General features: G+C 62.3%; 98 protein-coding genes and 5 pseudogenes. 53 read left to right on the forward strand and 50 right to left on the reverse strand.

The genetic code is table 11. The annotated features are described in order from the left end of the window. The first annotated feature begins 9 nt into the window (after positions 1-9). The gene (locus CKO25_RS21235; protein WP_371829719.1) at positions 10-228 is read left to right on the forward strand and encodes a transposase; all 219 of its coding nucleotides are present in this window, start codon (positions 10-12) and stop codon (positions 226-228) included. Between the two features lie 329 nt (positions 229-557). On the opposite strand, the gene CKO25_RS14215 is transcribed toward CKO25_RS21235, so the two are convergent. From CKO25_RS14215 to CKO25_RS14235, 5 genes are all read right to left on the reverse strand, one after another. Further along, positions 558-1,424: a TorD/DmsD family molecular chaperone gene (locus tag CKO25_RS14215; RefSeq protein WP_200388613.1), complete on the reverse strand. Its 867-nt coding sequence runs from the start codon at positions 1,422-1,424 to the stop codon at positions 558-560. 197 nt (positions 1,425-1,621) lie between these two features. Beyond that, positions 1,622-2,776, reverse strand: coding sequence for an NrfD/PsrC family molybdoenzyme membrane anchor subunit (gene nrfD, locus CKO25_RS14220; RefSeq protein WP_200388614.1), 1,155 nt, complete (start codon positions 2,774-2,776; stop codon positions 1,622-1,624). Positions 2,777-2,789: 13 nt separating this feature from the next. Next, positions 2,790-3,554, reverse strand: coding sequence for a 4Fe-4S dicluster domain-containing protein (locus CKO25_RS14225; RefSeq protein ID WP_371829718.1), 765 nt, complete (start codon positions 3,552-3,554; stop codon positions 2,790-2,792). 24 nt (positions 3,555-3,578) lie between these two features. After that, positions 3,579-6,062, reverse strand: a complete 2,484-nt coding sequence (locus CKO25_RS14230) for a molybdopterin-dependent oxidoreductase (protein ID WP_200388615.1) — start codon at positions 6,060-6,062, stop codon at positions 3,579-3,581. Between the two features lie 80 nt (positions 6,063-6,142). Continuing rightward, a complete protein-coding gene (locus CKO25_RS14235; RefSeq protein ID WP_200388616.1) occupies positions 6,143-7,315 on the reverse strand; it encodes a 4Fe-4S binding protein in 1,173 nt (390 codons plus the stop codon). Between the two features lie 480 nt (positions 7,316-7,795). Here CKO25_RS14235 and CKO25_RS14240 point away from each other — a divergent pair, with 480 nt between their 5' ends. The 3 genes from CKO25_RS14240 to CKO25_RS14250 are packed head-to-tail and all read left to right on the forward strand — an operon-like array spanning position 7,796 to position 11,396. Beyond that, entirely contained in the window at positions 7,796-8,674 is an 879-nt protein-coding gene (locus tag CKO25_RS14240) for a substrate-binding domain-containing protein (RefSeq protein ID WP_242467625.1), read from the forward strand. Then, complete coding sequence (locus CKO25_RS21820; RefSeq protein ID WP_200388617.1) at positions 8,671-10,101, forward strand: ATP-binding protein; 1,431 nt, start codon at positions 8,671-8,673, stop codon at positions 10,099-10,101. The genes CKO25_RS14240 and CKO25_RS21820 overlap by 4 nt, the downstream gene beginning before the upstream one ends. After that, the gene (locus CKO25_RS14250; protein ID WP_200388618.1) at positions 10,098-11,396 is read left to right on the forward strand and encodes a sigma-54-dependent transcriptional regulator; all 1,299 of its coding nucleotides are present in this window, start codon (positions 10,098-10,100) and stop codon (positions 11,394-11,396) included. The genes CKO25_RS21820 and CKO25_RS14250 overlap by 4 nt, the downstream gene beginning before the upstream one ends. A gap of 121 nt (positions 11,397-11,517) precedes the next feature. Here the strand turns inward: CKO25_RS14250 and CKO25_RS14255 are convergent, their stop codons facing one another. Both CKO25_RS14255 and CKO25_RS14260 read right to left on the reverse strand, forming a co-directional pair. After that, a complete protein-coding gene (locus tag CKO25_RS14255) occupies positions 11,518-12,612 on the reverse strand; it encodes an alpha/beta hydrolase (protein WP_200388619.1) in 1,095 nt (364 codons plus the stop codon). A 181-nt stretch (positions 12,613-12,793) separates the two neighbouring features. Next, entirely contained in the window at positions 12,794-14,575 is a 1,782-nt protein-coding gene (locus CKO25_RS14260; protein WP_200388620.1) for a sensor domain-containing diguanylate cyclase, read from the reverse strand. A gap of 170 nt (positions 14,576-14,745) precedes the next feature. Here CKO25_RS14260 and CKO25_RS14265 point away from each other — a divergent pair, with 170 nt between their 5' ends. Beyond that, positions 14,746-15,054, forward strand: coding sequence for a GGDEF domain-containing protein (locus CKO25_RS14265; protein ID WP_200388621.1), 309 nt, complete (start codon positions 14,746-14,748; stop codon positions 15,052-15,054). A 37-nt stretch (positions 15,055-15,091) separates the two neighbouring features. After that, the gene (locus CKO25_RS14270) at positions 15,092-15,790 is read left to right on the forward strand and encodes a GNAT family N-acetyltransferase (protein WP_200388622.1); all 699 of its coding nucleotides are present in this window, start codon (positions 15,092-15,094) and stop codon (positions 15,788-15,790) included. A 10-nt stretch (positions 15,791-15,800) separates the two neighbouring features. Here the strand turns inward: CKO25_RS14270 and CKO25_RS14275 are convergent, their stop codons facing one another. The 5 genes from CKO25_RS14275 to CKO25_RS14295 all read right to left on the reverse strand — a co-directional run bounded on the left by CKO25_RS14275 (position 15,801) and on the right by CKO25_RS14295 (position 23,915). Beyond that, on the reverse strand, positions 15,801-18,239 hold the full coding sequence (locus CKO25_RS14275; protein WP_200388623.1) for a fatty acid cis/trans isomerase: 2,439 nt from the start codon (positions 18,237-18,239) through the stop codon (positions 15,801-15,803). 216 nt (positions 18,240-18,455) lie between these two features. Next, positions 18,456-19,388 carry a hypothetical protein gene (locus CKO25_RS14280; protein ID WP_200388624.1) on the reverse strand — a complete coding sequence of 311 codons (933 nt, stop codon included), beginning with the start codon at positions 19,386-19,388 and terminating at the stop codon, positions 18,456-18,458. Positions 19,389-19,557: 169 nt separating this feature from the next. Further along, a complete protein-coding gene (locus CKO25_RS14285; protein WP_200388625.1) occupies positions 19,558-20,169 on the reverse strand; it encodes an NAD(P)-dependent oxidoreductase in 612 nt (203 codons plus the stop codon). 125 nt (positions 20,170-20,294) lie between these two features. Continuing rightward, complete coding sequence (locus CKO25_RS14290; RefSeq protein WP_200388626.1) at positions 20,295-21,209, reverse strand: tellurite resistance TerB family protein; 915 nt, start codon at positions 21,207-21,209, stop codon at positions 20,295-20,297. A 246-nt stretch (positions 21,210-21,455) separates the two neighbouring features. Next, positions 21,456-23,915, reverse strand: coding sequence for a multiheme c-type cytochrome (locus CKO25_RS14295; RefSeq protein WP_242467626.1), 2,460 nt, complete (start codon positions 23,913-23,915; stop codon positions 21,456-21,458). 378 nt (positions 23,916-24,293) lie between these two features. On the opposite strand from CKO25_RS14295, the gene CKO25_RS14300 reads away from it, so the two are divergent. Next, entirely contained in the window at positions 24,294-25,259 is a 966-nt protein-coding gene (locus CKO25_RS14300; protein WP_200388627.1) for an AEC family transporter, read from the forward strand. 63 nt (positions 25,260-25,322) lie between these two features. Here CKO25_RS14300 and CKO25_RS14305 read toward each other — a convergent pair whose 3' ends face one another. After that, a complete protein-coding gene (locus CKO25_RS14305) occupies positions 25,323-26,048 on the reverse strand; it encodes a DUF1275 family protein (RefSeq protein ID WP_200388628.1) in 726 nt (241 codons plus the stop codon). 407 nt (positions 26,049-26,455) lie between these two features. Here CKO25_RS14305 and CKO25_RS14310 point away from each other — a divergent pair, with 407 nt between their 5' ends. From CKO25_RS14310 to CKO25_RS14315, 3 genes are all read left to right on the forward strand, one after another. Next, on the forward strand, positions 26,456-26,794 hold the full coding sequence (locus tag CKO25_RS14310; RefSeq protein WP_200388629.1) for a hypothetical protein: 339 nt from the start codon (positions 26,456-26,458) through the stop codon (positions 26,792-26,794). 648 nt (positions 26,795-27,442) lie between these two features. Beyond that, positions 27,443-27,568, forward strand: coding sequence for a hypothetical protein (locus CKO25_RS21625; protein ID WP_276569032.1), 126 nt, complete (start codon positions 27,443-27,445; stop codon positions 27,566-27,568). Positions 27,569-27,750: 182 nt separating this feature from the next. After that, positions 27,751-28,548 carry an Lcl domain-containing protein gene (locus CKO25_RS14315; protein WP_242467627.1) on the forward strand — a complete coding sequence of 266 codons (798 nt, stop codon included), beginning with the start codon at positions 27,751-27,753 and terminating at the stop codon, positions 28,546-28,548. Positions 28,549-28,817: 269 nt separating this feature from the next. On the opposite strand, the gene CKO25_RS14320 is transcribed toward CKO25_RS14315, so the two are convergent. The 4 genes from CKO25_RS14320 to CKO25_RS14335 form a co-directional block, all read right to left on the reverse strand. Further along, a complete protein-coding gene (locus CKO25_RS14320; protein ID WP_200388631.1) occupies positions 28,818-29,717 on the reverse strand; it encodes a cupin-like domain-containing protein in 900 nt (299 codons plus the stop codon). Positions 29,718-29,899: 182 nt separating this feature from the next. Continuing rightward, entirely contained in the window at positions 29,900-30,256 is a 357-nt protein-coding gene (locus CKO25_RS14325) for a hypothetical protein (protein ID WP_200388632.1), read from the reverse strand. 111 nt (positions 30,257-30,367) lie between these two features. Next, on the reverse strand, positions 30,368-31,525 hold the full coding sequence (locus CKO25_RS14330) for a zinc-binding metallopeptidase family protein (protein ID WP_200388633.1): 1,158 nt from the start codon (positions 31,523-31,525) through the stop codon (positions 30,368-30,370). Positions 31,526-31,630: 105 nt separating this feature from the next. Next, on the reverse strand, positions 31,631-32,227 hold the full coding sequence (locus CKO25_RS14335; protein ID WP_242467628.1) for an SOUL family heme-binding protein: 597 nt from the start codon (positions 32,225-32,227) through the stop codon (positions 31,631-31,633). 272 nt (positions 32,228-32,499) lie between these two features. Between CKO25_RS14335 and CKO25_RS14340 the strand changes: the two genes are divergently transcribed. The 10 genes from CKO25_RS14340 (at position 32,500) to CKO25_RS14385 (ending at position 47,703) form a co-directional block, all read left to right on the forward strand. Beyond that, on the forward strand, positions 32,500-32,796 hold the full coding sequence (locus CKO25_RS14340; protein WP_200388634.1) for an antibiotic biosynthesis monooxygenase: 297 nt from the start codon (positions 32,500-32,502) through the stop codon (positions 32,794-32,796). 1 nt (position 32,797) lies between these two features. After that, positions 32,798-33,994, forward strand: a complete 1,197-nt coding sequence (locus CKO25_RS14345) for an iron-containing alcohol dehydrogenase (RefSeq protein WP_200388635.1) — start codon at positions 32,798-32,800, stop codon at positions 33,992-33,994. A 446-nt stretch (positions 33,995-34,440) separates the two neighbouring features. Next, a complete protein-coding gene (gene glpK, locus CKO25_RS14350) occupies positions 34,441-35,952 on the forward strand; it encodes a glycerol kinase GlpK (protein WP_200388636.1) in 1,512 nt (503 codons plus the stop codon). 4 nt (positions 35,953-35,956) lie between these two features. Next, positions 35,957-37,627: a glycerol-3-phosphate dehydrogenase/oxidase gene (locus CKO25_RS14355; protein ID WP_200388703.1), complete on the forward strand. Its 1,671-nt coding sequence runs from the start codon at positions 35,957-35,959 to the stop codon at positions 37,625-37,627. A gap of 191 nt (positions 37,628-37,818) precedes the next feature. Beyond that, complete coding sequence (locus tag CKO25_RS14360) at positions 37,819-38,553, forward strand: MIP/aquaporin family protein (protein WP_200388637.1); 735 nt, start codon at positions 37,819-37,821, stop codon at positions 38,551-38,553. Between the two features lie 41 nt (positions 38,554-38,594). Continuing rightward, complete coding sequence (locus CKO25_RS14365; protein WP_200388638.1) at positions 38,595-40,385, forward strand: ABC transporter substrate-binding protein; 1,791 nt, start codon at positions 38,595-38,597, stop codon at positions 40,383-40,385. A 475-nt stretch (positions 40,386-40,860) separates the two neighbouring features. Beyond that, positions 40,861-42,171, forward strand: a complete 1,311-nt coding sequence (locus CKO25_RS14370) for a hypothetical protein (protein WP_200388639.1) — start codon at positions 40,861-40,863, stop codon at positions 42,169-42,171. 527 nt (positions 42,172-42,698) lie between these two features. Next, complete coding sequence (locus CKO25_RS14375; protein ID WP_200388640.1) at positions 42,699-45,323, forward strand: spermidine synthase; 2,625 nt, start codon at positions 42,699-42,701, stop codon at positions 45,321-45,323. A gap of 325 nt (positions 45,324-45,648) precedes the next feature. Then, positions 45,649-47,034 (forward strand): magnesium transporter, encoded by a 1,386-nt coding sequence (gene mgtE / locus CKO25_RS14380; protein ID WP_200388641.1) that lies wholly within the window; start codon positions 45,649-45,651, stop codon positions 47,032-47,034. Between the two features lie 279 nt (positions 47,035-47,313). Continuing rightward, a complete protein-coding gene (locus CKO25_RS14385) occupies positions 47,314-47,703 on the forward strand; it encodes an H-NS histone family protein (RefSeq protein WP_200388642.1) in 390 nt (129 codons plus the stop codon). Positions 47,704-47,768: 65 nt separating this feature from the next. Here the strand turns inward: CKO25_RS14385 and CKO25_RS14390 are convergent, their stop codons facing one another. The 5 genes from CKO25_RS14390 to CKO25_RS14410 all read right to left on the reverse strand — a co-directional run bounded on the left by CKO25_RS14390 (position 47,769) and on the right by CKO25_RS14410 (position 53,442). Continuing rightward, positions 47,769-48,368 carry a hypothetical protein gene (locus tag CKO25_RS14390; protein ID WP_200388643.1) on the reverse strand — a complete coding sequence of 200 codons (600 nt, stop codon included), beginning with the start codon at positions 48,366-48,368 and terminating at the stop codon, positions 47,769-47,771. Positions 48,369-48,645: 277 nt separating this feature from the next. Beyond that, positions 48,646-49,140: an arsenate reductase ArsC gene (locus CKO25_RS14395; protein ID WP_200388644.1), complete on the reverse strand. Its 495-nt coding sequence runs from the start codon at positions 49,138-49,140 to the stop codon at positions 48,646-48,648. Positions 49,141-49,494: 354 nt separating this feature from the next. Beyond that, complete coding sequence (locus tag CKO25_RS14400) at positions 49,495-51,801, reverse strand: diguanylate cyclase (protein ID WP_200388645.1); 2,307 nt, start codon at positions 51,799-51,801, stop codon at positions 49,495-49,497. 748 nt (positions 51,802-52,549) lie between these two features. Beyond that, positions 52,550-53,077 carry an RES family NAD+ phosphorylase gene (locus CKO25_RS14405; protein WP_200388646.1) on the reverse strand — a complete coding sequence of 176 codons (528 nt, stop codon included), beginning with the start codon at positions 53,075-53,077 and terminating at the stop codon, positions 52,550-52,552. After that, entirely contained in the window at positions 53,074-53,442 is a 369-nt protein-coding gene (locus tag CKO25_RS14410; RefSeq protein ID WP_200388647.1) for a DNA-binding protein, read from the reverse strand. Before CKO25_RS14410 ends, CKO25_RS14405 begins: the two co-directional genes overlap by 4 nt. Positions 53,443-53,908: 466 nt before the next feature. Between CKO25_RS14410 and CKO25_RS14415 the strand changes: the two genes are divergently transcribed. Further along, entirely contained in the window at positions 53,909-54,538 is a 630-nt protein-coding gene (locus CKO25_RS14415) for a tyrosine-type recombinase/integrase (RefSeq protein ID WP_200388648.1), read from the forward strand. 46 nt (positions 54,539-54,584) lie between these two features. Here CKO25_RS14415 and CKO25_RS14420 read toward each other — a convergent pair whose 3' ends face one another. After that, on the reverse strand, positions 54,585-55,532 hold the full coding sequence (locus CKO25_RS14420) for an Rpn family recombination-promoting nuclease/putative transposase (protein WP_200388649.1): 948 nt from the start codon (positions 55,530-55,532) through the stop codon (positions 54,585-54,587). Positions 55,533-55,945: 413 nt separating this feature from the next. Here CKO25_RS14420 and CKO25_RS21630 point away from each other — a divergent pair, with 413 nt between their 5' ends. The 4 genes from CKO25_RS21630 to CKO25_RS14435 all read left to right on the forward strand — a co-directional run bounded on the left by CKO25_RS21630 (position 55,946) and on the right by CKO25_RS14435 (position 59,139). After that, positions 55,946-56,068, forward strand: a complete 123-nt coding sequence (locus CKO25_RS21630) for a hypothetical protein (RefSeq protein ID WP_276569033.1) — start codon at positions 55,946-55,948, stop codon at positions 56,066-56,068. 251 nt (positions 56,069-56,319) lie between these two features. Continuing rightward, positions 56,320-57,795: a SulP family inorganic anion transporter gene (locus tag CKO25_RS14425; protein ID WP_200388650.1), complete on the forward strand. Its 1,476-nt coding sequence runs from the start codon at positions 56,320-56,322 to the stop codon at positions 57,793-57,795. Between the two features lie 206 nt (positions 57,796-58,001). Beyond that, entirely contained in the window at positions 58,002-58,868 is an 867-nt protein-coding gene (locus CKO25_RS14430; RefSeq protein WP_200388651.1) for a universal stress protein, read from the forward strand. Positions 58,869-58,881: 13 nt separating this feature from the next. Next, entirely contained in the window at positions 58,882-59,139 is a 258-nt protein-coding gene (locus CKO25_RS14435; protein ID WP_200388652.1) for a hypothetical protein, read from the forward strand. Positions 59,140-59,368: 229 nt separating this feature from the next. On the opposite strand, the gene CKO25_RS14440 is transcribed toward CKO25_RS14435, so the two are convergent. The 5 genes from CKO25_RS14440 to CKO25_RS14460 all read right to left on the reverse strand — a co-directional run bounded on the left by CKO25_RS14440 (position 59,369) and on the right by CKO25_RS14460 (position 66,637). Continuing rightward, positions 59,369-60,205: a DUF7281 domain-containing protein gene (locus CKO25_RS14440; RefSeq protein WP_200388653.1), complete on the reverse strand. Its 837-nt coding sequence runs from the start codon at positions 60,203-60,205 to the stop codon at positions 59,369-59,371. 7 nt (positions 60,206-60,212) lie between these two features. Further along, the gene (locus tag CKO25_RS14445) at positions 60,213-61,451 is read right to left on the reverse strand and encodes a hypothetical protein (RefSeq protein ID WP_200388654.1); all 1,239 of its coding nucleotides are present in this window, start codon (positions 61,449-61,451) and stop codon (positions 60,213-60,215) included. Beyond that, the gene (locus CKO25_RS14450; protein ID WP_200388655.1) at positions 61,448-62,080 is read right to left on the reverse strand and encodes a condensin complex protein MksE; all 633 of its coding nucleotides are present in this window, start codon (positions 62,078-62,080) and stop codon (positions 61,448-61,450) included. The genes CKO25_RS14445 and CKO25_RS14450 overlap by 4 nt, the downstream gene beginning before the upstream one ends. Next, positions 62,073-65,771, reverse strand: coding sequence for an ATP-binding protein (locus CKO25_RS14455; RefSeq protein WP_200388656.1), 3,699 nt, complete (start codon positions 65,769-65,771; stop codon positions 62,073-62,075). Before CKO25_RS14455 ends, CKO25_RS14450 begins: the two co-directional genes overlap by 8 nt. A gap of 77 nt (positions 65,772-65,848) precedes the next feature. Beyond that, positions 65,849-66,637, reverse strand: coding sequence for a HEAT repeat domain-containing protein (locus CKO25_RS14460; RefSeq protein ID WP_200388657.1), 789 nt, complete (start codon positions 66,635-66,637; stop codon positions 65,849-65,851). A gap of 1,169 nt (positions 66,638-67,806) precedes the next feature. On the opposite strand from CKO25_RS14460, the gene CKO25_RS14465 reads away from it, so the two are divergent. From CKO25_RS14465 to CKO25_RS14480, 4 genes are all read left to right on the forward strand, one after another. Next, entirely contained in the window at positions 67,807-68,007 is a 201-nt protein-coding gene (locus CKO25_RS14465; RefSeq protein ID WP_200388658.1) for a DUF433 domain-containing protein, read from the forward strand. 161 nt (positions 68,008-68,168) lie between these two features. Continuing rightward, complete coding sequence (locus CKO25_RS14470) at positions 68,169-69,584, forward strand: phospholipase D-like domain-containing protein (RefSeq protein ID WP_200388659.1); 1,416 nt, start codon at positions 68,169-68,171, stop codon at positions 69,582-69,584. 99 nt (positions 69,585-69,683) lie between these two features. Next, on the forward strand, positions 69,684-70,667 hold the full coding sequence (locus CKO25_RS14475) for an MBL fold metallo-hydrolase (RefSeq protein WP_200388660.1): 984 nt from the start codon (positions 69,684-69,686) through the stop codon (positions 70,665-70,667). A 109-nt stretch (positions 70,668-70,776) separates the two neighbouring features. Continuing rightward, on the forward strand, positions 70,777-71,643 hold the full coding sequence (locus tag CKO25_RS14480; RefSeq protein WP_200388661.1) for a shikimate dehydrogenase family protein: 867 nt from the start codon (positions 70,777-70,779) through the stop codon (positions 71,641-71,643). Between the two features lie 176 nt (positions 71,644-71,819). On the opposite strand, the gene CKO25_RS14485 is transcribed toward CKO25_RS14480, so the two are convergent. Further along, the gene (locus CKO25_RS14485; protein ID WP_200388662.1) at positions 71,820-73,166 is read right to left on the reverse strand and encodes an FAD-dependent oxidoreductase; all 1,347 of its coding nucleotides are present in this window, start codon (positions 73,164-73,166) and stop codon (positions 71,820-71,822) included. Positions 73,167-73,434: 268 nt separating this feature from the next. Further along, positions 73,435-74,232 carry a sterol desaturase family protein gene (locus CKO25_RS14490; protein WP_200388704.1) on the reverse strand — a complete coding sequence of 266 codons (798 nt, stop codon included), beginning with the start codon at positions 74,230-74,232 and terminating at the stop codon, positions 73,435-73,437. A gap of 287 nt (positions 74,233-74,519) precedes the next feature. Between CKO25_RS14490 and CKO25_RS21980 the strand changes: the two are divergent. Next, positions 74,520-74,912 (forward strand): annotated as a pseudogene (locus CKO25_RS21980) (Y-family DNA polymerase); the annotation flags it as partial. A gap of 87 nt (positions 74,913-74,999) precedes the next feature. After that, positions 75,000-75,449 (forward strand): DNA polymerase thumb domain-containing protein, encoded by a 450-nt coding sequence (locus CKO25_RS21985; protein WP_371829720.1) that lies wholly within the window; start codon positions 75,000-75,002, stop codon positions 75,447-75,449. A 2,108-nt stretch (positions 75,450-77,557) separates the two neighbouring features. Here CKO25_RS21985 and CKO25_RS14500 read toward each other — a convergent pair. Continuing rightward, complete coding sequence (locus CKO25_RS14500) at positions 77,558-78,193, reverse strand: DUF1109 domain-containing protein (protein ID WP_200388663.1); 636 nt, start codon at positions 78,191-78,193, stop codon at positions 77,558-77,560. A gap of 10 nt (positions 78,194-78,203) precedes the next feature. Beyond that, a complete protein-coding gene (locus CKO25_RS14505; RefSeq protein ID WP_200388664.1) occupies positions 78,204-78,770 on the reverse strand; it encodes a sigma-70 family RNA polymerase sigma factor in 567 nt (188 codons plus the stop codon). A gap of 250 nt (positions 78,771-79,020) precedes the next feature. On the opposite strand from CKO25_RS14505, the gene CKO25_RS14510 reads away from it, so the two are divergent. The 5 genes from CKO25_RS14510 (at position 79,021) to CKO25_RS14530 (ending at position 83,425) form a co-directional block, all read left to right on the forward strand. Beyond that, positions 79,021-79,326, forward strand: coding sequence for a BufA1 family periplasmic bufferin-type metallophore (locus CKO25_RS14510; protein WP_200388665.1), 306 nt, complete (start codon positions 79,021-79,023; stop codon positions 79,324-79,326). Between the two features lie 51 nt (positions 79,327-79,377). Further along, positions 79,378-80,241 carry an MNIO family bufferin maturase gene (bufB, locus tag CKO25_RS14515; RefSeq protein ID WP_200388666.1) on the forward strand — a complete coding sequence of 288 codons (864 nt, stop codon included), beginning with the start codon at positions 79,378-79,380 and terminating at the stop codon, positions 80,239-80,241. Continuing rightward, entirely contained in the window at positions 80,238-81,020 is a 783-nt protein-coding gene (locus CKO25_RS14520; RefSeq protein ID WP_200388667.1) for an HvfC/BufC N-terminal domain-containing protein, read from the forward strand. The genes bufB and CKO25_RS14520 overlap by 4 nt, the downstream gene beginning before the upstream one ends. Before the next feature lie 2 nt (positions 81,021-81,022). Next, a complete protein-coding gene (locus tag CKO25_RS14525; RefSeq protein ID WP_200388668.1) occupies positions 81,023-81,550 on the forward strand; it encodes a DoxX family protein in 528 nt (175 codons plus the stop codon). A gap of 477 nt (positions 81,551-82,027) precedes the next feature. Then, positions 82,028-83,425: a diguanylate cyclase gene (locus tag CKO25_RS14530; RefSeq protein WP_200388669.1), complete on the forward strand. Its 1,398-nt coding sequence runs from the start codon at positions 82,028-82,030 to the stop codon at positions 83,423-83,425. A gap of 188 nt (positions 83,426-83,613) precedes the next feature. Here CKO25_RS14530 and CKO25_RS14535 read toward each other — a convergent pair whose 3' ends face one another. Beyond that, positions 83,614-84,444, reverse strand: a complete 831-nt coding sequence (locus CKO25_RS14535) for a CHAP domain-containing protein (protein WP_200388670.1) — start codon at positions 84,442-84,444, stop codon at positions 83,614-83,616. A gap of 415 nt (positions 84,445-84,859) precedes the next feature. On the opposite strand from CKO25_RS14535, the gene CKO25_RS14540 reads away from it, so the two are divergent. The 4 genes from CKO25_RS14540 to CKO25_RS14555 are packed head-to-tail and all read left to right on the forward strand — an operon-like array spanning position 84,860 to position 86,502. Further along, complete coding sequence (locus CKO25_RS14540; RefSeq protein WP_200388671.1) at positions 84,860-85,612, forward strand: ATP-binding cassette domain-containing protein; 753 nt, start codon at positions 84,860-84,862, stop codon at positions 85,610-85,612. Then, positions 85,612-86,073, forward strand: a complete 462-nt coding sequence (locus CKO25_RS14545) for an ATP-binding cassette domain-containing protein (RefSeq protein WP_200388672.1) — start codon at positions 85,612-85,614, stop codon at positions 86,071-86,073. The genes CKO25_RS14540 and CKO25_RS14545 overlap by 1 nt, the downstream gene beginning before the upstream one ends. Beyond that, entirely contained in the window at positions 86,074-86,220 is a 147-nt protein-coding gene (locus tag CKO25_RS14550; RefSeq protein ID WP_200388673.1) for a hypothetical protein, read from the forward strand. Between the two features lie 33 nt (positions 86,221-86,253). Then, on the forward strand, positions 86,254-86,502 hold the full coding sequence (locus CKO25_RS14555; protein WP_200388674.1) for a hypothetical protein: 249 nt from the start codon (positions 86,254-86,256) through the stop codon (positions 86,500-86,502). A gap of 295 nt (positions 86,503-86,797) precedes the next feature. Here the strand turns inward: CKO25_RS14555 and tnpA are convergent. Then, positions 86,798-87,211 (reverse strand): annotated as a pseudogene (gene tnpA / locus CKO25_RS14560) (IS200/IS605 family transposase). 83 nt (positions 87,212-87,294) lie between these two features. Here tnpA and CKO25_RS14565 point away from each other — a divergent pair. The 3 genes and pseudogenes from CKO25_RS14565 to CKO25_RS14570 all read left to right on the forward strand — a co-directional run. Further along, a pseudogene (locus CKO25_RS14565) lies at positions 87,295-88,134 on the forward strand (RNA-guided endonuclease InsQ/TnpB family protein); the annotation flags it as partial. Positions 88,135-88,202: 68 nt separating this feature from the next. Beyond that, positions 88,203-88,409, forward strand: a complete 207-nt coding sequence (locus CKO25_RS21250; RefSeq protein WP_338115140.1) for a zinc ribbon domain-containing protein — start codon at positions 88,203-88,205, stop codon at positions 88,407-88,409. Positions 88,410-88,467: 58 nt separating this feature from the next. Further along, positions 88,468-89,580, forward strand: coding sequence for an ISAs1 family transposase (locus tag CKO25_RS14570; RefSeq protein ID WP_200388675.1), 1,113 nt, complete (start codon positions 88,468-88,470; stop codon positions 89,578-89,580). A gap of 267 nt (positions 89,581-89,847) precedes the next feature. Here the strand turns inward: CKO25_RS14570 and CKO25_RS14575 are convergent, their stop codons facing one another. The 3 genes from CKO25_RS14575 to CKO25_RS14585 all read right to left on the reverse strand — a co-directional run bounded on the left by CKO25_RS14575 (position 89,848) and on the right by CKO25_RS14585 (position 92,084). Further along, complete coding sequence (locus CKO25_RS14575) at positions 89,848-90,852, reverse strand: PP2C family protein-serine/threonine phosphatase (protein ID WP_200388676.1); 1,005 nt, start codon at positions 90,850-90,852, stop codon at positions 89,848-89,850. Positions 90,853-91,046: 194 nt separating this feature from the next. Then, positions 91,047-91,766 (reverse strand): transposase, encoded by a 720-nt coding sequence (locus tag CKO25_RS14580; RefSeq protein ID WP_200388677.1) that lies wholly within the window; start codon positions 91,764-91,766, stop codon positions 91,047-91,049. A 57-nt stretch (positions 91,767-91,823) separates the two neighbouring features. Next, positions 91,824-92,084, reverse strand: coding sequence for an ATP-binding protein (locus CKO25_RS14585; protein WP_200388678.1), 261 nt, complete (start codon positions 92,082-92,084; stop codon positions 91,824-91,826). On the opposite strand from CKO25_RS14585, the pseudogene CKO25_RS14590 reads away from it, so the two are divergent. Beyond that, a pseudogene (locus CKO25_RS14590) lies at positions 92,084-92,356 on the forward strand (ATP-binding protein); the annotation flags it as partial. The gene CKO25_RS14585 and the pseudogene CKO25_RS14590 sit on opposite strands and share 1 nt — an antisense overlap. A gap of 628 nt (positions 92,357-92,984) precedes the next feature. Here the strand turns inward: CKO25_RS14590 and CKO25_RS14600 are convergent. From CKO25_RS14600 to CKO25_RS14620, 5 genes are all read right to left on the reverse strand, one after another. Beyond that, entirely contained in the window at positions 92,985-93,404 is a 420-nt protein-coding gene (locus CKO25_RS14600; protein ID WP_200388680.1) for a type II toxin-antitoxin system VapC family toxin, read from the reverse strand. After that, positions 93,401-93,637, reverse strand: coding sequence for a FitA-like ribbon-helix-helix domain-containing protein (locus CKO25_RS14605; RefSeq protein ID WP_200388681.1), 237 nt, complete (start codon positions 93,635-93,637; stop codon positions 93,401-93,403). Before CKO25_RS14605 ends, CKO25_RS14600 begins: the two co-directional genes overlap by 4 nt. Before the next feature lie 357 nt (positions 93,638-93,994). Then, positions 93,995-94,237: a DUF433 domain-containing protein gene (locus CKO25_RS14610; protein WP_207162311.1), complete on the reverse strand. Its 243-nt coding sequence runs from the start codon at positions 94,235-94,237 to the stop codon at positions 93,995-93,997. Between the two features lie 298 nt (positions 94,238-94,535). Next, positions 94,536-94,922, reverse strand: coding sequence for a hypothetical protein (locus CKO25_RS14615; RefSeq protein WP_200388682.1), 387 nt, complete (start codon positions 94,920-94,922; stop codon positions 94,536-94,538). 75 nt (positions 94,923-94,997) lie between these two features. Beyond that, on the reverse strand, positions 94,998-95,297 hold the full coding sequence (locus tag CKO25_RS14620; protein WP_200388683.1) for a hypothetical protein: 300 nt from the start codon (positions 95,295-95,297) through the stop codon (positions 94,998-95,000). 530 nt (positions 95,298-95,827) lie between these two features. Between CKO25_RS14620 and CKO25_RS14625 the strand changes: the two genes are divergently transcribed. Then, the gene (locus CKO25_RS14625) at positions 95,828-96,079 is read left to right on the forward strand and encodes a hypothetical protein (protein WP_200388684.1); all 252 of its coding nucleotides are present in this window, start codon (positions 95,828-95,830) and stop codon (positions 96,077-96,079) included. Between the two features lie 291 nt (positions 96,080-96,370). Here CKO25_RS14625 and CKO25_RS14630 read toward each other — a convergent pair whose 3' ends face one another. After that, positions 96,371-96,640 (reverse strand): hypothetical protein, encoded by a 270-nt coding sequence (locus CKO25_RS14630; RefSeq protein WP_200388685.1) that lies wholly within the window; start codon positions 96,638-96,640, stop codon positions 96,371-96,373. Between the two features lie 168 nt (positions 96,641-96,808). Here CKO25_RS14630 and CKO25_RS14635 point away from each other — a divergent pair, with 168 nt between their 5' ends. Further along, positions 96,809-98,137 (forward strand): transglutaminase domain-containing protein, encoded by a 1,329-nt coding sequence (locus CKO25_RS14635; protein ID WP_200388686.1) that lies wholly within the window; start codon positions 96,809-96,811, stop codon positions 98,135-98,137. A 301-nt stretch (positions 98,138-98,438) separates the two neighbouring features. Here the strand turns inward: CKO25_RS14635 and CKO25_RS14640 are convergent, their stop codons facing one another. The 3 genes from CKO25_RS14640 to CKO25_RS14650 all read right to left on the reverse strand — a co-directional run bounded on the left by CKO25_RS14640 (position 98,439) and on the right by CKO25_RS14650 (position 100,346). Then, positions 98,439-98,882 (reverse strand): type II toxin-antitoxin system VapC family toxin, encoded by a 444-nt coding sequence (locus CKO25_RS14640; RefSeq protein WP_242467631.1) that lies wholly within the window; start codon positions 98,880-98,882, stop codon positions 98,439-98,441. Further along, positions 98,845-99,081: a FitA-like ribbon-helix-helix domain-containing protein gene (locus CKO25_RS14645; RefSeq protein WP_200388687.1), complete on the reverse strand. Its 237-nt coding sequence runs from the start codon at positions 99,079-99,081 to the stop codon at positions 98,845-98,847. Before CKO25_RS14645 ends, CKO25_RS14640 begins: the two co-directional genes overlap by 38 nt. Positions 99,082-99,845: 764 nt before the next feature. Then, positions 99,846-100,346, reverse strand: coding sequence for a DUF1810 domain-containing protein (locus CKO25_RS14650; RefSeq protein ID WP_200388688.1), 501 nt, complete (start codon positions 100,344-100,346; stop codon positions 99,846-99,848). 572 nt (positions 100,347-100,918) lie between these two features. Here CKO25_RS14650 and CKO25_RS14655 point away from each other — a divergent pair. From CKO25_RS14655 to CKO25_RS14670, 4 genes are all read left to right on the forward strand, one after another. After that, positions 100,919-101,284 carry a hypothetical protein gene (locus CKO25_RS14655; RefSeq protein ID WP_200388689.1) on the forward strand — a complete coding sequence of 122 codons (366 nt, stop codon included), beginning with the start codon at positions 100,919-100,921 and terminating at the stop codon, positions 101,282-101,284. A gap of 79 nt (positions 101,285-101,363) precedes the next feature. After that, entirely contained in the window at positions 101,364-101,660 is a 297-nt protein-coding gene (locus CKO25_RS14660; protein ID WP_200388690.1) for a hypothetical protein, read from the forward strand. A gap of 182 nt (positions 101,661-101,842) precedes the next feature. Next, entirely contained in the window at positions 101,843-103,177 is a 1,335-nt protein-coding gene (locus CKO25_RS14665; protein WP_200388691.1) for an SAM domain-containing protein, read from the forward strand. A 179-nt stretch (positions 103,178-103,356) separates the two neighbouring features. Beyond that, on the forward strand, positions 103,357-104,469 hold the full coding sequence (locus tag CKO25_RS14670) for a WD40 repeat domain-containing protein (RefSeq protein WP_200388692.1): 1,113 nt from the start codon (positions 103,357-103,359) through the stop codon (positions 104,467-104,469). A 101-nt stretch (positions 104,470-104,570) separates the two neighbouring features. Here CKO25_RS14670 and CKO25_RS14675 read toward each other — a convergent pair whose 3' ends face one another. Both CKO25_RS14675 and CKO25_RS14680 read right to left on the reverse strand, forming a co-directional pair. Next, entirely contained in the window at positions 104,571-104,888 is a 318-nt protein-coding gene (locus tag CKO25_RS14675; RefSeq protein WP_200388693.1) for a helix-turn-helix domain-containing protein, read from the reverse strand. Then, positions 104,881-105,207, reverse strand: a complete 327-nt coding sequence (locus CKO25_RS14680) for a type II toxin-antitoxin system RelE/ParE family toxin (RefSeq protein WP_200388694.1) — start codon at positions 105,205-105,207, stop codon at positions 104,881-104,883. Before CKO25_RS14680 ends, CKO25_RS14675 begins: the two co-directional genes overlap by 8 nt. Positions 105,208-106,112: 905 nt before the next feature. Here CKO25_RS14680 and CKO25_RS14685 point away from each other — a divergent pair. Next, complete coding sequence (locus CKO25_RS14685; protein ID WP_200388695.1) at positions 106,113-106,319, forward strand: RelB antitoxin-like protein; 207 nt, start codon at positions 106,113-106,115, stop codon at positions 106,317-106,319. After that, positions 106,300-106,563 carry a type II toxin-antitoxin system RelE family toxin gene (locus tag CKO25_RS14690; protein WP_200388696.1) on the forward strand — a complete coding sequence of 88 codons (264 nt, stop codon included), beginning with the start codon at positions 106,300-106,302 and terminating at the stop codon, positions 106,561-106,563. Before CKO25_RS14685 ends, CKO25_RS14690 begins: the two co-directional genes overlap by 20 nt. A gap of 296 nt (positions 106,564-106,859) precedes the next feature. Here CKO25_RS14690 and CKO25_RS14695 read toward each other — a convergent pair whose 3' ends face one another. Continuing rightward, positions 106,860-107,906 carry an NYN domain-containing protein gene (locus CKO25_RS14695; protein ID WP_200388697.1) on the reverse strand — a complete coding sequence of 349 codons (1,047 nt, stop codon included), beginning with the start codon at positions 107,904-107,906 and terminating at the stop codon, positions 106,860-106,862. Positions 107,907-108,190: 284 nt separating this feature from the next. Between CKO25_RS14695 and CKO25_RS21255 the strand changes: the two are divergent. Next, positions 108,191-108,373: pseudogene (locus CKO25_RS21255) on the forward strand (ADP-ribosylglycohydrolase family protein); the annotation flags it as partial. A gap of 144 nt (positions 108,374-108,517) precedes the next feature. Here the strand turns inward: CKO25_RS21255 and CKO25_RS14705 are convergent. Continuing rightward, on the reverse strand, positions 108,518-108,895 hold the full coding sequence (locus CKO25_RS14705) for a dual specificity protein phosphatase family protein (RefSeq protein WP_338115141.1): 378 nt from the start codon (positions 108,893-108,895) through the stop codon (positions 108,518-108,520). Positions 108,896-109,378 lie beyond the last annotated feature (483 nt).

The raw sequence follows: 109,378 nt of genomic DNA on the forward strand, positions 1-109,378 counted from the left end.
CTGGTTTTCTTGCCATCTTATTCACCAAACTTAAATTTGATTGAACGGCTTTGGCGACACGTCAAGAAACAAGTTTTATATTCTCGATACTACGAAACCTTTCCCAAATTCAAAGCTGCGATCATGGGGTGTATTAATAGCACTAGCACCAGCAATCGAAAATCTCTCGAAACTCTTTTGACATTGAAGTTTCTGGTGATAGGAAAAACGCAAATAGTAAATACATAGAGTATAGTTTACATGAGAAGCTGTTCTCACGTCAGCCGTGTTCTCTGTGGCAAGCAGAGGCGGCCCCGTGTCCATGACACGGGCCCTGGGTGGCGATGCGGTGTCGAGGAGGTGTCTTGCCGATGTTTCCGATCGAATTGCTAGGGTACGCTGATCAATCGTTTCCGATCTCTTGCGGAATGGAGCAACCCATTGTCTGGAAACTGACAGCGTGAAGCATCGGATGGAGAACCCGTTGACGTGTCAGTCGCCGCGCATGCACGCGATGTTGCGACCAAAACCCAGACACCATGATGCGCCGCCGGGATGGGCATGCAGAGTCCCTGAGCTCAACCGGACGACACCATCCGATGCGAGGGCGCGGTTGGTGGGACCATGGTGGAAAGCCCCATGATGCGGTCGCGCTCCTCGACTGGGATGACGACATGGTCGCAGGGGAGTCCGTCGGCCGCCAGACGTGACCGGATGATCGCCAGATCCGCCTCGGTGATGGGTTTACCGGCGAACTGGGTGCGCAGACGTGCGATCTCTGGATCGATCACCGGTGCGGGCGGTGCTTCGATCGGATTCGACGCGACCTCAGTCCGCACGGCGCGCTTCAGGATCCGCGCAAGATGCCGATAGGGGTTGTCGGCAAGCTTGAAGCGACGCCCCGCCTCGTCGAGATCGGCATGGAAGGGGCCGACCCAGTGGGCGACGAAGGTGGTGAGAAATGCTCCGGCCGCGAGCGGTGGTGGTGCCGCCTCGGTGAGACACGCTTGCGACTCGGCGGCGAGCAGACGAGCAATGAATTCCAATTGAATCGAAAGATGGTCCGGCAACTCCTGCACGGTTGCATTCCGCTCCAGACCGCACCGTCGATAGCAGGTCTCCATTGCCGTGACGCTGCTACCCGCGACCGTGCCATCGAGATAAGTGCCCGTGTTCAGACTCGGGTGTCGGTCGCCCGGGACCAGAAAGAGCCGTGAATAGATGACCAGCAGACGATCCCGGTTGGGGATCTCGGCGATTGCCGCGCGGTAGTCCAACAGGGGTTCGTCGATATCGTACCCACAGTCCAAGGCAAGCTCGGCGAGATCATCTGGTAAGGCCTCGCGGAGGAGCGCCAGGCTTTCCGGAGCCTGCGGAGTCGCGAAGGCGCGCGCCAGACATAGAAAAAACTCGGATTTGCTCACGAGCGTCGCGGCGGTCGTCATAGGGTCAACCTCACAAAAACCGTGTTGCATCGGTGGCGCGGAGCGCCTGGAGATGGGCGACACCGCCGGAGCGGTGTCGCGAACCGCGGCGGGCTGCGGACGTCGTCGCACGGATGAGCAGGGCGTCATCCGACCTTGGCGTCGCGGCGTTCCACGACCTTCGGTCGGCACCGCGCAATGAGCCCGGCCAACTTGGTTCAGCCTTCGCGCCCGAGTCGCAGGGTCATTTCTCCGAAGGCATTGACCGCATTCGACAGAAAGATCGCCACCAGCAGCAGCAGCCACTCGGTCGGGGATGGCGCATAGTTCAGCAAGGGCGGTGCCCAAGCGCCCTTGAACAGCGGGACCAGTTGGCCGCCGATGATGTACTCATAGCGGGCGATCAGGAGCGCGTTCATCACCAAGAGCGCTGCCAGAATCTGCGCCCAGGGCCGGATGCGGGTGCGCGGATTGACCAGCAGCACCAGTGGCAGCAACAGACCGATGAAAATCTCCGCGAAAAAGAGCCGCGAGGTAGCCAGTGTCTGCCAGACTTGCAGCCCCTCCGCGTTGCCATAGAGTCCGCTGCTCATGCGGGCAAGGACGAATAACAGATGGATGAAGATCGCTAGGGCCAGCAGATTGGTCAAACGGTCGTTGAAGAGCTTTTTGACACTTGCCGGCACCGCCGCTGGGTTGAAGGCATACGCCAAATAGGTGAAGAAGATGATAAAGGCGAGCCCGCCGAGCAGCGACTCGAAAATGAAGGCGACCGGGATGTCACCGGAGGCCCAGAAGGGACGGAAGCTCTGGGAGCCATAGACGACACCGGCGATGGCGGTGACGGCAAGTGCCAGCGCCAAGGTGACCATGGCATTGATCCGCAGATCCTGCGTCTGCCAGTCCGGCTTCATCATTCGCGCCTGCAGAATCACGAGTGAGAGGACATAAAAGCTCACCGCCATCACTTTCCAATACAGCGGCGAGCTGAAGGCGAAGCTGAAGGGGATCGCCCAAAGTGCGCGCAGCGGATGGCCGAGTTCCATCATCAGTACCGCGACACCGCCGAGCAGACCGGCCAGCGCCAGCCAAAGCGCGCGCCGAATGATGGGTCGATAATCCTCCCCACCAAAGATCAGGGCCATCGAGGCGACCATCGCCAGTCCCGTGGAGGTCAGCAGGAAGTAGTCGTAGATCACGATCGGAAAGCCCCAGAAGAGGCCGAGATTATCGGTATTGAAGGCGGCGTGACCCGCGGTCATGAGGTTGCTGATGGCCAGCCCGCCCGCGAACAGCAACCCGATCAGTGCAAGCAGCATGATCCCGAGCTGTTTGCTCGCGATCTCTTTATTGGTCACAGTGACGCTCGTCATGGTGTTTTCCCCCTTAGCTTTGGCCTGAGTCGTTCATGCTGCGCAACGACGGCACTGAGGCCGTTGCACCGCCCGAGAGGTAATAGACCTGTGGCTTATTGCCGGTCTCATCCTTCAGACGCACGCCGCGCTTGTCGGCGATCAGCTTGTTGACCATGCTCTGTGGCTGATCGAGATCGCCAAAGAACCGCGCCTTTGGAGCGCAGACCCGCACGCAGGCTGGGACGTATTCCTTCAGCTCCGGGATGTCCTCGTCGAGATCGGCCACCCCCTTTGGCGCCTTGCTGACCTTGTGGTAGCAGAAGGTGCACTTGGAGACCACACCGTGGGGCTGGATCCCGATCCCGCGCGAGGGATCGTCCTGCGGACCCTTGTAGGGCGGATCCCATTGGCGGCCCGCCTCGCTCGGGAAGACCCCGCGGATATCCGGCTGCACCACCGCCTTCTCATCGACGTAAAAACGCACGCCATAGGGACAGGCGACCTGACAGTATTTGCAGCCGATGCACTTGTTGTAGTCCATCAGCACAAAGCCGCCGTCCGGATCCTTGTAGGTCGCCTTGGTGGGGCAGACCGACACGCAGGAGGGGTTCTCGCAATGCATGCAGGGCCGCGGAAACCACATCAGCTTCACATTCGGATAGGTGCCCTCGTGATAGAAGAGCACATCTTGCCAGTTCTCGCCGGGCAGGCGGTTGTTCTCCATCGCACAGGCCGTTGTGCAGGCTTGGCAGCCGGTGCAGGTGTCCAGGTCGATGACCATTCCCCATTTCGCCATGATTCGTGCCTCCGGTGAGCGCGATCAAACCGCTTCGATGCTGACCTTGGTGGTGTAATAGCTGCATTGGCCCGTGATGCGGTCGGACTGATTGACCGTGATCTCCCCGCAATGCCCCGGCAAGCGGTCCTTGGCCCAACGTCCCATTGCCCAATGCCCGTGCTCCATCGGGAAGACGATGGTGTCGGGTCGGCAACCCTCGTAATACTTGCAATAGCCCTCGATACTGCCGAGGTCGGAGCTCAGTCGGACTCTGGAACCATTGGCGATACCACGCGCACGAGCCGTTTGCGGATTGATTTCGATATAGGCGGTCTTGCGCCCACCCAGGACGGGTTGCAGGGTGGCGATGGCGATCGGGATGTTGGCGCCACGTCCTTCGGCATGCATGGCGACCTTGGGCGTGACCATGTAGAGATCGCCGCCGCCTGGATGGACCGGCTCTTCCCAATGCGGAAACATCAATGTTCTCGGGTCACGTCCGGTCTTCCGCGCAATCCAGTCGGCATTGGACTCGAGCCACCCGGATCGCAGCTCGAATTTGCCCGAGTCGGTCTTGAAGAGACTCTCCTTCACCTCCTCCTCGGTCATGAGGATGGCGTAATCCTGGCCGTCCCAGGTGTAGAATTCGCCGTCGACGAAGCGGTAGATGTAGGGTTTCTTGTACCAGACGCCCTTCTCCTTCCAGCTCTCGAAGTCGTTGACCCCGTTGTCGCCCGGATCCGTCGCGAAGCCCTTTGCCAGATGGCGGATGACGTTCTCGGTGTTGTCCAGCGCCTTGTAGTAATCACCCATGGGTCCCTTGATGCGCTTGCCGATCTCGATCAGGGTGTCACCAAAATACTGGGTGTCGTAGAGTGGTGCGATCGCGGGGACCCGCAATTGTGTCATCGGCCAGCCTTGGAACGGGTAGGTCGGTGCGTCCTGCAAGCGCTCCAGATAGGTATGATCGGGCAGGATCAGATCGGCGAACATGGCGGTCTCGCCCGGGAAGGGCGAGGTGTCAATGACGAAGACCTCTTTGAGAGCCTCTTCCCAGACCTGGCCGTTCGGGGCCGTCCAGATCGGGTTGGTCTGGTAGAACATGACGGTGTCGAGCTTGTAGGGATTGCCGGCAAGTGAGTTGGGGCCGAGTTCCTGGAGCATGTTGTTGGCGAGCAGATAGCCGTCCTTGTGCCCTTTCAGGTCGATGCGGGGCTGCGTCTTCCAAGGACCATTCAGCGCATAGTCATCCATGAAATCCTTGGCATCGACCGGCATTGGCCCATACGACGGGCCCATTTGCGACATGAGCCCTCCCTTGGCATAGAGGGAGCCGACCAGTGCGTTCAGCGCATGGATCGCCATGCCATTCAACACGCCATTGGAGTGGGCATGGGCGCCGCGCTCGAACAGCGCGATGCTTGGTCGCGTGGTGCCGAACTCGCGCGCGGTGGCGAGGATGTCGCGTTCGTAGAGGTCGGTGATCTCGGCGGCCCAGGCTGGGGTGCGGTCCTTCAGCTCGGTGTTCCACCAGTCAACCAGGCCCTTGACCCATTTTTCTTCGAACAAGGACGGGGAGACCCGCTCGCCAGTCTTGAAGCGATTGACTCCATCGGTGAAGTCGCCGACGAAGGAACGCTCCCAGAGTCCCTCGGTCAGGATGACGTGGGCGATTGCCAGCGCCAGCGCCCCGTCGGTGCCGGGCTTGATCATGAGCGCCCGATCCGAGCCGGCGAGGGTGGTGTTGATGTGGATGTCGACCGCGGTGATCCGGGTCTTCGGCACCTTCACGCCGCGGATATAGCCCCAGACCTGCATATTGTTGTTGTAGGGCCGGAAGGCTTCCAGGAAACCGACGCCGAACATCAGGAGCATGTTGGCGTTGGCGTAGTCGTAGGCGTTATAGCCGCCTACACCGTCCAGTGCCTTCTTAGAGATGATGCTGCCGTCCGAGCACATGGAGGAGTGCCCGATGGCGACGTTCGGTGAGCCGTAGAGCGAACCGAACGTACCCTGCAGACCGGCGCAGGAGGCACCCCAACCGCGGCCATAGCAGAGTGCAAAGCGGTGTGACTCGCCTTGGTCGCGCAGGGTATTCAGGCGCTCGGCAACGGTATCCAGGGCTTCTTCCCAGGAGATGGGGACGAAGCCGGGATCCTCGTTGCGACCCTTATTTGGATTGGTGCGCTTCATTGGGCCTTTGAAGCGATCGGGGTCGTAGAGGATGTAGGTTCCGAGTGGCCCCTTCGGACAGAGTTTGCCGTTGGAAATGGGGTGATCGGCGGTGCCATAGATGGCATGCACGCGCCCGTTAGTGGTGTAGACATCGATGCCGCAGCGCGCGGGGCACTGATGGCAGATGTTCTTGGTGATCCTGGTCTCGCCGGGTGTGGTGGCCGCTTGTGCCTCGGCCTCGCGCAATGTGGTCAGGGCCCCTCCGCCGAGTCCGACCGCGCCCAAGGCGCCGGCCGTGCCGCTGGCCTGCAGGAAGCGGCGGCGCGAGAGTCCTGTGCTCAGGATGTCCATCGGTGGTCTCCTCCGGTGTTGTTGTGGGATGGTGTTCTTCGGCATCCAGCTTCCTGACTCCAGCCGTTCGCTCTCAGCGCTCAGCCTCTCGCCTGGCCGCTCGAGGCCGGAGACTGGTGGCTGAACAGCGTTTGAAAGGCGCTACGGGCGAAATCTCGATCGCGTCGACACGCCGGGCAGACGGGTTCCGCGGTGCTGTGCTCGGCACCGCACTCTGGGCAGGTCTGCATGGGGTGTCGGGTGAGGCGTTGTGGTGTCCGCGCGGTCTTCGCTTCGCCTGGGCCATCGCGCGTCAGGGCCTGTTCGGGGCAAAGCCGGACACAGAGATCGCAGGCGATGCAGAGGGCGGCATCGAAGCGGAGACCGCGCGTCCGGTCATCGGCATAGGCCATGAGCGCGCCTGAGGGACAGGCGCTGGCGCAGACGCGGTGGTCGGCGCAGTCCTGGCTTGCTCTCAGGCTCGGAAAGAGCCGCGCGGGTAGGGGGCGCTCGGCTGCCGAGAGGCGTTGCAGGGCGGTGAGCAGGCGTTGACGGCCGAGGCCCGAGGTTTGAGCCGCCGGGGTGGGGTGGGGCGCCGGCGCCGGCTGGGTTGTCCGCGGCACCTGGCCGGTGACGAGTGCGCGTCGGCTGACCCGAGACTCCAGGAGCGGCTCGCCCATCCCCTCGATCATGCGGGCGGCGGGCAGCGGCATCGCGATCAGGCACGGACCCGCGCTCGGGGCAACCCCGCAGTCGTCGAGCAACCGGCGGACCTCGTCAATGACGGCCACGGCAGGGTGGGGGGCGGAATGCTCGCGTCCCCCGGCGGGACAACGGGCGCAGTAGCCACGGTCGAGCACGGCGACGGCACGTCCATCGGCCTCGGCTGTCAGCTCGGTGAGGGTGGCGGCGGAGAGCCCGCCGAGACAGGGGACCCGCATCGCACCGCTCGGCGTGTCCGCCGCGGGGACGCGCCAGCAATCGATCGCGATGATTGCGCTGGTTGTCGGAGCGATCTCGAATCCGGGCATCGACAGTGCCTCGGTCGGACAAGCTACCGTGCAACGGCCGCAGTCTACGCAGCCCGAGGCCACCTCGGGTCCTTCCGACGTCGCGACCAGCGCGCCGGTTGGACAGGCATCCGCGCACCGTCGGCACGTCAGCTCAGGGAACTGCGCGGGAATGCAGGCGTCTGCGTGAATGGCGAGTCGCGTGGTCGGACCGAGTGCTCGCGAAGGCTGGCGGTCGGGACGATGCACATTCATTGTTGTCATGACCTTCAGCGGTGCTCGATGTGGTTCAGGGTGGGCGATTCGGATGTTGGCGCGTCTGGGGCTGCATTTGACATACCATAGCGCTTCGGTAAGTTTTATAGATCACTGAAATAAATCGTAAAAATGGTGATGAATCGGAATGGGGCGATCTCGCATGTGTGACCGTTAGTTACCTAAAGGTAACGCGGCTCGCCGTGTTTACGCTGAAAAGCTTGACAAAACAGATCGGTTAGATACTGGTAACGCCGATCCGCAGGCGTTACCGAAAGTAAACGCCGTGGCGAGCACGATGGAGGGCTGGGATGGTCACTCGGGCGCCACCGCCAAGTTGGTGTGTACACGAAGACTGCGCCATACTGAATGTGTCGAAATCAGAACGACTGATCCGGGATCTGAACCATGTCCGCCGTGTGGGAACATCGCGTCGATCGCTTGGGTCTGTGTCACGCCTGCCGCCGAGGCCGCCCCGAGGACCCGAAGATGTCGTTACCCTGCTCACGTCGCACTGTCATCGCTGGCCTACTGGCGAGCGGCGTGGGCCTCGCGAGTGGTCGAATGGAACCCGTGCGCGCATCCAGTGAGCCCTTGCGGTTCGGTTTGACACCGGTCGTGCCCGATGATCGGATCACCTTTCTCGCTGGCTGGGCCGATTGGATCGAGACTCAGTGCGGGCGGCCGGTTGAGTTCGTCCAGCGCTCGCGTTATCGAGAGATCCTGGATCTCTTGCTTCAAGGTCGAATTGATCTCGCCTGGATCTGCGGCTATCCCTATATCCGGAACCGGTCGCATCTGGGGTTGATCGCGGTGCCGCGTTTTCAGGGTCGCCCGCTGTATCAGTCCTATTTCATCGTCGGCGCCGATTCCGAAATCGAGCGCTTGCATGACCTTGAGGGCCGTCTCTTCGCCTGGGCCGATCCAGATTCGAATTCGGGGTATCTCTATCCGCGGTTTCGACTCTCCAGCGACGGTCGGGATCCCGACCGTTTCTTCCGGCGGACCTTTTTCGCTTGGGGGCATCCGCGCTGTGTCGAGGCCGTGGCTGAAGGTTTGGCCGATGGGGCCGCGGTCGACAGTTATGTTTGGGAGACCCTGGCGCTCAGCCATCCAACATTGATCACCCAGACCCGCGTGTTGGAGCGTTCGCCCGAGTTTGGATTTCCTCCGATCGTTGCCGGACCCTCATTATCCGAGCGCGAGCGCCAGCTCATCCGGCGGGTGCTCTTGAGCCAGGTTCAGGATCCAGCCGGTCGGTCACTCTTAAATGAGCTCAATCTCGATAGCTTCGGTCTTGAGGCGCCTGATCTCTATGACGACATCGCACGGATGGCCGGGCGATTGACCGAAGGAAGCGGAGCGTGACCCTTCCGCTGTCGAGCTATCGGCTGCGCTTGCCGCTCAGTCTGAGTATTGCCGCGGTCGTCACCGCACTCTCAATGGCGGTCGCGCTGGGTTTGCAGACCTTGGCTAATCTGCGCGAAGACCAAGGGCGCAATGCCATGACCCTTGGTCACGCGATGGCCGGTGTCCAGATCCAGGCCTTGCGCAACGATGATGTCTGGCTGGCCTATTCGCTGTTGCGCGGTCCAGATGGTGGCGGTGATGCAGTTTGGATCCTGGTCGACCAAGCCGGCCGCATCTTCGCGAGCAATCGCCCGCGTCGCTTCCGTCTGGATCAGCCGATCGAGAGTGCCTTGCCATGGCTTCCGCAAGCACAGCCGCAGGTGTTCGACGAGATGCCCGGACGAGTCTCCAGGGTCGATCACGACGAGGTCCGCCGCGTGCTGCGTTTGCCACTGTACAGCGATGACTCACAGGTCGGCGAGCTCATCGCCCTGCTCTCGGATGCGCCTTATCTGCCCCGGTTTCGTGAGATCCTCATCGGCGGCATCTTGGTGACCGGCACGATTCTCCTGATCCTGTTGCCGATCGGCTGGCTCTGGGGGCGCCGCATGGTCGGGCCGCTGGTGCGGTTGGCCGAGTGCATGGGACGAGTCGGACGAGAGGATCCACGACGGATGCAGTGCACCCTGCCCGACGACGACAGTGAGATCGGGCGTCTCGGGCGGCAGTTCGCGGCGATGCTCTCGGCGCTCGCGCAGAAGGAAACCCTGGAGCAGCAGATGATCCAGGCCGAGCGGCTGGCCGCGGTCGGGCGGGTTGCTGCCGGAGTTGCTCACGAGGTCAACAACCCGCTCGGTGGGATGCTGATGGCCATTGACACCTATCGGCGTGCTCACCCGGTTGATGCGCAGACCGAGCGTCTATTGAATCTGTTGGAGCGCGCCTTGCGCCAGATCCAAGGTTCAGTCTCCGCGCTGCTGGTCGAGGCGCGGGCGGATCTGCGCACCCTGACACGAGACGACCTTGAGGATGTGAAGACCTTGGCTCAGCCGAATCGCGTTAAGGCGCGGGTCTCGCTGAGATGGGAGAATGCCTGCGACACCGCGATTCACCTGCCGGCGGCGCCCGTGCGACAGCTTTTGTTGAATCTCGTATTGAATGCAGTCCAGGCCGCGCAAGGCAATGGGCATGTCGAGGTTCGGATCACCACCGAGGATCACCACCTGACGATGCGGATCGAAAACAGCGGTCGTGTCATCCCACCCGAACAGCTTCTGCATCTGTTCGAGCCCTATCCGGCGAGTCGACCGCATACACAGGGCCTCGGGCTTTGGGTGTGCTATCAGATCGTCTCGCAACTTGGCGGCACCATTCGGGCCGAGGCCGATGGGGATGTCACCCGGTTCCTGGTTTCCTTGCCGCTGACGTCGGAATCCCCGGTATGAGTCGTGTCTGTCTGATTGAGGACGATCCCATTATGGGCGAGGCGCTGGTGGAGCGCCTCGAGCTGGAGGGGTTCTCCGTGGTCTGGCATCGCACCGGCAGCGCCGGCATGCGCGCCCTTGCAGCCGGCGCGATCGATCTCGCTGTGATTGATGTCAATCTGCCGGATCTCTCCGGCGCGGATCTCTTTGCGCGGTTGCTCGACGAGCGGGTGCGTATCCCGCCCAGTCTCTTCATGACCGGCTACGGATCGATTGAAGATGCCGTGCGGCTGCTCAAACTCGGCGCGGCGGACTATCTCACCAAGCCGCTCGATCCGACGGCCCTGATCGAGAGGCTCCGGGCACTCGCCGGGGGGAAGGGTGCCGGAACAGACGCGCCGCACGACACACCGCTCGGGATCTCCCCAGCGATGCGACACCTTGCCGGGGAGCTTGCGAGGATGGCGCGCCATGCCCAGACCCCACTGCTGATCGGTGGAGAGTCTGGCGTCGGCAAGGAAGTGGTTGCGCGTCATCTTCACCGACTCCAATGCCCAGATGCCCCCTTTATTGCGGTCAACTGTGCCGCTCTGCCTGAGACGCTGATCGAGGCGGAGCTGTTCGGTCACGAGAAGGGCGCCTTCACGGGTGCTGATCGTCGCCGCGCCGGTGTCTTCGAGCAAGCCGGCGAGGGTATCCTCTTCCTCGACGAGATCGGCGACATGCCGCTCGCTCTGCAGTCGCGGCTCCTGCGCGTCGTCCAGGATCGACAACTGACGCGCGTGGGTGGCAGCGAACCGGTGGAGACCCCGACGCGTCTAGTCTGCGCGACCCATCAGGATCTGACGGCACTGGTGCGGGAGGGGCGTTTTCGCGAGGATCTGTACTATCGCGTCCGCGTCCTCGAAATCCGGATCCCACCCTTACGCGAGCGTCCGGAAGACATCCTCTGGCTTGCCGAGCGGTTCGTTGCCGATTACGGACGGCGCGTGCCGCGGGAGCGGCGGGTGCTGACGCCCGAGGACCGTGAACGCCTTCTGCACTCTAAATGGCCAGGGAACGCGCGCGAGCTGCAACACTTGCTCGAGCGTGCCTGTATTCTGGGGCAAGGCGAACGACTCGCCCTGGACGGTGCCCTCGATATACCAAAGGAACAGGGCCTCAAGGCGCAGGCGCAAGCGAGCGAGCGCGCGGCCATTGAGACCGCGCTTGTTGAGCAGGATTGCAATATGACGGCGACCGCCGCCCGGCTTGGGATCAGCCGCAAGACGCTCTGGCAGAAAATGAAGCGCTACGGTATCAAGCGGATCCAGTGATGGTGGGCCGCTCTTGGCAATCGCTGAATGGACGCGATCTTGGTCTTCAGACCAGGGCGTTGGTTGCGCCCTGGTCGGTGATCGTCATGACGGGGCTGCAGCCGCTTCGAGACATGGAGCCTCAGGTCAATCGATAGACATTGAGGTCCGGGGCATAGGTTAAGGCATCCTCGGCGCACCCGCCGGTCAATGCGGCCCGGAACAGGGCCTTCAGTTGCGGGTTATTCGCAACCGGCTGACCCATGAAATAGCCATGGCTCTTACCGATGCCAGGGGCATGGGTCACATCAAGGTAATAGGCATTGCGCGCGACCAGATTGCGCAGGTAATGTCCCAGCCGGACCCGTTGCGCCTCGCCAGGTTTCCGGCGCGACCACTCGAGGGCAAAGTCGTTCTCGTTGATGATGACGTAGAGGCGATTGCGGACCTGAATGCGCTCGACCCAACGCTCATGTCCAGGATTATTGGCGTCCGCGGCAACCAGCAGGACGTTGTCGAAAATCAGGTTGCTGGCGGCCGCGGCACTCGGCTGCAAGGCGTATTTGAGCACGTAGTTTCCCATGCTGTGACACATGAGGTTAATCTTGACCGCGCAATCGCGCGCGAGCAGCTCGGAGTAGCGTGCATGGACTTCCTGCCAATTCCCACGATCCTCGTCTTCCGTGACCGCCTTATTCCAGAGCCGCTCGCGCCGCGCCTTGGTCAACACGTCATGATACTGTGCGATCTTGCCCATGAAGCGATCCAGCGCGTCCATGGATGCGCGGGCGTCTTGTTTGTCGCGCAGATAAGCCGAGGTTCCGCTGATCGGACCTCCTCCGTTGGCCGGCCAGCTGAAGGGGACGACGATGAGATCATAGAGGCTCTCAAGTGCCTCGGCAGTCTCGAGCACATCCTTCATATCATTGTTGTAGCCATGCACGAAGATCAGCAGATGGCGTTGCTCTCGCGCCGCCTGATCCATCAGCTCGCAAGCGACACGCAGGCTCGCGAACCATTCCTGGCTGTCGTCGATGTCCAGTTCGTAGCGCTGCTTCAGCTCCCTGACCTCGTTCCTGGTCAGTCGGTCTTTGAGTAATACGGTTTGGTAATTCGAGTCCTGCTTGGTGATCTGGACCAGTCGCAATTCATTGGGTCCAGCCGTGCTAGGGGTCTTCCCGAAGATCTTCAGCCCTTGCCGGCGTTGGTGGATCTCGCGATTGGTGACGACGTACATCACTTCTCCCCTCCGGGTTGTCAGACCAAGACGCCAGGCATCCAAGGCAGCGGCGATCACGCGCGTCCACGCCTGGCTCTGTTGACTTGCACCTACAGCGTAGACGTGACTCTGGACGGGCGCTAGGGTGCCACCATCGGCATGGACGGTGTCCTCGCGATGCAGTCCTAAGCCCGGCACCTCACTCGGCGCTGCGATGCATACCGCGGCCAGCCGCCTTCGCCTGATACATCGCCGCGTCGGCATGATCGATCAATGCCTCCGGAGTATCACCCTGATCTGGAAAGTGCGCGATTCCGATGCTGGCTCCGACTCGGACCGAGTGGCCCGCCAACTGGAAGCCATGCCTCAGCGCGCAGATCAGCATGTCGGCGATCCGCTCGGTGGCACCATGGTCGACAACGTGTGTCAAGAGCACCACGAACTCGTCGCCGCCGAGGCGCGCCACGGTATCGGTTTCGCGGAGGCAGCGCGTTAGGCGCTCGGCCACCTGGCGCAGCAGCAGGTCGCCAGCATGATGCCCGAGTGTGTCGTTGACCGCTTTGAAATCATCTAGGTCGATGAAGAGGACACCAACACGCTTGCCCTCACGGCGCGCCAGCTTCAACTCTTGTCCCAAGCGTTCAAGGAGCAGGTTGCGGTTTGGAAGCTCGGTGATGACATCGTAGTTCGCACGATAGAACATCTCCTCCTCGCTTTCGCGACGTTTGGTGATGTCCCGAAAGACGACGACCGCGCCGGTGACTTGGCCATGTTCTTTCACCGGGCTGGCGCTGTATTCCACCGGAAAGCGACCGCCGTCGGCGCGTCGGCTATAGGCACTGTCGTGAATCTCCGAGCGCCCACTCACCAATGCCCGTTGCAGCGGTGAGTCAGCGTCCTCCTGTCCAGCTGCGATGGGTTGTCCAGAGAAGAGCAGCGCATGTGCATCCTTTCCCTGCAGTTCGCTGCGCGGATAACCCAGCATGTGGGCAGCCGCAGGATTCACGAATTGCACCCGCCCTGTCGCATCGACACCAAAGATGCCATCGCCGGCAGTCTCGAGGATAGACTCGTACTGTGCCAAGAGCCGGCGGTGCGCGCGCTCATCAGACGACAGACTCCGGGCGAGTGCGCGTGCCCTCAGGGCGAAGAACAGCGTCAGTCCGGCGATACTCAAAAAAGCCAGCACTGCGAGCGGCAGGACACTGCCGGTCATGGAGCGGCCGGGGGCGGGGGGGATCCAGGTGAGGACTCCGGCATCACTCCCATCCGCGAAAAGGAGAGGTAAATGGGCTGTGGTCGTCGAGATTGCGGGGTCGCGGAGCAGTTCGACTCCATTCATGATCTCATCCAACTCAGCCACCAGCCGCTCCTCGACCGATATCGCGAACAGCATCAATGCGCCTGGTTTCGCAGCGCACACGCTCGGCTCATCCTCCCTGCAGATGCGGCTGACCGCTCCGAAATAGAGGGTTCCATCGAGCTCAAACAGGCCAAAGGTCGCCGGTCGTTCAGGGAAATCGGATGGATCACCCCGCCGTTCGGCATCGAGCAAGGCGCGCAGTGACGAACTGATGGGCGGATGATCGAGTGGTGCCGTTCGCGTCTCACGCTCGGTCGAGATGAAGAAGAGACGCTCGTCATCGTCAACCGCAAGAGTGAGATCAAGATCGAAGGTGGAGAGCACATACTGGCCCGCGTTCCCATCCCACCACGCAAGGTCTCGCGCGATGAGAATGGATTCGAAGGCCTCATCCCAGATGGCATAATCACGCACATGATTCGCGAGGTTGCGCCCCGTCATCCAGATCAGTCCCTCGACCTGCCGCTGGGACGCCTCTAGTGCGGTCTCATCCTGGACACGCCCAGCCTGGATCAGGAGCACAAGAGTCAGGGCGAGTGCGATCAGGATGGTGACCATCATCACCCCCATCAACGTGCCGAGTTCCGCCACGGCTGAGTCGTGATGGTTGTCCTGCATGCTGCCATCCTGATGACGCAAGATCCTATCCAAGACCAGATGAAGCGCTTAATGTGGACGGTATAGCACGATTTGCGTCAAGCGCCCACGTGACTTTGTCACGATACGCATACGGCGCTGGGTCGTGGGCGTCAGCTCGCGGAGCGGTCGCCAGCGATGGCGAGAGGACCATGCGTGCCAAGGGGATGGATGTGACTCTGCGGCTGAGCGAGCACTTGAGGTCGGTCGACGTATTGGCGCGTTGGGGTGGAAAGGAATTCATGGTTTTGATGCCACATTGCAGATTAGACTCCGTGCGGCAGGCCGCGGAGAAGCTCTGTACCGTCGTGTCCGATCAGTTCTTCCCCATCCTTGGACGGGTCAGTGTGAGCATCGGCGTGGCAGAATATCGGCCGGACGAAAGCGATGAGGCTGGGATCAAACGAGCTGACGATGCTCTGCATCAGGCGAAGTCTAGTGGACAAAACCGCGTTTGTTGAATCAATCGTGCGGATTCGAGAATAAGCAGTCAACAGTATGCCGAAAGACAACCATTCGATGGTGATTGATCGGGTTCGTCCAGAAGAAATCGATCGGTTACTGACTCTGTATGTTGGTCTATTTCATAATCGCGAACCCTTGACAAAGTGTATTGGACTCAGTCAGGAACGCATGATGAGCATTGCTCGTACTCACTATGGGGTGATGGAGGCCAATGCACTCGAACACGACTTCTGCTGGCTTGCAAGAGATCAGGAAAATTCTAAAAGCTATGTCGGTTTTATTGTCTGTCAAGACGTTGCCAAGCCTGATTCTCAACACATTCCAGATCACCAAACAACTCAAGAGTTGGACCTGTTCACGGATCTGGGATCGTTGTTGGCAGACATTCGCAGCCCAGTGAGGGAGCAACTTGAAGTTGAGCTTGGAACCTGCCTTCACGTAGCTGCCATCGGCGTTGCAGCGGATTGCGAAGGGGCAGGGATTGCCTCCTGTCTTCTACGGACAGCTCTGTACGATGCTCAAGCGCGTGGCTTCAGTTATGCATTCGCTGAGTGTACAAGCTCGGCTTCGCGAAGGCTTCATGAAAAGGCGGGGTTTAGTTGTCTTCACAGTGTTTCCGTCAAGCGCCTAGCCCTACGCAGAACATCTTCGTTAACGGATTGTAATCTGGACATCCATCTAATGTGGGCGAATCTCGATTCGCTCGTGTTCGAGATCGCTACCCCGCGTTGATCAGTCATGTTCAATCCTCCGGATTGTCATAATAGGTCAAATCCAGCCATCCAGCGGCAGCACCGCGATGTTCAGTGTTCCAGTGGTTGATCCAATCGTAGAACGGCCACATGTGCTCGCTGTTGCGTAGGATTGCCCAACGCCCCTTGAATTGCTCCCAATCCTGCATGCTCGCGACCTGCTTGAGGTCGGCAATAAAGCGGTTCGCGTCACCAAGATCGAGATCGATGAAAAGATTGGGGAAACCGTTTACGAGGGTCGGGTAAAGGCTCATGGTATCCTGATCGGGCAGTGCCTCGGCATTCTGAAACAACAGTGCATACTGGGTGGCGTAAACACGGTTGGCGACCAATGAATAGACACGATGCCGCTCGGCAGCCGGCGCCTTGGGATCGGTTAGGCGCAACACGATCACGCTTGGTAGATGGGGGACAAAGCCAAGACCCGCTCTGACTGTGAACGACGCCATTGCCGCCTCCCACTCGTCAGCGGTCTTGATTGGTCCGACGGCGTCTCGCGCCGGGGTTTGGCGTGGCTCCAATGGGTACGGGTTCAATGGGTCCGGGAGGCCGCTGATCTCCGCGCCGAAGTGATCGGCGAGGCGGCGGGCTAGATCCAGCAATGGATCCGGCCCGGCCATGGGCGTTGCGGTTGGCATCGCTGTATCTTGAAATGGCACCACCTCAAGACCAATGCTGCCAATCGTGCCCTGGCTCCATTCATCCCGAATCCGCAGACGTTGATCCGCGGGCAACAGTAAGAGGAAGGCATCTTCGAACTCCTGGCGGAGGAAATTGAAGAACAGCAGGGTCTCGAGCTTCGACGGATCTCCACTCCAATATTGGAAACTGGCTACGAGGGCGTAGTACATCCGTTCCAATCCGCTGTAGTTGATCAACCACGATGTGCGCGGCAAACCGCCGCGGGCACCTTGGAGTACCGAAACGTTGGTCTCGTGGCGCAGCACCGTCAGCCAGGCGTTAGGATTGGCACCATCGCCGTTCCAGACCGCATCAAGTCCGTATCCCTTTGGGTTGAGGCGTGCACGGACTGCCTCGTAGTCGCTCACATAGTCCGCGTTGGCGAGCGGTGATCCGTCCATGAACACCTCCCAACTCTCGGCCCCGAGCTTAGGGTCTTGGACGGAGGCGTCATGGGACGGGTCGACGAAGTAAACCCAAAATTGATCTTTGATTGCGTAAGTCGCGGTTTGGCCATTACAGACTGGCCCATAGGTGATGCCGCCGACGATGACCTCGGCATTGTCGAGCAGAAAGCGGTAACGCGCCTCGGGCGGAATGGCGGCGAAGATCTGGAATGGATTGCCGATCCCCCAAGGTGGGTCGAGATCGCCGTTCTGATCCCAGTCTTGTTCGAAGAACAGTCCACGGTAGCGATCGATGTCGCCGAGTGACAGTTGCCATAAGAACAGACTCTTTTGCACCGGCGCTTCAGTGATCTTTTGCAGCCGGTACCAGAACCGTTCGATTCCGGACGCACCCGTCGGGTCATCGTAGGGCAGATCGGTTGAGATCAACTGGATGGCTGGAACCTTGAAGGAATCCCCTGCATTGGCCAGAGTCTCAGGGGTTGCCGGCGCAGTGCTCGAGCGGACCAGCCGAAAGCGTTCTCCGGGGCTGCCGTCCAGCACGATGGTGGCCAAGAAGACGTGATCGAAGATGAAGCGGCTGACCAGCGCTTGACGTGGATCCGGGTCGTTGAAGTAGGCCTCCCAGGCGACGACTTCCGCTGGATTGTTCGGTTGCGCGGCGCGTTCCGTGGTTTGCGGGTCAGGACCTGGTGAGCCGGCCGCGATCCAGTCGCGCAAGGTGTTGAATTCAGTATCAGACAATGCCGGCAAACCGAAGGGCATGCCTAATCCAGGGTGTGCTTCCAGACGGGCGGTAAGCGCTTCGAGGGTTGCGGGACAGGCCCCGGCGAAGCGTTGGAGACGAAAGCCGTCGATCGCGGCGCGCTCGAATCCCGGCCCATTGTGCTGTTGCGCCGCATCGATCAGCCGATACAGCAGCGATTCGGACAGGTTGCGTTCAGGCGACTCGGTCCGCTCCAACACTGGATAGAAGCCACGTTCGCGCCAGGCTGCCGTTGAATCGGCGGCATCCATATCGGTCCGCTGCATCGGCAATAAGTGAACCGAATACGGATTCTCTGCGTAACCGCCACGGTCGACACCGGGGAAGGAGTCAAGCTTGACGTTGCAGGGCGATCCCAGGCAGCCGTGGCAGGCGAGACAGCGACGATCGAAGATGGGTTGGACTTCGCTCTCGTAAGACGGCGCTCTCAGTCGCTGTGGAGAGGCGTGGGGATCGTTCGACGCTTGCGGGGGGGAGGCCACGGCCGAACTGACGGTGATCATGAGGACCATGAGTCCGCTAGCGACCCGGGTTTGCATGAGGCCATGCACACGTTCGATCGTGAAACTGAACAAGGTCTTATCCTATAAACGTTCGTGGGCCAATCCAGAATCGGGAGATGGCGTGCTCGCTGCGGCGGGCTCAGGGTGTGGGCGTCTCATCGAACCTGTCTGCGCTTAAGCGCTCACAAACGGCTGTGCCGCGATCGATGTTCAAGATGCCCTTGCAGCGACCGATCCAGGCGACCGGATTTCTCAAGCTCGTGGCCAAGGGGAAATCTTGCCTGTTCGTTAGCCTTGTTTGATCGTTTGATAGAAGGGCTCGACTGGCCCAATCACCACCTCTGCGCCGACCGGACCAGCAGCCTGCTGAAAACGCGCATCAATGTGCGAGTTTTCATGATCATACATGCCTTCCCACACGCCATGCATCAGATAGGCGCGCAGGTCGCCGTCTGGAACCGTGTTTTGTAGGATTTCGGTGGTGACCGCCTTGCGATAGAAATGGTTCTCCAGCGTGCCTTCCTGACCGTTCGGGTAGGCCGCGTCATAGTCGGCGTCGTTCACGTCAGGGCGAAAGGTGTCTTGCGCGGTCTTCAATAGGATCTTGACCTGCTCATTGAACTCTGACACCCGTTGATCTTTGACCATGACATGATTCTTGACCGTGACATAGCCTTTTCCAACCTCGTCGGACTGATGCGCGAGAAAATGCCGAATGTCGTCTGCTGTTGTGTAGATGGCGCTGCGATCACCGGCGGCTACGGTCGTAAAGATTCCCTGATAGTACGCAAGTGCCAAACCTGTTTTTCTTGGTGGCAAGGTTGCGCTGTTGTACGCGAAAAGTGACACGGCAATGTTCTCTTCAAACCACCGCTGGACACCCGATGACTCCAGTGCGTCAAGATCCGAAAAGCGCACCAATAGCGAGAAAAAATGAGGTAATTTTGGATTGTCCAGATAACCTTGAGCAAGCACGCCTTTGAGATGGACAGGGTAGTTCTTGACCATGGTCGACTCCCCCGTCATTTGCTTCAAGGCGGTACCGAGATACCCCTCTTTCGCTTGCATGGAGGCAATGAGTTCGTCGATCTGGCCGAGAACCCTGGTTTGTTCCGGACCCGGAACACGGATTTCGTAATAGAGCGTGACGGCCCCCGCAGGTTTGGCGTCGGCGGTCACATGCGAGGTCTTCGTTGAGGAAATCATGGCGTTGTGCTCCATGCGACTCGGATGAGTTGATGGTGATTGTCTGATCGAACAGGTGGCATTCGCCGCTGTGACCAGGCCTTGGTGGTGCGGTCGTGCATCGCGGGCGTCGTGTGGGCAGGAGAGGGCTCACCTTGCGTCGTGATGATGAACACCCTGGGCTCGCAGTTGGCCCCGTCGCGTCTTAGGTCACTGCCACACATTGGTTCAGATTGGTCGCATCCGTGAGTTGGTGCAGGACGAACTCAGCCACATCCGCCCGGCTGATGAGCCCAGCCATCAGCGAGCGCTCGTTGCTGCTGCGGTAATTCCCCGTGCGGGGACCATCACTGAGCCCGCCGGGGCGGACGATGGTCCAGTCCAAGCCACTGTTCTGAATCAGACGCTCTTGCTCCGTTTTGGCCGCGATGATGGGCTGCAAGACCGTGTCCATGGCGCGCTGAAACTCCGCACTGACCTGCTCGCGACTGTCGCCGACACCCATTGATGTCACCGCAATGAGCCGGTGCACGCCATGGGTTGTCATCGCATCAAGGATGCTTTGCGTGCCCAGCGCCTCGACCGGTGCGCTCCCGACTCCCGACCCCAGTAGGCAAATGACTGCTTGAGATCCCTCGACACAGCGGCGGGTTGCCGCGGGATCGAGCACATCGCCGCAGACCAGCGTCAACCCCGGTGCGGGCTCGAGTTTGGTGGGATCGCGCAGCAACACCCTCACCTGATGCCCGGATGCGAGCGCCTGCTCCAAAACCTGCCGACCGGTGCCACCGGTTGCTCCAAACAGCGCAATCTGCATGCGTTTCGATCCTGTTCAGACGTGATTGATCAAGACGGTCACCCTGGCACTACCCTGGATGACCCATTTGATTTCAAACTCTTCACTTGCCGCTGCGGACATGCTCGACCCGAGCGGCCGGACGCTTAAACCAGCCCAGTCGCCTGATGTAAGTAGGCGACCGTCTGAGGGGTGATCCCGAGCTTGCTCGCGAGTTCACTGAGATACTGTCGTTCGGCATCGGTGTCGACCTGAATCGCCATCAATGAGGCAATGTAGATCTGGACTGCCGCCTGCTGATTCGGCACCTCCCGCACAATCGCATCGGTCTCCATCGGTTTGCGCAACTCGGCGACGACGAAATCGCGTTCCTCGTCAGTTACGCCGTCTTCTTGCATTTTTCCAAGCAACCGCTGCGACTCGAATTCATCGATCTGTCCATCCGCTTTGGCCGCATTGATCATGGCGCGAATCGTGAGCGATGCCATGTCCGTCACCTGCTGTTCCTCGGCAGGGGTCGCGGGAGGACGCAAGCCGGCGATCAACGCTGAGGCGTCATCAATGTCCAAATTCGGCTTCGAACCGAGGTTGGGGGCTCCTGCTGGTTGCAGGTCTGCAATCTGTGCATGGGGTGTCATGCCCCTGGCCGCCCCCAGTGCTTGGACCGCGATGGCACCGAGCATCGCCAGCGCGCCCGCGCCAACTGCTGGCGCACCGCTGGCGCCGGTCGTTCCTTTTGCCGTCGCGCCGCTCAGGATGGCGCCGCCCAGGGTTTTGATCAGGTCCATTGGCAAGCTGTTTCCTGCTTGACCCGTAGGCGCCGCGCCACCGCTCAACATGGGGCCAGCGAGCTTGCCGAGGATGTCCATGAGACCACCAGCCCCCCCACCCACTCCAGTGCCTCCCGAAGCCGGTGCCGAGGCGTTGCCACCAAGCAGACTGCCGAGTCCACCTGGCCCCGAGACCTTGTTAAGCACATCCTGTAACCGTCCTGACGATGGTCTCACTCCACCCTGTTGCATCAGGGATCCAAGGATGTCATAGGCATTTTTCGCATTCATTGACGGTTCTCCTCGTGTTTCAAGTCAAGGGGTTCATCCACCGATCACGCCGTTCGGTTGCGTGTGCGATGGTTCGGCGAACGATGTGGAGCGCCGCAAAGAGCGTGGTCACGTTGGCGGATTCCGATCCCACCGCAGCAAGCACATAGCGCCGATCTGGCCCGGGTGATCTTCGCCGAAATCCGTTCCGTACACCACGCCGAGGTCAGCGTCACACGCATCAGGCTAAATCACTTGAGTCATGGATCACCCACCACGTTGAGCGTCGCGAAGCTGGGTCTCGAGGACGGGAATGGCGGCATCCTTCGGATCTAACTCGCGCAGCCGCGCCAGCCAGCGCGCGGCGGTGTCGGCATCACCGAGTCGAGCGTTGAACTGAACCAGGGCGGCAAGGATATCCGGATCGACCTGGTTGTGTTGATGGGTGTGTTCCAAGACGGCGATCGCCTCCCTGGTGCGTTCAGCGCTGTCGAGTGCAACGGCATAAACATAGGCAAAACGTGTCTGCTCAGGGACCAGTTCGGTCGCCGTTGCCAATGACGCCAGCGCCTGCTCCAACTGCTGCGCTCGGACCTGCGCCAGCCCCAATGCGAAATGAAGATCCGCGCTGCCGGGATCCTCTGCCAACCCGGCCTGAAGTTCGCGCCTGGAGTCCTTTTCGCGACCGAGCGCACGATAGAGGTCAGCGAGATTGATGCGGGCGGGCGTGAAGCGTCCGTCGAGATTCAACGCGGTGCGGTAAGCCTGTTCAGCAGCCGACGACTCTCCTAGATCGAAGGCGAGCAAACCGAGATTCAGATGCGCCTCTGGACGATCCGCATTCACGCTCTCGGATTTCGAATACTCATTGACCGCGCGTGTCAGGTGGTCACGGGCAACGGGATCCAGTCTCTCACGCATGGCTGGGGCCAACACCCGCGCCGCTTCGAGTCGGACTAACCGCGAGGAATCAGAGAGCAGCGGCCAGGCGAGATCGACTCTGGTTTGGAGACTGCCTAGATCGAGGGCGCGCACGGCCTGAGCCCGGACGATGGCGTGGGCATCGGTGAGTGCTCCCTGAGCCGCATCCAGCGCCTGCTGGTCACCCCGGGTGCGGAGTTGTGCCAAGGCGGTGGCACGGACAATAGCTGGCTGCGTTAGGTCCGCGACGAGTGTTGCAAGACGTTCGCCGGCGTCAGACGCGTCGCTTGCGGCAGCGTGGAATGTCTCGGCAAAATGCGGACCGCGGTGGACGGGATCCGGATACCAGGTCGCAACATGGGTGGCGGCCCAAACGGCATCACGATCCTGATGGCAGTCATTGCAGGCATTCGGTGTGCCGAGCGCAACGGAGAGGTCGGGTCGGGGCACCCGCATGCTGTGATCGGCGCGTTCGTCAACGACCATGTAGACGCGCTGTGGCATGTGGCAGTCAATGCATGCGGTGCCGGCGGTACCGATCTCATGATGATGATGCTCTGGGGTATCGTAGCGCGCGGCGACATGACATCGGGTGCAGACCCCATTGCCGGTTTCTTGCAACTGGAGGCTGTGGGGGTCATGGCAGTCTTGACAGACAACACCCTGGTGATACATCCGACTCTGGATGAAGGAACCATAGACGAAGACCTCGTCCTTGATCTGACCGTCAGCGAAATACAGATCGGGTTCGAGTAGAGAGAGCCGAAAGGCCTGATCCATCGGTGCGCCTGGCGTCAGGTCGTCCCAGATGCGACCGCGCCGCGAATGGCAGGGCGCACAGACCTCGATTTGGCGTTCAGTCCCCTCCACGCGAGTGCGGGCGACCGAGCGGGCGGGGCGCCCGGTCATTGGATCAATCCCCCAGATACCGCCGTCGCGGTCCTTTAAGTCCAGCTGCAGACCACGGGCTGCGGCCTCTCCTCCATCGCGCGCAGGCCTTGGCGCGGCGGGCACTGCCATCTCGTCGCCCGGGTCGTTCTCGGCTTGTCGCGTGGCCTCCTCATGCGCCCAAGTGACATGCTTAACCCCGGGACCATGACAGGCCTCACAGCCCACGTTGATCTCGGCATAGCGGGTCTCGTAACGGTTGTTGTCGGCGTCGAACCGTCGCTGCAGATCCGTCGAGTGACAATCCGCGCACTGGTGATTCCAGGTCTGAAGTGACGATGTCCAGTGGAGGGGACTGCGATGATCCATCGGACCCTCGGGATCCGCCTCAGGGTACAGATGGAACCAGCGCTGCCCGCCCGCGCTCGCGGGACGATGATCCCATGCGATCCCCAGGGGTTGCAGGCGTCCGCCCGGGAACGCAATGAGATATTGCTGCAACGGGTAGTAGCCAAAGGTGTAGCGGATCGGATACTCGCTCAGCACGCCGTCCGGGCCATCGGTGTGGACATAGAACTGGCCGTCACGTTGGAAAAAGCGTGACGTGATTCCATGCGCTTCGAAGGTGACGCCGCTGAAGTCTCCCAGCACGGTTGCCTCCGAGGCTTCGGCCATCGCCCGATCGTGGTGAGACGTTTGCCAGCGGGCGAACTCGTCTGGATGACAGGCGCCGCACACGGCACTGCCGACATATCCACGCGTCGCGCGCTCGCGATCCACCAAAGGATCGCCCTGGGCAAGGGTGGTCTCGAGATCATGTGTTTCCGGTGCGCCGACAGCAGGACTGATGCTGGCGATCAGGACGAAACCCAGGATCAAGGTTCTCATGGCGATGCCGTCTTTTGATCTGCGAATCATGGTGTCATCATACGGGAAACCCTGGCAGGCACGTGATCAGACTCTAATATTGCGGGGGATGTCGTGGCCCGGCCTCGTCTTGGACTCATCCGGCTAGATCTGAAGCAGGGCATGGTCCCCGTAACGGTTGCTGCTCTGTCATACATTGAAGCCGCCATCGATAAATCTCTTAACTTAAAGGATTTTATCGCTGATCGCTTTCCTCCGATCTGTTCTTCACAGGGATTGTGGACCGCCTGAACTTTGTGATCATATGCGTTAAAGCTTCCCCTCCCGACTCTGCAGAGATGGATTCATGTTCGAGTCGGTCAATGGGGTACTCAAACGATCACAAGGTGACCGGGCTCAGGCGCAGTCTGATGCACGTTTGGAGATGAGATGCTAGAGGTCATCGCACTGATCCTCCCGATCATGCTGCCCATTGTTGCGGGGGCCGCGGTCGTCCGTGTTGGGATCTTCTCCAGGGCCGATGCGCATATCTTGAGCCTCTTTTTTCTCTATCTGGCCGTCCCAAGTCTACTGATACATCAACTCGCTGAGCAGAACCTCGCTGAACTTTACGATTGGCGATACATCGCCGCATTTCTGCTGTTGTCGCTGGTGCTCTATGTGGGAGTCTTTGTCGTGCAACGCGGCTTCTTGAAGCGTAGTCGACAATTCAGCGCCATGTCGGCATTCGCGGCATCCAAGTTCAATGCGGTCATTCTGGCCCTTCCGGTTCTGCAAGTCGCTCTCGGTGGGGCGGCTTCCGGGCCGTTCATCATCAACGTCGTCCTGGGCTATTTCACGCTCTTGCCGCTGACTGTGGCCCTATTGGCTGCTGATGTGGACAAGGATGGCGGCCACCATCTCAAAGCGGCACTGAAGACCTTCATGGGTGTTTTCAAAGATCCATTGGTCCTCAGCGCCATCATCGGTTTGGCCCTCGCGATCACCGGGCTCCGTCTTCCAGGTTGGCTCAATCAGACGCTGCAGTCTCTCGGGTCTGCGGCAGTGCCGACCGCCCTAGTCGCCGCCGGCATGGCGATCTCGCTGATCGAGGTCAGGAAACACATGGCCGAGGTGATCTGGATCACCATCGTGCGCGTCATCATCTCGCCGGCGCTCGCGATAGCCTTGGCAATGATGCTCGGGATGTCACCGATGCTCTCGATTGCATTGGTCTTGAGCTTCGGCGTTGCAACCGCGCAATTGATCGTGCCACTCTCGGAAAAGTCCGGGGTCTATCGGACCGAGGGTGCCTCAATCGTTGGAACCACCACCGTCGCGATGGTGTTCACACTGCCGATCCTGATCTGGATCTGTGCACAGATCTGGCCGGGAGCGATCCTAGGCGGTTTCTAGCCTGGCTGGAACCAATCGATTCGGCGGCTCCGGACCTGATCGGCCCTCGGCTAGCTATCAGGATCAGTTCGGGCGCTGGAGGTGTAAACCAAGTAAGACCAGGCTGATGCCGATTGGCATCAGTAGCGCCATCGCCCCAACGCGGAGAAAAAGAATGCCGCACAGGATCGCTCCGGCGAGATAGATGACCCAGCCGACACCGTTGCGCCAGGGAAATGCGGCTCTCGTCCGCTGTGGATCACCCGGCTGATGAGGGTCGTTTGTCGCCTTAGAGTCGGTGCTGAGCAGCGTACTGATCCAACTGGCAAAGCCGGTGCTAAAGGTCGCGAGCATTCCGGTCATATAGGTGGTCGCGGGACTGCGAGCATGCAGAGCGGCCGCGCTTTGCAGTCCCATGGTCAGGGCCGCAAGAGCAACCACAACCTGGGTCCCGCCGCCCGTGACGGGCTCGCTGTTGGACCAGACCAGGAGCAAGGTCGCTAACAACAGGAGCTCAAGCAGCAGCACGGGCAGGATGCCGAGGTCGCGCATGCGGAGACGCCGCATGCAGCCGATGACACATTCGCCGAGAAGGCAGCCTAGTACGAACGCAGTGACAGAGGTTGCCGCACTCGCGCCGGTGAGCAGATCTCCACGAGCGATGGCGACCGCAAGCAGCACGGTATTCCCGGTTTGCGCCGCTGTCAGCACATTAAAACCGAGAATCACCATGGCGTCCACGCTGGCCCCGATCAGCGTGAGCAGTAACGGCGTCGCTTCGTCGCGCCAAGCTGGAGCAGAAGTGATCACGACAAAGGTTGTTCAGCATAATGGGGTGGGCGGACTCGATGATGAAACCACCGTCGAGGCTGTCAAGCCTGCGATTTTAGAGTAAACCATAGCCCGAAGTCTGGGGCAGGTTGGCAGCACTTTGCCGGGAAGGGAGCGATCACTCAGGCCGACCGGCTTCCCGACGCAGTGACAACAGCCATCACATTGTGCCGCGCCGTTCTGCACCTGATCAGGAACGTGGCGGGTTCAGTCTCATCGATATCCCTACTCTCTCTGTCTGTGGTGAGCCGACGCAATGGGCAACACCCCCTGCCGAGTGACCACTACCGATCGCGCAGCGCGAAGATCCATTTCCCGACGGCTTGACTCAGGATCTATTCATGAGTATATTAGCATTAACTTAATTTATGGCAGAGCGAAAACTCATGAAATCCAAATTGTTGATCCTGTTAGCAGCCCTAGTCGTCTCACCCCCGGTCCTGTCCGACACCACACCGCTCGCACTCGATCGTGAGCGCGATGCGGTGCAGGAGCGGACCTTCGCGACTGCAGCCGGCCAGGCATGGTTCGAGCAACAGCGTCGGATCGCTGCAGAACTTGAGGCCGAGCACCTGCTCGCGACCTTACATCAAGGCGGCTTGTCCAATGACGAGTTAGAGCGAATCGCTGCGGCCTTTGCCGATCCGAACCTGACCGATCTGCTCGCGACAAGCGCCTACTACCAGGCTGTATTCGAGGGGCGCGTTGAGATTCACCCTAACTGATTGCCGTCAGACGTTCTCCTCACAAACCATGCGGCCTTGCCGCATGGTTTTTTTGTGCGTGCCCGATCGATCGCCAGATCAAAACCCTCGGAACAGATAGAGCGATTGGCCAGCGCTCCTGATCGGCGTGTTCGATTGCCCCAGTTGCGATCAATGCAGAGACTAAGGCCGCATTCAGGCTGTCATCGGCTAACCGCGTCCCGCGCATCGCGCAGGACGGATCGAAACCATTAGATGTTGACAAAAATAATGGGTCTAGAGGACATTTCGACTTTCGTGACAACATCCTGATTAGTGGCTTCCTGATGCGTAACAGTCTATCACACGTTTTGTTGATATCATCAATGCTGGCTGTCAGCTTCGGAGTATTTTCCAGCCGTGCGGTATACGCGGCCATCCCGGATGAAAACGGAGTTTTCACAGCCTGTTATAATCTTCTGGGATCGATACGAGTGATCAATCCCGCCAACCGTTGCCGTGTGAATGAAACCCGGATTACGTGGAACGCGTCCGGCCCTGCGGGGTAGCAAGGGGTGCCTGGTCCCGCCGGTCCACCTGGCCTGCAGGGCGTGCCGGGCGAGGTCGGCCCGGCAGGTCCGCCAGGGGCACAAGGCGAGGTCGGCTCGGCAGGTCCTCCAGGAGCTCAAGGTGAGCCTGGCCCAGCAGGTCCTCCAGGGGCTCAAGGCGAGCCCGGCCCAGCAGGTCCTGCAGGGGCTCAAGGCGAGCCCGGCCCAGCAGGTCCTGCAGGGGCTCAAGGCGAGCCCGGCCCGGTAGGTCCTGCAGGGGCTCAAGGCGAGCCCGGCCCGGTAGGTCCTCCCGGTCCTCCCGGCAGCGGGATCAATGCCGACGGTCCTTGCTTCAGCAATTCCAGTCGTATCGCCGACTGTGGCAACGGCACCCTGACCGATAGCGTCACGGGACTCATTTGGCTTGCAAGTCGATCCTGCCTCGGTGCCATGAACTGGGCAGCGGCCAATGAGCAAGCGGACGCGATTGCTGATGGTGACTGTGGTTTGGCCGACAACTCCTCACCGGGCGACTGGCGACTGCCGACGGCGGAGGAATGGCGCTTGAGTCGCGCGGTCGTAGCTGACGACCAGATCTATTGGTCAGCCTCCACGGACGGGGTAAATGCAAGCCGGGCGATGACTGCAAAGCGTGACAACGGCATTATCGCCCGAGCCAAAACTGACACACATCGGGTGTTGCCGGTGCGCGGTGGTCCGGCCCCCTCGCGCGATCCTGATGTGGACCGCAACCTGTGGCGCTATCAGCCCACGGGTCCGAATGGTGAGTACATTCTGGATCTCGGCACGGGCTTGGAGTGGCAGCGGTGCAGCGTTGGGCAGAGCTGGAATGCGGGCACGCAGACCTGCACTGGCCCCGCGACACAATTGACGTGGTTCGAGGCCATTGACGCTTACGGCGCAGAGGACACGTTTGGCTTCCGGCTCCCAACCATTGCGGAGTTGCGGACCCTCGTCTATTGCTCATCCGGATTTCCGTTTACGATCAATATGCGCATGAATGATCCAGTGACTTGTTCATTTTCCTCCAGCAACCCGTCGATTGTATCTTGGTCCTTCCCCGGACTGAACGGTTTGCCGGGGACGGACACGATTTATTGGTCGTCCACTCCCGACGCCGATGTTCTGTCCCAAGATGCATGGTTCGTCCAATTCTTTGAAGGCCGTGTCAATAAACGGCCCAGGGCTAGCGCAGGCCCCGTTCGTCTCGTCCGCGTCGCGCAGTGATATGAGCCTGTTGGAAGGTTGGATGGCGGCACGGACGCCCCGTCTCGCTTCGGTCACCCTGCGCTCGTGAGAATCCGGCCCAGGTTCCACAGGTTTGCCGCGTTGCGGGAACGCGGCGGACGTGTGAGACGGCTAGGACATCAGACCCACCTTGAGTGTTCAGATCTGGGCCGAGATCGGACGTCGGATTCAAGGGGGGTGACCGCTCACGGACGACACTGGTTCTCCGGACTGATTGAGCGAATTTGACCAGATTGCATTCACTGATCTCAGGTTCGCGCAGTGCGCATTCGTTCGCTGAGATCCAACATGGGTCCCAATAGGGCGAGATAAGCTTGAGAGAGCGCTTGCTTCGCCGGGTGGGCTCCTGCGAACTTGGTTCGGACCTCCGCGCGGAAGCGCGACCAGTTCGAGTGGCACAGTTGGTCGAAAGCGACTGAGATGGTCGCGGTTTTCGAGATCGTCGTATGCCACCAGCCGTTCGGGATGAACATGGTTTCCCCTGGACCCACTATGAACGATAGCACTGTCGCCTGTGTGGTGAGTGGGAAGCGTTCGAGGTCTGGATCCTTGAGGTTGTTGACCAGCGACTTCCAGGGATCCGCAGGGTCTGGATAGACATAGTGCGATTCCCACGGCGGGACAATGATGAATTCTTTTTCGCCTACGATCTGATTGATCCAGGCGTGAAAACCCATGTAATCATAGTGGACGTAAGGAAAGGATCCGCCCGAGCTACCGAAAAAGATTTCGTAATTAGCCGCACCACAGGCAAAGGACTGGGGAATCGCGCGATGACCGATGCGATCCGGGCAAGCATAGTTAAACCGAGGCTGGACGTATTCGATTAACTCAGGGAAATGGCGATCAAGAGCCAGTTTTCCTGGATAGGGTGCCGGGTTCTCTGCCGTGCAGGTTTCGAGTCGGTCTATGAATTCTGCAAGCGGAAAATGTTGCCCGGCGATCTCGACCTCACGATTGCCGAATCGGCGCTTGAAGAACTCGAACGAGAATTCTTTAACGGCTGGCCATTGCGCGGTCGCGTCGCCTAACACGACGGGGACGAGCGGATTAAGATGATCGCGGCGGAATTCCTCTAGGCTCATCCCATATTTTTTTTCGACGACGATGTCACCGTGACGTGCGAGTTCGATGATTTTAGTTGGCAAAGCCTTTTCCCTACTTTTGCTTTCATGATGCTAGGCATTCTGAAATGCGCTCAGAACACGCCGATGGCTTGACCGCTCATCCTACAGGATCAAGTTGATGCCTGCCGCAGAGGTCACCAGATCAAACGAAGTTTCTCAATCGCAGCGCGAGCAGGCTACGGAGACTTTGCCCTAGCATGCTCTCAATTGTCCACAGACGGGATGCGGACGACGGGTTTGTCGTCATCAGGAGGGCCGGCCGGCGAGGAGCCGGTTTTCCACGTCAGCAGGCGATAACGACCGTCTGGCATCGGTCGTAACAGACCGATCCAGCCTTTCCCCCAATCAATGCGGGCAGCCCCGTCATCCAGCGTCCAAGTCCCACTGCTGCGGTAGTCGCCGATCTGCTCGGTGGCGATCCCCCCTGGCAGGAGTCCGATCAGGATCGGGGTATCGGGTCGCGACAGGCTGGGCGCGGACCACGTTCCCTCCAGCGTGTCGCTTGCCGAGACGACCGTGGCAAGGAGCAAGAAAAAGACGGCAAAAACAAGACGAGACATCAAATACCTCAATGATTGTGGATGGTACAAAACGCATCGACGCCTCGTGGATAGCAGGATGTGCCTGAGCATAGCATGTTGTTTTCGTTGTTCGATTGCCCAGTCTCTGATTTAAGACCGCTTCGCGGCCGCACGGATCATCCCGTGGACATAGGCCATCTTATCGATGGCCGGCTGTGGCAGGACAAAGGGATAGAGGTCTTGTTGTCCCATGCTGCGATTGAGGCTATTGATCGCGAAGGTGAGTGGGAGCCAGTGCTCGACGATGGGGTGAAAGTCTTCGAGATCGTAAGGGTCGAATGCAGGGTCCGAAACGGCACGGCTTCCATCCGGTAGTGGCCATTCGACCTCGATGCCGAAGTGTCCAGCTGTTTCAAGGGTGTCGATGATGTGCATGTAATGCGCCCAGGTCTCCGCCCAGTCTTCCCAGGGGTGCGCACTCGCGTAAGGGGTAATATATCGGTCCTGCCAATCCACGGGGGGACCGTCATCGTAATACCGTTGCATTGCCTCGCCATAATCGGCTTGCTCGTCGCCGAATAGGGTTCGAAAAGGATCGACCTGCCCGCCATCGCGGATGAGTGTATCCCAATAGTAGTGGCCGATCTCGTGGCGGAAGTGACCGATCAGCGTGCGATACTGCTCATCCATATCGAGCCGGGTCCGCTCGCGCAGAGCGGGGTCAGCCTCATCGACATTGATGGTGATGAGTCCCGCTGCATGACCGGTCATGACGGGCTGGTCGGGTCGGGCGTCGGCGCTACTGAGGAAATCGAAGGCGAGACCCCCGGCAGGATCGTTCTGTTTTGTGTCGATGCTCAATCCGAGCCGCAGAAGACCATACATGAGACGTCGCTTTCCTCGCTCGAGACGTGCCCATTTTTCAAGATTTCCGGGCCGCGCAAGATTGGGCACGATGCGATTTGGTGCGCAAGCAAGACAGCGGTCAGAGGGATGATCTGCCGGCACCATCCAATTGCAGACCTGGTGCTCGGCATAATTGAGGCATTTGCGGTAACGTTGCGCCGCACCAGGATCTGCTTTAGAGCGCCCGGAGTGGTCGCCGGTCAACCAACTGAAGAAGCCGGATCGCCGCCTTTTGAACGACGACGATTCAGGTGCCGACATCCACATCCCATTCCCCGCATCGACCAGCGCCGATAGCTGCATTGAATCCGGCAGGAATCCCAACACAGCGCCGCAGCGCATGCATTGGATATTCTCAAAGAAGACCGGTTGACCGCAAGATTGACAGATGAACGTCTTCATGGATTGGAGAGTTCCTTGGGGTGGCGTCGGATGGGTTGTGCTCGGAGTCAACGTCAGTGCGAACCAACCCATGCGCAACGGCGATCGATTTGAGAGGCTCCGGACTCAGGGCATCTCGATTTCGACCATAACCTCGTTGCGACGCAGGAAGGGAAGGGAGAAGGGCGAATTATACCGCGCATACACGGTCGGCCCGCGCGGGGTGATGCCGGCGGCAGCGAGCGCACTGAGGAGGAGCGCTTCTTCCTCGCGATAGCGCGACTCGGACCAGCTACCACGATAGCGACGGACAGCCACCACCTGAGCGGGTTGTTCACGCAAGCGCACGCGGGGGTTGTTGGGCGCTGGGAGGGTCTCGAGGGTGAATGGTGCTGGCATAACGAAGCTGTAGCGATGGGTCTGCTCACGCGCCGCGGCAGGCTGCTGGCTGACCGGTGCGGTCATGGCCATGCGCTGTTGAGAGGCGTTGTCACCGAAAATATACCCCGCCAGCAGGCGGAAGGCTTCACCGCCTGAACGCTCGAAATCGCCTCCGACCTCGACTTCGGCGAGTCGCATGGTGTCGTAGCGACGGATCTCGAACGCTGGGGTCTGGCGCAGTACGCGATAGTCTGGGGTCTCGATCGCCATGGTCTGGTGTCCTGATCCGAGCAGCAGGGCCAGAACCAGAATCGTGCTCGTGGGTCGCGGGGAACTGGTCATGGCGGCTCCGCAAGTTGATGAGTCGGGCGTCACGCACGCCGGACGCCGTTCAAGAGTCAACATGGGGAGAATACGCTGCCTGAAAAGGGACCCGGTGTTCCGATGTTGGAGGTGTTGGGCCCCACTGCGCGGTCCCGGTGTGCGCACACTTGGCAGTGTCAGTAATCCTGAACCACGCAACCCACCAAGGCGAAGCCACCGCCAACACATCGACAGCAGTGTATTCAGGGCCTAGAGTAACCAGACCATCAACCTGTCGAATGGAGCCAGCCATGCAGGTCACTCTGGTCCACGTCCACGTCAAGCCCGAGTTCATCGAGGACTTTATTGCGGCGAGCCGCACCAACCACGAAGGCTCGATCGCGGAACCAGGCAACCGGCGCTTTGATATCCTTCAAGACCCGCGCGATCCAGGGCATTTTGTGCTGTATGAGGCCTATGCCACGTCTGCGGATGCGGCCGCTCACAAACAGACGACGCATTACGAACGTTGGCGCGAAACCGTCGCGGAAATGATGGCGGCACCACGCGAGGGCGTGCCCATGATTGGTCTCTTCCCGGAGGCTTGAGATGATCGCACCCTTCGCCATCGCCCGTCTTCCGCGCATCGAATTTGGCGCGGGGCGGCTCAGTCGACTGCCCGCGATCGCAGCCGGCTATGGCCACCGGTTGTTGATCGTCACCGGTGGTCGCACTCTGCGAACCACCCAGCATTGGGACAGGCTGCTCACGGGCCTGCGGGCGGCCAACCTTGAGTACGAGACCCTCTCGATCACTGGGGAACCCTCGCCGGATGAGATCGACGCGGTCGTCCAGGTTGAGTCCGACCGCGCCTTCGATCTGGTCGTCGGGATCGGCGGTGGCAGTGTGCTGGACGCGGCCAAGGCCATTGCTGGTCTGCTGCGACCACGCAATAGCGTCATGGATCACCTGGAGGGGGTTGGGCCTGAGCGGCCTTATCAGGGACCAACCACGCCCTTCATCGCAGTCCCGACAACGGCAGGGACCGGCTCGGAGGCGACCAAGAACGCAGTGCTCACCCGCCAGGGGCCGGATGGCTTCAAGAAGTCCTTCCGCGACGACGCCTTGGTGGCCGAGTACGCCATCATCGATCCGGATCTGCTCGCGACCTGTCCCCCGGCACTGGTCGCCGCCAACGGCATGGATGCCTTCACGCAACTATTGGAATCCTACGTGTCCATCCGCGCGAATCCGCTGACGGATGCGTTGGCCTGGCGTGGGCTGGAGGCGGTGCGAGACGGACTTCTGCCCTGGTATGAGGGCGGCGAGGAAGCCACCAACGGGCGCACGCGCATGGCACTCGCCGCCTTACTGTCCGGCATCTGTCTGGCACAAGTTGGGCTCGGTTCGGTCCATGGCTTGGCGCAGCCGTTAGGATCTTTCTTCCCTATCCCCCATGGCGTGGTGTGCGGCACCCTGGTTAGCGCGGCCACGCGGGTCAATCTCGAGGCTTTGCACGCGCGGGAGCCGGGTCATCCGGCACTCCGGAAATATGCCCAAGTCGGCCGCCTGCTGGGTGGCGAACAAGATGCTGATGAGTTCACCGCGCAGGAGCAACTGTTGCGTGTTCTGGACGACTGGACGCATCGTCTGGATCTGCCGTCCCTCTCGGATCTCGGCGTGGTGGAACAGGACTTCACACGGATTGTCGCGAATGCGCGCGGCTCCAGCATGAAAACAAACCCCATTGCGCTGCACGACGCCGAGATCGAACGCATTCTGCGGTTGCGGATCGGGGGCTCATGAGGATGTGCGTCCCGGTAGGTCATGAGCGCATCCGTTGACCCACATTCGTTGCCAGCAGCGCAACAAAACGAAACGGCAGCGTCGGCGTGGGCGCAGGGATCCGTCCTGGTCAGGGCCGGGTTGATGCCGAGGGTTCCCTTTGTGTAACAGCTGTGTGTGATGATAGGATCCGACGAGATCAAAGGCGCCAGACAAGCCAGCGAGGTCGAACCGTTCGCGCGGTCGGATCACCTGATCGGGTGACCCCTCTTGGCCGCTGGTAAGGACCGTGATCGATGGGCTGGAGGGCGAGCCCAGGCAGGGCGTGGGGTCTTTGTTCGGGGGCAGTTCCCCGAACAGGTTTCGACGTATGCAGTTTGGCATCGGCCTTAGCCGAGCATCCGAAAAATAAACACTATTGAGCGACGTGCTGAGGGCACATCACCACTGGAGGCGCGAGTCAAAACATGAATCGTGGCTATATCCTTTCCATCGACCAAGGCACCACTGGCACCACCGTCCTGATCTTTGATCATGCGGGATCGACTTGTGCGCGGGCCTACTCCGAATTCACGCAACACTATCCCAAACCGGGCTGGGTCGAGCACGACGCCGAAGAGATCCTGCTGATCACGATGAAGGTGATTGCGGAAGCGTTGCGAAACGGCGCCATTCCGTCCGACGAGATCCGCGCGATCGGGATCACGAACCAACGCGAAACGACGGTGGTGTGGGATCGCGCGTCAGGACAGTCAATCGGTCGGGCGATCGTGTGGCAGGACCGGCGCACCGCACGCTATTGCGATGAACTCAAATCAAATGGCTACGAGGAGATGATCCGCACCAAGACCGGGCTGGTCATCGATCCGTATTTCTCGGGCACCAAACTGAAGTGGATCCTGGACCACCATCCGGGTCTGCGTCAGCGCGCTGAACGCGGCGAGATCTGCTTTGGCACCATCGACTCCTGGTTGGTCTACCAATTAACGGGTTGTCGGGTGCATATCACGGATTATTCCAATGCATCCCGCACCATGCTGTACAACATCCGTGACTTGCAATGGGACGCGGACCTGTTGGAATTGCTTGAGATCCCTGCCGCAATGCTGCCCGAGGTTCGTCCCTCCTCGCAGATCTACGGCGAGACCGATCCGCAGATGTTTTTCGGCACGCGTGGCATCCCGGTCGCAGGCATCGCCGGGGATCAACAGGCGGCCTTGTTTGGCCAGGCCTGTCATCACCCGGGGATGGCGAAGAACACCTATGGGACGGGTTCTTTTGTGTTGATGAACACCGGAACCGAGGCGGTCACCAGCCAAGAGCGTCTTTTGACCACGATTGCCTGGGGGGTTGGAGATGACCCGGTCGAATATGCCCTTGAGGGGGCCATCTTCGTGACCGGTTCCGCCGTTCAGTGGCTACGCGACGGACTCGGGATGATTCGCCAAGCCTCCGAGACCCGCGAGCTCGCTCGCGCGGTGCCGGACAACGAGGGCGTTTACTTCGTCCCGGCACTGGTCGGACTCGGCGCACCGCACTGGGATCCCTATGCGCGGGGACTCTTGATTGGGATCACGCGGGGCACGACACGGGGTCATGTCGCGCGGGCCGTGCTTGAGAGCATGGCCTATCAGACCCGTGACGTCATCGAGGCCATGGAGCGTGACTCCGGGATTCGCCTGAAGGAGTTGCGCTGCGACGGCGGTGCGTCGGTGAACAGCGTCCTGATGCAGTTTCAGTCCGACATCCTCGGTGTCAATGTCGAGGTTCCGCGCATCGTCGATACCACGGCTCTCGGTGCCGCCTATCTTGCCGGGCTGGCCGTCGGCTTCTGGGACAGTCGTGACGAGATTGCCGAGAAGTGGGCACTGGATGTTCGCTATCACCCGCGCATCGATGGCGCCAAGCGCGAGCGTTTGTTCAAGCGCTGGCACAAGGCTGTCGAGCTTTCCAAAGGTTGGGCACGCGATGACGATTGACACCATGACGCTGCGCCAAAGCAACATCGCCAAGTTGCGCGAAGGAGGCGTCTATGACGCCCTGATCATCGGTGGTGGGATCAACGGCGCGGTGTCCGCCGCCGCCCTCTCCGGCAAGGGTGCGAGGGTCGCCTTGATCGATCAGCGTGATTTCGCCGGCTTTACCAGTCAGCAATCGTCGAACCTGGCCTGGGGGGGCATTAAATATCTGGAAAGCGGCGATTACGCGCTGGTCCGCAAGCTGTGCCTGAGCCGCAACGAGCTGATCCGCAGCTATCCAAGCCGGGTCAAGGAGATCCGTTTCTTTGCGACGATTGACCGCGGCTTTCGGTTCTCACCCTTCTTCCTGTGGCTTGGCACCTGGGTCTATTGGCTGTTCGGCAACGGCTTCACACAGATCCCGCGCTTTCTTGCCAAGGATCGCATCCATCGCGAGGAGCCGTTGGTCAAGACCGATACTGCGGCCGGTGGGTTCGAATACTCGGACGCCTATCTCCACGACAACGACTCGCGCTTCGTTTTCCAGTTCGTGCGCTCGGCGATGGACCGCGGCTGTATTGCGGCGAATTATGTCGAGTCACTCGGGGCGCGGCGCGACCAGGACCTCTGGATTACGCGCGCTCGGGATACCGAGACGGGTGAGCAGTTCGAGATCCGCTCCAAGATCCTGATTAACGCGGCCGGCCCCTTCGTCGACGATCACAACCAACTCACTGGAGAGCAGACCGAGCATCAACATGTGTTCTCCAAAGGCATTCACCTGATCGTTCCAAGGGTCACTCCGCATCAGCGGATCCTGACCTTCTTCGCGGACGACGGACGGCTCTTCTTCGTGATCCCGATGGGGGTGCGCACCTGCATCGGCACCACGGATACTCAGGTCGACAGTCCTGAGACTGTTGTGACCGACGCGGATCGCGATTTTGTCCTGGAAAATATCAATAAGCGGATCGCCCTGGCCAAGCCGCTGACGCGCGAGGACATCATCGCCGAGCGCTGCGGCGTGCGGCCATTGGTGGTGAAACGCCAGGATCAAACGAACGGCGAGGGCAGTGGACGCGATTGGATGCAGCTCTCGCGCAAGCATGAGATCGATGTCGACCGGGCGCGCGCGCATTTATCCATTTTCGGAGGCAAACTCACCGATTGCGTTAATGTTGGCAACGAGGTCTCGCGGATCGTCGCGAGCTTGGGTGTCCATCTCCCGCATGCCGGATATCGCTGGTACGGTGAGCCACACCGCTCGGTCTATGAAGAGTATATGCATCAGGCACGCCTGATGAATCTGGACAGCTATACCTCGCCTGAATCCATCGAACCCCTCTCCAGTCGTCTCTGGCGGCGCTATGATCAACAGGCGTTCGAACTCCTCGCGCAGATCCGCGAGGATCCCCGTCAGGCTGAAGTCTTGATCAAAGGGACGGATTATCTGCGCTGCGAAATCCAACTCGCCAAGCGTCAGGAGATGATCGTCACGCTCGAGGACTTTCTGCGCCGACGTTCCAAGATTGCCTTGGTCGTTCAGCGCCAGCAGATCCAACACGCCGAGGGTCTGATGGAAGCCTGCGAGATCCTCTTCGGCGAGGGCGCACAAGCGCGTTACCAGGAATACTTTGGGGAGTCGCGAACCGTCACCCGCGCACAGTCCCGGCATCTGGAAACCGACGTCGCCTGATCTCGCGCCCGATGAATCCGCACCCGCCGTTCATGGTGATGTTCGAGGGCACTAACCGCGAGCGGCGAGTGCGTGCAGGCTGTCTGCCTGATCACGCCAGTCCACGCCGTCGGGATCCGGATTCCCGCACAGTGACTGAAACCGACATGATCTGAAATCACGCACTGACCAAACCGTCTGAGGAAAACGGGATGACCCCATTCGTTGGAGAGTTGATCGGGACCGCACTCCTCATCCTGCTCGGTAACGGAGTTGTGGCCAATGTTGTTCTGAGTCAGACAAAGGGCCAAGGCGCAGGGTGGATCGTGATCACCTGGGGGTGGGGCATGGCCGTGTTCGTGGCCGTCTTCACGGTCGCGGCATTCAGTGGTGCCCACTTGAATCCAGCCGTGTCGGTCGGCCTTGCGGTCGCCGGGAAATTCGATTGGGGTCAGGTTCCGACCTATGTTTTGGCGCAGTTCATCGGAGCCATGATCGGTGCCGTTCTGGTCTGGCTGACCTACCGACCGCATTTTGCGCGCACGGATGATCTCGATCTCAAGCTGGCGTGTTTCTGCACCGCGCCGGCGGTGCGCGACGCACCATCGAATCTCTTCTCCGAGATCATTGGCACCTTCGTCTTGGTGCTGGCGGTGCTCTTCCTGGCCGTGTCGGTATTTGGCCTGGGCGCTCTGGATGCCTTACCGGTTGGCCTGCTTGTCCTGGCCATTGGTCTGAGTCTCGGCGGGACGACCGGCTACGCGATCAACCCCGCGCGTGATCTTGGTCCGCGAATCGTGCATGCGATCCTGCCCATGCCGGGTGGGAAGCGTGATAGCGACTGGCGTTACGCCTGGGTTCCAGTCGTTGGCCCGCTCATCGGCGCCGGACTGGCCGGGTTCCTCTATCTGGTGTTGCAGGACCCGACCAGCGTTCAATTTCGGTGATCTCCGCACCCAATGCATCAATAGCACATGGGAGACGGTCAATGAGTCGACGCAGACGCACGCCGCCCAATCAGTCGGACCGGCGCCAATTTCTAGGCACTGCCGCCGCACTGCTCGGCGGTTCCGCGTTGCCGGGATTCGTAGCGGCTGCGCCGTCGGATGAAATCGCCCCGGCACGTGCCGCGGCGGCGCGGCGCTGGTTGAGCAACGAATTCACACCCTCGACGCTCACTCCCGCCGCGCAGATGGCCGAGATGCAGTTTTTTATCCGTGCCGCGGCACCGTTTCGGGGGCTGCGCATCCATGTTGTCTCCGAGACCATCCCGACTCATGTTTATGAGCAGCGGTTCCTAGCGCGGGCCTTTCATGAGATCACGGGTATCCGAGTTCAGCACGATCTGATTCACGAAGGTGAGCTCGTCGAGCGCATTCAGCGCCAGACCCGCACTGGGCGTAACCTTTATGACGCCTATGTCAATGACTCGGACTTCATTGGCACGCATTTCCGCAGCGGTGCCATCGTTCCGCTGTCGGACTGGATGGCCGGCGAGGGTGCCGAGGTGACATTGCCGACGCTGGACCTGGATGATTTCATCGGCCTCGCGTTCACCACCGGCCCCGACGGCGTTCTCTACCAGTTGCCGGACCAGCAGTTTGCGAATCTCTATTGGTTCCGCTACGACTGGTTTCAGCGCGATGATCTGAAACGCGCTTTCGAGTCACAGTACGGCTATTCGCTCGGCGTTCCGCTCAATTGGAAGGCCTACGAGGACATTGCGGACTTTTTCACAAACCACGTCCAGCAAATTGAGGGGCGCCGCGTCTTTGGTCACATGGATTATGGGAAGGTCGATCCGTCGCTCGGATGGCGTTTCACCGATGCCTGGTTGGGGTTAGCGGGGGTTGGAGATCCCGGCCTGCCCAACGGCATGCCAGTGGATGAGTGGGGCATCCGAGTCGAGGATTGCCGGCCGGTGGGATCCTCCGTCGCGCGTGGTGGGGCGACCAACAGTCCGGCTGCCGTCTATGGACTACGTAAGTATCTGGAATGGTTGCGTGCCTTCGCACCGCGCGAGGCCCTGGACATGACCTTCACAGATGCCGGACCGGTTCCCGCGCGGGGTGACATCGCCCAGCAAATATTCTGGTATAGCGCCTTTACGCCTGATTTGATCAAACCCGGATCGGCTGTGATGGATCGTGACGGCTTGCCCAAATGGCGCGTGGCACCCTCACCCCATGGCGCCTATTGGGAACCCGGCATGAAGCTCGGCTATCAAGACTGTGGCGCTTGGACGCTCCCACAATCCACACCACTCGATCGCCGTCGGGCCGCTTGGCTGTACGCCCAATTCTGCACTTGTAAAACGGTCTCACTCAAAAAAACCCTGGTCGGATTGACGCCGATCCGCCGCAGCGATCTCGCCTCCGCGGCGATGACCGAGGCCGCGCCTCGGCTCGGTGGCCTGGTGGAGTTCTACCGCAGCCCAGCACACCTAGCCTGGACCCCGACTGGACTGAACGTCCCGGATTATCCGAAGCTGGCGCAGCTGTGGTGGACGCGCATCGGTGATGCCGTCTCGGGCAAGACCGATCCCCAACAAACAATGGACAATCTGGCCGCAGCGCAAGACCAGACCCTCGCGCGCATTGCGGCTTTGGGCTTGTCCAAACGCTGCGCACCCCTGTTGTCACCCCCAGAAGATCCGGCCGTCTGGCTCGCTCGACCCGGAGCGCCGAAACCACGGTTAGCGGACGAGGAGGGCGTGGGGAAAACGATGGACTACGACGCCCTCATGCAGGCCTGGAGCGCGGGACAGTTTGGCGTCTGATCTCCGCCACCGCGCCGAACGGTGTCCTGATCTCCCAGAAGACCCCGCAATCTGTTTGGCTGTGGGGCAGGGTGAGGAACGCAATCCCTCTCAGACGCGGTCATGTCGTCCAGACCGTCGGGCGTGAGCCTGCAACCGAGTGAGCGGGTCTGACCTGACCGCTTGGCCGTTCGGGACGGTTTCGTCCTAGAGGTTCCGGTTGCATCTCGAATTCCTGGGTGGAGCAACGTCCAAGCATCGGCTCAGGCGAACCTGTGGACGGATTTTTGTGAACTTTCTGAGCCTCAGTGAGTTTATCCTTCCGAGTGCAGGTCAGGTCTCCGGCGCTACCCAATCCTCGCGTATCCATCACAACCCTCTAGACTTGGATTTGGCTCAGATGATGAACAAAGCCAAAGGGCGCAATGTTTGCCTCCAAGGGCCTATCGATCTAGCTCCCGGTCATATGACCACGGATCGAACGCGTGTCAGGGCAGTGCCTGCCACGCAGCAGGAGGTCTACGTTGGTGCGCTGAGCGACGCAAGTGCTGCTGCAGACAGCCGAGAGAAAAGGCGCCTCTTCATCCATATCGGCCTGCCGAAAACCGGCACCAGTTATATTCAATCGCTCCTCAGTGCATACCGTCTGCAATTGCTCAGACAAAAAATTCTCTATCCCGAGACTGGAATGGAGACCGGCAACCACAAAGCCCTCGCACTTCCTTTCCTCAGCGAATCACGCAAGCGCCGACCGGATGTCCAACCATGGCTGACTGCGGGTCTCGCGATGCTGTGGTTCCAGCTCCGAGACGAGATCCAGCAAACCAATGCCGATCAGGTCATTCTGTCCTCTGAATACTTCTTCGAAGCCCATGCCATCAGGCTCTTACGATGGATCTGTGATCGACTCGATGTCGAAGCGATGGTGATCGTCTATCTGCGGCGCCAGGACCGACTCCTTGAGTCGGGCTACAACCAAGCCATCAAGGCCGGTCTCGAGACAGATAAAGCCGTCTTGGGGCTAACCTATGTTCCCGAGTATGACTACGAGCACTTATTGGACCGCTGGGCCGATGCATTCGGCTCGACCTCGCTGCTCGTGCGGACATACGAAGAGGCAAGCTCTGGCCCTGGTCTCTTGCAAGATTTCTTGTCCTTGGTCGGCGCCGAGATTCCGATGCTCGATCAGCGAGGTGAGCGCAATGACTCATTGCATCCCGCACTCGTCGAGTTTCGACGGGTCGAAAACGTGGTTGGGCTCACCAACAGTCCGTTGGCGATGTTGGCCACTCCTCTCATGCACATCCTCGAGCCGGATGATCACCTTTCCATCATGAGTCCGGAGCTCCGACATCGATTCCTCAACTTCTATGCAGACTCGAACTCCCGGGTGGCACGTCGTTATCTTGGCCGCGAGAACGGAATGCTCTTCGCACCTCCCTCGACGCCACCGTCCAGTCAACCGTCGGACCCAAACGCCAGTTTGCAGGTGTTGGTCTCGGCTGGATTCAATCACCTGATCGCGAAGACGGAACAATTGGCCGACGCACAGGGCGCGCAGCACAGTGAGATCGGAAGTCTTCGAACGGAGATGGGATGTCTGAGAAGCGAGGTGGGGGGGCTACGACAGGAGTTGGGGAGTCTCCGAACGGAGGTGAACGGTCTGCACACCGAAATGGAGCGTTTGCGCATCGATTTGAATCAGCTCATGGAGCTGTTCAAGCACGAACCCGTCGCGCAGGACACGGGACACACGCAAGCCCCCATCAAACAGGCCTGGATTCGCCGTCTGATTCGCTGGAGTTAACCCCTGTCCCCATGGTCGGAACGCAGCCCGACGGATCGACTAGCCAAAGACCTTCCCATGACTCATCAACATATTGTTTCATCTGAACTCAATGTCAGATCCGATGTGCAGTCTGCTGCATGGTGCGTTCCCGTCACGCCATCAATAATGTTATAATATATCGCCAACTCCAAGCTGTAGATCACGGAATTGGCGATGCTTGATCCGCTCAACGCCCACATTGTAAGCCCTAGTCCAACGAGCGCCGATGATGGAAATCCCCACCGGCCCGCTCCGCATCCGCTCCGACTTGAATCAATGCGCACGCGACTGAACGACGGGAGACTCGCTACGATCGCGGTGACTCACATGTGCGTCGAGATCGCGATGGGACGTGATTGTGAAGAGATCGGCACGTTGAGTCGTTTCGAACCAGTGACTGCGCAGCCCATCGTGGATCTTGATCACCTGGTCTACGAAACCTGGGATACGTTCGAATACCAAGCCTCTGGAAGGCGATGATGGCGGACAAATTTGACGCATCAGCGATGTCCGCATCCGCCAGTGCGGATCGCTCCGACCCGACACGGCAGCGCCTCCAGTCCGTGCGCCCGCTGATGGTGCTGGTGCTGTTTTTTGGCTCCGGACTGACGGCCTTACTCCTGCAAACGCTGTGGATGCGAGAACTTGCGCTGTTGTTCGGTAGCGGCGCGCAAGCGGCAGCCGCGACGCTGGCGGCATTTTTCCTGGGGCTTGCCGCGGGTGGTGCTTTCTGGGGAGTGCTCAGCCCACGGCTGCGCCAGCCGTTACGTTGGTATGGACTACTGGAACTCGGAGTCGCGCTCGGAGCGCTCGGCTGCCTGTTCCTCCTGCCCACCTTCCACGGACTCTACGGAGCACTGTATGACCAGGTGAGCGCGCCACGGCTGCTGCTGGCGGTCAAGCTAGCGCTGGCCCTCATGCTGCTGTTTCCGGCCGCCTTCTGCATGGGTGGCACATTGCCGGTGCTGAGCCCACTGCTCGCCGGTACTCCAGGTCAGCGCACAGGCATCGCCGGGCGCTGGCTACCAGTGCTCTATGGCGTCAATACCTTAGGCGCGGCAGTCGGTGCTTTTGCCGCGGCCTTTGTGTTGCCGCAGGCGATTGGCTGGCGCTGGAGTTATTGGCTCGCGATCCTCATCGCGGCAGGGGTTGGCGTGGGTGCCTGGTGGCTCTCCACGCGGGTTACGGCCCTTGACGGCTCCGCCGGCCAACCGGTCACCGTGCGTGATTCCACCCTGGCAACGGCGCAATCTTGGGGAACGCTCCGGTTTTTGGCGTTTCTGTCCGGGTTCGTCACACTCGCTCTCGAAGTGCTCTGGACCAGGATGTTTGCGCAAGTGCTCCACAACTCGGTCTATAGCTTTGCTGCGATCCTGATCGTCTTCCTCATTGCGCTCGGGATCGGCGCACTCCTCGTCAGTGGATTCAGCCGTCAGATTCAGCGAACGGCAGACCGATGGCTGGGAGTGCTGTTGATCAGCGCTGGGCTACTCGTCGCGACAACACCATTGGTGTTTATGAAGATCACCGACGGCCTCGGTTATTTGGGTCACAATGAAGGCTGGATCCCCTATCTCGCGACTCTGTTTAGCGCGGTCACCTGGACTTTGTTCCTCCCGACCTTGGTGTTGGGTCTGGTATTTCCGACGCTCCTGCGATTGGCAGCGAGCCATCCGCGCCCAGTGGGCCAGACCGTTGGTACATTGGTGGCCCTCAATACGCTCGGCGCGATCGCGGGAGCACTGGCAGCAGGTTTTCTGTTTTTGGATTGGCTCGGTTTGTGGCGGAGCATCGGATTCATGGCCGCGCTCTATCTGGCGGCGGTCCTATGGTTACCGTGGCTCACGATTCCGACTGCAGCCGCACCGCAGCGCCGGCTGCGCATAGTGGCGCTCATGGGTCTGCTCAGCTTGCTCTCGGTCATCGATCTCTCGCGACTGCCAATTGTGCGCATCGATCACGATCGTCGAGGCGAGATGCTGGTCCAGGTTTGGGAGAGTGGGGCAGGGACTGTCGCTGTGGTCCGGCGTGGAGACGATCTTCGCATCAAGGTGGACAACCACTATACCCTCGGTGGAACGGCTGGGCGTGGTTACGAGGAGCGTCAGGCCCATCTCCCACTGTTACTGCATCCAGCCCCTGAGGAGGTGTTTTTCATTGGACTCGGCACCGGCATCACCGCGGGCGCGGCGCTGCACCACCCAGTGCGGCGCGTGGTCGTTGCCGAACTGTTACCGCATGCCATCATCGCAGCGCGGACTCATTTTGCCCCCTGGCAGAATGGCTTGTTCGATGACCCACGTGTTCGCGTGCTCGCGACCGATGGCCGCAATCACCTCGCGGCGACGCGCTCACGATTCGATGTCATGATCGGAGACCTCTTCATTCCTTGGGAGGCCGGGGCCGGAAATTTATACACCATCGAGCATTTCACTCGCGTCCGCGAGCGACTCGCCCCGGGCGGATTGTTTGCTCAGTGGCTTCCGCTGTACCAACTGTCCGAACAGGAATTCGGGAGTATCGCGCGGACCTTTAGCGCGGTCTTTCCTCAGGTCACCCTGTGGCGTGGCGACTTTCTGCCGCATGGGCCGATCGTCGCGCTGATTGGTGCGGTGGATGCGCAGCCCCTTGATGGGGCAGCCCTGCGGGAGCGTGAGCAAGCGCTGGCCGCGGCAAGGAACAGTCCATTCGCTGACTGGCCCGCCGGTGGTTCTCCCTTGCTCCTGTTCTACGCTGGAAATCTTGGAGAGTTGCGCGAGCGCCTTGAGGGCTATCCACTCAGCACCGACGCCCGGCCGATCATCGAACTCCGCGCACCGCGGACCCAGCGACAGCAAGCCGCGGGACAGGCTGACTGGTTTACCGGTAGCCCCTTGGTGGCGTTCTTCGAAGACTTGCAGCGCGCGCTGCCGCCAGCAGTGGACCCTTACCTGTCTCGGCTCGACGAGGCCGGGCAGGGGGTTGTGACGGCCGGCCTGGAAGGCTTTCGAACCCGTTTAGGGACTGGCTCGCGGACGACACGACCAGTCAATCCTGTTACGCCGGACGAGGAGGCTACAGCGTTACGCGAAGAACTCCGTCGACTGCGTGCCGCGCGCGATGATCTTGAACGCTGGTTGCCAGAGCTGTGACACTGAAGACAGGGAGCGGATATAGCAGCAAGGCAGGCATTGCCTTACGCTAGTACAGGCTGTTCATTCCACGCAGACCAAGGCGAGGGATACGCCATTATTGATCGTGAGCGTTTTCGATTACCTGGTCCAGAATCTCGGTGGAGGAGTTCTTCTCGCTCCGCCCCCTGCCAACTTTTCGACGCAGTCGTTCGTCCCCTGATCACCACCCTGACGGTCTTCGGCGTCGGTCGCGGAACAGTTTGAAGGTCTGTTGAGCTGCCGACCACTTCTAGCCTTGTCCAATGACAGACGAGGTTGATGCCTGATTTTTGGAGTACAACCTATGACGTCTGATGATTTGAGGCAGGCTGCGCACGGGGATGCAGACGCGCTGACGCGTCTCTCCTTGGCACTCAAGGGCAAAGGCAATGACCTTGTTGAGCTCGCCGAGGCAGCGGCTGCGCTGGAACCGGCCGAAACGGCACGCCTTATCTTGGGGCTCCGCCCGCGACGGGCCCGGGTACTGCTGACACTCCTTGACGATACCCCGAGCCTGCGGGTTCTACAGGCTCTGGATCCGTCGGTCTCGGATGTCTTGCTCGATCGTGATCAGCAAGCGCGAATCGCGAAAATCGTCGCCAAGCTACCAGTCGAGGAGGCCGCGGACTTCCTGGCAGAGTCACCGCGAGACCTGGTGGAGGTGACCTTGGAGGCGCTCGGTCAACCGATTGATTTGGTTCGGGCCCTCGACCACCGCAACGAGACGGCTGGGGCCTTGATGCGTCGTCGTTTGGTGGCCGCACCGCTCGACTGGACCATTGCACAGGTCATCGACAAGATCCGCGAACAATCCGATCGCATCGATCGCCTGTACGCGGTGTATGCGATCGACTCGGAGCGTCGGCTGCACGGCTATTTGAAGATCCGTGATCTCTTGTTGTTGGCTCCTGAGACCCAGGTGGGTGATGTCATGCACCGTGACACCATCATGGTCTCAGCAGGGATGGACCGAGCCGAGGTCGCGCGCATCGCCGATCGAGCCCAGCTCCCAGTGCTCCCGGTCGTCGACAGCGAGTTGCGCCTCCTCGGGCGCGTCACAACCGATGAACTGCGGGCGATCGACCGCGCTGAGGCCGAAGAGGACATGAAGCTCATGTCGGGGCTGGCGCCGGATTCGAGCGCAGCAGACGGACCGCTGCGGATTGTCCCGCGCCGCTTGCCCTGGCTGGCCGCGGGACTCATTGGCTCCGGGACGGCGGCCTTTGTTGTGGGATCTTACGAGGATGCACTCGCCAAGGCCGCAATCCTTGCGAGCTTGATCCCGATCGTGATGTCCATGGCTGGCAACGCTGGGATCCAGGCCTCGACCGTGACGGTGCAGGCGCAGGCCTCAGGAGGCTTCTGGATCGGGGATTTGGGCGGACGGATTCTGCGTGAGATCGGCGGGGCACTCCTGAACGGACTCATCGTCGGGATCCTTGTAGCACTCGCCATCGTTGGGATTGGAGAATTCATCCCGATCGAGCGCCCATTCGATCTCGGCTTGACTGCGGGCTTGACCCTCGTGGCCGTGACCACGCAGGCGGCGACCATCGGTGCGCTGATTCCCGTCTTGCTAGAACGTCTGGGATTCGATCCGGCGGTTGCGACCGGGGTCTTTATCACCACGTCCAATGACGTGATGGGAGTGCTGATCTTTTTCCTGATTGCCACGGCGGTCTATCTCTAGTCCACCCTGCTCGCATCATTGCTATGTCCCTAAGCTCACGATGCCCAAACGCTCCGTTGGCGATCGCATCGTGATGGCCACAGGCTTCCGCATTCCTGTTCCGTTTGCACTGCGTTCCACAGTCCAATCGATCCCCGGGAGTGCCCATCACAATGGATTGATGAAATGGATTCGACGCCATCTCATCAACTATGCTTTAATGCAAACCTTGATCTCAGCATCAACGCAACCATTTTGATATTTGATCAACGCAACCCCGCACACAACTGGAACGGAAGTATGGAATACGAACAACTGAGTTTGGACGAACTGCAGAAACAGGCCGACGAAATCGCCCAACAGCAGTCGGTCATTGCGCAACTGCTGCTGAAAAAACGAGAAGAAGGACGCGGCGATTTCATCCGCGAACTGCGCGAGATGATCCTCGAGCGCGGTTATGACCTTGAGGATATCGCCAGTCGACTGACACGGGGAGCCCGGAAAACGACCAGCAACAACCCCGTCGACAAGCGACGCTATGTCGATCCCAACGATCATGAGCGTTTCTATATCCGTGGTCCGCTCCCGGGTTGGCTGAAAGAGCAGATGCAGGCCAATGGCTACGACCCGGCGAACAAGGCAGACCGTGACCGCTTCAAGGTCGAGCGGCTGACGCTGATCGAGCCCTGATCAAGCCGGCCCCACCCCGGCCACCCCAGCCGATCGCGGCTCACCAAAACGGGCCGCGCCAACTCTCACCTACGCTGGGGGCGGCTGTCGATGTCGCCCAATCCCCCTGCTTGATCCCAGACGATCTCTTCTGCCCGCCGAGACAGCTCGGTCGTGACCGCCGCAGCGAAATCCTCCTTAACTGCTGACCAGGAGCGGCTGGCGATGGTGATCGGAGCCGGTGCCGGAAAGTCCTTGAACCAGGGCCCATAGGAAGGCCGCAACACCTGCTCACGCTCGGCAGCCAGGACCGCGAGATCCGCATGCTTGACCGCCGGCGGCTCGGGATGGAGAAGGCCGAAGACCTCGGCCACGACCGCATGAATGCGCGCCTCCACCGCCCGGTACTCCGGCATGATCCGTTTCAGCGGACTCACCATGTCGCCGATGTACGCCTCGGCCGCATCGTGCAACAGGCCGTCCAGGCGCAGCTCCGGAGGCAGTAACTCCGCGACATGCAACGAGTGCTGCGCCACGCTATAAGGAAACCGTGCCGCGCCGTTGAAGCGGTTCATCAGCGACAGCGAATGGACAATGTCCTCCAGACAGACCATCTCGGGTCGTGGGTCGCAGAGGTCAAACGCGATGCCGCTGAAGGTATGGATGTGGACGGGGTGGGTGGTCATGAGCAGCGCGCGCGCCTCGATTCAAGGTCGGGTGGCCTCTCCATTGTGCCACCATACGCATGATAAAACATAAGGCCTTGCTGCGTCAGAGCAATCCATTTGCCCTATTTGACGTGCTGGGTTTGTGACTCCATTCTGAACCCGCACGTCGCGTCAAACAGCGATCAAGAGCAAGGCTTTGATACCAAAAGACACTCGGCACTATGCCGCCACCGGAAGGCGCTTCGGATTGCAAGCGTCCTTCTGGATCTGATCCTTATGTTGCGCATGGCGACGCTCATGCCTGGCCGATATGATCGAGCTCGCGCTGCAGTTTCAGTCGATCGAGCGACTCGAACGGGAGCGCGACAAAGATTTTAATTCGGTTCTCGATTTCGCGAAACGCAACGCGAAAGGCATTGAGACGGGTCAGATCATCGCCTTCCACCGCCGCGGGGTCTTCCGTCCCCCAGTGGGCTGTCATGGGCTGCCCTGGCCAGATCGGACAAACCTCGCCTTGAGCTTTATCACACACCGTAAAGACAAAATCCATGACTGGGGCATCGGGTTGTGAAAATTCAGCCCAGTCTTTGCTGCGCAAGCCATCCGTCACATAGTTGTTGCGGCGCAGCAGATCCAGGGCTAGAGGATGAACCTCACCTGTTGGATGGCTGCCGGCGCTGAATCCGCGAAAACGACCTGATCCCCATCGTTCGATGATACGCTCCGCGAGGATACTGCGTGCGGAGTTGCCGGTGCAGAGAAATAAAACATTGAAGGAGGATGTGGCCATGATGAAGCTTCTCGTTTTGATGTGTTGTCATGCCGTTCGCGGCCCGTGAGGACATGGACTCGAACTCTGGTTGACCGGGGTGGCGCAAAGGTGTCTTGGCCAGGACTCGGTGCCAATATGCTCAACGGATTCTTACTACTGGACACGTGAATCTTTTGTGACATGTTGACGACTGTTCTGTGAATGGGGACAACGAGAGGTGGTCGCGGGTGCGGAAGCCGAGAGCACACAGAGTTGCACGCCATTGAAATCACCCACGTCTCCTTGAACAGCATATCCGATGATGCGAGATTGCGCAGAATGTATCTTATGTCAAGTCAATGCGCCTTCAAGCATTCGACGGCCTTCAGGTCATCAGGATGCGGCAGACCCTCGGTCATGCCGCCATGCGTTACTGGACGCAACAGGTCCGCTTTTGCAACCTGGCGCAACAACTCCTTCTTCGGCTGCCGCCGCTTGCCAAACTGCGCTTACCACCTGGTTGCGTCCGCGTGCCTTGGCCTCGTAGAGGAGCACGTCGGCACGCGTGTAGATCGCGTCCCAGTCGGTGAGCGGTGGGTCGCCGTTGCGGATATCCGCTGGACAAGCCGTTAGGAATCCAATCGACAGGGTGACGACCGGCGCGGTAACGCTGCCCGCGTGTTCGATCCCGAGACCCTCGACGGCGACGCGCAAACGTTCGGCGTCGCTCACGCTGGCCTCCGTGAACATCACTGCAAACTCCTCGCCGCCGGTGCGAAAAGCCAGATCACCGGCGCGCCGCGTCAGTTGGATCAACAAGGCTCCGATCTGTCGCAACACCTCGTCGCCGGCTGGATGGCCGTAATGGTCGTTGTATTCCTTGAAATGATCGATGTCCGCGAGCAGCAGGTGCAGCGTTCGCTGCGCGCGCGCGGCGCGCTGCCACTCGGACGGCAGCCGCTCCTGGAAGTGCCGACGGTTGTAAAGGCCGGTGAGTCCGTCGGTGATGGTCAGCATTTCGATTCGTGTATTGGCCGCGCGCAGTGCAGCATTGAGGCGCTGCAGGTGGTGGTTCCAGACCAAGACGCCGAGCACCGCCAGGGCGAGCGCGAGTGCCCAGGGCCAGAACCGCAACAGGTCGGGGGGCTGCTCGTAGCGCACCGAGATCCAGCGGTCGCGCACCGCGCGGATCTCCTGCGCCGGCACTGCGGCGACTGCCCGCGACAGGCTGGAATGCAGCAACGGGAGTCCCTTGCGCACGCCGATCGCCAACTCATAGCGCTGCGGCAGATCGCCGGCGACCTTGACGTTCAGGATGCCATGCTCACGGGCGGCGTAGGCGACGGTCGGCAGCAGGTCGATATAGCCGAACACATGCCCGAGGGACACGGCGCGCATCGCCGTGACCACGTCCGGCACCGTTGCGATGACGAGTGCCGGGTGCGCGCGGCGCAACATGTCGATGCCGGCGTGTCCGGCCACCATGACGAAGCGCTGATGCGTGTGCGCATCCAAGGTGCCTTCGAAACGTGCGCCTTCGCGCACGACGACGACCATCGGCTCCGACAACAGTGATCCGGTGAAGTCCAGGTACTCCGCGCGTTCCGGGGTGATGGCGACCGCGGAGACGATGTCGCAGTGCCCATCACGCGCAAGCTGGATCGTCTCGCTCCAACTCGCGGTGCGCACCAACTGTGTCGTGTGGCCCAGCCGTGCCATTGCCAGATTCAACAGTTCCGCCATGATGCCCTGACTGCGACCGTCCGCCGTCAGACCATCGAAGGGCATCCAGTCGGGATCGATGCACAGCCGGATCGGCCCCAGGCCTTCCAGGACAGACCGTTCCTGGTCACTCAGCAGGATTTCGTCGGTGCCGGCCGGGCTCTTCAGCGGTGACAGGAACCAGCGCGCCTGCAACCGCGTGCGCTCGTCCTCGCCCATCGCCGCCAGCCCCTTGTCGATGATCGAGATGGCTTCCGGCCAGTCGTCGCGAACGGCGAACACCAGTTCCAGCGGCTCGTTGAGGTCGAACGCAAATTGCAGGAAGGGCCGACCCAGACGGTTGGCCCGATACAGCAGTGAACCGTTGTCGAAGGTAGCATCGGCGTCGCCGGTGGTGACCGCATCGATGATCTCATCGACCGTGTCGAACCGCAGGATGCGGGCGTGCGAAAGGCCGCTGGCGACCTTCTCGTCGAACAGATTGCCGTGATGCAGAGCGATCGCGCGCCCCGCGAGGTCGTCACGGGACTGGAGGTTCAGTGGATTGCCTTTAGGGACCAACAGGTATTTTTGCAGCCGGATATAGGGTGCGGAGAAGCGCAAATGCTCAGCGCGTTCCGGGTGCACGACGCCGGTACTGAGTCCATCGATGGCACGGCTGAGGGTCTGCTCCTGGCGCTCGCGCCAGTCGCCTGGCAGGAGCCGCACGCGCAGCCCGGTCAACGCCGCAATGCGCTCGAGCACGTCGGCGTCGTAGCCGGTGACGGTGCCGTCTTCACCGACGATGACGTAGGGTTCCCAGTGATCACCGGTGCCAAGCGTGATGACTGGATGGGCGCGGAGAAAGGCCTGCTCGGCCGGCGTCAATTCAACTGGAGGTGCCGACTGTGCTTGGCAGTCGGCGAGCGGCGCCGCAGGCGTGGCTGACGTCGGGGCTGCGACGGTCACCGCGATCAGCCACAGAGCGTACAGTGCCACCCAACCGCTGCGGCATCCGTCCGACACTACACAGCGAATCGTCTGAGACATCGTGCCTGCTGTTTCTGAGATATGCTCAGCGCCATATCCCGCGCCTTAGAGGGTCATTGTTCTGGTTTCAGCTTCGCCAGTTGCCGCTCAGTAGAATGGTGACCTCGTGCAGCCCAGAATGATCGCAAACATGGGACTCCGTCAACCTCGACGAGGCTCTGCCTTCGTCCCCTCACAACTCACCCCATTACCTGTTTGGGTTGGCTCAATGGTCAGGGATGGTGGCCTTACTCACTACCACGAGCGCCGAGGCCTTCATCGCGGATCTGTGGGCGTTGGGGATTGCCAAGCAAATCGAGGATGGCGTCGCGACGGTGGCTCAGTCGAGTGTCACCGCATCCAGGTAGAACCAGCGTCCGTCTTCTTTATAGTTAGGGGTAGAACAAGCAGTCGTGTCACCAGCCGCCATTTCCGCGTAGATTCAGCATCTGAGTCCATCTGAGGTGTTGATCATCCGCCTTGGCCTGGAGCGGTCAGTCGCGCTACTGACGCGGGTAGCGGAAAGTCCGGTCTGATTCTGAAGTGACAAGTCACCGCGACCCGGATCTGCCTCTTGGCACCTCGTCTTCGGCGACCGCTTCGGACGCGTAGCGGTCGGTCGGGGCGAACCGGCTCAGCGCCGGCTCTCGCCCGTGAACCGGCCATTAGCAACTCCCCCTCGTTCATAGCAAGCTGGGAGTCAGCAAACGGAGACAGATCATCGCGCCCAACTGGACATATCGCGAGGGAGTCGCCCGTCGGGGTCGTTGACGGTGACCGAGTTGCCATCCACGAGCCGCTCTGAATACACCACGACGTTGGTTCCGCCCTCGTGCGCCTGGCTCGGAAAGAGGATGCCGGTGTAGCCATGGGCCAGCACCAGATCGGCGAGAACCCATGTCGGGGGTTCGATGTGCCGCTCGAACTTCAGGTGTCGCCAGTCCTCGCGCCAGTCGTGCCATAGCGCGTCCCAGAGCGCCCCGTCGTGGAGCTGGCGCAGGTCGACTAGGTCGCGCAGCGCCGCGGTGTACGAGCACATCGTGCAGGGTGGGAGGAAGGGTGAGGTCTGCTGGTACTCGCGCAAGGCGGTCACCTCATCCAACGACAGGTACAGCGCCTCGACGCCTTCTCGGTTGAAGCGCCCGCCTCGGGTTGCAGCGCCTGCGCCGCTGGTTGGCCGGCTGGCCCACTGCGGGGTAAGCGCCCGGAATAACGTGCTGCCGGGGGGCAGATCGCAGAGGATCAACCGACGAACCCGGTGCCGATGGACTCCAGGTAGCCGATCGCATCCTCGGTCCGGCCTTCCTGTACCAGTTGCAACAGGGTCTTGTGACGGAACGCGGGAATGGGTTCGTTCTTGACCAGGAAGATGGCGCGTTGCGGGTCCGGCTGCACCGCCGCCGCGGCCGACAACACGCGCATCAGGTCACGCAGTGCGGATTGCAGTCTTGGCGATTCCGGGTGGGTGCGTAAGGTGTTGCGATGGACCCCCGCCAGCTCGGCCAGATCCTGCTGTGGCATGCCGAGGATGTCGGCGACGCACGATGCAGAGAACCGCGACGTCCCGGGTTCACGCGTCGATTCGAGCACGTCTGCGAAGATGGCGGCCATGGCATTGCACCTCAGGGGGCATTGATGAGATGCACATTCTACGCACAGTACAAGCACGGCTCAAGTTCCAGCCCGTCCTGCGGCCCATCTCGGCGGCGAGCTGCATGCTGTGCACGCGCAGCCGAGCCGTTCCGGCATATCCAGACGGCCTCTTCGAATGTCAGCTGCACGCCGACCAAAGTCCCGTAGCCTTTCCCGCCGACCAACCGATCCGGGTCGTTTGCGCCCGCTGTAGGATCAGTGCCAAGAGTGACAGCTCCCGGCGTGTATTGATCGGTGGCGTAAACAGCGGCGAGCGTCCGCAACGCGCGTTGACCGGAAGCTCAGGTCAGATGGGCCAGTGAGCGTTGATGGGGCGATGCGACCTCAGAGCAGTCAACCAGGAGTGACAGCTTCTCGGGCCAAGCCGATGACCTGACTTCAGACCATGCTTCTGTTTCCCCTTCCTTCGACGAGGAAACAGACCATGAAGACCACCAGTGACGCGTCCCAAACCGCCCATGAGCCGTGGAACAAAGGTAAGCTGATTGGCCAGAAGCCACCGCTGAAGTTGCAGGAGATCTGGACCGTTCGCACACAGCTGCGCATGACAGGGAAGACGCGGGAGTTGGCGCTGTTCAATTTGGCGATCGACAGCAAGCTGCGCGGCTGCGACTTGGTGGCCCTGCGGGTCCGCGATATCGCTCATGGCAACCACGTGATCGCGCGGGCCAGCGTTGTCCAGCACAAGACCCGCGAGCCGGTGCGATTCGATCTGACCGACCAGACCCGCGAGGCCGTGCAGGCCTGGATCAAAGAGGCGGCGCTGTCGTCTGCGGATTATCTCTTTCCAAGCCGTCAAAACGGCTCTCCGCACTTGTCCGCCCGTCAGTACGCGCGCATCGTGAAGCGATGGATCCAGCTCATGGGCGCTGATCCGCAAGAGTACGGGACGCACTCGTTGCGTCGGACCAAGGCGACGTTGATCTACCGTCAGACCAAGAACTTGCGCGCAGTCCAACTGCTGTTGGGGCATCGCAAGATTGAAAGGACCGTGCGCTACTTGGGAGTGGAGGTTGACGACGCTCTCGACATTGCCGAGCACATCGAGTGCTGAGGGAAACGTGGGCGCTCAGTCACGGCTGAGCGCCGCTCGGGAATTCTCAGATCGGCTCCTTGAGGACCTCTTCCAGGGTCGTGCCGTCCAGGACGCGATCGGCCCAGACCTCGAGATCGGCCTCGCCCGCCTGCTCGAGGCGTGCCTCGGCCCAGGCCGGCAGGGGTCCGAAGCGCCGCACCAACAGCCGGCGCAGCAGCTTGGTTTCGCCCTCGGAGATACCCTGCTGCTTCCACTCCTCGGTCCAGGTCTTCACCCGTTCGGCCAACATGGCGCGCATCTCCTGAAGGTTGTTGACGTTCGGTAGCTCGGCGCCCGGCACACGCGCCGGCAGCAGCACGCGCTTGAGCCAGACGACGAAGGCGCGGCGCAGACTGTCCTGCTCGGGTGCGGCGAGCCAATCAATCAGACTCGCCAGGACCCGCTCGATATCCTCGGGTCGGCGACTGTTCTCGAGCCGGAACAAGGCAGCGGCGATATTGCGCTGTCCCGCCAGCTCGGTATCCGCAAGCCGCTGCTCGTCGAGCAGCAGATAGCGGATCTGCGGCTGCCATCGGCGCAGCTGCTCGGGTAAGTCCGGCTCGATCAAGTCGTCGAGACTGGTCTTGGCCCACCAGGATTTCTCGCCATTGTAGAGGACGATCGGCAGCACCGGAGGCAGCGTGCTTCCGGAGGGGATCTCGCCGGCGGCGGCCAGGTCCTGATAGAGCAGTCCGACATAGGTCAACAGCCGCACCGCCATGAGGCGATCGACGCTCGATTGAAACTCCAGCAGCAAATAAATGTAGACCCAGCGCTCGCCCCAGCGCAGCCGCCAAATCATGTCGTCCTCGCGCTCGCGCAGGTCGTGGCTGACGCCGATCTCGCTGACGCGCTGCAGGGTCGTGAAGTCCAATTGCGCGACCCAGTCCTCGTGCACGAAGCCTCGGATCAAGTCCGCGACCAGATCGCGATGCGAGAACAGGAGCTTGTAGGAAGGATCGTGGTCGGCCATCCGGGAGAGCGGGACATTTCCATCGTTTCGGAAACATACCCCAAATCGACCTGCATGACAGCGAGCGCGTTAAGCCGATGTCTCGAGAGCGTCGGCAAGCTGCCGCTCAGGACTGACCGCTGCCGGACAGGTAAATCCTGACAGCGGAAAGTCGATCGCGCCTCAACGAGCGACAAGTCACAACCCAGAACGGGTGGTCACCGGGGCAGATTGGGGACTGTTCCAGAGCCGATAGCCGACATTCATGACGGAGCGTCGGCAACGACATCGCGACCTGTCGCACCTGTGGCGGGCGGAACGCATCGAGGGACCGACGTCATTATCCGCAAACGGAAGGCAGCGACAGAGCCCATAACGGACAGGGGTGCAACCAACCGCGGTGGCCTGATGCCGGCGGAACCGGGAGACGCAACTTGGACGATACCGGACGTCAAACGCCCTATCGCTGGGTGGGCATTCGTCCCGACGACTACCCGGAGATCGACAAGAAAACCCTCGTCGGCGCAAGGCTGACAGTTGAACAGCTTTCCGTGTAGGATTCGCGGGCAATTTCCAGACACCCATGCTCAAACGCCGGAGTCCTCCGCCGATGTAGGTATCACGCGCAAACCGAGTCCCCCAGACTCTCGCCGTTGTTCAACGCGATGCCGCGCGCCTGATGCTTGCTTCTTCTCCACGACCTTTACGGTCGACCGACCGCATTACCCTCCCGGGTAGCCGCGCGGCCTTCGCGATTCGTTACTCCGCCGACCTTTTCGGTCTGCATCAGCTGCGGAAACGCTTAGGCATGAATTCACTTCGCAAGGACTGGCTGTCCAATGTCCGCAACGATCTGCTTGCGGGTCTGGTGGTCGCGCTGGCGTTGATCCCGGAGGCCATCGCCTTCTCCATCATCGCCGGGGTCGATCCCAAGGTCGGTCTTTACGCTTCGTTCGCGATCGCCACCATCACCGCCTTCGTCGGCGGGCGTCCCGGCATGATCTCGGGTGCAACGGCGGCGATGGCGCTGCTGATGGTGGTCCTGGTCAAAGAGCATGGTCTGCAGTATCTGCTGGCCGCGACCATCCTGACCGGTATCCTGCAGATCCTCGCCGGCGCCCTGCGCTTGGGCAACCTCATGCGCTTCGTCTCGCGCTCGGTCATCACCGGCTTCGTCAACGCCCTGGCGATTCTCATCTTCATGGCGCAGTTGCCCGAGCTGATCGGGGTGACCTGGGAGGTCTATGCGATGGTCGCCGCCGGTCTGGCCATCATCTATCTCTTCCCCTATCTCACCAAGCTGATCCCCTCGCCGCTGGTCACCATCGTGGTGCTCACCGGGGTGGCGGTCTTACTGGATCTGGACATCCGCACCGTCGGCGACATGGGCGAGCTTCCCGACACCCTGCCGGTCTTCCTCTTCCCCGACATCCCGCTCAATTGGGAGACGCTGGCCATCATCTTCCCGATCTCCGCCACGCTCACCGTGGTCGGTCTGCTGGAATCCCTCATGACGGCCTCGATCGTGGATGATCTGACCGATTCGACCAGCAACAAGAACCGCGAGTGCGTGGGTCAGGGTGTCGCCAACATCGGCTCCGGCTTTATCGGCGGCATGGCGGGCTGCGCGATGATCGGTCAAGCCGTCATCAACATTAAATCCGGCGGGCGCGGGCGCCTTTCGACGCTCGCCTCCGGCGTCTTTCTGCTTTTGATGGTGGTTTTCGCCGGTGATCTGGTGGCGATGATTCCGATGGCCGCGTTGGTCGCGGTCATGATCATGGTCTCGATCGGCACCTTCAATTGGGCCTCCGTTCGGAATCTGCGCGAGCATCCACTCGCCGCCAACGTGGTCATGATCTCCACGGTGGTGGTGGTGGTCTTCACGCATGATCTGGCGATGGGTGTTCTGGTGGGCGTGCTCTTGTCCGGGTTCTTCTTCGCCAACAAGGTCGGACAGGTGCTGCACGTCGGCTCGGTGTCCGTGCATGAAGGGCGCACGCGCGTCTACGTGGTCACGGGCCAGGTGTTCTTCGCCTCGGCCGATCGTTTCGTGGCCTCGTTCGACTACAAAGAGGTCATCGAGAAGGTCCGCATCGATGTCAGCCGCGCCCATTTCTGGGACATCACCGCGGTCAGCGCGCTCGACAAGGTGGTCATCAAGTTCCGTCGCGAAGGCACCGACGTGGAGATCGTTGGCCTCAACCAGGCCAGTGCGACCCTGGTGGACCGCTTCGCGGTGCACGACAAGCCCGATGCCGTCGAACAACTGATGGGGCACTGAACCGCGTCCGGAGCGGCAAGCGCCGCTTCGTGGCGCGCTCGGCCTCGTCAGCCATCCGAGACGTTGGCGAGACGCGGTTTAGATCCGAGAAAACAATGAGGAACCTGCACCGCGTCGGCGACGCGGGCGGCGGGTTCTTCGGAATCCGAACCCGCGGGAGTGCGATGCATGTCGTCCCGAATGCGGTTCGAACAGGGGAGCTCAGCATGCAAGAAGACGAAGACAAGATCCTGGCCTGCGTCGACCGCTCGCACTTCGCCGATTACGTCACCGATGCCGCCGCCTGGGCCGCGCGTCGCACGAGCGCACCGCTGGAGCTGCTGCACATCATTACCCGTCACACCGAAACCGCTTCGGGCAGCGACCGCAGCGGGGCCATCGGCTTCAACGCGCAGCAACACCTGCTGACCAAGCTCTCCGAGCAGGACGAGGCACGCAGCAAGGCGACACGCGAGGAGGGCCGGCTGTTTCTGAATCGGCTTCGGGAGCGCGCGATCGCCATCGGTGTGCCGGCGCCGGATGTGCGCCAGCGCTACGGCGATCTGGAGGAGGTGCTGGTCGAGCAGCAGCCGGGAGTGCGTCTGTTCGTGCTCGGTCGACGAGGGGAATCGGCCGAGACGACGCAACGCGATCTCGGCCGCAACGTCGAGCGCATGGTGCGCGCGCTGAAGAAGCCGATCCTCGCCGTCACCCAGGGATTCCAGGAGCCGAGTCGCGTGATGATCGCTTATGACGGCGGCAGCATGACCCGACGCGGCGTCGAAATGGTCGCCGCCAGCCCCCTGTTCCGGGGGTTGCCGATCCATCTGCTGATGTCCGGTGAGCCTCGCAAGGACGGCCCGCGCCAGCTGGAGTGGGCAAAGACGACGCTGGACGAGGGTGGGCTCGAGGTCGAGGCCGCCCTGATCCCGGGCGACGCCGAGAGCATCATCGCCCGCAGTATCCAGGAGCAGGCGATCGACATGCTGATCATGGGCGCCTACAGCCACTCGCCGTTGCGCAGCTTGGTCTTCGGCAGCAAGACCTCCGATCTGCTGCGCTCGGCTCGCATCCCGACTCTCCTATTACGTTGAACGAGGCCGACCGATGACATCCGATCCGCGCACCTACGGGGAACGACTCCAAGCCGAGCTGGATGCTTTGATCATCGACATCGCCGAATCCAACGACGCGGGCGGCACCGTGGAGCTGGACCAGACACGCGTCGGCCGCCTCTCGCGGATGGACGCCATGCAGCAACAAGCGATGGCGAAAAACACACACGAACGCTACGGCATCCGACGGCGCCAAATCGAGGCCGCACTGGGTCTCGCTGCAAGTGGAAGACGACCCGTTCTAGGATAGAACTGCATGGATCAGTGCTCTCCGTCGTTCGCTGAGCGGTGCATTGACTCGGCAGTCTAATACCAGACTCTTCAACTTGGCTATGAGCCTAATCGGGGTCAGCTTGGCCGAATCCGCGGCGGGATGATCAGCACAACGGGGCTTGCCGGCATTCGAAGAAAGATGCTGGACTTCATGCATTCCTCCAGACAATGCACCGGCAACCAGATGTTCTGGCCTCACTTCAGCGTCAACTCAGATAAAACTCTTGAGGCAACGCCCGCCCCTGGCGGCGAATCAGGGTCCAGAGCGCGCGCACGTGCTGGTTGCCGCTGGTATCGAGCGCGGCCATGCTCATCGGGAGCTGGTCTTGATAGCGCCCCGTCAGACCCTGGGCCAGGTCCCGCTCCAGACGGGCGGGCTCGGGGGCGATGATGCCGGCGAGCCGAGGAAGCCCGGCGGCGATCAGGAGTCCGGCGGGGTCGTAGTCGACAAAAGCCCACACGCGGACATCCAGCGCCCGCAGGAGTGCGAGGGCATGCTCCGGGCTGGTCTCGGAGCAATCGCCCCGCCACACGACGAGGGGGTTCGTACCCGCCGGGGAGAGGTCGAGGTCGATGGCGTGGATGCGGTTGAACGGCTCCCAATTCTCGACCAGGAGCACCGTCTCGTGGGCGAGTCGACCAGCGACGATGCCTCCATCCACGTCCAGGTGGCAGGCTGGCGGGAGGATCAGCGCTCGGCCGTCAAGATTCAGTGACCTTCCCGGCAGGGTCTTGATCGCGACGCGCTGACGCTTCACAGGCGTTGCCGCGAACTTCTCGTCCGGTCCCAGGCGCAACGCCTCGGCACGGGTGATCTGGTCCCAGGCCGCCGGATCAGTGAGTGGGTCGATGCCCTCTGCCCGCAGGAGCTCGCGGATGCATGCCTTGTCTTCCGCATCGAACAGGCACCCTGCCCCTTTCCTTCGGCCGATGCCGTAGTCATCGATGAACGACGCCAGGACTTGGCTTGAGGCGAAGCGCTCTGCATCTGATTGCACCAGACGCAGCAGGGCACGCACCGCGGTTTTGGGCAGATCGCTCATCGCCCGCTCAGATCCGACGCACCAGGACGTCGCTCACGACGATATTCCCCGAGAGCGGATGCGGCTGGGGAAGCTCGATGCGTTCGAAGTGGATATGCCCGGTGCGCGGGCGAGCGAGACTGGCCTCGTAGAGCACAGAGTGCAGCCAGATTGGATCCGGCAGCTCCGCGTACTCGGCATGCCCGCGCTTCCAGGCCAAGGCGGACAGGGGCTCACCGCTTTCCGGGACCTCGGCGATGAGGCGCCTGAGCGCAAGCTGATCAGGCCTGGGCTCGATCATGAGAACCTCCGGCCCCTGATCCGCCCGCGGCTTTAGGGTACCGACCTTTGGCTCGCGCTTGATGACGGACGGACTCGCCGGCAGCTTAGCGGCGACCTCAATCAGCGCCTCGGTAGTTGCCCCATCGATTAGGTCTGGATGGGCCTTGATCTGCAGCGGGGCTGCCCGAGTTGACCAGGAAGGCGGCTCGGTCAGCTCCTCGACATCGGGCGCCACATAGTCCGGATTGCGCCTGAGGAAGAGATTGAAGGCCCGCAGGCGCCGGCCGGCCGGCTCGACCTGGCGCAGGCGGTAGAGAAATTCCTTGAGGATCTCGGTGATGTCGAGGAGGGACTCGCGCCACTCGGGCAGACGTTCCCAGATCTGGTCGCGGAAGGCGGACATGAGCGAAGTCGCGGCGGGCTCGTCCTCGATACGCTCCATCAAGCCGCCGGTTTGCAGCGACTTGATCGCCTCGCCGATGCGCTCGGCCCGGCCGATGTACCAGGTGTTCTGGCGCTGTTTCTCCGCCAGGGTGCGCACGCTCGCGAAGCGCGTGTCGGCCAGCATCCGCAGGTATTGGAGAGCCTGTTCAATATGATCCGCCAGATCGAAGACGGCGTTGTTGAAGGCGTCCACGTAACCGTCCAGGTCCTCGGTCCGCCCCTCCAGATGCGCCTTGACCGCCTCGTCCACCAGCAGCGGGAGACGTGCCGCCAGATCGGCAATGTTGCCGCCCACCGCGGCGAACAGCTGTTCTTTCTGGAGGACCTCGTCGAGGTGCCGGGCGAGCGACGAGGCGAGCCGAAAGGCGTCCCGGGCGAGAGGCACCAGGGTGCGATGTCGGCGGAGCTCTTGGATGCCGCGCGGGGTCGCCGGCTCGCTCGAGGTATCGATCCAGGCCCCATGATAGGCGGCGGCGACCAGCTCCCGGTGTCGGTGCAGGACCTCGATATAGGCGATGACCAAGTCGTCGCTCCGGCTCACAAGAGGGTCTCCTGGTGCGTGTCCGCGTCGCTCTCCTCTGCGAGCTCGTCCGGGATGGACTGGTGGGACATGAGAAAGTCGACGACCTCTTGCAGGTACTCGATCTTGCCGGTGACCGCGTAGATCTGCCGCTCGGGGTTGGCGAGCACCAGATAGCCCTCGTCGCGCAGTTTCCTCAACAACCTGTCGAGCATCCCACGATGGGTGCCGTCACCGGTCGGCCCCTTGGCCAGTCCGGCCAGTGACTGCAGCTCGCCGCGCAGATTGGGGTTCTCGTCGATGGCCCCGATCAGCCGGTTGGCCTCGATCAGACTGCCAGGGGCCAGGAACTGATCCTGCCGCATGGCCTGCATCAGGTGCACGAAGAAGCCGACCAGGAGGCGGAGATGGTGCTTGATCTCGGCGAAACCATCGCGCATCGCTTTGCGTTCCGTCGGTCCGATGGTTTGGTAGGCCGCAAACCAAGCCCCACCCTGCCGAGTCCGTGCCAATCGACGACCGAGCTTGCCGAGGAAGGCGTCCACCTCATGACGTTGGTTCTCGTCCTCGAGGAAACGCCAGGCGTCCTGGTAGCGGACGTTGCAAATGAACTCGCCGGCGAGCAATAGGGTTAGGGTCTGCTCAAACATCGGTGTCCACCAGGTCACTGGTCGGTTCGACACTGTCGGTCGAGTCCGCTTGCTCGTCTGGTGCCAACGTCGGATCAAAAGTGTTCCCGTCCAACCCCACCACGCGCGCCTCCAGCAGTCGGCGTCCCTCCTCCACCGTGAACCGATGACGGAACAGGGCGAGCACATCGGCGTCCGGGTCCGGGAAGGCGGACACTAGGGTGATGGCGTTGCGCTTCAGGATGGTCAGGAGGGCCTCGATGTTTCCCAGATCGAGATCCTTCAGCTCATCGAGTGCCCAGACGACCTCGACCTTGGCCTGTCGGCGGATGCGATTGATGAAGGCAATGAAGATAACGCACAGAATCAGATAGGACAGCCCGTGCGAGGACACCCGCTCCAGGTCGGCGGCCTTGCGGAAGGTGCGGGCCTGGCCGTTTTCGACCACCTCGCCCTGGATGCGGATCAGACTCGGCAGGGCGGCACGGATGCCCTCGCGCACCTCCCAGTGCTCGAGTAAGGTGCGCAGGGTCGCGGCGAACTCGGGCGGCGGTAGGTCGTGTCCTTCAAGCCGGAGCCAGGCGCGATGGTCCTCGGCCATGGTCTCGATGGGCCCCCAGTATTCCAGCTCCCGGATGACGGATTTCACCTCCACGGTGACCCGCGAGACGCTCTCGAAACCCAGATTCTCATCCAGGCTTTGCTGCAGCTCCCGATTGAACTGCTGAGTCTTGCGGTGAAAGGCATCCATGTCGCGGTGGAAGGCGACGATGGCGCCGGCGATCTGATTGGCCTCCACCGCCAAGGTGCGACGATAGGCATCGTGTTCGCTGTCGAACCAGCTCTTGAAGATCGGGATCCAGGCGCGGGCCGAGGCATCGGGACCCAACGTGGCGCGGTGGCTTTCGTAGAACTGGTCCGGCGGGGTGTCGCGCCGGGCGCTGAAGGCGCGTTTGATCCCTTCCACCAGCGTTCCGATGGCCTGCAGTTGGGCGGCGGCTTGGGTCTGGTTGGCGTTGGCCTGGGCCGCGAGGGCCTCGAGGGACCAGCCGGGGTCGTAGGGCTCGGCCTGAACCTGCGGGTCGGGCGGGTAGGCGCGGAAGCCGTCCAGACGTTTGCGAATCGCAGCCAGCTCCCGCTCCAGCTGCTCGTGCTCGCGGTCTTGGTGGTGCAGGGCCGCGTCGTGCTCTGCCGTGCGTGCGCTCCAGCGCCGCTCCTCCGCCGTCAGATCCGCACGGGCCGCGGATTCCAGCGCACGGGCGGCCTGCGCGGCCCGGGCGTACTCGTCCCGGCGCGGCCAGTCGTTGCGCGCCCAGAGCTGCCACTGGCTGACCTCGGTGCGCGACTGGTCGATCCGCGCGATGTCCTTTTCCACTCCGGTGACCTCTTGCTCCAAGCGCGCTAAGGCTGCCGTGTCCACGCCAGCGGCACCGAGGGCACGGTCGCGCTCCAACTCGATGCCGTTGCGCTCCTCGCCCTGGCGCCGACGGCGCTCGACCTGCTCGCTGTCGTGGGCGGCGAGGGCCGTTTGGCGCTGGGTCTCAAGGGCTTCCCGGTCCTGCGCAAGCTGATCTTCGCGCGCCTGGATCGCTTCGCCGTTGCGATGATCCAGCTCCCGCAGCTCGGCCTGGAGTGCCTGCACCGCCTGCTCGACCTCGGCAAGCTGCGCCTTGGCCCGTCCTGCCGCCGCGGCGAGGCTGCGGTTGACCTGGTGTTGTGCCGCCTTGAGCTCCTCGCGGGCGGAGGCGAGTCGCGTCTCGGTCATCCGCAACTCGGCACCCGCCAGGGACAGGCGCTCGTCGGACTGCCGGCGCTCGCGCTCGCACTCGGCCAGGGCCCGCTCGGCCTGTGTTCTGAGGGCGTCAACCGCGGCCTGCTGGTCTTCGATGTCGGCGATTGCGCGGCGCAGACCCGCTTCGTCCGCCGCCAAATGGGCATCGACCTGGCCCAGATCGAGACCGACCCCATAGAGGGTCGGCAAGGTATCGATCAGCTCCGGATCCAGATCGGTGCGCACCAGCAGGTCCTCGCGCACGACCTTGGCGATATCGAAGACCCAGTCGGAGCGGTGAGAGCGCAGGAAGTGCAGGAGGGTGCTCTCCCCGGGACTCTGCTGGAGCAAACACGTCTGACGCCGCTGATCCAACTCGCCGCCCTGCTGCTGCAGACGTTGCAGATGCTTTTCGTGCTCTTGGTGACTCGCCTTCGCTTGGTCGAGGACCTCCCGGCCATCCCGGACAGCGCGATCGGCTGCCTGCCACTCACGTTCCAGGGTCTCGACGGCCGCCCGCTTGGCGTCACGGATCTCGACCAGCGCAGGGTCCGATTGAGGAGCGCGGGCCAACTGGCGATATTCGCCCTTGCGTTCGCGGGTCTCCTGTAGACGGGCGTCGAGAATCTGCCGCTCGGCAGCGTGGGTTGCGCGCAGGCCTGCGAGGTCGGTTCGCGCCTCAGTCTCCAGGGTCTTGAGACGGGGTTCGAACGCCTGGAACAAGGCGGTGCGTGCCTCGGACGTGGTCTTCTCCGCCTGGGTGTGGCGGCGGTCCAGATCGTTCAGCAGGCGCTCGTACTTGAACGAGATCTGCTCCTGCTCGCCGAGCAGGGCCTCCCGGCGTCGTTGCAGCCGACCGCGCAGATCGCGCAGCTCCGGCTCGCGCAGCAACAGCGCAGCCTTGGCGGGAAGGTCGCGGTTCAGCCAGTCGGCGTGCTGGCGATCCAGGGCGGTGGCCCGATCTTCCTGGTCTTTGGCTTCGAGCCCCGCGGTATCCCGGCGGTTGCGAATGCCCTCGGCGGTCCGGCGATGGTCCTGCTCTTCAGCCTGGGCCTCGGTCGCCCGGCGCGCACGCACCCGGCGGTTCTCGGCGGCGGCATCCTCCAGATGGGTCAGCAGACGCAGCACCCGCGCGTGGAGACGACCCAGCTCCGACTCCACCGCGACCAGCCGTGCCTCCCGCTCCAGCACTTCGTTCATGGGCCGCGCCTCGTCCATGGCCCCGGTATAGGCAAGGTAATGCTCCGGCCAGGAGGCGATCTTGCGTCGTTCGGTGGAAAGAGCGATCTCGGCATCGGTATCCGCGATGCAGGACACCACCATCCGCTGGAGGTCCTGGAAGTCGGTGCGGCGCAGGAACATGCCGCTGACAATCTTCTCGATGTGGGTGAGATGATGGCCGCTGCCCACGCAGGCATAGTCGGCAACCAGGGCACGTTGGCGCTGCCCGGCCTTCCCGCCGCCGGCTTTGCCCTGGATGATGGCGCGATACTCGCTGACGGAGGAGATCGCTTCGGTGTGGATCACGCCCTTGAGCTTGAAGTGCCGGCGCAAGTCGGGGACCTGAAGGATGTTGATGCCGTCCGGCAGCACGAAGAGGTCCGCCCGATAGGGCGAGCGTACAAACCGGTACCGCCGCTCCCCGCCCTGCTGACTGGCGTGCAGGATCACCATGCAGGGAACATCGCGACGCAGGTACTCGAAGCAGATGTAGGAGGTGAGTCGCGGCAGGTAGTAGCCGTTGAAGTCCAGACGGTTGGTCTCGGTACCGACGATGCGGGACGGATTCTCGCCGTAGAAGATGGGCACCAACTGGAGCAGCGTGGTCTTGCCCCGGCCGTTGCGGCCGGTGAGCACGGCGCCGCCAGTCAGCGGGAACTCCACGACCCGTCCGGGGCTGTAGGAGTCGATGAGGATGAGCCGCAGGAGCTGATAGTCCATCGAGATCATTAGGTGGATGAGCTTCGGGGACTACCGATTCGGGAGACCGCTCACCACACGCGGTCTTACGGGAGGTCTTACGGGAGGCAGCATTTCTTGTACTTCTTCCCGCTGCCACAGGGGCAGGGATCGTTGCGCCCGACCTTCTTATCGGGTTTGCGCAGGGTAGGCTGAGGGAAGTCGTACAGTTGGGTCAGATCCGGTCTGGGCGTGATGCGCTGTGTCCGTAGCCCTAGTTCGATTTCGACGTCTTCGATGTCGCCACAGGCAAAGAGGTCAACGTTCCCGCTACGGTAGAGACGTCGGAGCGTGTCAATCGAGCTTCGTGCCTCAAGATCAAGAAGCACAATGACCACGTTCCCGTTCAAGCCGGTGGCGCTTGGGTCGGGATCATCCAAATACTCGGTGAGTCGTGCGATGACCTGATTCTTTGCTGATGGATGGTGCCCGGCAAGCTGACCCAGGGCATCTGCCGCGAGCATCCGGACAAACTCTGAGCGGCTAGCGTCTTCCAAAAAATCGACCAGCGGGCCGATTGCATGCTCGCCGATCATCCCGAGTGCAGCGGGTATTTCCATCGACGCGTACTCGTCATCGTATAGGGTATCTAACAAATGAATGAGTGGATCGATGGCGCGGGAATCCCCGATCTGGCCAAGGGCACGCCAAGCGTGAAGCGGCACCCAAACTGCGTTGCTTTCTTGCGGAGCACCGTGCAGTAAAGGATCGACCGCCAGTTGAATTAAATCGTCAACGTCCGCCGACCCGATTCCGTACTGGCTGTATTCCGGCCATTCGACCTGGGGCCATTCGGGCTTACCCAGATCAAGAAGGTTGCGCAGGTTTTGCTTTCGTTCAAGCGTCATCTCTTCCTCAAACCTTCGTCGTGATCGCTCGTGTAGTGGGGTTAAACGTCCGAAAGGTGGCATCAATCACCTGGTGGTGATGGAGCCCCCCGGTGCCGTGCGGCCCAGGCCTCGGGGAACGCAACACGCACGGTGGGACGTTGATGTGCCACGCCCTGCCAGCATGGATGCGCCGGTACGTCACGCCCTACTGCCGCCTCCCCGCACCGCTCGCCGTCGTTCACCACCCACGCCCCGCGCCGTCGCACACGCCCTTCCAAATTGTTCCACCCAAACCCCTTCAACGCAATCGGCACCATGCTGGGCGTGCCGCCTGCTCATTCGACTGGGATGAGGCTCCCCTGCGAGTACGGCCACCTTCCCTAATGGTTTTCCCCCTTAAATCGTCAACTTTCATCAGGGAGAGCGGTGGGCCTACTTCGGGGTGCTTGAACACCAGCACCCGTCGGGAGAGTCTCTTGTTTGCGAAGACAAAGAGGCTGCGCCAGTGTGCCACGCCTGACTTGAAAGCCCCTCGTTTTTCGCCTTGTTGCTGGACATCGACGAGGCTGCCCGAGCGGAGGGTTGCCCCTCCTGTGGCAGCACGCTGCATCAGGCCGACGACCCCCGTAAACCCCGAGGCTGTCCGGAGTCATGGCGCGAGGCGTTTGCGACGCGTCGCAGCTTCTGCTGTGCGCAGTGTCGGCGACGCCTGACGCCGCGCTCGGTTCAGCGCAAGGATGAGGCATTGGTCCTCTTCAAGCGTTGCGAGCCCGCCCGTAAGGAGCGCGGCGAACGGTGCCCAAGCAACGGAGCGGCTAATCGGGGTGTCGGGCGCATCATCAGTGGACGTCATGGCTATCGAAGCTCCTTTTCAGCGTAGAGGACAATAACCTTAAGGATATTCTGGAGTCACGTGCTCGTGTCGGGCTGAAGTATAGTTTGCCCAGCGAGGCAAGAGTGAACCTGCCTGTCGTATGGCTCGGCAGGGAGATCGTTGCAGCCATCTATCCGGCATCCTGATGAGGTGTCGCTGTCGACCCTCGTGCTTTAATGGAGTGCGCGAGCCGTCTAGTCCTCATCACAACGGCAGTCTCAGGTGCAGTGGGCTGGTGGGTCGGCCAAGATCTCCGAACGGCAGGTCGTGCCAGCTGCGCCACCGTCTTCACCACTACTTGGATCCGGCTGTCATGGGCGGCAAGCCCTGCATCCGAGGTCTGCGGGTCACGGTCGGGACGGTGCTCAGACTCATGGCCGAGGGTGTCGGCAGAGAGCGCATCCTTGTCGCATATCCCTATCTCGAGCCCGAGGACCTGGATGCAGCGCTGGCCTATGCCGCCTGGCGTCTGGAAGAACGTGAAGAGGACATGACATGTGCATCCCTTACATAAAGCCCGGCGTATTTGTCCGGGTCGAGGCGTGCATCCATACAGTTCAGGATGGCGAAGTATCGTCCCGGTGGCATCGGCAAGTCGCCCTTTCCGAATTCCGCCGCATACAGGGCGTTGGTGTTCAAGACCTCTTCGAATGGACATGCAACTGAAATCTGCTGATGAAACGCATCTTGCTCGTACTGCTTGCCCTTCTTCTGGCCACTGGTCTTTACCACACATTCAAGCCACTGCCGCCCGGGATCAGCGTTGCGGCACCGCTGCGCCCGGTGCATGAGGTGGAGTTTCTGGCCGATCACACCTGGCTGGATGCCGCGGGCAAACGGCACACGCGACAGGCCATCTTCGATCGTGCGTTCGCGTTGATCCAGGGTGCAAACAGACTTCTGGTTGTGGACATGTTTCTGTTTAATGCCATGCAGGGGCAGATCACCGAAACACACCGGCCACTCTCTCAGGAGTTGACGGAGACCCTACTCCAGCGCATGCGCGACCGGCCGGAGCTCGCGGTGGTCATCATCACCGACCCCTTCAACAACCTCTACGGAGGGGTCAGGGCGCCGCACTTGGATGCCCTTGAGGCAGCGGGGGCGCATCTGGTCTACACCGCGCTCGGCCGACTGCGTGATCCCAACCCTGTTTGGTCGACGGTTTGGAGACTCTGCTGCCAGTGGCTCGGCAACAGCACTCCTGGCTGGCTCCCCAATCCGGTGGGCGAGGAGCCGGTCACGCTGCGGACTTATTTGGCATTGCTCAACCTCAAGGCCAATCACCGCAAAACAATCGTGGCGGATGACGGCGATGACTGGGTGGCACTGGTGACGTCGGCCAATCCCCATGATGCGAGCAGCGCCCATGTGAACACGGCGGTGGTCTTTCGTGGCCAAGCCGCATTGGATCTCCTGGAGGCCGAGACCGCCGTGATTCGCTTTTCCGCTGGAACGGTGCCATTCGAAATCCCGGCCGCTCAAGAGACGCCGGTGCAGAGTTCTCTTCAGGCACAGATCATCACCGAGAGTCGAATCCGCGTGGCGGCACTCGACACCATCGAAAGCGCGGGTCAGGGCGATCGGCTCGATATCGCCATGTTCTATTTCTCGCATGAGGGCCTGATCCAAGCGGTGAAGCAGGCCGCGGACCGAGGCGTCGCGGTCCGTATCCTGCTCGACCCCAACCGGGATGCCTTCGGCCGGGAGAAACGAGGCATTCCAAATCGCCAGACCGGGCGTCGTTTCCATGACGCCGGAATCCCAGTGCGTTGGTGTCAGACGAGCGGGGAGCAATGTCACGCCAAGCAGTTTGTTCTGGAGCGTGCCGATGGGCAAGCTGTACTCATCACCGGTTCGGCGAATTTCACCCGGCGAAATCTGGACGATTTCAATCTAGAGGCGAATGTCCTGTTCTCAGGTCCAGCGGACGATCCGTTCCTCCGCACGGCACGAACCTGGTTCGAGCAACGCTGGCACAACGAGCCGGATTGGCAGGTTTCCGATCCTTACGAGACCTGGGAGGATCGCTCCGTTTTGCGGTCTCTGCAGGCATGGCTCGGAGAGCATTTCGGCTGGTCCAGTTTCTAGTCGCTTGACTCAAGATTGCGGTCACATCAAGCGCTCACTGCGCCTGGACTGTCGCTGCGGTATAAAGACACTTTGGTTCAGCCTCAGGACGATTCCACCATGCCGTTCGATCGGATCCCAACCCACACCTCGCAACTGATCCTCGTGCTCTGCTGTCTGATGCTCGCCTCTGCCCTACCCGCTCTGGCGGATCGTGGTCCCGACCTGCCGGACTATCCGGCGGACCAGGTTGCCCCCGATCTCTATGTGATCCATGGACCGCTGGACTATCCGACGCCCGAGAACCAGGGCTTCATGAACAACCCAGCCTTCCTAGTCACGGAGACCGGCGTGATCGTCGTGGATCCCGGATCGAGTGTTCAGACGGGCGAGATGGTTCTGCGCCAGATCCGCAAGGTGACCGACAAGCCGCTGCTCGCAGTACTGAACACGCATGTGCACGGGGACCATTGGCTCGGCAATCAGGCGATGCTGGCCGCGGCACCACAGATCCCGATCTACGGGCATCCCGAGATGCTGAAGCTGGTCGCCGAGGGGGCCGGCGAAGAGTGGGTGCAACGGATGCTGAACGCGACCGAAGGAGCTAGCGAGGGGACGATCGCCATGGGCCCGACGCACGCGCTCGAGGGTGGCGAGACCCTCTCGATCGGGGGACTCACCTTCAAGACCCATCATGATCCCCATGTCCACAGCACCTCCGATCTGATGTTCGAGATCCCGGAGCTCGAGGTTCTGTTCCTGGGCGATAACGCGTGCAATGGACGCATTGTGCGCATGGATGACGGCTCCTTCAGCGGCAGTATCAACGCCTTGGATGCGGTCCAAGCCTCGGTCACGGCAAGCGTCCTGATTCCGGGACATGGGCAAACCGGCGGCTGGGAGATCGTCGATGCCTACCGCGCCTATCTGACTGGGGTTTACGAGGGCGTCGCCGCCTTGTACGAGAGCGGCAGCAGCGACTTCGAGATGCGTCCGCTCATCGCCGAGCAGCTTGCCCGCTTCAAGGATTGGCCGGGATTCGAGGAGGAATTGGGCCGGCATATCTCGCTTGCCTATCTGGAGGTCGAAGCGAACCTGTTCTAAGCGGATCGCGCCGCTCGACATGTCGCTCGATCGCTGCCGCTGCTGGTCCCGGTAGCGGAGATGGCGACTCAGGCACCACACAACCCTGACCGCTCCTAGGAGACCCCTCATGACCATGCTGCCCCTGCCCGCGCAAAAACAACTGACCACCATGCTCGGCCATCCAGTCGCCGAAAACCCCATTGACCGCATGTTCGACGCCGTGTTTGCCCACCATGGTCTCAACTGGCAGTTCTGGAAATGCGACATCGCCTCGGAAGCCAGCCTGGCCGCGGCAATCGCAGGGATCCGAGCATTGGGCTTTGCCGGGGCGTGCATCACCGTGCCCTACAAGGTGGCTGCCATCCCGTTTCTCGATGAGGTCGATGCGGATGTGCAAGCCATCGGCGCCGCCAACTTCATGACCATCGAGGCCGGTCGCCTGATCGGCCACAACAACGACGGCAAGGGTGTCGTGAAGGCCATCGAAAAGGTCACGCCGATCGCGGGCAAGCGCGTGGCCATGCTCGGCGCTGGCGGGGCGGGCCGAGCCATGGCCGTGGAACTGGCTTGGGCGGGGGCGTCCCACATGACCCTCATCACCCGGCGCCAAGTCCAAGGCGAAGAGGTTGCCGCCACCGTGACCAAAGCATCCGGCGTGCCCGCCGTCTGGCAACCCTGGGTCGGCGAGGCCAAGATCCCCGCGGGCACTCAGATCCTCATGAACGCCACCCATTTGGGCTGTGCGCCCGAGTTGGAATCCATCCCCCTCGATTGGGGCCAGATCACCCCGGACACCACAGTGGTGGATGTCATCACCAATCCGCGCATCACCCCGTTCCTGCAGACGGCTCAGGACAAAGGACTACCCATCGTCGACGGTGTCGAGATGCTGGTTCAACTGGCGATGCAGATCTTTTCCGCCTGGACGGGCATTGCTGCCGATGAAGCGGTGTTTCAGCGGGCAGTCGCCCAAGCCTTAGGCGAGAGCGCCTGACGCCGGGATCGCCGGGTGACGCCCATCCAGGGCGTCATTGCACGGGCGTCGAGTGAGCGTCTCGCGCGATGCAGGACAAGCTTCTGACACACGCGGATCTGATCCATCAGGTCCGCACCGAAATACTCCCCTTTCAAACGGATCCCGAACGGGTCGAGCCGGCGCCGGTCGCGTCCTCAGTCGAGCGCCTTGCTCAACTGCGACGCGGCAATCAGCAAGGGCGACCAAGAGGGACCGAACGGCGGCGCATAGGCCAAGTCCATGTCATAGATCTGCTCGACGGTCATGCCGGCGTGGATCGCTGCCGCAGCGGTGTCGATCTTGTGTGCCGCCGCCTCGGGGCCGACCATGCAGCAGCCAAGCACCTTGCGCGTTTTGCGCTCGCCCAGCAGCCAGACCGAGAGCTTGCCGCCGCCCGGATAGTAGCCGGCACGGGTCGCGCCGACAATCTCGGTGCTCGCGGTGTCGAGTCCAGCCGCGTCGGCTTCCTCGCTCGACAACCCGGTGCGGGCGACCTCGAGTCCGAAGAATTTGAACACGGCCGTGCCGAGCACCGGAGGTGCCGGTCGTTGATGGCCGAAGACGTTGTCGCCGGCGAGCTTGCCGGCACGATTGGCACGCAGCGCGAGCGGAAACCAGACCGACTCGCCCGTGATGGCGTGGATCGCGTCGGCGCAGTCGCCGGCCGCATAAATGTGCTCGTTGGAGGTTCGCAGGGATTCGTCCACCGCGATCGACCCCGCGGCGCCAAGCGCCAGTCCCGCCGCCGAGGCCAGCTCGGACTCGGGTCGCACGCCGGTCGCGACCAGCACCAAATCGGCCTCGAGCCGCGCATCGGAGGTCTCCACGGCGAGACCCGAACCGGTTCGCCCGATCGCCTCGACCCGCGTGCCGACCAGCATCTCGACCCCGTGCGCCTGCGCCTGCGCCACCACGCGCGCCCGCAGGGTCTCGGGCAGCCAGGGCAGGATCTCCGGCAGGGCCTCCACCACGGTCACCTCGGCGCCCATCTCTCGGAAATTCTCGGTTGCTTCGAGCCCGATGTAGCCGGCGCCGATGACCAGCACATGCTTGGGCGGATGTGCCGCCATCGCCGCCTTGATGGTCCGTCCATCGTCGATGGTTTTGAGCGGATAGGCGCCCTGCCCCCAAAGCGTGTCGAGCCCCTCGATCGGCGGTGCCCAGACCCGCGCACCAGTGCAGAGGATCAGTTTGTCGTAGTCGAGCACGAAATCGCCCTCGGCGTTGCGACCGCCGACCTGACGTCGGCTCGGGTCGATCCTCAGCACCTCGTGGCCGAGGCGCACGTCGATGTTGCGCTCCTCGCGAAAGCGCTGCGCGGAGATGACGAGCAGATCGTCCATATCCGTGTCCGGGGGGAGCTTGTAGGGCAGTCCGCAAGCGCCGTAGGAGACGTCCTGCGTCTTCTCGAGAACCAGGATCTCGGCGTCTGGTCGTGCCCGCCTGGCCTGACTTGCCGCGCTCATGCCCGCGGCCACGCCGCCGATGATCACCACTCTCATAGTCGCTCCTCGCGCCGGATCGCTTTTGGACGGTTGCCGCACCGATGGTAGCCGCGGGGTATACCACCGACAAGTTCATGGCCACCGGTCGCGCAACCGATGAGGCAAACTGGCGTGCGATGGGGGCGGCGAGGTTGCAGGATCGGCGCGCGAGAGAGGCCAGCACGCAAGCACAGGGCATCAACACCTGATCGGCGCATAGAGCTTGTGACCGGCGATGCTGGAGTGACCGACCTGGGCTGTTTGCAACCGTCTGTGACCGCTCGGCTCAGGGTCGCGCATCCGGCGGCTGATCCTCCCAGCGCCGCCGATTGATCGCATAATCGGTCACCTGTCCGATGAAGGGCAACAGCAGCATCCCGTCGAGTCGATCGACCCGGCGCGGATCGCGATGGTCGCGGATCCCGATCGTCATCCCCTCGTGACCGGCCCGCGGCTGATCACGGTAGGTGCCGAGCAGACGATCCCACCAGGACAGGTTGAAGCCGAAGTTGGAGTTGGTCTCGTCGTCTTCGATTGAGTGATGCACGCGGTGCATGTCCGGCGTAACGACGAACCAGCGCAAGACGCGGTCAACCTCGAGTGGAAGTCGTACATTAGCATGGTTGAACATGGCCATGCCGTTGAGGATGACCTCGAAGAGGATAACGGCGACGACCGGCGGGCCGAGCGCGGCGATAGCCGCGAACTTGATCAGCATCGACAGCATGATCTCGATCGGGTGAAAGCGCGCCCCCGTGGTCAGATCGTAGTCCAGGTCAGCATGATGGACACGATGCAGCCGCCACAGCGCGGGTACGGCATGGAACAGGACGTGCTGGATCCAGACGACGAAGTCGAGTACGACGACGGCGATGAGCACCGCGAGCCAGCCCGGCACATCGATCGCGTTGAGCAGCCCCCACCCCTGTGCACTCGTGAACAGCGCCATCCCGACCGCGGCGGCCGGAAACAGGATGCGCAGCACCACCGTATTCAACACGACCAGCCCGAGGTTGCTGGTCCAGCGTTGCAGTCGGGTCAAGGTGCGCGAACGTCGCGGCGAGCGAACCTCCCAGATCGCCATTAGCGCGAAGATGCCGAAGAAAAACGCGAGGCGAATCGTCGCCTCGTGGGACTGGATTAGACTGTCCAAGGGGTCTACCTCCGACTGCCGAAATGGCTAAGTGGAGATGACCTTGGCAGATCGGATGTTTTCTATCAACCGATACGTTGAATGTATCTCCATTCGGATTTGGCGGTCTTCTCACACGATGCGGTTTCGAACCAGGATATGCGGTCTCAATCGCTTGATGTGGTCGTCGTTGCAGCAAACGGCTCCGACCTGCACCATGCCATATGCCGCGACTCCAAATGCACATTGACCTCGACGCTTTCTACGCCGCTGTCGAGCAACGCGATCACCCCGCCTGGCGCGGACGACCGCTCGTCGTCGGCGCCGCGCCCGGTCGCCGCGGCGTGGTCGCCACCTGCTCCTACGAGGCAAGCCGCTTTGGCGTGCACTCGGCCATGCCGATCAGCGAGGCGGTCCGCCTTCTGCCAGCGGAGACGGTCTATGTGCGTCCGGATATGGTGCGCTATGGCAAGGTATCACGGGAGATCATGCGGCTGCTCGGCACCCTCGCCCCAGTTGTTGAGCCAGTCTCGATCGATGAAGCCTACCTTGATGTCTCGGGGTTGTAACGGCTGGTCGGACCGCGCGAGGTCGTCTCCCGGCATGCGAAGGCGGCTATCCGCGATGCGGTCGGGCTGACCGCCTCAGTGGGCATCGGTCCGAACCGCCTGATCGCCAAGCTGGCCTCGGACGCCCGCAAGCCGGATGGACCCCTAGTCGTGCGCCCGGAGGACGTCCGCACCTTCCTGGATCCGCTGCCGCGGACCGCTCTGCGAGGCGTCGGCGCCGTAACGGTACGACGACTCGAACAGGCCGGCTTACGGACTGTCGGTGACGTCCGTGCTCGGCCGCTCCAGGATCTACGCCGACTTCTAGGCGCACGGACCGGGACAGAAGTGCACCTACAGTCGAACGGGATCGCCGCCGACCGCGGTCTACCCCACCACCGAACGTCAGTCGATCTCCAAAGAGACAGCCTTCGTCGAGGATCTCATGGATGCCAGGGTCGATCCGAGTGGTTCGTGGTCTCGCGTCGCCCCTGCCCAGGGGGTGGCCAAATGGGCGTGGAATACGCAACCTCCGCTGCAATCTCGTGGACAGTTTCACCGAATCCCGTTCCAGCAGTTCGAACTAGGCACCGGGTGTCAGAGTCTTGTCGCGGTGGCTGATCTTTCCGCTGGCTCTCGATCCTCACGACCCTCCCTTCGATCGCCTGGCGCAAGACGTCGCGCGATTCCGGCCCAACCGGCTGATTCATTTTGGGCGCGTCGATCCCCATCAGTCGCACCCGATGGGTATCGCCTTGCGCATCGATCACCTCGATCGTGTCCCCATCCAGCACCCGCACCACGTCGCCAGTGAAACTTCCTCCCCCTCCCTACGCCGGCATCCACGCCAAGAGCGCGAGCACAACCACCCAACGTCGCACACAATATGACATCTCAACAATCCCCTCTGGGTTCGCGTATCAACCTCATGATTCGCCAAGCTGTGCAGCAGAGTGTCACCCCGCCACGGCAATCCTGGCCCGTGGGTGGCCACTTCTGGCCACTGGGTGGCCACCTCTGGCCACTGGGTGGCCACCTCTGGCCACTGGGTGGCCAGGATCCAACCTCGTCCCGGGCCATCCAAGACCTCGAATGCCGATCCCAAATCGACCTTGATGAGCCGGTTTGCTCAGGTCCATCCCCCAGTGGGGTGGTCCCATCGCTCGTCCTGTCCGCGCTGATGTCGGGGCCTGGCGATGACACCCTGCGGCACATCCGCGCCCGACCGGATCCACCTGCACCCGAGCATCCCCGACGCCAGACCGGCGTGGGCGTGACCGTCCGCATCCCTGCGTCCGCCGTTCTTGGGTCCCGCCGAGTGCGCGCGTGGAGTGCCGGGCAGCCGCCCAGCGCGGCCACCTGTCTCCAGACCGCAACGACGCGACTTGAGCACCCGTGCAACGGCCTGCACACCGCTCACCATAGTAAAATCTGCACACGCCACACCATAGTAACCAATATATGGATTTGCGCCATGTACGCCACAGCAAAACTCGCGCACGCATCCCGCGGTCAGACACGCGGGCGTCAGACCCGCACTCCGAGAGGCGTGCGCGGCGTGTCGTGCCGGTTGGTCTGGGTGTGGTCTGCGCGGCGCCCAGTGAGCGCGTGTGGGGCCGCGTGGGGCATCCTCCAGGTCCAGGGCGGCTGGCGGGCGCGCGGGACCGGGGCTCGCGCGCCCGGGTGGGGTGTGTTGCGGACGTGCGGTGAACGCACGGAAGACATGGCGGTCACGGGGTGTCCGCACGGTCGCTCACCGCGCCCAGACCGGTCTGGGCCGCACGGAGTCGAGACCCCTCATCCGAGGCGCCCGCATCCGTCTCGGCGAGGCGTTTCGACGGGTCAGCGGGAGTGTGTCGGCCACATGCGCAATGGATGCCCCGAAACCACCCGGATGGACAGACGATGAGACACCGGCCCCGGCGCACCGCCCGGCGGCCTCGACAGTGATGCCGTCAGCGCACGCAGCGTTTCTCGCGAGCGCACACATAACGACAGAATTGCGCATCCGCCTTATCGATCATGCGCACCCTGTTGTGAAGATGTCTTGCACTCGGATCGCTCCCGCGCGCATAATCCCACTCAAGCTGTAAACAGCGCCGCGCATCATCTGGTGCGCTATCCCCCGGATGAGGTCCGGACACCGACCTGATGAAGAGGGTGTTGAGACTGCGACTGGACTTGCCCAGGAACGACAGGTGCGTGGTTTGAGTGTTGCGTGATGCTCGCGCATGCACGATTGAATCAGGCCGCCGGTCACAATCTTTTCGCTTGACTATCCAGCCGACATGCCGGAATCGGCGTAGTGTTGACGTCACGTGCAGATCCGCTCCTCACGCACGCATGCCCTACTGATCCGCTGCACGCTCATCCGCCAGACCGTCTACCCTAAAAGACACCCATCTTTGTTATCCGGGCTGCCTGGTGCCGGTTCTGCTGTTTCGCTCGAGCCTCGTTCTTGCTCTCCTCTCCCTGCTGTTCCTGTCACTCGCCCATGCCGATCGCCTCTCGGGCCAGGTGGTGAAGGTTCTGGATGGCGATACCGTCGAGATCCTTGATACCAATCGGCGCACTCATCGCGTGCGTCTCGCGGGGATCGCCCGGATCTCCTCGACACGATCGTCACCCACAAGCTCCCCGACCTTGCGTGGCAAGCCGTGCTCTTGCACTCAGAAACGGCTGATCTGGACTCATCGGTCCCGCGTCGCAGTCCCTTGAGCGTTCGACGACTACCAACGCAACACCCAGGGTCCGAGGACGGCACCGAGGGTGCCCGCCAGACCAATACCGAGACTGTACCAAACGGCGACGAAGGCCGGTGACAGCTCGGTACAGGCGAGGCTGTAGCCGAGTGCACCCAGCGCGCCGGCCAGCAGCCCAGCCGCCAGCCCGGCGGCCCGCGGTCGTGTGGGCGCCAACCCGCGCAAGGCCCAGAGTGCGCCCGCCAGGGCCGGCAGCGACAGGGCGAGCACGTTGACGGGGCAGCGTGACCAGGAATGGCCAAGGACCAACGCCAGGCGCTCCCCCGCCGGATTGGCGAGCAGCGTGACCGTGGCGAGCAGACCCATCATACCCAATACCAGCAGCAGAGCACGCAGCGGCGCACGGGTGCGCGGCACCGGCCGGCCCAGCCGCGCGGCGAGCCAGGCCGCCGCCGCCGCCAAACCACCGGCATAGGCAAACTTGATCCAGGGCGCCGGGGTCGCGAAGAGCTCGGCCGGAATCGGGCCGAAGACGGCCAACGCGCCGGCCGCGCTCGCGCCGACGCCCAGTACCATGATCGGCAGCAACCGGCGCGCCTCGACCCAACGCGGGGCCGGTCCAGCGCCGGTGGCCAGGAGGTCGATCAAGTCGTTGGTCTTCATGCTGTCGTCCTCACCCGGTCTGGCGCACCAATTCGGCCAGCCGTTTGATGCCTCGGTGAACCTGTACCTTCAGGGCCGAGGCGGAGACGCCGGTGCGTCGTGACGCCTCCGCGATGGACAGCCCTTCCAGCTTGATCAGGGCAATCGCTTGGTGCTGTGCCGGCGGCAACTCGGCCAGCAGCGTCGTCAAATCTCGCTGCGCCGTCGGCTCCTCATGCACCGCGGGCTGATCGCGCTCCGCCAGTTTATCAAGCGGCTCGTGCAAGGCCTCGCGGCGACCACGGCGTCGCCACAGATCGATCAACTTGTGGCGTGCGATGGCTAGCGCCCAGCGGCTGACGGGGACGGCCGCGTCATAGGTGCCGCGTTGCAGATGGATCGCGAGCAGGGTCTCCTGCACCAGGTCCTCCAATTCGTCAGGCAGCGATTGCATCCGCCGCCGCAAGAATCCCCGCAGCCGCTCGGCGATGCACGTCAGGGCTTGCCGATAGGCGACCTCGTCACCGGCCTGGGCGCGGAGCCACAAGGGATGCAGTTTGGCCTCGAAATCGTCCGCGGGCGGGCTGGGTATCGTCATCGCACCGGCCTCCATCACAAGTCAGTCGTTGCCGGGGCATCAAAGGTTACAGAGCGCCGCAGGTCGACCCTGCGAGAAAAAGAAATCTCTCGGCTGTAACCAAAAGCGGCATCCGGGCGACTGGATCATCGAGGGCGCAACGTCGCGGCCTGCCGGCCAAGCCGCTTCGATCCGAATCGACTCCGGCACCGTGCTGATCGTCCGGTCCTCAAATCAACTTTCCACTGCCTATTCTTTCGGAGCCATCATCATGACGCAATCCCGCGCCATTCAGACCACCACCGCCGCCGCACTCGCCTTGGCCTTGGGGACCGCACTGACCTTCGGCAACACCGCCATCGCCGGCGAAGGGGCCGCCAAGGAGAAGTGTTACGGCATCGCACTCAAGGGCCAGAACGACTGCGCCGCGGGACCTGGCACCAGTTGTGCCGGTACCTCCACAGTGGACTATCAAGGCAACGCCTGGAAGCTCGTCCCCGCCGGCACCTGCGAGAAGACGGCCGCGCCGACTTCGCCGACTGGCCAGGGCCAGCTCGCCGCCTTCAAGGACGTGTAATTGCAGCCCAGGGGCCGGCCTGCGTGCCGGCCCGCGCCACGAGGAACGCCCGTGACGACCAAGTCTCCCACAACGATCGCCGTCGGCATCGGTCTCAAAGCCGAGCATATGCCGGACATCATCGCGGACGACACCGCGTTGGATTTCGTCGAGGTGCACGCCGAGAACTATATGGTGTCCGGCGGGCCCGCGCTCCGGCAGCTGACCCGAGTCCGCGACCGTTTTGCGCTGTCGATCCACGGTGTCGGGTTATCCATCGGCGGCGCGGCTCCCCTCGATCAAGAACACTTGGATCGCCTGGCCGCCCTGTTGCAGCGCTTCGAGCCGGCCTGGTTCTCGGAGCACCTCGCCTGGTCCAGCCACGGCGGCGCATGCTACAACGACCTGCTTCCGCTGCCCTACAACCCTGCAACCCTGGTGCATGTTTGCGACCAGATCGACGTGGTGCAGGAACGTCTCGGTCGACGCCTGCTGCTGGAAAACCCCAGCACCTATATCGAATTCGCCACCTCCAGCATGGATGAGGGCGCCTTCTTGGCCGAGGTGGCAACACGGACCGGCTGCGGTCTGCTGCTGGACGTGAACAATGCCTACATCAGTGCCGTCAACCATGGCCGCGACCCTTGGGATCTGATCGTCGCGCTGCCGCCCGCTGCCGTCGGCGAAATCCATCTGGCTGGCTTTGCCGAGGATCGCGACGCGGTCGGCGACCGACTCCTCATCGACACCCACGGCGCGCCGATCGCCGAAGCGGTCTGGGACTTCTACCGACGCACGCTGCGGCATCTCGGTTCGCGACCGACCCTGATCGAGCGCGACCAGGCGATCCCACCGCTGGCCGTGTTAGTGGCCGAGGCGCAGCGTGCCCGATCGGCGTGGGTCGACGCTGCCGCATGGACGGAGGCCGCGTCATGAGCACGCTCGAGCCGATCCAAGTCGGATTGTCCAACGCCTTGCTGGCCCCGGAGCGCCCCTTGCCGCCGGGGGTGATCACCTGGAACGGTTCCGATCCATCGGTGCGTTTCGACGTCTACCGCAACAACGTCGTGGTATCCCTGACCACGGCGCTGGCGGAGGGCTTCCCGGTCACCCGCGCGTTGGTGGGCGAGCGCTTTTTCGCCGCCATGGCACGCTGTTTCATCGCCGATCACTTACCCAGCTCGCCGATCCTGAGCGACTACGGCGATGCCTTACCGGACTTTATCGCCGCCTTTCCGCCCGCCCAGGGGCTGTCCTACTTGCCAGACCTGGCTCGCTTGGAACGGGCACGCGTGCAGGCCTATCACGCCGCCGACGCACCCGCGCTGACAGCGCAGGACCTCGCCTGCCAGCTCGCCAATCCGCAACGGCTGTCAGCGGCCCGCCTAGCGCTGCATCCCGCCTGCATCGTGCTCGTCTCCGAGCATGCCATCGTCTCCCTGTGGGCCGCGCATCAGGGCCAAGGCCGCATCGAGGACGTGGACCTTCGCCGAGCGGAGTCAGCATTGGTGCTGCGCGACGGCGACGCGGTGCTGGTCTTGCCGCTGTCGCTGGAGATCGGCCACTTCTTGGTGGCGCTTGCGGCGGGGGCGCCGCTGGGAGAAGCCGCCGAGATCGCAGCGGCCGCGGGCCCGGATGTTGACCTGACTCAAGCAATCGTCCTGTTGATCCATTACGGCGGCATCGCCGCTTGGCACACACCCGGAGACCTTTGAACATGAACACGACCCTGACGGCCCAGCCGCACCGACGCAGCCCCTCGCGTCTTTCCCCGGCTCGCTTGATCAAGGCCGGCAACCAGGCCATGGCCCGCATCCCTGAAGACCTGATTGCGCTGCTCGGGCGCTTTTCCATCGCGGCGGTCTTCTGGAAATCGGGCCAGACAAAGATCGAGGGCTTCGCCGTCGATCTCGTCGAGGGTCGTGTCCAGCTCGGTTGGCCGCGACTCTCGGAATCCGCGGTGGCGTTGTTTGAATATGAGTATCGTCTGCCCCTGATCTCCCCGGAGCTCGGCGCCATACTCGCCGCCCTCGGCGAGCACGTCCTGCCGGCGTTGCTGCTGCTGGGCCTGGGCACGCGCTTTGCCGCCCTAGGCCTACTGGTCATGACTGCGGTGATCCAATTCTTGGTCTATCCCGGCGCCTATGCGATCCATGGGGTCTGGGCCGCCGTCCTGCTGTACCTCATGGCCCGCGGACCAGGACGCCTGTCGCTGGATCAGTTGATGGGTCGTCAGCGAACATGACCGGCTTCGTGTCGGCGCGCCGCGCCGGAAACGGACCTCGGCGCGGAGCCCACCCCACTGGGGGTCCAGTCACGGTCGCGCTCGAAACGGGCCACGCCCTTCAGGCAGGCGTTGCCGGATGCTCAAGCCATGCACCATCTTGGTCACCGCCTCGCGGTCCTAACCGGTTGCCAACCGGTTCGCACTCTGTTCGTCCATTTCCCCCTCGGATCTCAAGACCACGCGGCTCTATGATCGGCGCAGCGGCGACGCCGTCTCCCCCCGCGCTGAGGTCGAGCACGTCGGCACTTGACTCTCGGGCCTCGCGCGGTCGACGTTATGGTGTCATGCTTCATGTGATCTAAAAGCCTAGACCGGAGCCACATGCGGATCATCAAGCTACAAAATATCATCGATTTCAACATCTAGACATTCGTAACAACTCTAATGCCTGATGGATACAGTCGCTCATCGAGGCGCCTCAGCATTCTGCAGTGCGTGTTGTTCTGCGCCTTGACCGGAGGTCTGGCGGCGAGCGGAATCGTTTACGACTACAGCCGCACCCAGGAGCTGGCTCGTCAACGCCTGGAACACACCACGGATCTCATCGCCCAGTGGATCATCGGCGCTTTTCATGCGTCCGACTATCTACTACGCGACCTGTCCGGGCTGGTCGACACTGAGATTTTGCAGCATCCGCATCCGGACCCGCAGGCGCAGCGCCGCCTGACTGAACGGCTGATCGAGAAAAAGGACAGTCTGCCGCACGCCTTTCTGGTCGGGGCCTTCGACCGCAACTGTATCGTCACGCACACCAATGCCATCGTCGGTTTCGACGCCAGTGAGCGATCCTACTGCCGGGCGTTACGCGACGACCCGAGCGCAGAAGTGTTCGTTACCCCAGCTTATGTCAATAATCTCGATCGGATCAATGTGACCCAGGCGCGTCGGTTGGAGTCCGAGATGGGCGACTTTCGCGGCATGGTGGCAATCGGCGTCGATCTAGACTTTTTTTCGGCTTGGTTGGATCGCATCGACGTCGGGCGCGCCGGCAGTGTGACCATTGTCGATAGCGCCGGCCTGTTGCTGGCCAGAAAGCCGATGTTGCCTGAGGAACTTGGTCAGCGGGTTGTGGAGCCTCGGTTTCTTGAGGCGTTCGCAAGCGAAGACGAATTTAGCGCCATTGCCGGACCCTCGCCTATCGACGGGGTGGTCCGTCTGTTCGGTATCCGCCAGGTTCCGGATCTGCCGTTCGTTGTGGTCGTCGGCGAGGCGAGTCGTGAGTTGTTTTCCGACTGGTTCTGGCGTGCGGTCGTTTCCACTGGGATGATCGTACTGCTGTGGCTCCTGAGTGTGTTGTTTCTGCGCAATCATCTCCTATTGGTACGGCAACGGTCGCAGTTGGTGCGGGTGGCTCACTTTGATCCGCTCACGGGCATTTTCAATCGTCGTCATTTCGAGCATCTGGCCGATCTCGCGTTCAAGCACGCGCGTCGCGCGGCGGTGCCGCTGTCGCTGTTGTTGCTGGATCTGGATCACTTCAAGCCGATCAACGATCAGCATGGTCATGCGACCGGCGATCGGGCTTTGCTGGCGTTCGTCGAGGCTTCTCTGTCGGTATTGCGTGAAACGGATTTGTTTTCGCGCTGGGGCGGTGATGAATTTGTGATCCTGATCGAGGGCGATGAGGCCGATGCGCGGATCCTTGCACAACGTTTGCGTGCGGCCTGGGCGCGGATAGAGCTGCGCAACGATCAGGGAGCCCCATTGTCGCTGACGGCCAGCATCGGTATCGCCGGCACCCATCCGGCTGTGCCCGGGGAGCTGGATTCGCTGGAGAAGCTGCTCGCTCAGGCGGATGCAGCCTTGTACCGTGAGAAACAGGCCAATCGGTAGGGCGTTGGTGAGATGGTAGCTGAGATGTGCTGACGTATCCGATGATCTCGCAGCGGGGTCGCAAGGAGTCCAAATCAACGGTAATCCGAAGGCTTCCAAGTGCTTAAGGAACCATGCCATCGACTTGACATCCAGCGCCAAACCACACGAGATCAGTTTTGCCGAAGAATCTGGTGTGATCGACCGCCTCACTCCAACGGATACACCCAACCACCGATGCGCCCGCCGTCGGGGCTGGTGTGCTGGCCCGGTGCGACATCGAGCAGTGTGTAGCGGCCATTGACCGCGAAGAGTTGGATCTCGCGGGCGAAGGCATCCGGCTGCTGCCACGGGCGATTGTCATAGTTTTCCTCAGCCAGTGCGACCACGCCACGCGCCTGATCGACCGCGACGACCACGGCGACATGACCAGCGCGCCACTCGGGATCATCCCGCTCGGCCAGGTACACCACCAGGTCGCCGCGCTCGGGTGGGCGCTGGGCGGTGCCGTTGACTGAGCGCCCAAGCGGGACGGTCTCTCCGGTGCGTGGGTTGGTGGCCTCGGTGAGATAGAGAATATCGTGGGCGATGTCGACGTCGCCGAAGGTGAGCGAGCGGTTTTTCAGCCACCAGAGTCGAGCGTAGCCAACGCACTGGTAGGTGATCCCGACATAGACGGCGTGCTCACCGAGGGTCTCCGCTGCGACGCTGACCTCGCCGGTGTCCAGATCGAGAAGATTGCGTGCGGGGCGCACGCAGGTGGAGACGCAGTTGGAACGGGCCTCAGCGCCATCGGCCACGCCGAGCACCGTGCCGAAGGGGGTTTCGCAGGGGCCATTGCAGGCGTTGCGGCTCGCGGCGATCAGCGCCGGCCAGTCGAGTGGGTCGATGGGCGCGGCTGGGGGTGGTAGTCCGGTGCCGTCGGTGTGGGGCAGCTCAGGAGCTGAGGTCGGCGTACCCGCGGGCGTGCAGCCCACCAGGATGAGTAGAAGGAGGACCAGCAGCCAGGTGGCGCGGCGGTCGGAATGACGGTGGGTCATCGGATCGACTCCGGTGTAGGTGGCGATCATTCCTTGCCCGATCTAACCGCCCTGCCCTGCTTTCGGGGGGTTACGGCCACTCAGGTCAGGTTGCGCACATTGTTATCCACAGATCTCGTGGATAACGTCTGACTGCGTCCTCCCCGTTCTTGCGGGAATCCATCGCATGTCAAGGTCGAGTTGTTGTGCATCATATCGGATCGTGGTGATCTGTATCGTATCAGGTCGACTCACCAGAGCTGGCTGGCCGCGCACCTGCAGGATGCACGCAGCGATCGACGCATCGCAGGTCACTGTTTTGAATATACCCTTTCAGTTCGGCTCCCAAATGTGGTCTGGCCCGTGGTGACTGGCAGGGATGGTAATGGTCACGGTTCTCGTTACGCGTTGTGCGCGACATCTCCGGGAACTTGCCATGAAACCGCTTTCGGCCGTATTCGGCTCTCTTCAACTCATTAGCGCCAGCGCTCTCGGGCACACGCCGATCGTCGCCTGTTACGACCGTGGAGACGGTACGGTGCTGTGCGAAGGCGGGTTTTCCGATGGTTCCTCCGCTGCTGGTGTCCGGATGCTGGTCCGGGACAAAGGTGGTCGCGTGTTGCTGGAGGCGTCGCTGAACGAGTACAGCGAGCTCATATTCGACCGGCCGCGGGGTCTGTTCAGCGTTCAGTTCGATGCCGGCGAGCAACATCGCGTCGAGATCAGCGGCGACGCCGGATCAGTGCCCGGTGTTGCGGCCCCTGTCGCGATTTCCATGGAAGGTCTGACGCACCGGTATGGCACCCGGGTCATCCACGATGATCTCTCTTTCACCGTCAGGACCGGACGCATCCTCGGACTTCTGGGCAAGAACGGGGTCGGCAAGACCACGCTGATCAAGATCCTGATGGGCTTTCTTGCCCCGAACGTCGGCCGTTGCCGCGTGCTCGGCGAGCCGTCGCATCGACTGAGCCCTGCGACGAAGCGGCGAATCGGACTCGTCTTCGAGGGACACCTCGCCTATGACTTCCTCTCCATTGCCGAGACGGAGCGTTTCTTTGCCCCCTGGTATCCGCGGTGGCGGCGGGATCTGTTCTACGATCTGGTTGATCGGCTCGACCTACCACGCGCTCACCGCGTCCGCCACCTGTCGGAGGGGCAGCGTAGCCAGGTCGTATGGCAACCGTGATGGCGCAGGATCCCGATCTGCTGATCCTCGACGACTATACGATGGGGCTCGACGCCGGCTATCGCCGCCTGTTCCTCAACGTCCTGGTCCACTTCGCCCGGGCCGACGGCAAGACCCTGCTGGTGACGAGTCATGTCGTGCAAGACATGGAGCAACTCGTTGACGATGTCGTCATTCTGCGCCGGGGCTCTCCGCCGCTTCAGACGACGCTCGATGACTTCCTGGGACGTTTCCGTCGCTACCGTTTGCCCGCCGAGGCCGTGCCCGCCACGTTGCCCCCATCATGTCAGACGCTGCACGCCCTGCAGCCTAAGGTCGACGGGTCGCTATCGGTTTTTGCCTTCGCCGAACCAGCGGCGGTACGTGCGGCGTTCGCCGGAGACGGGCTGAATGCCGAGATGCTGGCCGAGGTCCCGATGACGCTTGAGGATGCCTTCGTCGGCTATACGGGGACCTACTGAATGCGCGCGCTCCTGTTCAAGGAATGGATCAAATTGCGACCGTGGCTTGCGCTGTTCGCGCTCGGCCATCTGGCCTTCGCCGTCTGGCTCTTTCTCTCGATGAGCCAGGAGTTCCGGGTCGAGCACACGGAGATCATCTTCCATTAGGCGAGCCGGATCGGCCGCCTCTTCTACGACGATATGCGTTATGTTCCCCTCGTGACCGGCGCACTGCTCGGGATCGCGCAGTTCCTGCCGGAAGTGAGCCGCGGACGGCTGCGGCTTGCCATGCATCTGCCCATCCCGCTCGGCGCGCTGATGGTGGGCCATCTCTCGACTGCCTACGACGCCTATGAGCAGGCGATGCCGGGCCTGGTTCTGCTGACGGTGCTGATCGCCCCAGCGGCGTTGTTGGCCGCTGCGCGCTTCCGCGACGGAGCCGTCTCGTGACTCGGGCGGGCGGTCGGTCGGTTGGCTGGCAATGGTCTTGCTGCTGACGGCGCTGTCGGCGATCGCGCTACCGAGGCTCTATGCAATAGCCTTCGCACGCGACATCGCGCCGACCTATCTTTTCTTCAGCCCGATCGCAAAGACCTTCATGTTCCGCGAGCACGGCGGTGATCACGACTTCAGCTATGCGAGCGCCGACGGCGCGGCTTCGAGCAGTTGTTGCCTTTCATGTGCGAAAAGCCCCGTCGTTCAGGGCGGGGATGGATCGCGCCGGACGGTGGACCCGTCCGGCTGCTTAGGTGGGAGTCTGTTGCTGTTCGATGGACTGGCGCACGATCGCCATCGGTGCGCCCCCACCGGAGGCAGCGCAGTAGGAGGGCGACCAGAGGACGCCCTTCCAGTCGCGCCGCTAGATGTCCGGGCGCTCCTGGCGCAGCAAGCGGCTGGAGACGCCCTTGAGGCTGTTCACCAGGGCGGACACCGCCACCTTGTGCGGGTACTCGACCAGCAGGTGAACGTGGTCGTGCTCGCCGTCCATTTCGATCAGCGCGGCATCAACGTTGGCGCAAACCTTGGTGAAGATCCCGTGTAGGCTGGCGATGGCCTCGCCGTCGAAGACCTCGCGGCGGTACTTTGTCACAAAGACCAAATGCACGTGCATCGCAAAAATGCCGTGCCGCACGTACCGAATATCGTTGTCTTGTGTTATCGGCCAAACTTATAGTCTAGGCGACGTTGCGTCTCCAAGCGTTCAAGTTCGAGCTGATGCCCACCGGCGGGCAGGCGCGCGATATGCGCCGCTTCGCGGGATCGTGCCGGTTCGTCTTCAACCGGGCGCTGGCGATGCAACAGGAGCGGTTTGCGGGCGGTGACAAGAAGCTCGGGTATGCCGGGCTCTGCAAGGTCCTCACCGAGTGGAAGGCGGACCCGGCAACGACCTGGCTCTGCGACACCCCCTCCCAAGCCCTGCAACAGACCCTCAAGGACCTGGAGCGGGCCTATACCAACTGCTTCGCCAAGCGCGCCGACTTCCCGCGGTTCAAGAAAAAGGGGCGGTCCCGCGACCGCTTCCGCTACCCCCAGGGTTACAAGCTCGACCAGGCCAACAGTCGCCTGTTCCTGCCCAAGCTGGGTTGGTTGCGCTACCGCAACAGCCGCGATGTACTCGGCACGGTGAAGAACATCACCGTCAGCCCGTCGGGCGGCAAGTGGTTTGTGTCGATCCAGACCGCGCGCGAGGTGGATGTCCCGGTGCACCAGGGCAGGGCGGTCGGCATCGACATGGGCATCGTGCGCTTCGCCACCTTGAGCGACGGCGCCGTGTTCGCGCCCCTGAGCAGTTTCAAACGCCAGGAACAGGCGTTGGCGAAGGCGCAGCGCGCCATGAGCCGCAAGACCAAGTTCAGCAACAACTGGAAGAAGGCGAAAGCCCAGGTCCAGCGCATCCATGCCCGCATCGGCAACGCCCGGCGCGACCACCTACACAAGACCTCGACCACCATCAGCAAAAGCCACGCAATGGTTGTGATCGAGGACTTGCAGGTTCGCAACATGTCGGCGTCGGCAGCCGGGACGATGGCAGCGCCGGGCACCCAGGTTCGGGCCAAGTCCGGCCTGAACAAAGCCATTCTCGACCAGGGTTGGTTCGAGTTCCGCCGGCAACTGGACGATAAGACGGCCTGGGCGGGCACCTGGTCACGGTGCCCCCACAGAACACCAGCCGGACCTGTCCGTGCTGCGGGCATATCGCCAAGGAGAACCGGCAGACGCAAGCCCGGTTCGCGTGCGTGGAGTGCGGTTTCGAGAACAACGCCGATGTGGTCGGCGCGATCAATGTTCTAAGGGCGGGACACGCCCGATTAGCCTGTCAAGTGAGCCCCGTCGGGGGCCAGGGCGAGCGCATATAAACTTCACTTACAACAGTAATCTGCGGCACACTTCGGGAAAGGATTCCAGGAGTTTCCGATGTCTGCCAGCATTCTTGAACATTTTTCATCGCTTCCGGACTTTCGTGTCGATCGTCACAAGCTGTATCCATTACCCGAAATTTTGCTGTTGGTGGTCTGTGCAGTGCTCAGCAGCGCCGAGGGCTGGGAGGCGATGGAGGAGTTCGGCAAGGAGAAGCTCGACTGGCTGCGCAAGTTTGCCCCGTTCGCCAACGGCATTCCCTCCCACGACTGCATCGCCACGGTGATCTCGCGGCTGCGCCCGGAGGCTTTTCAACGCTGCTTCGTGAGCTGGACGCGCGCGGTGGCCGAAGCCACCGGCGGGGAGGTGGTCGCGGTCGACGGCAAGAGCGCACGCGGCTCGCGCGATCGGCGCCGCGGCAAGCAGGCACTGCACATGGTCAGCGCTTGGGGCTGCCGCAACCGTCTGGTGCTCGGGCAAGAGGCGACCGAGGAGACATCCAACGAGATCACGGCCATTCCCAAGCTGCTGGAACTGCTCGAGCTCAAGGGCTGCATCGTGACCATCGATGCGATGGGCTGCCAGACCAAGATCGCCGCGCAGATCGTCGATCAGGGCGGCGACGACGTCCTTGGGCTCAAGGGGAATCAGAGTACCCTGCACGAGGAGGTCGAAGAGTTCTTCGCCACCGCGAGCGCGGGTGATTTCGCCGGTGTCGTGCACGACGATGCCGAGGAGACCGACAAGGATCACGGGCGCTTGGAAGTGCGCCGGTACTGGGTCACCGAAGAGCTGAGCACCTTGTCCGACACCGCACGGTGGAGCGCCCTGCGCAGCATCGGTCTGGTCGAACGCGAATGCTGGATCGAGGATCGCCGGACCGTAGAGCGGCGTGTCTTCATCAATTCCATCCCCGCCGACGCCAAGTGCTTTGCCCATGCGGTGCGGGGCCACTGGGGAATCGAGAACCGCTTGCACTGGCGCCTGGATGTCGTCTTCGACGAAGACGCCAGCCGCATCCGCAAAGGCAACGCGCCGGCGATCCTGACCTCGATCCGCCACCTGTGCCTGAATCTGTTCGAACAAGAGCCCTCCAAGCTGCGCTTGACACAGAAGCGCCGCAAGGCCGCCTGGAATGATGACTACCGCGCCAAGGTCGTCTTCGGCTGAGGATTTATATTCGCTCGCCCTGCGTCGGGGGCCAACAGCAGGAACCCACCGAAGCGGCGATGCGTGAGCACGCTCGCGCATCGCGCCGTAGGAATCGCCGTCCTTCAGGTCGGTGAGGATGTCAAAGGTTTGAACATCGCCGGGCGCCATCAACTCTAGCAAAGGGTCCAAGGGGATCCTGCGAGCGCCGGCAAGACTCGATGGGCAGAGCGGCGCCTTGTTTCCGTTGGTCGGTTCAGCGTCTGGCACTGGATCCGCCGGTGGGATCTATCCCCAAGCCGACAGGGTCGTCTTCAGCACCCGGGCGGTCGTGTTCTGTCGGCGCAGGATCGCCTGGTCCAGCATCTGTTCGACGGCGCGGCGGTCCGGCCTGCCCGCGGCGAGGACCAGCCGGGCGAGCGCTGCGGCGCGTCCGTCGGCGCACTCCGCAGCGTAAGCCTGCAACAGCCCGTCGCCTGCTGTCGCGCCGGCCACGCCGAAGGGTGCGTTCTGGAGACGACCGATTAGGCCTTCGCGCTCCTCGGCGTCCAGTCGGGCATAGTCCGCAAGGCAGCGAAGCAGCGAATCCCAGTCGATGGATTCGAAGGCTTGGAGCAGGATCAAGGTCGCATCGTCATGGGTGTTCCGCGCGCACCGCTCGACCAGCATCTTGACGCCCTCCCCGGTCACCAGTCCTTGACGGACGAGATCCTCGACCGCACCATCTTCGACCCCATCGGTAAAACAGGCCACCCAGTCCCCGTGGGTGAGCATCTGCTCGAAGCGGTCCGGGACCAGAGGGTCGGACTGGCCAATCACGCGGGTGAGACTCTGATCGAACACGGGCATGCCATGCAGCAGCACGGGTTGACCGTTCAACCGGCGCAACACGCCCTTTCGGTGCGGCTCGGTCAGCCGCGTGATCCCGCTCCTACGGCGGATCACCAGACAGGTGGAATCGCCAACGTGGATGCCCCAGACGTGGTCCGTCCCCACGATTGCCAGCACCAGGGTGCACAGTCCACTGTGTCCGAACCGATCGGCGACCCGATCGTGCGCTTCCAACACCCAATCCTCGGCCAACCCCAGCGGATCGGACCAGTCCGACTGGCGCTGACAGGCATCCATGACGCTCTGCACGGTCAACCGCGCCGCATCGCGCGCGCGCGGGGCGGAAGAGACGCCGTCGCAGACCACCGCGACCACCAAGCCACCGCACTCCATGACGGCCATCGCATCGCTGTTCACGACGGAGGTCGCCCCCTGGCAAGAAGTCTGGTAGGTCTTGATCATGCTGAACGTGTCGTTTCCGCAAGCACCAATTCGGTTGATGGCCGATCGATGCACCTGCATCCAGATGCAATCGAATCCAACGGATCACGCGCTCGCGGACCGGGGTGCGAACGTGTCTGTATTCGCGAACACAAGCACACATTTTCGACTAGACTGCACCTAACGTGCTCGGACCCTGAGGTATCCCCACGAATTTATCCCCCGCCGGCCCCGTCGGCGAGCAGGCCGTCATGATCGCTCGCAACCCATTGGTCTGGTGGCGCGATGGTGGTGAGCACCTCATCGAGCACATCACGGGTACTGTCGAGGACGAGCAGCAGACGCGCGAGGAAGATCCGCGAGTAGACGCGGCGCTTGCCGTTGCCAGGATGCAGCCGGCGGTGGATGCCGGCGCGCTCGACCGCGGTACCGATCAGCCAGAGCAGAACGGCGGCCAGCGAGGCGATCAGCACCAACACCGTAAAGCGTTCGGTGCCGCGCGAAGCGCTGCACTCCAGCCCCTCGCCGAAGTGCTGGCTCTTCATGTCCCTAAAGCTCAGCTCAATTTGCATGCGCTGGGCGTAGAGGCGCACCAGCCGCGTGGCCGGCCACGCGGCGAAGCGGGTCGAGGCGACCAACAGCCAGGGCTCTTTGGCGCTGCGGGCGTTTTGCGTGCTGGCTTTGGAGCGTGCGCGCCGCCCGAAGGCGGTCTTGCCGCGACGGCCCTTGGGCGCGCGGCGCACCAAGGCGAAGACGGCGCGCAACGGATTGCTGCGCACCCACTCACCTTCGCCGAGCGCCGTCGGGGTGGCCGTCGCACGCCCGAAAAGCGTCTTGCAACTGGTCCAGCGCGACGTCAGCCGCACGAAGTCGCGCCCGCGCACTCGTCCGACCCAGCGCCAGCCCAGGGCTCGTACCTCGCTGTCAATGGCCACCAGAACTGATCCACTTTCGGCCACGAAAATTGACCCGCCCAGAGATCCGGATCAGCGTCAGTTTCCGATTTTCTGTTTCAGTCGATCGTTTTCTCCTCCGAGCATGAAGACGTGGGAGTGATGGATGAGACGGTCGACGATGGGCACGGCGACGTTCTCGTCACGGAAGAACTCGCCCCAGTTGGTGAAGTCCTTGTTGGTGGTCAGGATCACCGAGCGGTACTCGTAGAGACCGTTGATGAGCTGGAAGAGGTTGTAGAGGCCCTGGCGGTTCATCGGCAGGTCGCCCAGCTCGTCGATTAATGTTGATCTCAACATTACTTGACGACTGGGGACTGATGGGGCCGGACGCCGAGGCCCGACGCGATCTGCTCGAACTGCTCGACGACCGCCACGGCCAGCGCGCCACGCTCATCACCAGCCAACTGCCGGTCGAGCATTGGCATGACCTGATCGGGGATCCCACCCTCGCCGATGCGATCCTCGACCGCCTGGTCCACAACGCCTACCGGATCACCCTCAAAGGCGAGTCGATGCGCAAACGCCATGCCCGGACGTTGACGCCGACCACACCCGCCGAGTCACAATGACTCGCCTGCGTCGCTCCGCTCCGACTGCCCCGGCCGAATGCCCGTGGAACGGGTGGCCGAATGCCGGTGGAATCGCCGGCCGGATGTTGGTGGAACAGATGGCCGAATGGCGTGGAATGCGCAAGCGGCCGACGACGGCGACCGAGCGCGACCGCCCGGCATGACATCGGACCAGGATCCGCTCGCCCGCCACGACCACGTCGGCGATAAACCTCACGGCCTCCCGCACGTCGCGCGGGTCAATGCCCGGTCCATCGATCAAGGGGATGCAGAGCACCTCGACGTCCTCCCTGACCTCGTCGCAGCAGTCCGCTTTCAGGTACAGTAACGCGTCCACACCGGCGGGCAGGGCGGCAGCGTCCAGGTAGTTCCCAATCGCGATCTGGTCGGTGATCCAACCCACGTGAGGGCCCCCTGCTTCTGGCGTGGTAGCTCGATTTGAAAATCGCGCCGCCCGGTGCGTTGACCGTTCACCGGGGCGGCCTCAGCGGAAATTGGGGACGCACCACGAGAACCCCGCAGCGCAGGGAAGAATTCGTCATTGGGCAAAAACGTGATGCAGTTCCGAATACGCCACTCACACTTTTTCGACCAAGCCCGCAGGCTCGCTCGGAAGCCCCATCCCCCTTCAATCGTCGAAGGGATTGATCAACTCTACTCCGCATCCGTCGAAGTCCTTGACGTTGCGCGTCGCGAGCCGAAACGACTTCGCCCGGGCGATCGCGGCAATCTGGGCGTCGAAATTGCTCATGGGACGCCCTCGTGCTCGCCGCTCCGCCCGAATCCGGCCATAGATGTGCGCCGCAGGCTCATCGAAAGCAAGAATGCGCTCACCGAAGGCCAGTTCGATGAACTGCTCGAAGCGCGAGGCAAGGAGCCGGCGTCGATTCCCCTCCGGCAAGACCATGAGGCCGAACTCGATCTCTGCGACGGAAATTGTGGTCAGGTACAGAGCGCCGGTTGCTTGGCTGTTGACCCACTCGCGAACCGATGGGGCAGGCGGAGAGGTCATGAACTCGGACACCACGTTGGTATCGAGGATGATCATCCCTCAAAGCCCATCGGCTCGTGGATCTCCCTCTCGGGCAACTCCAACGCGGGCTCGCCGTAGGCCGGAGCAAACAGGCGCACCGCGAGGTCTCCGAGACGCTCCGGCGCCGCCGCCTCGCGTTTCAGTATGCGGCGAACCTCCTCTTCCATGGACACCCCATGCCTCCGCGCGCGCCGCCGCAGCGTTGCAACGGTCTCGTCGTCGAGATTGCGAATGCTTAGATTGGCCACGCCGTCTTCCTGCTGGATGAAACGAAAGCATGCTAGCGCATGCTAGCACCCCCCGCAAGACAGCGAGGCAACCGGCAACGTAAATAGGGGACGTACCACAAAAACGCCGTAGCGCAGGAAAGAATTGGTCTAGGTAGAAACGGCAGTGCAATTCGGAATACGCCACTCACCCATTTTCGACCTCGACCCTGCGGTCGCTCGGAAACCCCGCTTCAATCGTCGAAGGGATTGATCAACTCTACTCCGCATCCGTCGAAGTCTTTGTCGTTGCGTGCCGCGAGCCGAAAAGATTTCGTCCGGAAGATCGCGGCGATCTGGGCGTCGAAATTGCTGATGGGACGCCCTCCTGCTCGGCGGTCAGCCCGAAATTTCATGATGCTGAGCCATCGCCAGGCGCCGCTCGCCTTGCGCTGCAAACATCGACACGGCCCGCAGATGCTCCGCTTTGAGGCTGGGAAAATCCGCGAGGATCTCAGCCTCGCTTATGCCGCCCTCCATGTACTCCAGGATGTCGTAGACCGTCATACGCGTACCGCGAATGCAGGGCTTGCCGCCCCGGATGTCGGGATCGATGGTGATAAGGTCAGTCCGGTCGATCATGATGGTGTTTCCTCGGAGTCGAAGGCTTGGGAGACCGGTATCCATGCGATTCAGTCATCGATACGCGCAATCCCTGCGACGCAGGGACTAACCCACGTCGAGCCGGAGCAGCCTCTCCTTAGACCCACCATGATGCCACACCGGCCCACGAAATCGCCGTCACGCAGGCGGGACTTGGCCGGGCTCAAAGCTACTGCGGCAGCCGGGACAGACACCGTCGCTGCTCGCCATCGGGCTCAATCTCCTGGCAATCGGCCACCTGGGGGCTCGGTCGCGCCCAATCGGCAACATATCCCGCTCAGCGGACCGGCTCCAAACCGGTTCCGACGTACCTGCTGCCGTCGAACCGGAATACCTCCCGCAGCGCCTCCGGACCCGTCCAGCCCACCACCTCGAGATCGAGGTAGCCGTTGGTCCTTGTTCGCAGCACGCTGATCCGCTCGTCCGGCTCGACGAAATCCAGCAGCTGTCGATACCCGGCCCCGTGTCCTTCATAAACCCACCAGGCACAACGCCGAGCCCCAATGATCGCCGTGGCAGTCAGGGAATCGTCCGCAACGTCCAACACATTCGGCAGACTCCCGAGCCGCTCGTCCCCGAAATAGTGCGGCTTGGTCCAGCCGAGAACCTGCTGCACCTTTCCCGGCTGCAGTCGCTCATTGACGATACAGACATCGTCCACCATGCGTAGCGCGAAACGGTCACTCGGATCACCGAGGCTCTCGAGGTAGCCGGGATGGCGAGCCTCAATGGCAGCGACCTAGGTCAGCGCCGCATCGGCATGGTCGCGGCTCTCCTCGTCCATGATGCGCACGATATCGGCCTCTCGCGCGCCGCCGAGCTCCGTCACGCCAGCGGATTGGAAGACGTCGATAGCGAGATGGCGCAACGCAATGAAGCGCGCGAACATGACCAGGGGCGTGAACTTAAGCTCTTCGCCCATCCGATCGATCCACGCAAGTCCCTCCCGAGGCGCACGATCACAATCGACCAGCAGATCGCGGACCGGATTGTCTCCTGCGTCGTCATGGCCTGGAACATCGTTGACGTTTCTTGTCATGGTTGCTGTCCTCTTATCTCATCCTGCAAGGGATGCGGCACTGTCACGGAACCCATCCTAACCACCGCCAAATTGGGGTCTCTTTCTGACCTGAAGCCCGGGGCCTGGTGGATAACCCAAACGGCATCCGTTCTACAACGGTGGAAGTCAGGCGATTTTCAAAGCAGTGTAGGGAACCGCCCGCCGAACAGACGCCTCCGGAAAACCGGCAATGCGAGCACCGGGGAGGATCGGTCGAATCAGCCATCGAAGCCTCCGGACGGTGATGAGCCATGGGGCACGAGTCGCCAACTTTCGGTTCTCGGGTAATGGCGATCTACTTGGTGATCCAGTCAATCTCGGCGGCCCTTTAGCCGGGATTCGGAGAGCCAGTTTCAATTTCCTGCGACGCCCAGCGTTGAGCGCGTAACGGGGCGGCCTCAGTGTGCCTGAGCGATATGGATGTCAGTTCCCCGAGCTGGTCGATACTCGCGCCTGGACCCACTGCGACTCTCCGACCCGCCCTCTTACTACAGTCAGGAGAAGAAAGCATGCCACACCGTCTCAGCGTTCTCGTGCTCGATCGACAAGGCCGGCCGGTCAGCGCCACCAAAGTCAGCGTCAACATCAAAGGAATCCTCAGCGGCGGATTCCTCGATGCGTTCACCGACAGCAGTGGACACGCAACGCTCCAAACAGCGGGGGACTATCCCAGGTCCCGTGAGCTGACGATTTACGTCAAGCAGCAGTCTTTCGGCCCCTTCCCCATCGGCGGCGGATCCTACACGGTCAATCTCCGATAGGGTCGGCCGGCGCCGTTCCGCGGTCGCCGCCAGGCGACCAGCGCATCGGATGAAGGAAAATAGGGGCGAGGGAGAAATACGGGACGTCCTCCTAACGCACATGGCGAGCCACCATCCCGGAGCTGGCGCCGCCAATGATGCTGTGTGCCTTGATCATCGTTTCGGCCGCATCTGCAGTGTCCAGGTCGCGGACCGCGTCCGCTGAGATACCCGAGAGCGGTGGCGGGGAACGACGATCAAGGCTATGCAACGCAAGCACGTCGATCTCGAGGACCGCGCTCAACAAGCGCGTCACTGCCGGGCACAATCGGTGTGGGTTTCATCAATCAGGTCAATGACCATGTGAGGGTCTGCCAGCATGATCAGTCGTCCCCGTTGTTCCCCCATTCCCGCCACGACATGGCGCCCACCGATGCCGTGAAATTCCAGCTGTTGTTCGATACACTCCGTCATCGAAGGATCGTCGTCTCGGTTACGCCTAACCGGCTGTTCGCGCAACCCTTCTGCCAGAAAGGTCTGACCTTTTTCAGTCCCCCGGGAGATCTGGGGCGGATTGGTCATCGTGGGACTAGGGCACGACGGTGTTGTCAGACACGCCCCATCGATATCCATGACGTGCGCGTATGCCTTCCGATGTTGTCAGCCACCATAAACGGCACTCGTCGCAAGCCGCATCCACGGCAATCCGGGCCACGGCCTGGCCGATTTGACATCCGCTCGAGGAAACCCATGACGCCCCTTGTCCATCAACGTCCTGACCGTGCCGGCTGGTTGATCATCGTCTCCTTGATCCTGCTCGCACTCGCGGCGATCGGGTCAACGCAGCCTCTGCTGGCCGCCTCGGCTGACGTCGGGGATCCGCTGCTCATCCCGCCAGACGCCCATTATGTCCCGCTCCGTCAGGCCATCGACGCTGCTCCCCCACGGGTCGGCGATGACCTCGACGCCCTGGCCACCTTCCTCGGTGGGCTTGCCAACGACGACCGGGGCCGTGCCTATGCAATCTATTATTGGCTGTCGAAGAATATCGCCTACGACACCAAAGGCTTCTTCAGCGGCGAATTCGGTAGTCTGACGCCCGAATCGGTGCTGCAGCGCCGCGAGGCGGTCTGTTCCGGCTACTCGCGACTGTTTCAAGCCCTCGCCACCCGCATGGGGCTCGACTCCCGCGAGGTCTCCGGCGTCTCCAAGGGCTACGGCTGGTCGACCGACGGCACACTCGGTGACCATGCCTGGAACGCCGTGCGCATCGATGGCCAATGGAGGCTCATCGATGCCACCTGGGGCGCCGGCCATCTGGATGAACAGAACCGATTCGTCCGGGCCACCAACGACTTCTACTTCCTGACGCCGCCGGAGCGATTCATCGTCAACCATCTGCCCAAGGATCCCGCCTGGCAGTTGCTGCCCGCGCCGATCTCCCACGCCGAGTTCCTCGCGCTGCCGAACCTCGCTCCGGCCTTCTTCGCCAGCGGTCTCGAGCTCTTGGACAATGTCGGCGCAGTCCTGCAGACCCGCAAGCAGTTGTCGCTGGCGCTGCGGAGCAACCAGGATGTGGTCACCGCCATGAGCCTCGAGCGCAACGGCCGGAAGCTGCCCGAGCAGCACTCGTTCATCGAGCGCGACGGTGACCGCTTCCATCTGCAGGCGCTGCTGCCAATGCCGGGACGCTACGAGCTGCGCTTGTTCGTCAAGCCCGCCGAAGCCCCGGGTCCTTACAACCAAGCCGCAAGCTTCATCGTTGAAGCCAGTACCGGCGCTGGCGGCAAGGCCGGCTTCCCGCAGCAGACCTCGACCTATCAGACGCGCCGAGTCACTGGCCTTGCGCCCCTTGCCTATCACCTGCCCGCCGGCCAGCCGCAGCATTTCGACCTGCGTGTCCCCCGCGCTGCTGCCGTCGCACTGCTGGACAGCACCGGGCAATGGCATCAGCTCACCGCCGCCGAGGACCGCTGGCGGGGCAACCTCGCCGCCCCCACCGGTCCACTGAAGCTCCTCGCCCAATTCGACCCGGCCAACAACAGTTACGATGTGTTGGTCATTTATCAGGTGGAGTGAGCCCCAGGGGACAAAAGGGATCGATCGGCCGGTCCTGTCCATCGACGGCGGCTGGCGCCGGACCCTGACCCGCTATGACGACCCGGACGATTTCCGGGAGCGGTGCCCTTGGTCTATTTCCGCTTCGAGGACGAACGGCTGGGCTACACCCGGCTGGCGGTCGACGCGGCAATCTTTGTCGAGCTGAGCACCCGGCCGTTTCGGGAGCTCTCTCGCCACGACACGGCACCGGGAACCGAGCGCACCGTTTTCACGCCCAGAGCGCCTGCCACAAGGCGCTGCCAGGACCACGCAGGAAACGTTACGGGGAGAATGGGTTGAGCAGCCGAAGGTCAATGCCGGCAAAGTCGGCGACGTTCCGCGTGACCAGGGTCAGGTCGTAGATCAGCGCTGTGGCGGCAAGCTGCTTGTCAATCGCATGCTCTGGGTGCGGGACACGCAACCGTCCCCAGACTTGTGCCACGTCGATATCGAGCGGAAGGATCTGGTCTCCATAGTCCCCAAGCACGGTTGTGAGCCAAACCTCGAGCAGCCCGGCCTGGGTTTGGTCACCGCGGTGTCGGATCAATTCCACGCCGCGCCGCAATTCTCCGACCGTGACGGCGGACAGATAGAGCCTTGCCCGGTCGGCGATCGCAGCAGCGAAGAACGTCCGCACACCCGGATTGGCGCGGACACCCTTCCGGGCTTCACTGATAACGTTGGTATCAACCAAATACACGCGGCGCCGGCTCTGCAGCTTCAACCCGCTCGAAATCCCCGTCCTGCCCCACATCGGGCATGGACGCTAGCACTTCCGACAGGCTTCGTTTCCGCGGTGTAAACAGCACCTCCTCGAGGATGCGACGGTGCTCGGCCTCGGCACTGCGCCCAGCCATGGCAGCCCGTTGCTTCAAGGCATCGACAAGACGCTGATCGATATTTCTGACGATAAGATTGGCCATTTGGAGACTCCAGCAGCGGACAACGATTGCAATGATAGCAGTCTTCCGATTGTACTGATCAGTGCCAGCGCGGCGTGTCTCGCCTTCCCGTAGTTAGTTGTAAGTTTCGCCTGGAACCGCATCCTTTTGGAGGCGCAGATCAAGCAGGAGGGCCTGATCGGCCGCCGGGATGAGGTTGGACGTGCCAACCTCCGGGTGAACCAAGCCACAACCCCGTCCGTTCGCGCATGATCTTCCCGAGCTCGGCCCCGTCCAAGGGACGGACTTCTCCCAGCGCGTTAAGGAACGATCCAGGAACAAGTGGTGCAAATCGGGTCGCCGCTGTTGGGCACTGCTGCGCTTTGCCCCTACAGACCCCGTCCGTCGGCATCCCCATGCCATCATCCACCGTAGGTCGGCATCCCCATGCCGACCCGGGTGCCCGCAGGGCACCGGGAGTGGAGGTCTGCGGTGAGTCCGGGCGTTGGGCGGCGCCCGAGAGAGGTCGTGGCGGCAAGGGGTTGCCGCCCTACTGGCTTGTCGGGCTGAAGCCCGTATCCAACAAATGTTCCGTTTGTTTCTGAACCGTGACTAAGCGGTGGCACGGCCCTGAGGGTGGGCAGGCAAGACTTGTCGAGCATCCTTAGTACTGAGCCAATCGCCCGAGGACGCAGCGGCCTCGGCGTCAGATCTTGCGCCACTCCTGCCGGGTGCGTCGCTTCGCTCCGACTGCCCCGGTCGAATCCCCGTGGAACGGGTGGCCGCATCGCTTGGAATAGGCCAGCCTAGGGGATCCTGGACGCGACGCGGTCACATTCACTGCAGGCGCCCCACGATGACACCATCGGAGTCTTCAACCGCCCAAGAAACGCAACGTTCTCCCATCCGCACTCACCCCCGAAATACACCTCAAGCACCCGGTGAAACACCGACCCTGCTGGCGACACCTCGGCAAACAGGGTCGCACACGAACGCAGCTTCAAATCATCCGGCGACCCCAAGATCTCTCGCGCCGATCGCCCCTGAACTGCCAGCACGGCCTCGGCACACTCGATGAGCCGCGGCCCGAGCAGCGGATGCTCCAGATACGCCCAGGCCTCGTTGAGACTGCGAATCGCATACTGTCGCGCCATCGCGCTGAATCCGAGTCCATCGAACTGCGGAAAGATGAACCAGATCCAGTGCGAGCGCTTGCGACCCGAGCGGATCTCGGCGAGGGCATGCGCATAGACATGCTCCTGCGCCTGGATGAAACGATTCAGGTCATAGGGATCATCGGTGTTCATCGCTTGTGCTCCTGTCTCGAAACCCATCGCTGTGAGCAGCGACCGGGGTGAACTCGGGCGCCGCTGGCCTGTCCCGGACTCTTGCTGGTCCGCAGAAAGGACGGCCTGCAGCAACTGTTTCTGTTCCACACGGCGCATCGATGCAACCAGGCCGTTCGAGACTGTCGACCCCGTCGTCGCCCGGACGGGCTGGGATGTCGCCTTTGCTCACCGGGGGATGGCGTGGAGTGCCGTCAGCGGGCACGACGCTGCCGATTCATCCCCAGTGCCGCCGCATACTCCCACGACTGATGGTTCTGGTCGACTCCTCGGTCTGGATCGACTCCTTCAACGGCGCGCCTCAGCGTCTAGCGACCGGCGTGGGCGTCAGAGGAGACTCAATGCGTTGAAAATTGCCCCGCGCCGCGCGTTGTCCAGTCACGTGAGGGCAGCGGGAACGAAGGTGACACGGCCAGGTTCCCCCCGGGCCGGCCGGAGTCCCCGTGTCGGGGCGGTGACGATCCCGGCGAGGTCCCGCCGCCCTCCGTTCCGCGTCCTTCGGAACCAGCCACGTCAACTAGGAGAAGCAACCAATGGGACTAGATATGTTCGCCGAGGTGACCGCCGAGAAGCCGTCCAGCCCGGTCGATTTCGAGGTGAGTGACGCGCGGCAGATCTTCGAGTGGTGGAAGCATCCGAACCTGCACGGATGGATGGAGCGGCTCTATCGCGCTAAGGGAGGCAAGGCGGAGATGTTCAACCGCGGCGCGCCGGTGGTGTTGACCTCGGAAGACCTGGACCGACTGGAGGCCGATATCAGGGCGGACAGTCTTCCCTTTACGAGTGGCTTCTTCTTCGGTTATTCGATCGAGCGTACCGAGGAGGATTTGAGCTTCATCGCCAAGGCCAGAGAGGCCATCGCACAGGGTCTGACCGTCTACTACGACTCGAGCTGGTAGCCCCATGCCGGGCCGGAGCCGTCGGCTTCGGCCCGCTTTTGGGATGATGGTCCGTTATCCAGTCCCTTCGGGCCGGACGGTGGCCACCCGCCCCGACCTCGACTGCCCCGTCAGGACCCTCTATATCGCCTCGACGCTGCACCACCTGGAGGTTCTCAGCGACGCGCAGAAGGCGGGGATCGTCGCCAGTGCGCTGGGGGAGGCCCTGCAGAGGGCCATGCGCCACCGGATGCGCACCCTCGCCAGTGCGTCGATGGGCGTCTCCCGCACGTCCAACTCATCGCGGGTCTCCGCAGCGGGACAGGAAGCCTTATACGGCCAGTCCAACACCAGGCAGTCGAGCAGAAAGCTGCTGAAGGTTGGCGGTCACTTATAGCAAGCGTCTAACGCCTGTGCGACACGTATCGGTTCCGTCGAACGCCTCCGCAGCGCGTGCGCGACCGTCCGTTTCCTCAACGGCATCTCGCCGACCCTCGCAGAGCCGCGGCTCAGCTTGACCACTGGTCACGATGTGCGAAAGGCTTCTTCCGCTCACGAAAAACGCAGCACGGGTGCCCGATGACAACAACGACTGTCACAGCTTGGCTGGAAGCGCTGGGGCTCGGCGAGTATGCCGAAACCTTTCAGGAGCAGCAGATCGACCTCTCGGTTCTGCCGAGCCTGACCGAGGCTGATCTGAAAGAGTTGAGCGTGCCCATGGGGCACCGCAAACGCCTGCTCGCGGCGATCGCGGCGCTGGGCCAACCGGCCGCGGCGCCGGCACCCGCGGCCGATGCGCTCGACCCTATCATCGCCGGACTCCCGACCCCGCTCGCCCTGCCGCTGCGCGACTATCAGCAGGAGACCCACCCGGTCCTCAAGCTCTGGGCCGCCTGCGACGCGGTGGAGATCCTGCTCCGGGTGCTGGTCTTTCTCGGCATCGGGGATCTCAGCCGCCGCGGCGAGCTGCCCGAGCCACTTCGGCGGGAGCTGCGCTACCCGATCGAAAACCCCATGCTCGGCAACTGGCGGCGCATGGCGCAGCAGGTCGCCGAGACCCTCCCCGAGGGCACCGCCCTGCCCGAGCTGGCCCCCGTGGTCCGGGATACGCTCGCGCCCTTCCTCGACGGACCCGACGCCTCGCGCTCGGTCGAACGCTCCTTCCTCGCCCTGCGCAACCGCCTGGCGCACGGCGGCGGCATCAGCCGGCGCCTCGCGACCGAGCTGTTGGCCACCTGGCAACCACCCTTCGAGGCGATCTGGCTGCACTTGGCCTGGCTCCCGGAATGGGCCTTGGTCGCCCGAACCGAAGATGGATTCGTCCGCCTGCGCGGCCCGAGCAAGACACCGGAGCCCTGCGATCCAGCCGTGCCCGAGGTGTTCTCGACCATCCTGGCCGACGTGGGTCCGATCGTCGCAATTCGCGGTGATCAGATCATCCCGTTGTGGCCGCTGGCCCTCTTCGGCGTGCCCCGCCATCCGGAGCACGGGCCTGACCCAGCCGGCCAGGCACTGCCCCAGGTCTATGTGCGCCGCGGCGAGGTCAACCTGGAATACACCCCTCTCGGCGGCGCCACCCTGCCCCAGAGTGAATCGGACGAGACCGCGGTGGAGCGCTTTCTCGCCCGCTTGGGCGAGCGCCGCGTGCTCTTCCTGCTCGACGGTCTCGACGAGATCGCCGAGCGCGACCCCCGCTTCGCCACCGACCTCCCGCTCGGCATCCAGACGCCGACCCTGACCTGGCTCTGCGCGGGGCGCCCGGAGCGGGGCCTGCCGGAGGCCTTCGCCGCGGCCGGCGCGTTGCGGGTCTTCCCCGAGGGCCTGCCGCCGATGCAGGCGGGCGACATCCGCACCTTGCTGCTGGAGCGCATCGGCCCTCTGCGCAAGAAGCTGCTGCGCCAGGATACCGAGTAGGGCGAGCGGATCGGCAACCCCTTCGTCGACAAGGTCGCGCGCCTGTCCGAGGGGCTGCCGCTCTATGTGCATTACGTTATCGAGGACATCAACAAAGGCCGCTACCGCATCCTCGATGCCGGCGAGGCCCTACCGCCGGGCCTGCACGCCTACCACGAGGAGCCGCTGCGGCGCCCGCTTTGGCCGATCTGCTGCGACGGCGCGGCCGGCTGGTACCCGAGGGTGACGCGGGTTTGCGTCTGGTCCAACCGGAACTCGGCGCAATCACCTTCATGCTGCGCCGGGCGCCGACCCCGGAAGGCGAGGACGGCTATACCCTCTACCACCACTCACTCGCCCAGCACATGGCGGAGAGCGAGCACTGTCGAAAAGCGGTGGCGACCGCCCGCGAGTTTCTCGCCGACCTCGCGGACGCGATCCCCGAGGGGCCGCTCGCGCCCTATCTCTTCCGGCGCGGTATTCCCCATCTGCTTGAGACCGGGCGGGCGCCGGCGGCCCTGGGACTGCTGACCCGCTTCAGCTATCTGATGGCGCGTCTGCAAACGCTGAAGGATCCCGACGGGGTGCAGGGCATCGCCGGCGACTGGCGCACGACGCTGGCCGCGAGTCCGGCACTGGACAGCCGGGAGCGGCTGTGCGAGGCCTTCTGGCGAGAGCGCGAGCACATCCTGCGCCGCGGCGACGAGCGCTGGCCGGCCTATAAGATCCTGCTCCAACTCGCAGTCGAGCATGCGGACGACAGCCCCGTGACGCGGGAGGCCGAGGCGTGGCTTGCTGGGGGCAACTGCGATTGGGTGTGGTTGCGCAATCCGCAGCGGGTGGCGCTAGCGGCACCGGATCCTTGTCTGCGGGTGTTGGAAGGGCACACCGACGGGGTCAACGGCGTCCTGAGCCTCCCCGACGGGCGCCTCCTCTCCTGGTCCGGGGACCGCACCCTGCGCCTGTGGGACGGGCAGTCTGGTCAGGCGCTCGGCGAGCCGATCACAGACAGGGACCTTCCGTGGATCGATCCATGGCTTCTGTTCCAACGCAATGAGGGCCGCGCTCCTAGAGCCAATTGCCGATACACCGCCCGATGGGACTTGGCCAACACCGGCGGTATTGCAACTTGCACCAGATCGAGTCCTCCGGTTTGTTGGAGCGGCAATTCGCGTGTGGTTGCGCGCGACCTGTTCAGCGAGGGCATCCTCGTCGTGACGCTCGCTAGCGGCCACGTCTTCTGCCTGCAGCTCTACCGCAGCGCGCGGCGGATCTCGATCGAGGAATATGAGAACTCTGAACGGATCGAGTGATCCGACCAAGCGCTATGGAAGGCGTCGCTCGGACCACGCTTGGACGACGAGCAGGCTACGACCGACACAGCTCACCGCCAGCAGGGGGCGCGGGCCCGCCGTCAGGCGCCCTCGCGGGGCACGAGCTTGATCTCAAGCCCGCAGCCGACCGCGGCGGCATAGCGCTTCAAGGTCGCAAGCGAGGGCGCATGCTTCCCGGCCGATTCCAGCCGCGATACAGCGCTCTTGGTCGTCCCCATGCGTGCCGCGACGGCGTCTTGCGTCAGACCGGCGTTGGCCCTTGCCTTTATCATTTCATCCGCAAGGGCGTATTCCAGCGCCAGGCTCTCATAGGTGGCCTCGAAGCCGGTCCGCTGCTTCGCCCTGGTCAAAAAAGCGTCGTGGTCGTGGGCAACGGGTTGGTATTTCAACTCAGCCATGCCGTACCTCTTTCAGGCGTTTGCGAGCGACCCTGAGATCACCGTGGGGGGTGTTCTGCGTCTTCTTGATGAATGCGTGTAAGACGATGCTTTGGCGCCCCGTGACAAAACAGTAGAAGGCGCGGCCGATACCGAAGCGCCCTCGGGGCCGCACCTCGAACGAGCCGTCGCCGAGGGCACGCGAGTGCGGCAGTCCGAGATTCGGGCCATGAGCCGTGAGCAGCTCGATCAGATGAGCGTAGTCCGCCAGGATATCCACTGGCCAAGATTCGACCTCGGCGAGCACGCGCTCGTGGAAATAACTGATCTCGAACGACATGCCGGGAGGTTAGCAAGTATGCGAACTTCTGACAAGACGCCACCCCCGCAGTCGCAACGACGTCGATGTGCGACGCACCGCTGACCTGATGGTTCCAGGCGCGGCGAATCAACCAGTCGTCAGGCGGTTGGACACCGGAGGAGAAAGCCTCAACTCGATGCGTCTCGGAAAGCGGCGCCGGGGCCTCGAGGGTCACGCCGTCCATGGGCTGGGGGAAATAGGGGACGAGGGGAAATAGAGGACGCACCACAAAAACGCTGTAGCGCAGGAAAGAATTGGTCTCGGTAGAAACGGCAGTGCAGTTCGGAGTGCGCCACTCACCCATTTTCGACCTCGACCTCAGGCCGCTCGGAAACCCCGCTTCAATCGTCGAAGGGGTTGATCAACTCTACTCCGCATCCGTCGAAATATTTGACGTTACGTGTCCAGAGCCGCGTCGATTCCCCTCCGGCAAGACCATGAGGCCGACCTCGATCTCGGCGATGGAAATGGTAGTCAGGTACAAGGCGCCCCCGCTCTACCAATCCTTGGGCGACGCCGGCAGGCGACCTATTGCCGTCTGTTCAAGACGGCGTTGGATGCGCGTCGGCTGCAACGCCAGCGCGAGAGCACCAAGGGCGGCTACGTGCTCGGAACCGATCGGTTCGTGCAGCAGATCGCGGCCATGGTCGGCCGGCGCACATGGAAGGGGTCAGCTGGAAGGCCAAGAGGGCAACCGGAGCGGGAAGGTCAAGGGGAAACGCCCCTCCAGCAAGATGGTAAAGTGGCTAAGGCCTGGCGTGTCCATGATCGCGCCTTTCTCGCATCGAAGCCTTTCGGGGTGCATGGCGCCGCCACCCGCGTCGTTGTGTTGAAGGGCGCCGTGCGTTACGTTACTGGTATGCGGATGCTTTTTGGAGGCCATCATGACCGCGGAAGCTGCTCTTCACCCAGAATACATCACAGACGCTGACGGGCGTCGCAAGGCTGTCGTGTTGCCGATCGAAGAGTATGAGTCCCTCGTTGAAGATCTGGCTGATTTGGCTGTCCTGGCCGAGCGTAGCGGCGAGCCAACAATCTCTCACCAGGACGTGATCAATGAACTGAGACGCGATGGCCTCCTACCGGATTGAGTGGAAACAGTCGGCGCGTAAGGAGCTCAAACGCGTCGAACGTGATGCGCTCGGACGCATTCTCGCCGCGGTCGAGTCACTTGCCGCCAACCCGCGACCACCAGGTTGCCGCAAACTTGTCGGTACTTCAGGAGCATACCGCATCCGAGAAGGCAACTATCGGGTGCTTTACACCATCGAAGAAGACCGCCTGATCGTGGAGATCATTCGCGTAGGCCACCGGAGTATCGTCTACAAGAAGTGAACGATCAGCCGTGACGGAGCAGCTGACGCGGCGGCCGTATGGGCAGGTTGTGGCCAGGCACTGACCCGGTGAGCATCCATCCTGCCGGTAGCCGCCGTCGGGTTCCGGCTGGTGTATGTGGTCTTCGCCCGGCGCTTCCGTCTCTCGCGGGATCTGGCAGGGTGGGAGGGCGAGACGCCCGCGCTGCTGGCACAGCGCAATCACCTGGTCCACGGCGTCGGCCCTATCGAGCGCCGCGGCCTCGCGGTGCCTGCGAGGCCTGGGGGGCCCAGGCAGGGTTCCTCGCCCCGTCTGCGCTACGCAACCGCCGAGTCGGGCAGGGTCACCAGACGATGCCCCTCCATCTCCATCTCGGCAAGCTGGCCCTCGTGAACGAGCTGGTGGATTCGCCCCCGCAGGCCCAGCGTGCTCACCGAGGCGTCGTTGGCGTAATGGGCAGCCTTGACCGCCTTGGCCAACTCGGTCAGCGACCGGACTCCGGCACCCAGGGCGCTTCGGACCTGCGCGGGCAGATCTGCCAGCGGGGCTGCCTGGTCCGCGACGTCCGGGCTCCTATCAGCCACATCCGAGCGAGGCGCCTCAGCCAAGGGGCTCGTCGACGCCGCTTCACCCTGTCCCGTGGATGCCCGCGGGATGGTCGCGTTGAAGCCGTTCACCAGGAAATCCCCGCCGCCCGCATCCACTACCCGCAGACCTCCGCCCTTCGCCGCGGCCGCCTCGGCGAAGGCCCGGAACCGGGCAAAGCCCAGCTTTTTCTCGTCGAACGCCGGTTTCAGCTCGCGCATCATTGACTTGATCTGGGCTCCGCGCAGCACGATCCCTTGCTCGCTCAGCCGCGCGAGCGCCTGGCGAAAGAGCTCGATCGGGGCGTCGAAGGCTCGGCGCGACGGTGCCTTGCCAGAGGCCAGGGGCGCATCGTCCAGGTAGATGACCTCGTCACAGTGGTTGCGGAGGAAGGCGCTCATGTCGTCCTTCATCCCCATCACCACGACGCGCTTGCCGTGCTCGCGCAGCTTGCCGATCAGCGGGGTAAAGTCGCTGTCGCTGGAGACGATGACGAAGGTATCCAGATGAGGCTTGGTGAGAGCAACCTCCATGGCATCGACCACCAGCTTGATGTCGCTCGAATTCTTGCCCCTCTGGCCGTGCGCCGGAAGCTCCGTGAGCTCGACGGAGCACTCGAGCATCTGCCGCTTTTGGGAGGCGAATCGGCCCCAGTCGGCGTAGGCGCGCTTGATCGAGAGACTGCCGCGCTTTTGGAGGTCGCCGATCAGTCGGCGCAGATCCAGTTTCCGGCGGTAGCCGACATTCTCGAAATCGATAAACAAGGCGATGTTGCTCATGCTTGGCTCCCTTGCGTTGCGGTCTTGGCCGAGGTCGCGAGCGGTGACATCATCAGTCGCGACCTCCACTTCAGCCAGCTCCCGACCGGAGCCGACTCGCTCGACATGGAGTACCGCCTGACTGCCGCTTCCGACGCTCGATATCGGATCGGGCTGCGCCGTCCCTGGCGCTCCGTCCGTGGAGAGATGTCCTGCTCCCAGCTATTCAACGCAGCCAGGAGAGGATTTTTCACCATTTCGCCTTCTGGTGACGCGCCCGTAACCCAGCGCCATATGGGAGCTGGGGAAACGGCTCAACAATGCGGGTGAGTCCGATCGGGTTTGCCTTTGATCAGGAGGACATCGTGCTGGCCGAAGCCGCCCGTTCCGCTGAGACCACCCATCACCATCCGGAGGGGATCAAGGGCGCTGGGGTCATTGTATTGGCGATCTTTCTGGCACGGACCACCAAGGACAAAGATCGAGTGCGCGCGGAGATCAGCAGGCGCTTCGGCTACGACCTCTCGCGAACCCTGGACCAGATCAGGCCTTCACACACCTTTGATCTGTCCTGCACCGGAACAGTGCCAGTGGCGATCCTTAGCCGGCCGGTTCTCCCGGTCGCGGTGCGATCAGGGGCCAAGCACCTCCTCGATGCCTTCCGAAAGGTAGATCTCGCGCTTCGCGCTGATCAGGGCCAGCGAGGCGTGCCGCGTCATCCCCTGCGACTCGACCAGATAGCGGGCAACGACGGCCGCCGAGCGCGAGCGCCCCGCATGACAGTGGACCAGGATCCGCTCGCCCGCCGCCACGACGTCGGCGATGAACCGCACCGCCTCCCGAACGCCGCGGGGATCGTTGCCGGGTCCGTCGATCAATGGGACGCAGAGCACCTCCACGTCCTCCCGACCCTCGTCGCAGCAGCACTCCTTCAGGCACAGGATCGCGTCGATCCCAGCCGGCAGCGCCGTGGCGTCCCGGTAGTTGCCGATCGCGACCTGATCGGTGATTCAGTCCATGTTGGTTGCCCCTTCATCCGGCCTAAAAGTCTGTTTGAAAATCGCGCGGCCAGGCGCGTTGAGGGTTCAACGGGCGGCCGCAGCGGGACCGGATGAGGACAAAGGCGGCCTCCCCCCAGCCGACCCTTGCCAGCATCCGGTCCCGCTGCACCCCCCGCTAACCGATGGTCCGCGAACCGGAGGCCTCAACATGCCACAGCTGAACTGATGACAGATATGCGGATTCCGGATCCCCGTCACCACGACGAGGGGCTCCGCTGATACAAGGGGCTCCGGGGACGCAACACGACGGAAGGGGACCCGACCGAGGCCGCCGAAATCGTCGGTATCTGGTCGGTATCTGGGGGGAATGGCGCTAAGATAAGGAAGGATGCGGTCGCAAGATCCTGAAAAGATTGGGGTAGGGGCTGCCAAGGTGATAGGCTGAATTCGCCAAAAGCCAACTCATCACCTCGGACGGCAGCCCTCTGCATC

The organism is Thiocapsa imhoffii, assembly GCF_016583985.1.
Classification (GTDB): domain Bacteria; phylum Pseudomonadota; class Gammaproteobacteria; order Chromatiales; family Chromatiaceae; genus Thiocapsa; species Thiocapsa imhoffii.

What these genes read in the sequence shown, in the direction of transcription:
- CKO25_RS14215 (WP_200388613.1), bottom strand. Translation starts at nt 1,424, where the DNA reads ATGACGACCGCCGCGACGCTCGTGAGCAAATCCGAGTTTTTTCTATGT.
- nrfD (WP_200388614.1), bottom strand. Translation starts at nt 2,776, where the DNA reads ATGACGAGCGTCACTGTGACCAATAAAGAGATCGCGAGCAAACAGCTC.
- CKO25_RS14225 (WP_371829718.1), bottom strand. Translation starts at nt 3,554, where the DNA reads ATGGCGAAATGGGGAATGGTCATCGACCTGGACACCTGCACCGGCTGC.
- CKO25_RS14230 (WP_200388615.1), bottom strand. Translation starts at nt 6,062, where the DNA reads ATGGACATCCTGAGCACAGGACTCTCGCGCCGCCGCTTCCTGCAGGCC.
- CKO25_RS14235 (WP_200388616.1), bottom strand. Translation starts at nt 7,315, where the DNA reads ATGACAACAATGAATGTGCATCGTCCCGACCGCCAGCCTTCGCGAGCA.
- CKO25_RS14240 (WP_242467625.1), top strand. Translation starts at nt 7,796, where the DNA reads ATGTCGTTACCCTGCTCACGTCGCACTGTCATCGCTGGCCTACTGGCG.
- CKO25_RS14250 (WP_200388618.1), top strand. Translation starts at nt 10,098, where the DNA reads ATGAGTCGTGTCTGTCTGATTGAGGACGATCCCATTATGGGCGAGGCG.
- CKO25_RS14255 (WP_200388619.1), bottom strand. Translation starts at nt 12,612, where the DNA reads ATGTACGTCGTCACCAATCGCGAGATCCACCAACGCCGGCAAGGGCTG.
- CKO25_RS14260 (WP_200388620.1), bottom strand. Translation starts at nt 14,575, where the DNA reads ATGCAGGACAACCATCACGACTCAGCCGTGGCGGAACTCGGCACGTTG.
- CKO25_RS14265 (WP_200388621.1), top strand. Translation starts at nt 14,746, where the DNA reads ATGCGTGCCAAGGGGATGGATGTGACTCTGCGGCTGAGCGAGCACTTG.
- CKO25_RS14270 (WP_200388622.1), top strand. Translation starts at nt 15,092, where the DNA reads ATGCCGAAAGACAACCATTCGATGGTGATTGATCGGGTTCGTCCAGAA.
- CKO25_RS14280 (WP_200388624.1), bottom strand. Translation starts at nt 19,388, where the DNA reads ATGGAGCACAACGCCATGATTTCCTCAACGAAGACCTCGCATGTGACC.
- CKO25_RS14285 (WP_200388625.1), bottom strand. Translation starts at nt 20,169, where the DNA reads ATGCAGATTGCGCTGTTTGGAGCAACCGGTGGCACCGGTCGGCAGGTT.
- CKO25_RS14290 (WP_200388626.1), bottom strand. Translation starts at nt 21,209, where the DNA reads ATGAATGCGAAAAATGCCTATGACATCCTTGGATCCCTGATGCAACAG.
- CKO25_RS14295 (WP_242467626.1), bottom strand. Translation starts at nt 23,915, where the DNA reads ATGATTCGCAGATCAAAAGACGGCATCGCCATGAGAACCTTGATCCTG.
- CKO25_RS14300 (WP_200388627.1), top strand. Translation starts at nt 24,294, where the DNA reads ATGCTAGAGGTCATCGCACTGATCCTCCCGATCATGCTGCCCATTGTT.
- CKO25_RS14310 (WP_200388629.1), top strand. Translation starts at nt 26,456, where the DNA reads ATGAAATCCAAATTGTTGATCCTGTTAGCAGCCCTAGTCGTCTCACCC.
- CKO25_RS14315 (WP_242467627.1), top strand. Translation starts at nt 27,751, where the DNA reads ATGAACTGGGCAGCGGCCAATGAGCAAGCGGACGCGATTGCTGATGGT.
- CKO25_RS14325 (WP_200388632.1), bottom strand. Translation starts at nt 30,256, where the DNA reads ATGTCTCGTCTTGTTTTTGCCGTCTTTTTCTTGCTCCTTGCCACGGTC.
- CKO25_RS14330 (WP_200388633.1), bottom strand. Translation starts at nt 31,525, where the DNA reads ATGAAGACGTTCATCTGTCAATCTTGCGGTCAACCGGTCTTCTTTGAG.
- CKO25_RS14335 (WP_242467628.1), bottom strand. Translation starts at nt 32,227, where the DNA reads ATGACCAGTTCCCCGCGACCCACGAGCACGATTCTGGTTCTGGCCCTG.
- CKO25_RS14340 (WP_200388634.1), top strand. Translation starts at nt 32,500, where the DNA reads ATGCAGGTCACTCTGGTCCACGTCCACGTCAAGCCCGAGTTCATCGAG.
- CKO25_RS14345 (WP_200388635.1), top strand. Translation starts at nt 32,798, where the DNA reads ATGATCGCACCCTTCGCCATCGCCCGTCTTCCGCGCATCGAATTTGGC.
- glpK (WP_200388636.1), top strand. Translation starts at nt 34,441, where the DNA reads ATGAATCGTGGCTATATCCTTTCCATCGACCAAGGCACCACTGGCACC.
- CKO25_RS14355 (WP_200388703.1), top strand. Translation starts at nt 35,957, where the DNA reads ATGACGCTGCGCCAAAGCAACATCGCCAAGTTGCGCGAAGGAGGCGTC.
- CKO25_RS14360 (WP_200388637.1), top strand. Translation starts at nt 37,819, where the DNA reads ATGACCCCATTCGTTGGAGAGTTGATCGGGACCGCACTCCTCATCCTG.
- CKO25_RS14365 (WP_200388638.1), top strand. Translation starts at nt 38,595, where the DNA reads ATGAGTCGACGCAGACGCACGCCGCCCAATCAGTCGGACCGGCGCCAA.
- CKO25_RS14375 (WP_200388640.1), top strand. Translation starts at nt 42,699, where the DNA reads ATGTCCGCATCCGCCAGTGCGGATCGCTCCGACCCGACACGGCAGCGC.
- mgtE (WP_200388641.1), top strand. Translation starts at nt 45,649, where the DNA reads ATGACGTCTGATGATTTGAGGCAGGCTGCGCACGGGGATGCAGACGCG.
- CKO25_RS14385 (WP_200388642.1), top strand. Translation starts at nt 47,314, where the DNA reads ATGGAATACGAACAACTGAGTTTGGACGAACTGCAGAAACAGGCCGAC.
- CKO25_RS14390 (WP_200388643.1), bottom strand. Translation starts at nt 48,368, where the DNA reads ATGACCACCCACCCCGTCCACATCCATACCTTCAGCGGCATCGCGTTT.
- CKO25_RS14395 (WP_200388644.1), bottom strand. Translation starts at nt 49,140, where the DNA reads ATGGCCACATCCTCCTTCAATGTTTTATTTCTCTGCACCGGCAACTCC.
- CKO25_RS14410 (WP_200388647.1), bottom strand. Translation starts at nt 53,442, where the DNA reads ATGGCCGCCATCTTCGCAGACGTGCTCGAATCGACGCGTGAACCCGGG.
- CKO25_RS14415 (WP_200388648.1), top strand. Translation starts at nt 53,909, where the DNA reads ATGAAGACCACCAGTGACGCGTCCCAAACCGCCCATGAGCCGTGGAAC.
- CKO25_RS14420 (WP_200388649.1), bottom strand. Translation starts at nt 55,532, where the DNA reads ATGGCCGACCACGATCCTTCCTACAAGCTCCTGTTCTCGCATCGCGAT.
- CKO25_RS14425 (WP_200388650.1), top strand. Translation starts at nt 56,320, where the DNA reads ATGAATTCACTTCGCAAGGACTGGCTGTCCAATGTCCGCAACGATCTG.
- CKO25_RS14430 (WP_200388651.1), top strand. Translation starts at nt 58,002, where the DNA reads ATGCAAGAAGACGAAGACAAGATCCTGGCCTGCGTCGACCGCTCGCAC.
- CKO25_RS14435 (WP_200388652.1), top strand. Translation starts at nt 58,882, where the DNA reads ATGACATCCGATCCGCGCACCTACGGGGAACGACTCCAAGCCGAGCTG.
- CKO25_RS14440 (WP_200388653.1), bottom strand. Translation starts at nt 60,205, where the DNA reads ATGAGCGATCTGCCCAAAACCGCGGTGCGTGCCCTGCTGCGTCTGGTG.
- CKO25_RS14450 (WP_200388655.1), bottom strand. Translation starts at nt 62,080, where the DNA reads ATGTTTGAGCAGACCCTAACCCTATTGCTCGCCGGCGAGTTCATTTGC.
- CKO25_RS14455 (WP_200388656.1), bottom strand. Translation starts at nt 65,771, where the DNA reads ATGGACTATCAGCTCCTGCGGCTCATCCTCATCGACTCCTACAGCCCC.
- CKO25_RS14460 (WP_200388657.1), bottom strand. Translation starts at nt 66,637, where the DNA reads ATGACGCTTGAACGAAAGCAAAACCTGCGCAACCTTCTTGATCTGGGT.
- CKO25_RS14465 (WP_200388658.1), top strand. Translation starts at nt 67,807, where the DNA reads ATGGGCGGCAAGCCCTGCATCCGAGGTCTGCGGGTCACGGTCGGGACG.
- CKO25_RS14470 (WP_200388659.1), top strand. Translation starts at nt 68,169, where the DNA reads ATGAAACGCATCTTGCTCGTACTGCTTGCCCTTCTTCTGGCCACTGGT.
- CKO25_RS14475 (WP_200388660.1), top strand. Translation starts at nt 69,684, where the DNA reads ATGCCGTTCGATCGGATCCCAACCCACACCTCGCAACTGATCCTCGTG.
- CKO25_RS14480 (WP_200388661.1), top strand. Translation starts at nt 70,777, where the DNA reads ATGACCATGCTGCCCCTGCCCGCGCAAAAACAACTGACCACCATGCTC.
- CKO25_RS14485 (WP_200388662.1), bottom strand. Translation starts at nt 73,166, where the DNA reads ATGAGAGTGGTGATCATCGGCGGCGTGGCCGCGGGCATGAGCGCGGCA.
- CKO25_RS14490 (WP_200388704.1), bottom strand. Translation starts at nt 74,232, where the DNA reads ATGGCGATCTGGGAGGTTCGCTCGCCGCGACGTTCGCGCACCTTGACC.
- CKO25_RS14500 (WP_200388663.1), bottom strand. Translation starts at nt 78,193, where the DNA reads ATGAAGACCAACGACTTGATCGACCTCCTGGCCACCGGCGCTGGACCG.
- CKO25_RS14505 (WP_200388664.1), bottom strand. Translation starts at nt 78,770, where the DNA reads ATGACGATACCCAGCCCGCCCGCGGACGATTTCGAGGCCAAACTGCAT.
- CKO25_RS14510 (WP_200388665.1), top strand. Translation starts at nt 79,021, where the DNA reads ATGACGCAATCCCGCGCCATTCAGACCACCACCGCCGCCGCACTCGCC.
- CKO25_RS14520 (WP_200388667.1), top strand. Translation starts at nt 80,238, where the DNA reads ATGAGCACGCTCGAGCCGATCCAAGTCGGATTGTCCAACGCCTTGCTG.
- CKO25_RS14525 (WP_200388668.1), top strand. Translation starts at nt 81,023, where the DNA reads ATGAACACGACCCTGACGGCCCAGCCGCACCGACGCAGCCCCTCGCGT.
- CKO25_RS14535 (WP_200388670.1), bottom strand. Translation starts at nt 84,444, where the DNA reads ATGACCCACCGTCATTCCGACCGCCGCGCCACCTGGCTGCTGGTCCTC.
- CKO25_RS14540 (WP_200388671.1), top strand. Translation starts at nt 84,860, where the DNA reads ATGAAACCGCTTTCGGCCGTATTCGGCTCTCTTCAACTCATTAGCGCC.
- CKO25_RS14545 (WP_200388672.1), top strand. Translation starts at nt 85,612, where the DNA reads ATGGCGCAGGATCCCGATCTGCTGATCCTCGACGACTATACGATGGGG.
- CKO25_RS14550 (WP_200388673.1), top strand. Translation starts at nt 86,074, where the DNA reads ATGCGCGCGCTCCTGTTCAAGGAATGGATCAAATTGCGACCGTGGCTT.
- CKO25_RS14555 (WP_200388674.1), top strand. Translation starts at nt 86,254, where the DNA reads ATGCGTTATGTTCCCCTCGTGACCGGCGCACTGCTCGGGATCGCGCAG.
- CKO25_RS14570 (WP_200388675.1), top strand. Translation starts at nt 88,468, where the DNA reads ATGTCTGCCAGCATTCTTGAACATTTTTCATCGCTTCCGGACTTTCGT.
- CKO25_RS14575 (WP_200388676.1), bottom strand. Translation starts at nt 90,852, where the DNA reads ATGATCAAGACCTACCAGACTTCTTGCCAGGGGGCGACCTCCGTCGTG.
- CKO25_RS14585 (WP_200388678.1), bottom strand. Translation starts at nt 92,084, where the DNA reads ATGTTGAGATCAACATTAATCGACGAGCTGGGCGACCTGCCGATGAAC.
- CKO25_RS14600 (WP_200388680.1), bottom strand. Translation starts at nt 93,404, where the DNA reads ATGATCATCCTCGATACCAACGTGGTGTCCGAGTTCATGACCTCTCCG.
- CKO25_RS14610 (WP_207162311.1), bottom strand. Translation starts at nt 94,237, where the DNA reads ATGATCGACCGGACTGACCTTATCACCATCGATCCCGACATCCGGGGC.
- CKO25_RS14615 (WP_200388682.1), bottom strand. Translation starts at nt 94,922, where the DNA reads ATGGTGGACGATGTCTGTATCGTCAATGAGCGACTGCAGCCGGGAAAG.
- CKO25_RS14620 (WP_200388683.1), bottom strand. Translation starts at nt 95,297, where the DNA reads ATGACAAGAAACGTCAACGATGTTCCAGGCCATGACGACGCAGGAGAC.
- CKO25_RS14625 (WP_200388684.1), top strand. Translation starts at nt 95,828, where the DNA reads ATGCCACACCGTCTCAGCGTTCTCGTGCTCGATCGACAAGGCCGGCCG.
- CKO25_RS14630 (WP_200388685.1), bottom strand. Translation starts at nt 96,640, where the DNA reads ATGACCAATCCGCCCCAGATCTCCCGGGGGACTGAAAAAGGTCAGACC.
- CKO25_RS14635 (WP_200388686.1), top strand. Translation starts at nt 96,809, where the DNA reads ATGACGCCCCTTGTCCATCAACGTCCTGACCGTGCCGGCTGGTTGATC.
- CKO25_RS14645 (WP_200388687.1), bottom strand. Translation starts at nt 99,081, where the DNA reads ATGGCCAATCTTATCGTCAGAAATATCGATCAGCGTCTTGTCGATGCC.
- CKO25_RS14650 (WP_200388688.1), bottom strand. Translation starts at nt 100,346, where the DNA reads ATGAACACCGATGATCCCTATGACCTGAATCGTTTCATCCAGGCGCAG.
- CKO25_RS14655 (WP_200388689.1), top strand. Translation starts at nt 100,919, where the DNA reads ATGGGACTAGATATGTTCGCCGAGGTGACCGCCGAGAAGCCGTCCAGC.
- CKO25_RS14665 (WP_200388691.1), top strand. Translation starts at nt 101,843, where the DNA reads ATGACAACAACGACTGTCACAGCTTGGCTGGAAGCGCTGGGGCTCGGC.
- CKO25_RS14675 (WP_200388693.1), bottom strand. Translation starts at nt 104,888, where the DNA reads ATGGCTGAGTTGAAATACCAACCCGTTGCCCACGACCACGACGCTTTT.
- CKO25_RS14680 (WP_200388694.1), bottom strand. Translation starts at nt 105,207, where the DNA reads ATGTCGTTCGAGATCAGTTATTTCCACGAGCGCGTGCTCGCCGAGGTC.
- CKO25_RS14685 (WP_200388695.1), top strand. Translation starts at nt 106,113, where the DNA reads ATGACCGCGGAAGCTGCTCTTCACCCAGAATACATCACAGACGCTGAC.
- CKO25_RS14690 (WP_200388696.1), top strand. Translation starts at nt 106,300, where the DNA reads ATGGCCTCCTACCGGATTGAGTGGAAACAGTCGGCGCGTAAGGAGCTC.
- CKO25_RS14695 (WP_200388697.1), bottom strand. Translation starts at nt 107,906, where the DNA reads ATGAGCAACATCGCCTTGTTTATCGATTTCGAGAATGTCGGCTACCGC.